The sequence below is a fragment of the Sphingobacteriales bacterium genome, from assembly GCA_016719635.1.
GTDB lineage: Bacteria > Bacteroidota > Bacteroidia > Chitinophagales > JADIYW01 > JADJSS01.
Window position 1 is genome coordinate 1 of sequence record JADJYT010000009.1, and the last position, 115,343, is coordinate 115,343.

At 42.5% G+C, this 115,343-nt stretch carries 101 protein-coding genes and 1 pseudogene (1 of these 102 running past the window's edge); 58 read left to right on the plus strand and 44 right to left on the minus strand.

The window, feature by feature from the left end:
* The 4 genes from IPM95_12580 to IPM95_12595 all read left to right on the plus strand — a co-directional run.
* Positions 1–1,251: TonB-dependent receptor (locus IPM95_12580; GenBank protein ID MBK9330104.1), on the plus strand; the 1,251-nt coding region annotated here is incomplete at its 5' end.
* A 24-nt stretch (positions 1,252–1,275) separates the two neighbouring features.
* On the plus strand, positions 1,276–2,703 hold the full coding sequence (locus IPM95_12585; protein MBK9330105.1) for a T9SS C-terminal target domain-containing protein: 1,428 nt from the start codon (positions 1,276–1,278) through the stop codon (positions 2,701–2,703).
* A gap of 313 nt (positions 2,704–3,016) precedes the next feature.
* The gene (locus tag IPM95_12590; protein ID MBK9330106.1) at positions 3,017–3,958 is read left to right on the plus strand and encodes an alpha/beta hydrolase; all 942 of its coding nucleotides are present in this window, start codon (positions 3,017–3,019) and stop codon (positions 3,956–3,958) included.
* A gap of 48 nt (positions 3,959–4,006) precedes the next feature.
* Positions 4,007–5,023, plus strand: coding sequence for a hypothetical protein (locus IPM95_12595; protein ID MBK9330107.1), 1,017 nt, complete (start codon positions 4,007–4,009; stop codon positions 5,021–5,023).
* 24 nt (positions 5,024–5,047) lie between these two features.
* Here the strand turns inward: IPM95_12595 and IPM95_12600 are convergent, their stop codons facing one another.
* The gene (locus IPM95_12600) at positions 5,048–6,181 is read right to left on the minus strand and encodes a glycosyltransferase family 4 protein (protein ID MBK9330108.1); all 1,134 of its coding nucleotides are present in this window, start codon (positions 6,179–6,181) and stop codon (positions 5,048–5,050) included.
* A 123-nt stretch (positions 6,182–6,304) separates the two neighbouring features.
* Between IPM95_12600 and dnaN the strand changes: the two genes are divergently transcribed.
* Positions 6,305–7,420, plus strand: coding sequence for a DNA polymerase III subunit beta (gene dnaN / locus IPM95_12605; protein MBK9330109.1), 1,116 nt, complete (start codon positions 6,305–6,307; stop codon positions 7,418–7,420).
* Positions 7,421–7,472: 52 nt separating this feature from the next.
* On the opposite strand, the gene IPM95_12610 is transcribed toward dnaN, so the two are convergent.
* Both IPM95_12610 and IPM95_12615 read right to left on the minus strand, forming a co-directional pair.
* The gene (locus IPM95_12610; GenBank protein ID MBK9330110.1) at positions 7,473–8,552 is read right to left on the minus strand and encodes a hypothetical protein; all 1,080 of its coding nucleotides are present in this window, start codon (positions 8,550–8,552) and stop codon (positions 7,473–7,475) included.
* The gene (locus IPM95_12615) at positions 8,549–8,887 is read right to left on the minus strand and encodes an MGMT family protein (protein MBK9330111.1); all 339 of its coding nucleotides are present in this window, start codon (positions 8,885–8,887) and stop codon (positions 8,549–8,551) included. Before IPM95_12615 ends, IPM95_12610 begins: the two co-directional genes overlap by 4 nt.
* Before the next feature lie 152 nt (positions 8,888–9,039).
* On the opposite strand from IPM95_12615, the gene IPM95_12620 reads away from it, so the two are divergent.
* Positions 9,040–9,780 (plus strand): hypothetical protein, encoded by a 741-nt coding sequence (locus IPM95_12620; GenBank protein ID MBK9330112.1) that lies wholly within the window; start codon positions 9,040–9,042, stop codon positions 9,778–9,780.
* Between the two features lie 86 nt (positions 9,781–9,866).
* Here the strand turns inward: IPM95_12620 and IPM95_12625 are convergent, their stop codons facing one another.
* The 3 genes from IPM95_12625 to IPM95_12635 form a co-directional block, all read right to left on the minus strand.
* Positions 9,867–10,514: a lipoprotein signal peptidase gene (locus tag IPM95_12625; GenBank protein MBK9330113.1), complete on the minus strand. Its 648-nt coding sequence runs from the start codon at positions 10,512–10,514 to the stop codon at positions 9,867–9,869.
* Positions 10,515–10,584: 70 nt separating this feature from the next.
* On the minus strand, positions 10,585–10,953 hold the full coding sequence (locus IPM95_12630; protein ID MBK9330114.1) for a TraR/DksA family transcriptional regulator: 369 nt from the start codon (positions 10,951–10,953) through the stop codon (positions 10,585–10,587).
* A 603-nt stretch (positions 10,954–11,556) separates the two neighbouring features.
* Positions 11,557–14,871: an isoleucine--tRNA ligase gene (locus IPM95_12635; protein ID MBK9330115.1), complete on the minus strand. Its 3,315-nt coding sequence runs from the start codon at positions 14,869–14,871 to the stop codon at positions 11,557–11,559.
* 156 nt (positions 14,872–15,027) lie between these two features.
* On the opposite strand from IPM95_12635, the gene IPM95_12640 reads away from it, so the two are divergent.
* Positions 15,028–17,367: a T9SS type A sorting domain-containing protein gene (locus tag IPM95_12640; protein ID MBK9330116.1), complete on the plus strand. Its 2,340-nt coding sequence runs from the start codon at positions 15,028–15,030 to the stop codon at positions 17,365–17,367.
* Here the strand turns inward: IPM95_12640 and IPM95_12645 are convergent.
* From IPM95_12645 to IPM95_12670, 6 genes are all read right to left on the minus strand, one after another.
* Positions 17,364–17,804 carry a hypothetical protein gene (locus IPM95_12645; GenBank protein MBK9330117.1) on the minus strand — a complete coding sequence of 147 codons (441 nt, stop codon included), beginning with the start codon at positions 17,802–17,804 and terminating at the stop codon, positions 17,364–17,366. The two genes, IPM95_12640 and IPM95_12645, sit on opposite strands and share 4 nt — an antisense overlap.
* Positions 17,805–17,847: 43 nt before the next feature.
* The gene (locus IPM95_12650) at positions 17,848–18,408 is read right to left on the minus strand and encodes a hypothetical protein (GenBank protein MBK9330118.1); all 561 of its coding nucleotides are present in this window, start codon (positions 18,406–18,408) and stop codon (positions 17,848–17,850) included.
* A complete protein-coding gene (locus tag IPM95_12655; GenBank protein ID MBK9330119.1) occupies positions 18,408–18,866 on the minus strand; it encodes a hypothetical protein in 459 nt (152 codons plus the stop codon). The genes IPM95_12650 and IPM95_12655 overlap by 1 nt, the downstream gene beginning before the upstream one ends.
* A 1,104-nt stretch (positions 18,867–19,970) precedes the next feature.
* Complete coding sequence (locus tag IPM95_12660; GenBank protein ID MBK9330120.1) at positions 19,971–20,396, minus strand: IS110 family transposase; 426 nt, start codon at positions 20,394–20,396, stop codon at positions 19,971–19,973.
* 8 nt (positions 20,397–20,404) lie between these two features.
* The gene (locus IPM95_12665; protein MBK9330121.1) at positions 20,405–20,941 is read right to left on the minus strand and encodes an IS110 family transposase; all 537 of its coding nucleotides are present in this window, start codon (positions 20,939–20,941) and stop codon (positions 20,405–20,407) included.
* 422 nt (positions 20,942–21,363) lie between these two features.
* On the minus strand, positions 21,364–22,848 hold the full coding sequence (locus tag IPM95_12670; GenBank protein MBK9330122.1) for a DUF2779 domain-containing protein: 1,485 nt from the start codon (positions 22,846–22,848) through the stop codon (positions 21,364–21,366).
* A gap of 365 nt (positions 22,849–23,213) precedes the next feature.
* Here IPM95_12670 and IPM95_12675 point away from each other — a divergent pair, with 365 nt between their 5' ends.
* Positions 23,214–24,140, plus strand: a complete 927-nt coding sequence (locus IPM95_12675) for a hypothetical protein (protein ID MBK9330123.1) — start codon at positions 23,214–23,216, stop codon at positions 24,138–24,140.
* Between the two features lie 5 nt (positions 24,141–24,145).
* Here the strand turns inward: IPM95_12675 and murB are convergent, their stop codons facing one another.
* A complete protein-coding gene (murB, locus tag IPM95_12680) occupies positions 24,146–25,162 on the minus strand; it encodes a UDP-N-acetylmuramate dehydrogenase (protein MBK9330124.1) in 1,017 nt (338 codons plus the stop codon).
* 140 nt (positions 25,163–25,302) lie between these two features.
* Between murB and IPM95_12685 the strand changes: the two genes are divergently transcribed.
* Both IPM95_12685 and IPM95_12690 read left to right on the plus strand, forming a co-directional pair.
* On the plus strand, positions 25,303–27,174 hold the full coding sequence (locus IPM95_12685) for a hypothetical protein (GenBank protein ID MBK9330125.1): 1,872 nt from the start codon (positions 25,303–25,305) through the stop codon (positions 27,172–27,174).
* Positions 27,175–27,195: 21 nt separating this feature from the next.
* A complete protein-coding gene (locus IPM95_12690; GenBank protein MBK9330126.1) occupies positions 27,196–28,380 on the plus strand; it encodes a glycosyltransferase in 1,185 nt (394 codons plus the stop codon).
* On the opposite strand, the gene IPM95_12695 is transcribed toward IPM95_12690, so the two are convergent.
* Positions 28,377–28,901 carry a hypothetical protein gene (locus IPM95_12695; GenBank protein MBK9330127.1) on the minus strand — a complete coding sequence of 175 codons (525 nt, stop codon included), beginning with the start codon at positions 28,899–28,901 and terminating at the stop codon, positions 28,377–28,379. The two genes, IPM95_12690 and IPM95_12695, sit on opposite strands and share 4 nt — an antisense overlap.
* A 133-nt stretch (positions 28,902–29,034) precedes the next feature.
* Between IPM95_12695 and gldA the strand changes: the two genes are divergently transcribed.
* From gldA to gldG, 3 genes and pseudogenes are all read left to right on the plus strand, one after another.
* The gene (gene gldA, locus IPM95_12700) at positions 29,035–29,955 is read left to right on the plus strand and encodes a gliding motility-associated ABC transporter ATP-binding subunit GldA (protein MBK9330128.1); all 921 of its coding nucleotides are present in this window, start codon (positions 29,035–29,037) and stop codon (positions 29,953–29,955) included.
* Between the two features lie 84 nt (positions 29,956–30,039).
* Positions 30,040–30,767 (plus strand): annotated as a pseudogene (gldF, locus tag IPM95_12705) (gliding motility-associated ABC transporter permease subunit GldF).
* Between the two features lies 1 nt (position 30,768).
* On the plus strand, positions 30,769–32,466 hold the full coding sequence (gene gldG, locus IPM95_12710) for a gliding motility-associated ABC transporter substrate-binding protein GldG (GenBank protein ID MBK9330129.1): 1,698 nt from the start codon (positions 30,769–30,771) through the stop codon (positions 32,464–32,466).
* 3 nt (positions 32,467–32,469) lie between these two features.
* Here the strand turns inward: gldG and IPM95_12715 are convergent, their stop codons facing one another.
* The 3 genes from IPM95_12715 to IPM95_12725 all read right to left on the minus strand — a co-directional run bounded on the left by IPM95_12715 (position 32,470) and on the right by IPM95_12725 (position 34,776).
* The gene (locus IPM95_12715; GenBank protein ID MBK9330130.1) at positions 32,470–32,814 is read right to left on the minus strand and encodes a DUF4260 domain-containing protein; all 345 of its coding nucleotides are present in this window, start codon (positions 32,812–32,814) and stop codon (positions 32,470–32,472) included.
* Positions 32,815–32,911: 97 nt separating this feature from the next.
* The gene (locus IPM95_12720; protein MBK9330131.1) at positions 32,912–33,682 is read right to left on the minus strand and encodes a hypothetical protein; all 771 of its coding nucleotides are present in this window, start codon (positions 33,680–33,682) and stop codon (positions 32,912–32,914) included.
* Positions 33,682–34,776 (minus strand): Nif3-like dinuclear metal center hexameric protein, encoded by a 1,095-nt coding sequence (locus tag IPM95_12725; GenBank protein MBK9330132.1) that lies wholly within the window; start codon positions 34,774–34,776, stop codon positions 33,682–33,684. Before IPM95_12725 ends, IPM95_12720 begins: the two co-directional genes overlap by 1 nt.
* 20 nt (positions 34,777–34,796) lie before the next feature.
* Between IPM95_12725 and lpxK the strand changes: the two genes are divergently transcribed.
* The 3 genes from lpxK (at position 34,797) to IPM95_12740 (ending at position 36,925) form a co-directional block, all read left to right on the plus strand.
* A complete protein-coding gene (lpxK, locus tag IPM95_12730; protein MBK9330133.1) occupies positions 34,797–35,894 on the plus strand; it encodes a tetraacyldisaccharide 4'-kinase in 1,098 nt (365 codons plus the stop codon).
* A gap of 102 nt (positions 35,895–35,996) precedes the next feature.
* Positions 35,997–36,371: a hypothetical protein gene (locus IPM95_12735; GenBank protein MBK9330134.1), complete on the plus strand. Its 375-nt coding sequence runs from the start codon at positions 35,997–35,999 to the stop codon at positions 36,369–36,371.
* 44 nt (positions 36,372–36,415) lie between these two features.
* Entirely contained in the window at positions 36,416–36,925 is a 510-nt protein-coding gene (locus IPM95_12740; GenBank protein ID MBK9330135.1) for a hypothetical protein, read from the plus strand.
* A 66-nt stretch (positions 36,926–36,991) separates the two neighbouring features.
* Here IPM95_12740 and IPM95_12745 read toward each other — a convergent pair whose 3' ends face one another.
* Complete coding sequence (locus tag IPM95_12745) at positions 36,992–39,373, minus strand: OmpA family protein (protein MBK9330136.1); 2,382 nt, start codon at positions 39,371–39,373, stop codon at positions 36,992–36,994.
* A gap of 296 nt (positions 39,374–39,669) precedes the next feature.
* Here IPM95_12745 and IPM95_12750 point away from each other — a divergent pair, with 296 nt between their 5' ends.
* From IPM95_12750 to IPM95_12765, 4 genes are all read left to right on the plus strand, one after another.
* Positions 39,670–40,359, plus strand: coding sequence for a DUF4290 domain-containing protein (locus IPM95_12750; GenBank protein MBK9330137.1), 690 nt, complete (start codon positions 39,670–39,672; stop codon positions 40,357–40,359).
* A 14-nt stretch (positions 40,360–40,373) separates the two neighbouring features.
* Complete coding sequence (gene murA / locus IPM95_12755) at positions 40,374–41,684, plus strand: UDP-N-acetylglucosamine 1-carboxyvinyltransferase (GenBank protein MBK9330138.1); 1,311 nt, start codon at positions 40,374–40,376, stop codon at positions 41,682–41,684.
* A gap of 199 nt (positions 41,685–41,883) precedes the next feature.
* The gene (gyrB, locus tag IPM95_12760) at positions 41,884–43,845 is read left to right on the plus strand and encodes a DNA topoisomerase (ATP-hydrolyzing) subunit B (GenBank protein MBK9330139.1); all 1,962 of its coding nucleotides are present in this window, start codon (positions 41,884–41,886) and stop codon (positions 43,843–43,845) included.
* A gap of 130 nt (positions 43,846–43,975) precedes the next feature.
* Positions 43,976–44,653, plus strand: coding sequence for a hypothetical protein (locus tag IPM95_12765; protein ID MBK9330140.1), 678 nt, complete (start codon positions 43,976–43,978; stop codon positions 44,651–44,653).
* On the opposite strand, the gene IPM95_12770 is transcribed toward IPM95_12765, so the two are convergent.
* Positions 44,650–45,321 carry a hypothetical protein gene (locus tag IPM95_12770; protein MBK9330141.1) on the minus strand — a complete coding sequence of 224 codons (672 nt, stop codon included), beginning with the start codon at positions 45,319–45,321 and terminating at the stop codon, positions 44,650–44,652. The genes IPM95_12765 and IPM95_12770 overlap by 4 nt on opposite strands.
* Positions 45,322–45,454: 133 nt before the next feature.
* Here IPM95_12770 and IPM95_12775 point away from each other — a divergent pair, with 133 nt between their 5' ends.
* The 10 genes from IPM95_12775 (at position 45,455) to IPM95_12820 (ending at position 57,377) form a co-directional block, all read left to right on the plus strand.
* Entirely contained in the window at positions 45,455–47,539 is a 2,085-nt protein-coding gene (locus IPM95_12775) for an alpha/beta fold hydrolase (protein MBK9330142.1), read from the plus strand.
* Between the two features lie 124 nt (positions 47,540–47,663).
* Entirely contained in the window at positions 47,664–48,725 is a 1,062-nt protein-coding gene (locus IPM95_12780) for a DUF3078 domain-containing protein (protein MBK9330143.1), read from the plus strand.
* 180 nt (positions 48,726–48,905) lie between these two features.
* Entirely contained in the window at positions 48,906–49,898 is a 993-nt protein-coding gene (locus tag IPM95_12785) for a MoxR family ATPase (protein MBK9330144.1), read from the plus strand.
* A gap of 73 nt (positions 49,899–49,971) precedes the next feature.
* Positions 49,972–50,838, plus strand: a complete 867-nt coding sequence (locus tag IPM95_12790) for a DUF58 domain-containing protein (GenBank protein MBK9330145.1) — start codon at positions 49,972–49,974, stop codon at positions 50,836–50,838.
* Positions 50,839–50,845: 7 nt separating this feature from the next.
* Complete coding sequence (locus IPM95_12795) at positions 50,846–51,844, plus strand: hypothetical protein (GenBank protein ID MBK9330146.1); 999 nt, start codon at positions 50,846–50,848, stop codon at positions 51,842–51,844.
* A 5-nt stretch (positions 51,845–51,849) separates the two neighbouring features.
* Positions 51,850–52,857, plus strand: coding sequence for a VWA domain-containing protein (locus IPM95_12800; protein MBK9330147.1), 1,008 nt, complete (start codon positions 51,850–51,852; stop codon positions 52,855–52,857).
* A gap of 30 nt (positions 52,858–52,887) precedes the next feature.
* On the plus strand, positions 52,888–53,907 hold the full coding sequence (locus IPM95_12805; GenBank protein MBK9330148.1) for a VWA domain-containing protein: 1,020 nt from the start codon (positions 52,888–52,890) through the stop codon (positions 53,905–53,907).
* Between the two features lie 22 nt (positions 53,908–53,929).
* The gene (locus tag IPM95_12810; protein MBK9330149.1) at positions 53,930–54,730 is read left to right on the plus strand and encodes a tetratricopeptide repeat protein; all 801 of its coding nucleotides are present in this window, start codon (positions 53,930–53,932) and stop codon (positions 54,728–54,730) included.
* Positions 54,730–56,613: a protein BatD gene (locus IPM95_12815; protein MBK9330150.1), complete on the plus strand. Its 1,884-nt coding sequence runs from the start codon at positions 54,730–54,732 to the stop codon at positions 56,611–56,613. Before IPM95_12810 ends, IPM95_12815 begins: the two co-directional genes overlap by 1 nt.
* A 2-nt stretch (positions 56,614–56,615) precedes the next feature.
* Complete coding sequence (locus IPM95_12820) at positions 56,616–57,377, plus strand: tetratricopeptide repeat protein (protein ID MBK9330151.1); 762 nt, start codon at positions 56,616–56,618, stop codon at positions 57,375–57,377.
* Here the strand turns inward: IPM95_12820 and IPM95_12825 are convergent.
* Positions 57,374–58,051 carry a hypothetical protein gene (locus IPM95_12825; GenBank protein ID MBK9330152.1) on the minus strand — a complete coding sequence of 226 codons (678 nt, stop codon included), beginning with the start codon at positions 58,049–58,051 and terminating at the stop codon, positions 57,374–57,376. The two genes, IPM95_12820 and IPM95_12825, sit on opposite strands and share 4 nt — an antisense overlap.
* A 116-nt stretch (positions 58,052–58,167) precedes the next feature.
* Here IPM95_12825 and IPM95_12830 point away from each other — a divergent pair, with 116 nt between their 5' ends.
* Together IPM95_12830 and IPM95_12835 are read left to right on the plus strand one after the other, a co-directional pair.
* Positions 58,168–59,640 (plus strand): hypothetical protein, encoded by a 1,473-nt coding sequence (locus IPM95_12830; GenBank protein ID MBK9330153.1) that lies wholly within the window; start codon positions 58,168–58,170, stop codon positions 59,638–59,640.
* Between the two features lie 265 nt (positions 59,641–59,905).
* Entirely contained in the window at positions 59,906–60,472 is a 567-nt protein-coding gene (locus tag IPM95_12835) for a chalcone isomerase family protein (GenBank protein MBK9330154.1), read from the plus strand.
* A 297-nt stretch (positions 60,473–60,769) separates the two neighbouring features.
* Here IPM95_12835 and IPM95_12840 read toward each other — a convergent pair whose 3' ends face one another.
* From IPM95_12840 to IPM95_12865, 6 genes are all read right to left on the minus strand, one after another.
* Positions 60,770–63,088 carry a UvrD-helicase domain-containing protein gene (locus IPM95_12840; GenBank protein ID MBK9330155.1) on the minus strand — a complete coding sequence of 773 codons (2,319 nt, stop codon included), beginning with the start codon at positions 63,086–63,088 and terminating at the stop codon, positions 60,770–60,772.
* A gap of 60 nt (positions 63,089–63,148) precedes the next feature.
* Positions 63,149–63,538, minus strand: a complete 390-nt coding sequence (locus IPM95_12845) for a type II toxin-antitoxin system VapC family toxin (protein ID MBK9330156.1) — start codon at positions 63,536–63,538, stop codon at positions 63,149–63,151.
* Positions 63,523–63,744, minus strand: coding sequence for a hypothetical protein (locus IPM95_12850; GenBank protein ID MBK9330157.1), 222 nt, complete (start codon positions 63,742–63,744; stop codon positions 63,523–63,525). Before IPM95_12850 ends, IPM95_12845 begins: the two co-directional genes overlap by 16 nt.
* A 277-nt stretch (positions 63,745–64,021) precedes the next feature.
* Positions 64,022–65,998: a DUF2075 domain-containing protein gene (locus IPM95_12855; GenBank protein ID MBK9330158.1), complete on the minus strand. Its 1,977-nt coding sequence runs from the start codon at positions 65,996–65,998 to the stop codon at positions 64,022–64,024.
* A 169-nt stretch (positions 65,999–66,167) separates the two neighbouring features.
* Positions 66,168–67,169 (minus strand): hypothetical protein, encoded by a 1,002-nt coding sequence (locus tag IPM95_12860; protein ID MBK9330159.1) that lies wholly within the window; start codon positions 67,167–67,169, stop codon positions 66,168–66,170.
* Positions 67,170–67,181: 12 nt separating this feature from the next.
* Entirely contained in the window at positions 67,182–68,246 is a 1,065-nt protein-coding gene (locus IPM95_12865; GenBank protein MBK9330160.1) for an OmpA family protein, read from the minus strand.
* 534 nt (positions 68,247–68,780) lie between these two features.
* Here IPM95_12865 and IPM95_12870 point away from each other — a divergent pair.
* Together IPM95_12870 and IPM95_12875 are read left to right on the plus strand one after the other, a co-directional pair.
* Positions 68,781–70,007, plus strand: a complete 1,227-nt coding sequence (locus IPM95_12870; GenBank protein ID MBK9330161.1) for an ABC transporter permease — start codon at positions 68,781–68,783, stop codon at positions 70,005–70,007.
* A gap of 200 nt (positions 70,008–70,207) precedes the next feature.
* Entirely contained in the window at positions 70,208–70,876 is a 669-nt protein-coding gene (locus IPM95_12875; GenBank protein ID MBK9330162.1) for a phosphatidylserine decarboxylase family protein, read from the plus strand.
* 9 nt (positions 70,877–70,885) lie between these two features.
* Here IPM95_12875 and IPM95_12880 read toward each other — a convergent pair whose 3' ends face one another.
* From IPM95_12880 to IPM95_12895, 4 genes are all read right to left on the minus strand, one after another.
* Complete coding sequence (locus IPM95_12880) at positions 70,886–72,319, minus strand: hypothetical protein (protein ID MBK9330163.1); 1,434 nt, start codon at positions 72,317–72,319, stop codon at positions 70,886–70,888.
* A gap of 45 nt (positions 72,320–72,364) precedes the next feature.
* Complete coding sequence (locus IPM95_12885; protein ID MBK9330164.1) at positions 72,365–73,558, minus strand: DNA/RNA non-specific endonuclease; 1,194 nt, start codon at positions 73,556–73,558, stop codon at positions 72,365–72,367.
* Positions 73,559–73,673: 115 nt separating this feature from the next.
* The gene (locus IPM95_12890; protein ID MBK9330165.1) at positions 73,674–75,437 is read right to left on the minus strand and encodes a long-chain fatty acid--CoA ligase; all 1,764 of its coding nucleotides are present in this window, start codon (positions 75,435–75,437) and stop codon (positions 73,674–73,676) included.
* Between the two features lie 5 nt (positions 75,438–75,442).
* Complete coding sequence (locus tag IPM95_12895) at positions 75,443–77,218, minus strand: long-chain fatty acid--CoA ligase (protein MBK9330166.1); 1,776 nt, start codon at positions 77,216–77,218, stop codon at positions 75,443–75,445.
* Positions 77,219–77,430: 212 nt separating this feature from the next.
* Between IPM95_12895 and IPM95_12900 the strand changes: the two genes are divergently transcribed.
* A complete protein-coding gene (locus IPM95_12900) occupies positions 77,431–79,725 on the plus strand; it encodes a T9SS type A sorting domain-containing protein (protein MBK9330167.1) in 2,295 nt (764 codons plus the stop codon).
* Positions 79,726–79,802: 77 nt separating this feature from the next.
* On the opposite strand, the gene IPM95_12905 is transcribed toward IPM95_12900, so the two are convergent.
* Complete coding sequence (locus IPM95_12905) at positions 79,803–80,186, minus strand: hypothetical protein (protein ID MBK9330168.1); 384 nt, start codon at positions 80,184–80,186, stop codon at positions 79,803–79,805.
* 129 nt (positions 80,187–80,315) lie between these two features.
* On the opposite strand from IPM95_12905, the gene IPM95_12910 reads away from it, so the two are divergent.
* The gene (locus tag IPM95_12910; GenBank protein ID MBK9330169.1) at positions 80,316–83,450 is read left to right on the plus strand and encodes a UvrD-helicase domain-containing protein; all 3,135 of its coding nucleotides are present in this window, start codon (positions 80,316–80,318) and stop codon (positions 83,448–83,450) included.
* Position 83,451: 1 nt separating this feature from the next.
* Complete coding sequence (locus IPM95_12915; protein MBK9330170.1) at positions 83,452–84,378, plus strand: aldose 1-epimerase; 927 nt, start codon at positions 83,452–83,454, stop codon at positions 84,376–84,378.
* Here IPM95_12915 and IPM95_12920 read toward each other — a convergent pair.
* Positions 84,365–84,964 carry a TetR/AcrR family transcriptional regulator gene (locus tag IPM95_12920; protein MBK9330171.1) on the minus strand — a complete coding sequence of 200 codons (600 nt, stop codon included), beginning with the start codon at positions 84,962–84,964 and terminating at the stop codon, positions 84,365–84,367. The two genes, IPM95_12915 and IPM95_12920, sit on opposite strands and share 14 nt — an antisense overlap.
* A 130-nt stretch (positions 84,965–85,094) precedes the next feature.
* Between IPM95_12920 and IPM95_12925 the strand changes: the two genes are divergently transcribed.
* From IPM95_12925 to IPM95_12985, 13 genes are all read left to right on the plus strand, one after another.
* Positions 85,095–85,457 carry a hypothetical protein gene (locus IPM95_12925; protein MBK9330172.1) on the plus strand — a complete coding sequence of 121 codons (363 nt, stop codon included), beginning with the start codon at positions 85,095–85,097 and terminating at the stop codon, positions 85,455–85,457.
* A gap of 22 nt (positions 85,458–85,479) precedes the next feature.
* Positions 85,480–86,259 (plus strand): alkane 1-monooxygenase, encoded by a 780-nt coding sequence (locus IPM95_12930; GenBank protein MBK9330173.1) that lies wholly within the window; start codon positions 85,480–85,482, stop codon positions 86,257–86,259.
* Between the two features lie 162 nt (positions 86,260–86,421).
* Positions 86,422–86,601 (plus strand): hypothetical protein, encoded by a 180-nt coding sequence (locus IPM95_12935; GenBank protein MBK9330174.1) that lies wholly within the window; start codon positions 86,422–86,424, stop codon positions 86,599–86,601.
* Between the two features lie 124 nt (positions 86,602–86,725).
* Positions 86,726–87,001 (plus strand): hypothetical protein, encoded by a 276-nt coding sequence (locus IPM95_12940; protein MBK9330175.1) that lies wholly within the window; start codon positions 86,726–86,728, stop codon positions 86,999–87,001.
* Positions 87,002–87,053: 52 nt separating this feature from the next.
* Positions 87,054–88,298, plus strand: a complete 1,245-nt coding sequence (locus tag IPM95_12945; protein ID MBK9330176.1) for a hypothetical protein — start codon at positions 87,054–87,056, stop codon at positions 88,296–88,298.
* Positions 88,299–88,353: 55 nt separating this feature from the next.
* On the plus strand, positions 88,354–89,307 hold the full coding sequence (locus IPM95_12950) for a T9SS type A sorting domain-containing protein (protein MBK9330177.1): 954 nt from the start codon (positions 88,354–88,356) through the stop codon (positions 89,305–89,307).
* A gap of 24 nt (positions 89,308–89,331) precedes the next feature.
* The gene (locus IPM95_12955; protein MBK9330178.1) at positions 89,332–89,889 is read left to right on the plus strand and encodes a TlpA family protein disulfide reductase; all 558 of its coding nucleotides are present in this window, start codon (positions 89,332–89,334) and stop codon (positions 89,887–89,889) included.
* Positions 89,890–89,999: 110 nt separating this feature from the next.
* Positions 90,000–90,563 carry a nucleotide exchange factor GrpE gene (locus IPM95_12960; protein MBK9330179.1) on the plus strand — a complete coding sequence of 188 codons (564 nt, stop codon included), beginning with the start codon at positions 90,000–90,002 and terminating at the stop codon, positions 90,561–90,563.
* A 71-nt stretch (positions 90,564–90,634) separates the two neighbouring features.
* Positions 90,635–91,795, plus strand: coding sequence for a molecular chaperone DnaJ (gene dnaJ / locus IPM95_12965; GenBank protein MBK9330180.1), 1,161 nt, complete (start codon positions 90,635–90,637; stop codon positions 91,793–91,795).
* Between the two features lie 64 nt (positions 91,796–91,859).
* A complete protein-coding gene (locus IPM95_12970) occupies positions 91,860–92,153 on the plus strand; it encodes a hypothetical protein (protein MBK9330181.1) in 294 nt (97 codons plus the stop codon).
* Entirely contained in the window at positions 92,081–92,875 is a 795-nt protein-coding gene (locus tag IPM95_12975) for a T9SS type A sorting domain-containing protein (protein MBK9330182.1), read from the plus strand. Before IPM95_12970 ends, IPM95_12975 begins: the two co-directional genes overlap by 73 nt.
* A gap of 61 nt (positions 92,876–92,936) precedes the next feature.
* Positions 92,937–93,842, plus strand: a complete 906-nt coding sequence (locus tag IPM95_12980) for an ATP-binding cassette domain-containing protein (protein MBK9330183.1) — start codon at positions 92,937–92,939, stop codon at positions 93,840–93,842.
* Between the two features lie 80 nt (positions 93,843–93,922).
* Positions 93,923–95,227, plus strand: coding sequence for an ABC transporter permease (locus IPM95_12985; GenBank protein MBK9330184.1), 1,305 nt, complete (start codon positions 93,923–93,925; stop codon positions 95,225–95,227).
* Positions 95,228–95,281: 54 nt separating this feature from the next.
* Here IPM95_12985 and IPM95_12990 read toward each other — a convergent pair whose 3' ends face one another.
* The 3 genes from IPM95_12990 to rfbA all read right to left on the minus strand — a co-directional run bounded on the left by IPM95_12990 (position 95,282) and on the right by rfbA (position 97,814).
* Positions 95,282–95,698 (minus strand): hypothetical protein, encoded by a 417-nt coding sequence (locus IPM95_12990; protein ID MBK9330185.1) that lies wholly within the window; start codon positions 95,696–95,698, stop codon positions 95,282–95,284.
* A 161-nt stretch (positions 95,699–95,859) separates the two neighbouring features.
* Positions 95,860–96,882 (minus strand): UDP-glucose 4-epimerase GalE, encoded by a 1,023-nt coding sequence (gene galE, locus IPM95_12995; GenBank protein MBK9330186.1) that lies wholly within the window; start codon positions 96,880–96,882, stop codon positions 95,860–95,862.
* A 71-nt stretch (positions 96,883–96,953) separates the two neighbouring features.
* A complete protein-coding gene (gene rfbA, locus IPM95_13000; protein ID MBK9330187.1) occupies positions 96,954–97,814 on the minus strand; it encodes a glucose-1-phosphate thymidylyltransferase RfbA in 861 nt (286 codons plus the stop codon).
* Between the two features lie 164 nt (positions 97,815–97,978).
* Here rfbA and IPM95_13005 point away from each other — a divergent pair, with 164 nt between their 5' ends.
* Entirely contained in the window at positions 97,979–98,665 is a 687-nt protein-coding gene (locus tag IPM95_13005) for a response regulator transcription factor (GenBank protein ID MBK9330188.1), read from the plus strand.
* Positions 98,666–98,706: 41 nt separating this feature from the next.
* The gene (locus tag IPM95_13010; GenBank protein MBK9330189.1) at positions 98,707–99,708 is read left to right on the plus strand and encodes a sensor histidine kinase; all 1,002 of its coding nucleotides are present in this window, start codon (positions 98,707–98,709) and stop codon (positions 99,706–99,708) included.
* 3 nt (positions 99,709–99,711) lie between these two features.
* Here the strand turns inward: IPM95_13010 and IPM95_13015 are convergent, their stop codons facing one another.
* Positions 99,712–101,070, minus strand: a complete 1,359-nt coding sequence (locus IPM95_13015) for an alpha/beta hydrolase (protein MBK9330190.1) — start codon at positions 101,068–101,070, stop codon at positions 99,712–99,714.
* Positions 101,063–101,515 carry a low molecular weight phosphotyrosine protein phosphatase gene (locus IPM95_13020; protein ID MBK9330191.1) on the minus strand — a complete coding sequence of 151 codons (453 nt, stop codon included), beginning with the start codon at positions 101,513–101,515 and terminating at the stop codon, positions 101,063–101,065. Before IPM95_13020 ends, IPM95_13015 begins: the two co-directional genes overlap by 8 nt.
* Before the next feature lie 48 nt (positions 101,516–101,563).
* On the opposite strand from IPM95_13020, the gene IPM95_13025 reads away from it, so the two are divergent.
* Positions 101,564–102,394, plus strand: coding sequence for an FKBP-type peptidyl-prolyl cis-trans isomerase (locus IPM95_13025; protein ID MBK9330192.1), 831 nt, complete (start codon positions 101,564–101,566; stop codon positions 102,392–102,394).
* A gap of 80 nt (positions 102,395–102,474) precedes the next feature.
* Here IPM95_13025 and IPM95_13030 read toward each other — a convergent pair whose 3' ends face one another.
* Genes IPM95_13030 through IPM95_13045 form a run of 4 tightly spaced genes read right to left on the minus strand, consistent with a single transcriptional unit; the run spans position 102,475 to position 108,665 of the window.
* The gene (locus IPM95_13030) at positions 102,475–105,612 is read right to left on the minus strand and encodes an efflux RND transporter permease subunit (GenBank protein MBK9330193.1); all 3,138 of its coding nucleotides are present in this window, start codon (positions 105,610–105,612) and stop codon (positions 102,475–102,477) included.
* 4 nt (positions 105,613–105,616) lie between these two features.
* Positions 105,617–106,675, minus strand: a complete 1,059-nt coding sequence (locus IPM95_13035; GenBank protein ID MBK9330194.1) for an efflux RND transporter periplasmic adaptor subunit — start codon at positions 106,673–106,675, stop codon at positions 105,617–105,619.
* 28 nt (positions 106,676–106,703) lie between these two features.
* Positions 106,704–108,032 carry a TolC family protein gene (locus IPM95_13040; protein ID MBK9330195.1) on the minus strand — a complete coding sequence of 443 codons (1,329 nt, stop codon included), beginning with the start codon at positions 108,030–108,032 and terminating at the stop codon, positions 106,704–106,706.
* Positions 108,033–108,035: 3 nt separating this feature from the next.
* On the minus strand, positions 108,036–108,665 hold the full coding sequence (locus IPM95_13045) for a TetR/AcrR family transcriptional regulator (GenBank protein MBK9330196.1): 630 nt from the start codon (positions 108,663–108,665) through the stop codon (positions 108,036–108,038).
* A gap of 126 nt (positions 108,666–108,791) precedes the next feature.
* Here IPM95_13045 and IPM95_13050 point away from each other — a divergent pair, with 126 nt between their 5' ends.
* The 4 genes from IPM95_13050 to IPM95_13065 all read left to right on the plus strand — a co-directional run bounded on the left by IPM95_13050 (position 108,792) and on the right by IPM95_13065 (position 112,672).
* A complete protein-coding gene (locus IPM95_13050) occupies positions 108,792–109,781 on the plus strand; it encodes a zinc-binding dehydrogenase (protein MBK9330197.1) in 990 nt (329 codons plus the stop codon).
* Between the two features lie 44 nt (positions 109,782–109,825).
* On the plus strand, positions 109,826–110,407 hold the full coding sequence (locus IPM95_13055) for a DUF937 domain-containing protein (GenBank protein ID MBK9330198.1): 582 nt from the start codon (positions 109,826–109,828) through the stop codon (positions 110,405–110,407).
* A 90-nt stretch (positions 110,408–110,497) separates the two neighbouring features.
* Positions 110,498–111,925 carry a phosphotransferase gene (locus tag IPM95_13060; protein MBK9330199.1) on the plus strand — a complete coding sequence of 476 codons (1,428 nt, stop codon included), beginning with the start codon at positions 110,498–110,500 and terminating at the stop codon, positions 111,923–111,925.
* A gap of 3 nt (positions 111,926–111,928) precedes the next feature.
* Positions 111,929–112,672, plus strand: coding sequence for a nucleotidyltransferase family protein (locus tag IPM95_13065; GenBank protein MBK9330200.1), 744 nt, complete (start codon positions 111,929–111,931; stop codon positions 112,670–112,672).
* A 2-nt stretch (positions 112,673–112,674) separates the two neighbouring features.
* Here the strand turns inward: IPM95_13065 and IPM95_13070 are convergent, their stop codons facing one another.
* Positions 112,675–113,562, minus strand: coding sequence for an endonuclease/exonuclease/phosphatase family protein (locus IPM95_13070; GenBank protein ID MBK9330201.1), 888 nt, complete (start codon positions 113,560–113,562; stop codon positions 112,675–112,677).
* A 73-nt stretch (positions 113,563–113,635) separates the two neighbouring features.
* Between IPM95_13070 and IPM95_13075 the strand changes: the two genes are divergently transcribed.
* On the plus strand, positions 113,636–113,926 hold the full coding sequence (locus IPM95_13075; protein ID MBK9330202.1) for a Dabb family protein: 291 nt from the start codon (positions 113,636–113,638) through the stop codon (positions 113,924–113,926).
* Here IPM95_13075 and IPM95_13080 read toward each other — a convergent pair whose 3' ends face one another.
* Together IPM95_13080 and IPM95_13085 are read right to left on the minus strand one after the other, a co-directional pair.
* A complete protein-coding gene (locus tag IPM95_13080; protein MBK9330203.1) occupies positions 113,927–114,388 on the minus strand; it encodes a hypothetical protein in 462 nt (153 codons plus the stop codon).
* Positions 114,385–115,343, minus strand: partial view of a glycine--tRNA ligase gene (locus tag IPM95_13085; protein MBK9330204.1) — the 3' portion only. It continues 565 nt past the right edge of the window; 959 of the gene's 1,524 nt are visible here — the last part of the coding sequence; its start codon lies beyond the right edge, outside the window; its stop codon occupies positions 114,385–114,387. The genes IPM95_13080 and IPM95_13085 overlap by 4 nt, the downstream gene beginning before the upstream one ends.

Genomic DNA, 115,343 nt, shown 5'->3' on the forward strand with positions numbered 1-115,343 from the left:
ATCTTCACGGCTGCCATAAACTCAACCAATAAAATAATTAAAACAGCAGATAAGGGATTCATACCTACTGTAAGTGCAGGATTATACGCAGAATATAAAGACCGAAATTTTAATGCCCGGATTCTTGGCTTTAAACGTACGGATTTTGACTTGTTTAATTATTCGTTTGCCACGCAGGGGATTGATGTGCTGATGCAGAATATTAATAATACAAATGGCATAAAATTAGGGGAACAAACCCGTTCGTATGATTCCTACAAAGCCAATAATATTATCGGAGCATCTTATGTGAATGCGGAGCTTGCAATAAAAAGCAAGGTTCGGATTGTCGCAGGATTCAGGTATGAGTATTCAAATCAGCAACTATCATCCGGAAACGAGACAGATCTGATTCGGGTTAAGAATGTAAAACACGCTTATTTGCCTTCCGTCAATATCAGTTATAACATTAACCCAAAAATGCTCGTCAGGGTGGCATACGGTATGAGTGTGAACCGGCCGGAGTTCAGAGAGATTGCTCCGTTTGCCTTTGATGATTTTTATACCCGGTATACGATTGAGGGAAATCCAAACTTAAAAAATGCGACTGTTCACAATGCGGATTTAAAATGGGAATATTACCCGTCCAATGGTGAAGTGATCAGTGTCTCTGTATTCTATAAGAAATTCATAAATCCAATTGAATCCAAGGCTGTGGTGGGAACCAGCGGCAGTACCTTCTCTTTTGCCAATGCCTATCAGTCAGATGTGACCGGCGTGGAAGTAGAAGTGAAAAAATCTTTTACTGATTCCAAAAATTATTTTTTCAAACATTTCGGATTACTGGCGAATGCTTCTTACATCTACAGTAAGGTTAATTTAGGAAAAGAAAATGTAGGACAAAGCGATAAGCGCCCGTTGCAGGGACAATCGCCATTCTCCGTTAATGCAGGTATCTTCTTCGAAGATAAGGAATTGGGCTTACAGGCCAATTTGCTCTACAATGTCATCGGAAAAAGAATAGCGTTTGTCGGTACCGATGACAATCCGGATATCTATGAGATGCCCAGGAATATACTGGATTTTAACATTCAGTATCGTTTTAAGAAAAATGTGGAAATCAGTTTGTCTGCAAATGATTTAATCAACCAGCCGGTTTTATTTCTGCAGGATGGAAACCGGGATAACAAATGGAATAGAAAAACAGACCAGGTGTTTCAACGATACCAACCCGGTCAAACCATCTCTTTAGGGGTAAAGTATAATTTTTAATAAAGAAACAACTAAATAATTTTTATGAAAACAAATCAAATTAAATTTAAAAAAACGGTAGTTATTATCGCAGCAGTAATTTTGGCCACATTTGCAGGCGGTTGTAAGAAAGAAGATGATGGTGACATTATCATTCCGCCAGCCGACAGGCCGGTGAAAGATGTTTCCGGAAATCTGACAGGAAATATCCTTTGGGACAAAGACACCGTATATCGGTTAAACGGAGTTGTAAATGTGGGTATTGACTCTATTCAAACAGGAACTACACCACAGGCAACAGGCATTTTAAGGATAGAGGCAGGTACGGTCATCGTTGGTAAAAAAGGAACCGCAGGTTCTAATCCGGGCACTTTGGTAATTCACAGGGGCAGTAAAATATTTGCAGAAGGAACTGCATCCAAACCAATTGTATTCTCATCAGCAGAAGCCTCCAAAGGCCCTGGTGATTGGGGGGGCTTGGTCATTTGCGGAAAGGCAACGAACAACCAGCCGGGCGGTTTTGCGACATTGGAAGGAAGTTATGGAGCACACCATGGTGGTTCTGATGATGCTGATAGCTCAGGGGTTATTAAGTATGTCCGTTTAGAATATGCCGGTTTCCCGATTTTAACAGATAAGGAAATTAACGCCCTTACAATGGGATCTGTTGGAAGCGGAACAATCATTAGTCATGTTCAGGCATCTTTTGGCCTGGATGATGCATTTGAATGGTTTGGCGGTACGGTAAATTGTGACCATTTGGTGGCGTTCAAAACAACAGACGATGATTTTGACTGTGATTTTGGATACAGAGGGAATGTTCAGTTTGCAGTTTCTTTCAGAAGCGCCAACTTAGCAGATCCGGTTTCAGGATCGAACAGCTTCGAAATAGATAACGATGGAGGTGGTTCCACCAATCCTCCGTTTACGGCACCTTCCTTCTCCAATGTTTCTGTATTTGGCCCCAAACAGGATTCCACCACTTCCATTGATGCCAACTTCAGAAGAGCATTGCATTTAAGAAGAAGCAACAAGATAAAAATATACAATTCCTTCTTTACCGGATTCCCTCAGGGTGTGGTAATCGATGGCGGTAATACCAGGTCATTTGCAGAAGGCAATGAATTGATTATTAAAAACTGCGTGTTGTCATTAATGGACAGCTGGTCTGCATATGTGCCATATAAATCGGATCAGTCTGGTTTTGATGTTGGCGCATGGTTTAATGATGCAAGCCGCAGCAACGGAACAGTTGCCAATGTAACGGCGGTTGGATATACACCGGCAAATTTATACAATTCAACAGCACCTGCCTTTTTGCCGGCAGCCTCCTCCTCCTTATTAAGCGGAGCAAGCTTTACGGGATTAACAGGTTTTACAACAGTTGCCTATAAAGGGGCTTTTGATGCTACTACCAACTGGACAAGCGGCTGGGCTGAATACAATCCTGCTGCAATTGTTTATGTAAGATAAAACAAACACCTACTGTTATCCGTGTGTGTGTAAAAAGCGGATAATAGTTTTCATCTGTGTGTGACCTCGGAGCTTTGCTTCGGGGTTTTTTGTGTCGAGTCGTTTCGAAGGCAGTAAGAATTCTTGCTGCTATAAGCTGTAACAAATTTCTTATGAAACAATACACACATTACCATCAATAAAACCACACACAATACAAACAGCCTTAACAGGTTTCCGGGAAGCGAATTGTATATTTGCATTGTAATTGGACATTTCATAAGACTTTGTAGGTTCCCGATGGTCACATCGGGTTTTTTAGTATCTTTATCTTATGAAAAAATTAATCAGAGCCGGCGCATTTATCGGAGTATTGCTGATCATAGCATTCTTTGCTCTCCAGAAAAAAGCTATTCCATTAGAGGAATTAAAAAGCAAATATGCCAATGAGCATTCACAGTTCCTGGACATGGACGGCATGAAGGTACATTACAGGATAGAAGGGGAAGGTAAGCCGATTGTCTTGATACATGGTACGGGTGCCTGCCTGCAGACCTGGGATGGCTGGACGGATTCTCTTACTGCGCACGGCTTTAAGGTCATTCGTCTGGATATGCCGGCATTCGGATTAACCGGCCCCAGAAAAGATAATGATTACAGTATAAGGATGTATGTGGAGTTTCTGGATGAGTTTCTAAGCCGCCACCAAATAGATACGTTTGCCATTGCAGGAAATTCGCTGGGTGGCGAGATTGCCTGGTGTTATGCCGTGGCTCATCCGGAGAAAGTGAACAACCTCATACTGGTTGACCCGGCAGGATTTTATTCCAAGGATAAAGGCAATAAGGCCATTGTTTTTAAGCTTGCAAAAATAAAATGGCTGGCGGCACTGATGGCTAAAATTGATACTAAAGTTATTGTCGATAAGACAGTAAAGGATGTTTATGAGGACGATTCCAAAATTAAGAAGGAAACCATCCAGATGTATTACGATATGTCGATGAGAGAGGGTAATCGGGAAAGTTTTTCCGCGCGCGTACAGCAGATAGACAGTGAAAAACATCCGGATATCAGCACCATTCAAATTCCTACTTTAATACTGTGGGGAAAGCAGGATAAGCTGATTGATGTATCCATGGCGGATAATTTTATCAAAATTCCACATTCAAAATTGGTGGTTTATGATGGTGTTGGGCATTCTCCGCAGGAGGAAATCCCGGCAAAATCCGCAGAGGATGTAATGAGTTTTATTCAAAATAATCAGTCAAAAAATTAACTTTGGTACAGTTCTTGAATGATTAGATACACTAAATGAATTGTACTTATGAGAAATATACTGTACTTATTGCTGTTAACGATCTTCTCCGGTGGTTTTTTTTCCGGATTAAATGCACAGAATATTGATGCCAATAATTTGTCCCCGGTCTTGAAATCAATTGTGGAAAATGTAAAAGGGGAATGCGGGTTAAATCCCAACCAGACCATTAAGTTTACGAACGATTATGTTTGGTTCCTGAATGAAAATGCAAAAAACACCACGGTAAATGCAGGCAATCAGCAAAAGATGAACAGTGAAATCCAAAGATTGTTAGTAGGTGCCGGTGTGAAATTCAGAGGATATCTGAACGACGGTCAGTTCACGAAACTGTCGCAAATGATACAGGCGGGCAAGTTAGATCCTGCGAAGGCAGGCGGCGCTACTGTGTCGACAACGCCCCCTGTCGTAAACCCGAATCCTGCCGCAAAAGTAGTTGCTTCCAATACAGTTTTACCTTCATCGGTTAAGGCACAATCCGATGTTACAGGCTTGTTTGACCAGCTGACGGCTTATATTAAAGTATCTCCTGAACAGAAAGCAGGAGTAAGGCCCATCCTGCAATCGTATGATAAAAGTGCTGTCTGCATCAAGACAAAAAATGCGGGAAACGACGCCCAGATACAGTCGGAAATGGGTGTGCTGAATAATCAAACCATTCCAAAGCTGAAAGCAATTTTAAATGACGATCAGGTTGGCAAGCTGGCTATTGCGGTTACGATGCAGGAAAATATCCTATCCGGTAAAAATTTATCGCAGGAACAAAAAGATTTTATACAAAAACTGCGCACACAGTACAGCATGAACGATGTGCAGCTGATGGCCGTTATCCTGGTGATGGTACAGGGAAAAATCAGAGGCGATGCCATCAACCTGCTGGCTAAATCCAGTCCGCAGGCAGCTGCGCAGGAGTTAGGGAAATTACTGCAGGATTTGGACGGGCAGTTGAAGACTGCTTTGAATGCAGACCAGTATACCAAGGTGAAATCAGATATCGAAAAATTGATTAGAGGGCAGAAAATATAATGATAGCCGCCGTTCAGCTGGACGCTACTTTTTTTTCAATACTTCCTGAATGATTTCTACGACTTTCTTTGCGGAAATATCCCAGTTGAAGGTTTTGGCTCTCTCTTTACCTTTTTCTATCAATTCATTTCTCCGTGCAGGATCTGTTATCAGAAGCTGCATGGCAGCGGCGATTTCTTCCGTTGAATTAGGATTGACCAAAACCGCTGCATCGCCGGCCACTTCAGGCATGGAAGACGTGGTGGAGGTAATAACGGGAATCCCTGCTGCCATCGCCTCCGCAATTGGAATCCCGAATCCCTCAAACAGGCTTGGATATATCAATGCAAATGCATTTCCCAAGAGGCTCATGAGTTGGCTTCGCTCTATCGATTCAATTCGGATGACATCCTGTTTCGACTCCATTTGCTGGAAGTAATTTTCCACTTCCAGATTCATCCAGGCGTTTCGTCCGACAATGACCAGTTGATGGTCTGACTGAAACTCCGACTTAAACAATTCGAAAGCTTTCAGCAGTTGAAGGACATTTTTTCGGGGATGGATGGCTCCAATGAATATGAAATAGGGTGTGTCTTTTATATTGAATTGATTCATCAAACTTTTCATTTCCTGATGTGAGCCGGAAGCCTGGAAACTTTCCACACCGTTGTAAACTACTTCTATCTTATCGTTATCGATGGAATAATTGCGTATGATGTCATTTTTGGTAAAGGCGGATACGGCTACTATTTTCTCAGCTTTTCGGCAGAATCTGGGTGTGTAGTGCCGGTAATAGTTTCTGACTAAAAACGGCGTATGATGAGGATAATGCTCAAAGCCCAAATCATGAATGGTGACAATCTGTGCAACCTTGGTACTTAAACTGGCATATCCATCCGTTGAAATGAATAGGTCCGCATCGATTTCCTTTAAAGCCTTTGGAATGGAATGTTCAAACCAACAATACCATAAAAATGGATGACGTGCCTGGGGAGAAACCACAACAGGCCGGATGTTTTCAGAAAAAATAAATTCTCTGGAGGGTGTCCGGTCAAATAAAAAATAGAACTCGTGCTGTGGCAATAAAGCCGTCACTCGTCTGAAAATCTCCTGCGTATAGATGCCGATACCCTCCAGTTTGTCTTTGATAAGAAAACGAGTGTTAACGGCTATCTTCATGAATCAGCGGTATTTTTTACTTTCCACAATCATGTGTACTTATACACAACTTGTCGAAAGATAAGATTTTCAAGGCATTTTATATTAGATTGAATTACTTAACTTTGAAAAAAATTATAGAGTATGAGATTTGTCGTATCATCCGCACAATTACTTAAAAACTTACAAAAAATCAGTGGCGTTATCAGCACCAATACCGTATTGCCCATATTGGAAGATTTCCTGTTTGATATACAAAAAAACTCCTTAACCATTACCGCAACCGATTTGGATACGACCATGTCTGTTTCCATGGATATAGAATCGAAAGAAATCTTTAAGGTAGCGATACCGGCCAGGATATTATTGGACAGCTTAAAAGCCTTGCCGGAACAACCCATCACCATAGCGGTAGATGAAACGACCAATGGTATAGAGATGACAACAGACAACGGAAAGTACAAGCTGAGTGGCGAAAACAGTGCGGATTTTCCGAAAGAACCGGTGGCGGATGGTGTCGAGGAAGTGAAATTGGCATCTTCTATCCTGAATAAAGGGGTCACGAAAACACTTTTTGCAGTAAGCAACGATGAACTTCGTCCGGCTATGACCGGCGTATTCTTTCAGCTGGATAACAATGGGATTACTTTTGTAGCTACCGATGCGCACAAACTGGTTAAGTACAATCAGGGTGATGTAAAAGGCGGCAATGCCTCTTTCATAGTTCCTAAGAAAGCATTGAATTTATTAAAAGCAGTAGTGCCGAATAACGATACGGAGGTATCCGTTCAGTTTAATAAGTCAAACGCATTTTTCAGTTTTGACAATATACAGCTCATCTGCCGTTTGATAGATGCCAAATATCCGGATTACAATGCGGTGATTCCAAAAGAAAATCCGAATCTCTTAACCATCTCTAAAGATGACTTCTATGCATCTTTGAGACGAACGTCCATTTTCTCCAATAAAACGACCCATCAGGTGGTGTTGAAAATGGCTGGTTCCGAGTTAACCGTTTCCGCTCAGGATTTGGATTTCTCCAATGAAGCTTCTGAAAAATTATCCTGTGATTATCAGGGCACCCCGATGGAAATCGGATTCAATGCCAAGTTCTTGCTCGAGATGTTAGGGGCTTTAGACAGCAGCGATATCAATATTGAACTGTCTACACCAAACAGAGCAGGTATTATTCGTCCGATGGATAAAGAAGAGAACGAGGATTTGCTGATGCTGGTAATGCCGGTGATGCTGAATAACTAAATGTAACCCCAACCTAATTTTTATATAGCCCGCGAATCTTGTCGTGGGTTTTTTATTTCAGCAGAATGGTTTTGGATTTCATTGCGGCATCGCTGTCCGGAGAGTGATTCTTTCCTTCCCAGAATAAAGTGCTATCCTGTTGGTACTGCGAAACAGTTCCGTTGAATTGTACCATCAGCAAGGTTCCCTTGATGACTGCCTCACCTGCCTGAGAGAATGCGAAAAAGGCCTGTCCGCCGGAAGCAGGACTCTTTCGCATGTGGGGCGACCAGTTGCTGTAATGCAATTGCATATTACAAAAAGCGGTTTGGTTAATGGTATTTATTCCGCTCCTGTTGATGGCATTCTCATAGCCAAGATAGTGCCGTTCCTTATTTACCTGCAAACAGAAGCGCTTATAGGCGAAGAACCCATTCTCAAAGCCGGGAGATATGCTGATGGATTTTTCCAATGGAACCTTGGGAGTTTCGGTTTTCGTATCCCACTGCACCTTGCGTTCGTAATCCAGTTCTTTGCTCGATACATCTTTCTGCATCCCTCCGATAATCAAATAATAAACACTCAACTTATAATCTACTCCCTGATTCAATAAGCTGCATTCGGGGGAAGAACAATCCGCCTGAAAAACAACCTGCAAAAGAAATGATAATTCATTCTTTGGTTTGTCGTACGCCGGGTTATCGATACTTACTGACAATGTCTGTAGTTTGTCGGCATCTCCTAAGGAGATTAAGTCAAAACCGTTGAGCAAAGCCAGGTAAACTTCCTTTTGTTGCAGGGAACTATCGGGATGCAGGATGATTTTCTTCCGGATTGTTTTAACAGTCCCTTCTTCACCTTTTAATGTAAAGACAGATTTCCCGGCAAAATGGATGATTTCACTGGATTGAACCGAAGCGTAATAAGAGGAAAAATAGACGGAATCTTTTCCTAATCCAGTGGCGGCCGTATGCACTAAAGTCGCCTGTTGATTTTTAGGATAGGATATCTGGTTGATATAGTCACCCAACCGGTTCACACGATGATTGTATGTCCAGTAATTGGAAAACCCCTGCCAAACGGCAAAGCTGTTTTGACCAAATCCACTTTGCACAACACCCCAAAACAGAAGAATGTATGTTGTTTTTTTCATTTAGTCTCTTTCTCCTTTTTCCTTTTCAGATTCCATTTGACTTCCTTAAAATCCTGTATCTGGTCATTTATAATCTTTATCCCCTCACTTTCCAGTAATTCCTGCATTAAGGTGGCAGAACCAAAGTGATGTTTGCCCGTCAGCAACCCGTTTCTGTTCACCACCCTGTGAGCCGGTACTAACGGAGATACTGAGTGAGCGTTATTCATAGCATAACCCACCAGTCGTGCAGATCCTTTTGTGCCGAGATATTCGGCAATATCGCCATAAGTGCTTACTTTTCCTTTTGGAATTTTACGAACTATGGCATAGACTTTATGGTAATAATCGGTCATTCTACTGTTTAGTGAAAATAAAATTAAAACATAAATAGCATATTATCAGTATCTTATGTAATAAAACCTGACTTATGTCAAAAAATAATGTAAACAAATGTTGACAATTACAGAAATGTAGCATACCTTTGACATTACATAAAAACCCAGCCATGTTAAAACCCTTAACCCACATGGCGCTTGTACTGATTTCATTTACATTTTGTGTACATGCGCAATCTTCAGAAGATAACACGAACTCGTTGTTATGTTTAATTGGACGTAACAGTTCCCCTCAGGAATTTAATCTGAACCTATCGCAAAAGCAGCCTGTCACCATTGCGTGCAGCTATGAAGATGCTTCAGTCACGATTCCCAAATATTTACAATTCAGTTGTGAAGGCGGCAATTCGTTAATAACCGTGCAAATATTGATTTCTGACGGGGATAAAAGACAGACCGTTGTGAAAGATATTTCGGTTAATGACAGGAATGTATATTACGAAATGCCGTTACTGGCTTACGTAACGGATGATATGGCACATAATCCGAAAGCTAAAATATATTCAGTTACATTTTCCAATAATATGAACACAGAACACACCATCGGTGAAGTGGGATTTTCAAGATATACTTCCAGGTATGAAGTAAAATTAAATCAGGTATTTACGGTGGATATTGGCACCGGCTCCAATAAAAGATATGTCATTCAGTCAAATGTCCCAAGAGATATCTTTGTAAATATGTACAGGTCTAACGGTGAATTTGACCACAAGATTTTGCAATCCATTAAGACTGGTGAAAATGCCATTCAGTTTGAAGAGATGCAGATTAAGTCCGGAAAATATGTGGTAGTCATATCAGATGTTGCAGATAAAAAAACACCCAGCAGTAAAATAACGGTAATGTATTGAGCGAAAATATACGTTAAAGAGTAGTCCAGTTGGGGGACAAGACCTTGTTCTAAGCTTTAATAGGCGCGGAGCAAGGTCTAATTTTTTTAGGAAGGTTGTTTCTTGGTTACATCTGCCTGTAATGATTGTTCCTCCTCAAAGAATCTTTTCTGGAAAATCAGTATCAGGGCGACACCCACGGTTATACAGGCATCGGAAACATTGAAGATAAAACGGAAAAATTCAAACGGCTCACCGCCCCAGAAAGGTATCCATTGTGGGAATGTACCTCTGATAATCGGAAAATAAAACATATCCACCACCCTGCCATGAAACCATCCGGCATAACCGCCGCCGGCAGGGAATAAGGTGGCAATCTGGCCTTCACTGTGGGAAAAGATCTGCCCGAAAAAGATACTGTCGATAATATTGCCAATGGCCCCTGCTAAAATCAGCGCCATTGCAAAGACGAAAAATCTGGAGGATTTTGCAGAAGTGATTTGTTTGCGCAGATAATAGGAGATAAAGATAACGGCTATGATCCGGAAAAACGTCAGCAGGAATTTTCCCATTCCGGCACCGAAACTCATTCCGAATGCCATGCCCTCGTTTTCGACGAAATGGATACGCGCCCACTCACCGATATAATTAAATTCATCTCCGCTTTTCATCGTTAGTTTTACCCAGACTTTGGAAGCCTGGTCGATGATTAACGACAATGCAATGGTCAGGTAAGCGATCAGTCTCTTGCTCATATGGTTTAAAAATTAAAGCCAACAAAGATAAGACTCCTTATTGGCTTTGGTGTTTTAATCGAGGTAATAATTATTTCTTTTCCATCTTTTTGCCTTCCACACTTAAGGTAGCATGGGGAACAACCAGTAACCGTTCTTTTGGAATTAACCTGCCGGTCTCGCGGCAGATTCCATAGGATTTATTTTCAATCCGGACCAGTGCGCTCTCCAGGTGGGAAATGAGTTTCTGCATTCGTACTACGATCTGGTTCATGTTTTCCCTTTCAGAGGTCATGGATCCATCGTCAATACTGGCAAATTGTGTTTCGGACTCAGAACTGTTCTTGATCTGGTCGGAATAGAAATCGATTTCTTCCTTTGCCTTTGCAATTTTTTTCAGAATCACTTCTTTAAACAGGACAAGGTCGGCATCGCTGTATCTGACAACACTTACTTCCATCGTATGTTTGGGGGCACCTCCGGGTTGGTGGCTGATGGATTGCTCATGCTTTGTAAGATGGGCAGGTTTTTGAAATGATTTTGTCACCGGTTTTGGCGCTTCCTTTTTCGGAGCCTGTTTAACCGATTTTGGCGCTGCCACTTTTTGCACCGCCTTTTTAGGTGCCACTTTTGGTGTTGTCTTTGCAACCGGCTTTGCGACTGCTTTTTTTACAGCCGGCTTAGGTGCAACAGCCTTTTTCACAGTTTTTGCAACAGCTTTTTTAACTATCGGTTTTGCTTTTGCAAGCGGTTTTGAAGGGGCTGCCTTTTTTACCGGTTTTGCTGTTGCTTTCGCTTTCACCTTTATGACTGGTTTTGGTTTAGCGGCCGCTTTCTTTACTGGTTTAGCAGGCGCCTTAGGTTTGGCTTTTAAGACTTCTTTTTTTGCCACGACTTTTTTCTTTGCCGGTGCTGCCGGTTTTGGTGCGTTCTTTTTAACCGGTTTTGACGGTGCTTTTTTGGAGGCTGCTTTTTTCACAACAGGTTTTGCTGCAGGTTTTTTAGCAACTGGCTTGGAGGTCTTAGCGACTGCTTTTTTCTTACTGGACAATTTTGCCATCTTCTACACTTTTTGAATGAATAATTTTAATGGTTCACCATTGATATCAAAATCCTTCGCTTCAGATACCTTATCGGAGAACAGTATATCGTTTGCTAAAGTTTCGTTGCAAATATATTCTTTATAGCTATGCAAAACATCGTTGAGAACCAATTGATTTTGCACATGCAAGACAATCTTGTCAGTAACTTCAAAATCGGATTCTTTGCGCTCCGTCTGTATCTTATTGACAATCTCCCGGGCAAAGCCTTCATGCTTCAGCTCTTCCGAGATGTGAATATCCAGTGCCACCGTAATGCCATTGTTGCCGGCTACCAGCCAACCCTGAATGTCGTCAGAGAGGATTTCCACTTCTTCCAGCAAGATATTAAATGTTTCACCCTCAAGGAGGATATCGAAATGGCCGTTCTGTTCCAGTTGCTGAATATCGATGTTGCTGAGGTTTTGGATGACATCGGAGGCGATTTTCATCTTGCCGCCCAATTTCTTGCCCAGCAGTTTAAAATTTGGTTTTACCTTTTTGGAGATGATACCGGACGTATCGCTGATGTATTCAATCTCTTTTACATTCACTTCCGCCAAAATCAAGGATTTTACCTTGTCGACCTGCTCGATGAATTCTTTGTCTATTGCAGGGATTAGTATTTTCTGTAATGGCTGACGAACCTTGATTTTCGTTTTCTTTCTGAGAGATAACACCAGCGAGGAGATTTCCTGCGCCCACTCCATGCGCTGCTCCAGTTTTTTATCGATTAAACCGGCATCCGATTTTATTAAATCCGAAATATGAATGGAAGAGGTGGTCGATAATAAATTCTGCCACAACCAGTCGCTGAAAAAAGGTGCAATCGGACTCATGAGCTGTACCACCACCTGCAGACATTCGTGTAATGTTTCAAATGCCGCCTTCTTGTCCTTCGATAATTCGTTGCCCCAGAAACGTCTTCTGCATAGACGCACGTACCAGTTTGATAAATGCTCAATTACGAAATCTTCGATTGCGCGTGCCGCTTTGGTCGGTTCATAATCTTCGTATGCTTCCGTAACTTCCTGTATCAGGCTGTGTAATTTGGAAATCACCCAGCGGTCGATTTCCGCGCGTTCTGCCAGCGGAGTGGTATTGTTTGTATCAATCACAAAACCGTCAATGTTCGCGTAGATGGCAAAGAAATTATAGGTGTTGTAAAGGGTTCCGAATAATTTTCTGGAAACTTCCGCCAGGCCCTCTTCGTCAAATTTCAGGTTGTCCCACGGCTGTGAGTTGGAAATCATGTACCAGCGCGTGACATCTGCGCCGTATTTGCCGATGGTGGCAAACGGATCCACGGCATTGCCTTTGGATTTGGACATCTTGTTGCCGTTCTTGTCCAATACCAGTCCATTGGACACTACATTCTTGTACGCCACGGAGTCAAACAGCATCGTCGCAATGGCATGGAGGGTATAGAACCAGCCGCGCGTCTGGTCAACCCCTTCCGCAATAAAATCAGCAGGGAACGATTGCGCGAAGGTTTCCTTGTTTTCAAAAGGGAAATGCCATTGGGCATACGGCATTGCACCCGAATCAAACCAAACGTCAATCAAGTCGCTTTCACGTTGCATCGGTTTGCCGGAGGCTGATACCAGAATGATATCATCCACAAAAGGCTTATGTAAATCAAATTCCCTGTTGAAAATCTCGTTTGATAAAAAACCGGCGGCTGCAGATTTTTGCATCTCGCTTTTCAGTTCTTCAATGGAACCGATACATATCTCTTCTTCCTTGTCTTCCGTTCTCCAGATGTTTAAAGGGGTTCCCCAGTATCTGCTGCGTGATAAGTTCCAGTCGATTAAGTTTTCCAGCCACTGGCCGAATCGTCCGGAGCCGGTGCTTTCCGGTTTCCAGTTGATGGTTTTATTCAACGCTATCATCCGTTCCTTCACCGCCGTCACTCTGATAAACCAGGAGTCCAACGGATAATAAATGATCGGTTTGTCCGTACGCCAGCAATGCGGATAGGAGTGCTCGTATTTTTCTACTTTAAACGCTTTGTTTTCTTTTTTCAGTTTTACGGAGATGTCAATGTCTACAGAAACGTAATTGGGTTCGTCTTTGTAATCTTTCACATACCTGCCGGAAAATTCTCCGACACCGTCGATAAATTTACCTTCCTTGTCTACCAGGGTTAATGCTCCGATGCCGTTCTCTCCTGCCACTTTCATGTCATCCGCGCCAAAGCTCGGCGCAATATGAACGATGCCCGTACCGTCAGAGGTTGTCACGAAATCACCGATGATGACCTTGAAGGCATCCCCATCTATATTTTCTTTGGAGTTCGCTTCAAAAGGTAATAACTGCTCGTAACGGATGCCAGCCACTTCTTTCCCTTTGAAGGAAGCTAAAATCTGATACGGTAAACTTTTTCCGTCATTTTGATAAGAGGCAAAATCCCCATTTTCATTTTCCGGCTGAAAATACGTAGACAATAATTCCTTCGCCAAAATCAGATTAACCTGCAAATGCGTGTAAGGGTTAACGGTTTTGACTAAGACATAATCAATCTCTTTTCCAACGGCCAGCGCGGTATTGGATGGCAATGTCCAGGGGGTGGTTGTCCAGGCTAAAAAATAACAGGTTTCGTTTTTAGCTGAGAAGAATGGATTGTCGGCTATTGACTCTGGGCTGATTTTAAACTGTGCCACACAGCTGGTGTCCTTCACATCGAGGTAGCATCCCGGCAGGTTTAATTCTGCGGAACTTAAACCCGTGCCGGCAGCCGGCGAGTACGGTTGGATTTTATATCCTTTGTAGAGTAAATCTTTCTTGTATAACTCTTTTAAAATCCACCAGATACTTTCGATATAGTTGTTCTCAAAGGTGATGTACGGATGATTCAGGTCCACCCAGTAACCCATCTTTTGGGTAAGGTCATCCCAGATATCCTTGAACCGCATCACTTCCTCCCGGCATTTCCGGTTGTATTCCGCCACGGAAATTTTAGTTCCGATATCTTTTTTGGTGATGCCCAGCAATTTTTCCACGCCCAGTTCCACCGGAAGGCCATGCGTATCCCAGCCGCCTTTGCGTTTCACCTGATACCCCTGCAGCGTCTTGAATCGACAAAATATATCCTTGATACCGCGTGACAGAACGTGGTGAATACCCGGCAACCCGTTGGCACTCGGGGGGCCTTCGTAAAACACATACGGCGGTTTTCCTTCCCGTGCGGAAATACTCTGCTCAAAAACATGCTGAGATTGCCAGAAAGCCGCAATCTCCTGTTCAATCTGTGTTTGGGTGATATTCTTAACTTCTCTGTATTGCTTTGCGTTTGACATAACCTGCTCCTCTCCAAAAATTTGCGCAAAGATAACAAATGCCCATGAGATTAAAAACAATATTAGCACCAGCCCCCACCTTCAAAAATGCGCATTATCCGACATTTTCTCTTAAAAATTCATAGATTTGGGGGAAATAAAAGGCAATCCCCGTTTATGTTTGCAAAATATAGAGAACCAACGTTTTTACCGGCTGTTTTACTGCTTTGGTCCATCCTGTTGACCGGGCCTGCAAAATCACAGAATGTTCCCTTGGGTTCCTGGGCTGCGCATTTGCCGCTGCAGAATGCCACTTCCGTCTGTCAAAGTGCCGGCTATGTGTATGCCGCCTGTCAGAATGGGGTGATAGGAGTGGATATCGGCAATAACCTGATTGAAAAGTATAGCAAGGTAAGCGGACTGTCAGAAGTGTTTGCAGAGCAGGTCGGTTACGATACGGCCACGTCTACACTGGTCGTTACGTATACCAATTCGAATATTGATTTGGTGCAGAAGGGGAAAACAATCAATCTGCCGTATCTTAAGAATGCCACCATCTCCGGAGATAAGAATGTATATAAAATATATTGTTTCAACGGAAAGGCCTATCTGGCAACAGGATTTGGTATTGTGGAGGTAGATCTGGTAAAACAGGAAATCGCAGATACCTACATCTTTAACGACGGCATTTCCACCACGAAGGTAAATGCCGTATGGGCAGATGAACAGGCCATTTTTTGCGCCACTTCGAATGGTGTGGTGATGGGTAAGATAGACCCGTCCGTAAACCTGTTGAATTATAATGAGTGGGTGAAGTACTCTTCCGGCATTCCCCAGTCGGAAGCATCTGCCGTTACCAGCTATCAGGATAAGGTTTTGGCAGCGGTGAACAGTACGATCTATCAGTTTGACGGAACATCCTGGACGCCATTTTTTTCGGAACCAGGCTGGGTGACAAAAGATCTGAATAATTCGTACGGAAAGTTGTCCGTTGCACAACACAAAATAGTATCCGGAATTGCAACGGATGTCCGCACAGGAAAATGGAATGGAACCGGGTTTGATTTTTACACCGGTACTTTTTATGTTGCTTACCCGTTGCAGATCATTGCAAATAATGACGGAAGTTTGTGGCATGCCGATCTGTACAGAGGATTGATTCGTCAGGAAGGCGGCAATTTCTCTGCAAAAATTCCGAACGGACCGTATGGTGTTAACAATAAGGAGATGGATTTTTTAAACGGTACATTGTGGGCGTCGTCCTCTGCCATACGAAATTCCTTTAACCCCAATGATTTACCGGAAAGTAAGTTCTTTTATGCCTGCAATGAGTATAACTGGACCAATTATATAAAATACGACTTTCCCATCCTGGATACGTTTAATCAGATTGCAGTAGTAAAGGCGTTACCGTCCGAAAATAAGGTTTTGTTTGGTGCCGCCGATTTCAGCAACGGCGGGATTATAGAATTCTCCCCTTCAGATAACACATTTAAAACGATTAAATATGCACCTAACAGTCCTTTCTCTTTTCGCATTTCCGGCGCTGATGTGGACGCTCAGGGCAATGCCTGGTTTTCCAACGCGTATTCCACCTCGCCGGTTATCTGCCGGAAGAGTGACGGCAGTTACCTGTTCTTCAACAGCGGATTCTTAAATGCACAGTTAGTCACCGATATATTGGTAGACGATTACAATCAGATTTGGATTGCCAAAGACCAACCCGGTGTCGGCGGGCTGGTGGTGCTGAATTATGGTACAGACTTAGATGACAAGTCTGACGACCTGTATTTCAATTTGGCCCTCGGCAGAGGCCTGGGTAATCTGCCTTCCAACCATGTGGTGTGTATGGCAAAGGATAAGGATGGTGTGATTTGGCTGGGCACCACTGCCGGAATTGCCGTGGTGTCCTGTGCGGGATACGTTACCGATTATGCCTGCGAAGCGGAACAGATTTGTATAGACCGAAAAGACAGCAGCGGATTTTGCGATAATTTACTGGAAGATGAGGTGGTCAACTGCATTACGGTGGATGAGGCCAACCGCAAATGGATAGGTACTGCCAACGGCTTGTTTCTGGTGAGTGCAGACGGACAGGAAACCATTCATTATTTCAATGAAACCAATTCTCCGCTGCTGGGTAATGATATCCGTTCGGTGGCGATACAGCCCGAAACGGGAGATGTATTTATCGGCACGTCTAAGGGTATCTGTTCATATCGGGCGGATGCTACCGTGACGACTGCTGAAACGCCTGCCCCGTTTGTATACCCCAATCCGGTACGGGAGGATTATGACGGGCCTATTGCCATCAAAGGAATTCCCAATAACAGCAATGTCAAAATTGTGGATGTCAGCGGTAATCTGGTCTATGAGACGACCGCTACTGGCGGCCAGGCCACCTGGGATGGCAAGCTTATCAACGGGCAGCGTGCAGCTACGGGCGTATATTTTGCGTTATGTTCCGGCAGCGGCAAAGGCCAGAAAGCCAGTCTGAAGTTTGTGCTGGTGCATTAGAGGATATCAAAATTATCGTCGGAATCCGGTATTGTTATTGTATAATAATCAAGATCGAGTGCGTTATAACCTCGTATGTCAATTTCTTTATTAAAGAGTGTAAAATGGTTACAGTCGTAAATATCCAACACCTTTCCACTCTTTACTTCGAGAATCAGGTCGAGGTATTGGCGGCCTTTTAGGTCGATGAGAGAGATGCCGTTTTTGCATCGTCCCGGGCATTCTGTACTGCCACAAAAACCCCTTTCCACCGTCATGTCGTTTGGGCCAAATGCCCTGATATGTTCAAAAACAGAGTCCAGTTTTTGCAGGAATACTTCCTTAGAACAATCTTGGTATGTCCGGTCGTTATCTAATATAAGATCCAGCATTTCAATATCCATCTCTTTTATGTAGTGGATAACAGCTTCAGCCTGGGTGGTGGGTGTGGTTTGCATGGGTGTCGTTGTTAAATCATGCCTCTTAGCTGTAAATGATATTTTAAGGAATTCCTTTTTCAGATGATTCAGATCCTTCTTCCAGCGTTGTCCACATTTCTTCAGGTATCGTAGTATATTTTTCCAGCATTTTCCAGTAGTAGTTATAGTAAAGATGTATGAATTTTAATTGAACTGCAAAATCCTCTGCATGCAGATATACTTCAACTTTTGGGTTGATACTCACGTACTCCTTTGTTGGTTCTCCATCGACATTGAAATAGAAATAATACAGTGCCATTAAATCATTTTCGAGTGGCTCAAACTCCACCAGCCAGCATAACAGCATCTTTTTATTCTTACTTTTTTTTACTCTGTTATGATAAAATTGCAGTGCTCTTTCCGCTTCATCTCTCTGGTAGAATTTAGGCGTTAACTCTTTAACGGTGTAGTAAATATCGTAAAATTTGCTGAATGTGGCAGGAGTATATATAGGATCCATTTCACTATACAATTCTTGGTATTTTTCCAGCCAGGTTGCTGCTTTATGCATATCGATGATTGGTAAATGCATGTCATTCCGGATGATTTCATCACAGGCAGTTGAACATTGATGGGCTGTCATCAGAAACTTTTCGGTGGGTTTAAAATCAGCCTCTTCATCGCGGCTGATGTAAATACTGATTTTTTATTCAGATCCAATGGCTCAGCATAGGCCTTAAATTCCGAGCAATAGCAGATATCGAGTATTTCATCATTTGCCTCTTCTACAATGAAGTCTAAATGAAAACCGGAACAGTTGCCGACAAAGGCATAACCCGCGCAACCCTTATTGCATTTGTCGTTACTGCATTCACCTTTCAATGCCTTCAGTTCACTGTCCCCTTTAGCCGTAAATTCCAATAAGGAATGGTTCAGTTTTTCCAGAAACACTTTTTTTGTGGCATCCTGATAGGTGCGGTTGTCACTCAATACCAGTTCCAGCATTTCTATGTCCATCTTCGACAGGTAATACAGCACCGCTTCCCGTTCATTTCGGGGGCTGTGGCGGGTATCATCGTTATTGTAAAAAGGCAGTTGCATGGATATGGTTTTTTGGGTTTTGCAGGATAACTAAGATAATGGAGAAGAAATAGATTCATCTTAATGTATGTGTTAAATGTTAAGGGATTTTATCCACATGGACAACCTTCTATACTATATTTGATTTTTTTTATTATATTACATAAAGCATACAACATGAAAAACAAAATACTCTTTTTATTTCTTTTATCAGTTTTATTATTTACTAGTTGTCAAAGCTATATTGCACTTGAAAAAATAAGGTTTAAAATCTTTCTGTATATCTTTTTCGGAACACTTATAATTGGTGGTATTGGAATGTTATTTATTAAAAACGATAAGAATGAATAGAAATGCATGCATTAATAAACAAACTAAATCTCTTATTTCACATATACTCTCTCTCCGCCAGGCGGCGGAGAGAGAACCTGCTATAACTAAGCGTATTACTAAACTAAAGCAAGATATCTCCTCGTACCTCGTCGATATGACAGGGAGCTGAGGAGAAGCCGTTTTGCTCTTTTATTGTCAGCTGTCCCCTCGATTCGCCAGACGGCGGAGAGATATCTCGCTAAAACAAAGCACGCTGTTCTTAACAGGTATAAGATTTCTCGCTCGTGCCTCGCTCGAAAGGACAGAGTGCAGGAGGGAACAGTGTGCGTTCCTGGCGGCTTTGCGAGAAAAAATTACATTGTAAGAAAGATGACTTCGTCGTGCCTCCTCGCCATGACGGAGTGCTTAGGAGGAGCAATCTGCTTTTTTATTGCACACTGTCATATCGATTCGCCAGGCGGCGGAGAGAGAACCTGCTATAACTAAGCGTATTACTAAACTAAAGCAAGATATCTCCTCGTGCCTCGCTCGAAAGGACAGAGTGCAGGAGGGAGCAGTGTGCGTTCCTGGCGGCTTTGCGAGAAAAAATTACATTGTAAGAAAGATGACTTCGTCGTGCCTCCTCGCCATGACGGAGTGCTTAGGAGGAGCAATCTGCTTTTTTATTGCACACTGTCATATCGATTCGCCAGACGGCGGAGAGATATCTCGCTAAAACAAAGCACGCTGTTCTTGACAAGTATAAGATTTCTCGCTCGTGCCTCGTCGAAATGAACTGTGTAAATATTCAAATTATTTTAAAGAAAAATTAGGATTGTAAGCTATATTTCCTGTGCCTATGGCAAATGCTTGTCTGACAAGTTTGTTTGCTAAAGCTACTAATGCTAATTTTCCATTTTTTCCTCTTTGTTTTAATCGTTCGTACATTTCTTTACATTGTTTATTTGAACTCATGGCTCGCATAGAACATAAATATAATAATTGTCGCATTCGACTCATTCCCATTTTACATATTCTGCTTTTACCTTTTACACTTGTACCTGATTCATATAACCTTGGACAGATGCCAATATAACTTACTAATTCTTTTGCATTCTCAAACTTTGTAAATCCATCTGTTACAACTATTAATAACATCGAAGTACGTTTACCTAAACCTGGTATCGTCTGTAAATTTTTATACAGTTCTGAATGATGTTTTTCTGTGATAGCAACCATTTTTATTTCTACTTTTTTATCTCCTTATCATAAAAAGCAATCTGTTTCTTAATAATTTTACTGACATCCTTGCTCATCTTCCCACTACTGACAAAAGCTTCTAATTGGTTACTACAACTTGTTTTTTGTTTGGTGAGATTATCCAGAATCGCTTGTAATTGCTGGAGTTCTAAAAGATGTTCTGCTTTGGGTTGCCATAATCTTGGTGTTTCACTCTTACCATATTGTGCTATCATGGCGGCATCTTTCCTGTCTGTTTTAGCTCTACTCATTCGCATCTTACAAAAATGATTTACTGACAATGGATTTACAATACTTAACAATATTTGCTGCGAATGTAAATAATACGCAAACGGCATATAGTAACTACTGGTAGCTTCCATCACTATGCAGGCATCTTTCGGCAAATATTTGATAATGCTTTTAAAACCCAGTGGATTATTGCTAATCTTTTTGTGTACATAGCAGCCATCTTCTTTCGGTATGGCTACATCTAAAGTCTCTTTGGAGACATCTACTCCAACATAATTTACTACTTTTGTCATGATAAATTTGAGTTTTCTCAAACTGGAGAGCTATCTGGTTGTTGACTTATCTATCCTAAATACGTGCTCATGGCACTATGAACTGTCCAAGTTTACAACTCAGAAGGGAAAGGTGATTAGCATTTCGAACGGTATCACACTACCTATGACGGTACTTAATCTTTATCCTTTCCTGCTCTTCTGTTTGAATTGATTAATAAAATTTCCTTTACAAGATATTTATGCCTCAGTTCAAATTAGTTTTCTGCAAACATAGGATGACGGAGTGCAAGAGGGAGCAGTGTGCGTTCCTGGTATCTTTGCGAGAAAAAAATTACAGTGTAAGAAAGATGGCTTCGTCGTACCTCCTCGCCATGACGATGTGCTGAGGAGAGTCAGTATGCGTTCCTTGCGTCTTTGCAAGAAATACAGAAAGAGAAAAACTACACCAACTCTTTCAGTTTTTCAAAAATCTCATACAGCACATAGGTATCCGTGCGGCAGTAGGTCTTGAGTTGTTGCAGCTTTTCCGGGATTTCGGAAGGATGATTTGTGTAGAACAATTCATTGTACACCGCCATCGCTTCTTCGCCGTCTTTCACGCGGCTGGAGGAAAACTCATCTTTTCCCAGCATCGCATTGCCAATGGATTTCAACGAAAAACTGCCTTGCTGGGCAGGGTGATAGTAGTACAATTCCTTAAACGGAATCTCCACATCTATAATTCTGTTGATGCGCTGTAGCAGTTGTTTTTTGTAATCCGGGAAATCCGCGGAGAGCCGGAACAGGATGCTCTTTTCCATCAGCGTGTTGAACACCAGGATATTTCCTTCCCCTTCGGTGTCTTTTAGAAATTGTTCGATAAAAGGTATCCTGTCATCATCGCCTACCGGCGAGATATAACTGTAATGCTGCAAGGGGGTGTTGGCACTTTCTTTATAATGCAGGGAGTACAGGAACGGGATGCGCTCATAAGGCTTCGACCCTTTAAACAAAGGCACAGCCGGCTGGAAGGCTTCCACATCAAAATAATAGAGCGGATAGTGAATCGGTTCAATGAACTGCTGCAGCAAGTCCTTCCGTATATGAGGTTGCTGCAGCTGAAACGATTCAATAATCACTTTCTGACGGGCATTCAGCTCCTCCGTATTGTCTATCTGGTGGATGGTGGTGATGCCTCTTTCCATAAATAAACCTTTTTCCTGCATGGACACACCGGGCAGGTACCAGATGGAATCTTTTTCCAGGTTTTTCCAGCAATATCCCTGAAAGTCGCAGGGGTAGGGTTTGGTGCAGTGGGCACCGATGGAAATGTCAGGAATCGAAGGGCTGTCTAAAGTGGCAATGGCTTCTTCTATGGTCCTCTCTACAAAGGGAATACGTTCCAGGATATCACTCAATACAGATGTTTTTCTGAAAAACTGCTGAACGTCCAGTTTGTCTCCCAGTTCATAGTCATTATTGATGGTAACCAGAAAAAAATCTTCGAGCATCACGCCGCTCCTGGTGATGATATGGTACTGTATGGTGGCATCCAGCAGGTAGGTATTGGAAATCCGGAAGGAGCTTTTCACTTCGTAGGCATACCATTTTCCATCCCTGCATTCGAGTATATCCGAAGCTGCCATAATGCCGTTGTATTTGAAAGCCGCTTCATAAACAATCGGAAAGCGTTGCTGCACCAGCAGTTTGGTGGCGGCGATGGAGGCGTCATAGCTGAAAGGGTTGGGCGGAGAACAGTCTTTGCCGCCCGGAAACAGCTGATGTGCCAGCAATCCCACTCGATGCCCGCGGTCAAATTTCTGTTGTTGGGTGATGTCAGCCTTGTCGCGCAGGTTGTAATGGTTCTTGTATAAATACAGCGATTTGGAACACTGTATGCTTCGGATTAAGGTAGATTTGCTGAGGGTGCTTTTTTTAGAACTCATTCCAGTTGTAGGATTTATTTTACTTGCTTTTTGATGGCAAAAAGTAACAAAAACCATTCAGGATGCTTTCAGGTGATTTTCTATCTTCATGCTTATTTCGATAGAAACCGAAGCTAAAATCAACTCAAATGCTCCGGGCTACTCTTCGTTGATTTTACTTCTATCACTGAAAAACATCCTAAATCCTGTTTTATTGATTCAATTCTTATAGTTAATGCGGATGTATTTGCCGCTTATTTTAATGTTTTTTAAGACATTTTACTATATTTGAGAAAGTATGCAAGAGAGATTTTGACGTGTGATACCGGAAGGGTATTATCTTGAATAATTTCTTTTCTGCCTAAATGTATGAAAAATATTTACAAATGAATCTAAGAAATTTTACCGTCACGCTGTTTGTATTGTGTTTAGCTGCAGCTTCTTATGCACAGAAAGGAGGAAGTATCAGCATAGGTGCCACTCCGGGATTATCCTATATGCTGGCGCAGAATACCTACTTTCTGGCGGAGAACAGCAAGGAGCTGGACTATCAGCCTAAATTCAGCTACCATGTGTTTATACAGGGAGGTTATAATTTCAAAGAGCAGCACGGTATCGTGGCTTTTGCCAATTTCTGTGATGAAGGACAGAATTATAGGGATGAATTTAAATGGAGGAAATATCCTGCACTGGTCGGGACACACCAGAAAACGGTGGATTTTAAATATATGGGTTTCGGGGTATTGTACCGTTTTGCCCCGTTGCTGAGAGGTCAAAAGGATCATATTCGGATCAGTGATGATAAATTCCACTGGAGAATGAAATTGCTCGTCGGTTTCGAAACCGATTTCCTGCTGAATGCACAGATGACCTATAAGATTACAAATACGAGCGGGACTGCCACTCCGTTTGGTTATCCGATTGAACCATCCCTGGGTGGGTATCCTGCGTATTCACCCAATCAAAGCAATAATTACAAGTCCTTTTTTCAGACCGTGCAGGGGGTGGGAGTGCTGCGCTTCGGCTTTGATTACATCTTTAATAACAATATGTTCTTAGGAGTTGCATTTGAAGGCAAAGCAGGGTTGAATGATATCAATGCAAAAGCATACAGGAAGCATCCTTCCTATAAGTCGTCCAGGAATTACTTCTTCGGATTGAATGTGGAGCTTGGTTATACGTTTCAGAAAGATGCAAAAAAGAAGGCGCCAAAGACAACGGAAATCAAGCCGCAGAAGACAAAAACACAGGGTCTCGACTTGAATAAAAGAGTGGATGAAGTAGATAAGGCTACCCGCAAAAAGTATAAATAATAAGACTAAACAACGTTCACCTCAGGTTCTAATATTATTCCGAATTTCTCTTTCACAGACCGCTGTACGTTTTGTGCATGCTGCCAGATTTCAACACCGCTGGCGTTCCCGTAATTGACGATTACCAATGCCTGTCGAGCATGGTTGCCCGTGTGGCCAATCTGTTTCCCTTTCCACCCGCATTGTTCGATGAGCCAGGCCGCCGGGATTTTAACCATGCCGTTTGGCTGAGCAAATACCGGCATATCGGGATAGACAGTGTACAGGCTTTTAGCCCTGTCTTCGGTCACCTCGGGGTTTTTGAAGAAACTTCCGGCATTCCCGATTTCGGCGGGGTTCGGTAGTTTGCTGCTGCGGATACAAATCACTGCGTCAGAAACATCCCGAATCGTCGGATTTGTAATTTCCTTTTCCATCAGTATGTTCCGGATATCCCCATATTGTGTATTGATAATAGGGTGTTTGGATAGCTTCAGGGTAATGGAATAAATGAAATACTTTCCCTTTAGCTCATTCTTAAAGATACTCTGGCGGTAGCCAAATCTGCAATCCGTGTTTTGGAATATCCGTTCTTCGCCGGTGTTCATATCTATCGCTTCCAGCGATTCGAATCTGTCTTTCAGCTCTGCGCCGTAGGCGCCGATGTTCTGGATGGGCGCGGCACCTGCGGTGCCGGGAATGAGCGACAGGTTTTCTATTCCTCCCCAGTTTTTTTCCACGCAGTACAGTACCAAATTGTGCCATGTTGTTCCCGATAATGCTTTCACCCACACAAACTCTTCATCTTCCTTCACCACGTCTATCCCTTTAATTTCGTTATGGATGACCAGACCGTCGTAATCACTGCAAAACAGGATATTGCTGCCGCCGCCGATAATCAGGTATTTATTGTGATACTGCAGCTCCTCCACAATGATATTTACGAGATGATCTTTGGTGGCTACCCTGCAAAAATAGCGGGCACAGGCTTCCACGCCGAAGGTATTGTGTGGTTGGAGGGATACATATTCCAGAATGGCCATCGTCGTTGTTGGTTGTTTGCAAAAGTAACTAAAGACTTTTGATTCAATACAAAAAAATCAGACCGGATCTTCGCCCGTATTTATCCGTCCATCCAACCCTACTCTTGTATTTTCCTTCTTTTTATCCGTATTTTTGGCGGGTGAAGAAAATTTTTGTCTCATATCTTATCGGGTTTCTTTCTTTTACGTGTGCTGGACAGATTACCATCACACAGCCCAATCCGATATTGTTTTATGATACCAAATATGTCACACCGGATAATCCTGTTTTCCGCCGCCCGGATTCGCTGATAGAAAACTTTCACCGTTATAACACCACCGAAAAACAATACGTGCCGTATCATAATCTGGGGAATTTCGGTACAGCCTCCTATTCCCTGATGTTCACGAACGATAATCCCATTGGCTACAAACACGGGTTTAATTCGTTTGACTTGTTTTTCATACAGCCGGAAAAGATAAAATACTACAAGACAAAGACACCCTATACCTACCTTGATTTTGTGTTTGGAGGAAAAGAGGAGATTGCCGGAGGTGGCGAGTTCTCCATAAATATTAAGCCGAATATCAATTTCGGATTTAACTTCCACCGTAATAATTTTAACGGAAGAAATCAGCATCAGCAGTCTGTTCAGAATTTATTTTCGTTCAATCACTGGTTTCAAACCAAAGATCATTTTTATGATTTAAAATTCGCTTTCATCTATAACGGAATCATCAATCAGGAAAACGGCGGATGGCTCGAAGACAATGTTTTTGATAACCCGCTGTACACCGGAAATAAAAAATTTGCACCCGTTAAACTGGATGACGCTGTCAATAAGTGGGACGAGCGGAATGTACATTTTTTACAGCAGTTTAACCTCGGGAAAAAGGAGGAAGTGCAGATCAATGACTCCACCAGACGGAAAGTGGTAAAGCCAAAATATATCATCGAGCATTTCTTTGAGTTCTCACACTGGAAATTCCTGTACAAAGATTTCGATAAGGATTCCTCCTACTATGCAAGTATGTTCTTCGATGGGGATACCACCATTGATAATACCATCTCATGGACGGTGCGGAATGCGGTTTATTTCAAGAATATGCAGAATGATACCCTGCCTAAGAAATTCTTATTTGCAGCCGGGATTCAGTACGACTTCAATAAATATCAGCATCGTTTTACCAACGAGTTGATTCAGGATGTACAGCTGAAAGCCAAGATTTACAACCAGACCGATTCTGCCTTTTTCGGCTATTCGGTAGATGCTGCAGTCGATATAGTACCAAAATATATCGGAGATTTTGATGTGCGCTTTCTGGGGAAATTGAATTTTAAGAAAGGCATCTCCGTAGCGGTAAGAGGGGATGTGTCTCTGGCATCGCCCTCACAGAAACAAACATTTTATTATGGCAACCATTTTGTATATGTGAATGATTTTAAAAAAACATTCCAGGCTAAGGTAGAAGGGGTATTTGAATGGAAAAAACAACTGATGTATGTGGGTGTGCAAAACTATTTCATACAAAATTACATTTACAACGATACAGCTTCATTGCCGCAGCAATACGGCAAACCCTTAAATGCGCTGGTGATAAAGGTGCGCAAGGATTTTAACACCAAACATATCTTTTCCGGTACGGAATTATATGTACAATGGATTTCCAACAACAGCATTGTCCGTTTGCCGGTATTTGCCATGAAGCAAACCCTGTATTACAAGGGAGGCTGGATTTCCGGAAAATTACATGCACAACTGGGATTTGACATTACCTACAATACCAACTTCACCGGAAATGATTACAATCCGTCTCTCGCGGTTTTTTACCAGCAGAATAAGCAGCGGCTGAAGTTCTATCCGATCCTGGACTTGTTTTTTGATCTGAATGTCAAACGGACCAATATCTTCCTGCGGGTGGAACATGTCAATCAGGGAATGTTCAAACAGAAAGGAATATATACAGCTCCTGACTACGGATACCTGGACAGAACATTCAGGGTGGGCGTTACCTGGACTTTTTACGATTAATGATGTGAATAAATGCAGCAGATGAAGAAAATTTTGTTTTTAACCCCTACTCTTCCATACCCGCCGGTCAGCGGCGGTGTCATCAAGTCCAGCAAGGTGGTGCAGTTTCTGAGTGAACGATACGAACTTACGGTAGCCTGTTTATTAAAGAATGAGGATAAAAGCTTTAAAGTGGAATTCCATCATAAAACCAAACTCAAAAACCTTATTACACTCGAACTGAATATTCCCCGTTCCGCAAAGAATCTGCTGATTTCCAATTTACAGCACATTCCGTTAAATCTGTATCGAAATAAATCGAAGACATTTAAAGATAAGATACAGGGTTTAGCAAACGGATATGATGTAATTTTTTGCGACCACTATGTCATGTTTCAATACATACCGGAGGATTATAAAGGCAGGGTTGTTTTGCATCAGCATAACTGCGAATACCTGATCTGGCAGCGATATGCAGCGATTGAAAAAAACTGGTTGAAAAAACTTGCCCTGTATCATCAGGCAGGCAGGATACGCAAGTATGAACAGGAGATTTGTAAAAATGCAACGGCGGTGTTAGCCGCACCGAACGATACGGACGAGCTGGTCAAGATTGGCGCTGACAGAACGAAGTTTTATGAAACCTATCACCTTGGAGATGATCAGTTGCTGGAGCAACCTGATTTGACGTATGAGCAAACGGAGCTAGTATTGCTGTACATCGGTACACTCAGCTGGGAGGCTAATATTGACGGGTTGGTCTGGTTCAACAAGGAAATTTGGCCGCAGCTGAAAGCAAATCATCCCGGAATAAAATGGGTTATCATCGGAAAGCATGCAGATGGAAGATTGAAAGAAATTGCTAAAGAAGACAATCAGGTAGAGTTAACAGGTTTTGTAGAAGATGTGGAACCTTATTTTAGAAAATCAAGGGTATTTATTACGCCCCTGCGTTTTGGCAGCGGGATAAAGGTTAAAGTGATTAATGCACTGTATCGGGGTATTCCCTGTGTGACGACTTCCATCGGCACGGAAGGATTAAAGGTAAAAGACGGCGAGTCTGTCTTTATCAAAGACCAGCCGGAAGCTTTTGTAAAGGCTATAGATACATTGCTTACGGATAAGAATACCTGGGAAAAGTTAAAAACGAATTCAAGGGAAATTGCACGGCAATATTATACCTGGGAAGCCGTGCTGGAAAACATAGAACGTGCCATCAATGACTAACCCTGCACTTTTATCGTGAAGTTGCCCCGGAGGCGGTAATGCTTGTCAGCACCGGAAACATATTCATTATTGACATCAATGCTTCCCTTAATCACCCCGGTAACGATATCAACGCTGCTTATGACAATCTTACCATGCAGCATGGCATAATTTTTATAGCCGGTAATCACTCGCTTGCGGTAAATAAAAACAGCCCCGGTGATACCGGGTGGAGACTGTTCCGTATAATACGTTCCCACTTCCGCTTTTGCCGTTGAAAAGAGTACCTGGTCTTTGATGGTTAAATCCCCGCCAATGACCACTAAACTGTCATCTACTATGGTGTCTACCGCCACCACTGTCAACAGGTAAGAAGTGTCGCCCGTTAAGTTTAGGTAAAAGGTGCCGATAGTACCTGTGGTGTCCACCAGGCCACCGCCTCCGGGATCCGGAATGACCTTGTTGCCAACAGTACAGGAAGAAATCCCGGCCACGATAACCAGCGACAAAAGAATCAGGTGTCTTTTACAAAGGGTGTACATTTTTGTTGGTGTAAAGATAGCAGTTTTCTCTTCAAATAATAAACTATTCCGGTTTGACGCAGAACGACCGGTTCATTTGGTAAAATTAAGAATTCGAATGCGATTTTATTTCTTATTTTTGTTGAATAGCATTATGTCCGTTTCCGTTCAGAATTTATCCAAAGCCTATGCCAATCAGAAAGCGGTAGATAGTATTTCCTTTCAGGTAAAGAAAGGAGAGATATTGGGTTTTTTGGGCCCGAATGGTGCCGGCAAGTCAACCACCATGAAAATGCTCGCCTGCTACGTTCCGCCCGATTCAGGTACGGCAACTGTATGTGATTTTGATATTATCCGGCATCCGCTGGAGGTGCGCAGAAAAATCGGATACCTTCCGGAAAATAATCCTTTATACTACGATATGTATGTCAGGGAATTTCTGGAATTTGCATTGCTGGTCTACGGTTCTAAGCCAGGAACAAACAGCGGCAAGAGGATAAATGAGACAATAGATTTGGTAGGGCTGGGCGTGGAGCAGCACAAAAAAATCGGCCAGCTCTCCAAGGGGTACAAACAGCGCGTGGGTTTGGCACAGGCGCTGATTCATCAACCCGATGTGTTGATTCTCGATGAGCCTACCTCCGGGTTAGACCCCAATCAGCTGGCAGATATCCGGCATCTGATAAAGGAGTTGGGCAAAGAAAAAACGATTATCTTCTCCACCCACATCATGCAGGAGGTGGAGGCTGTCTGCGACAGGGTCATCATCATTAATAAAGGCAGGTTGGTCGCTGATGATAAGACGGAGAATCTGCAGAAACTGATTTCAAGTGAAGTAAGGATAGAGGTGGAATTTGAACAGGAAATGAGTGAAGTCTCTTTGAATGGCGTCGAAAATATTCTGTCGGTTGAGAAGATATCATCCACGCACTTCCTGTTGCATGGAAAAGATAGCAACCGGCTGCGTAAAGATATTTTTGCGTTAGCTGTCAGCAAGAATAATCCGTTATTGACATTAAGACAGGAAACCAAAAGTCTGGAGGATGTTTTTCAGCAACTGACCAGTAAGAATTAAAACAAATAAACACCTTGTAAAGAATGAGATAAAAGCGAGGCCGGAACTAAAGACCAATGCTTCTGTGTGTTCAATATGAAAATCATGACAGCGATTTTAAAAAAAGAAATCAATTTATTTTTCTCCTCCCTGATAGCCTATGTCAGCATGGCGGTATTCTTTGTCGTGCTGGCATTGAACCTGTTTGTCTTTCACGGCAATATTCTGGAAAGCAATTATGCCACACTGGATGCTTTTTTTACGCTGACGCCATGGATACTCATATTCCTGATTCCGGCTATTACCATGCGAACGTTTGCGGACGAGAAACAAAGCGGAACCCTTGAATTTCTGACGACAAAACCCGTTACCGATTCTCAGATTGTGGCTGGTAAATACCTGGCAGCAATAATGTTGTGGATGTTTACCTTCCTGCCTACGTTTATCTATTTTATTGCGGTTAAGAAATTAAGCCTTGCAGAGGCTCCGATAGACAGCGGCGCTACGTGGGGAGTTATATCGGATTGTTTTTTCTGGGAGCCGTTTTTGTGTCCATCGGGATTTTCTCTTCCGCCATTACCAATAATCAGATTGTGGCATTCTTAGTCGGTGTGTTTCTGTGCTACTGGATGTACGACGCCTTTTTCAGGATCAGTTCGCTTTCGGTTCTTCAGGGGCAACTGGATTATCTTATCCAGTCGATTGGTTTAAATGCGCATTACGATTCCATCAGCAGGGGTGTCGTGGATACAAGAGATATTGTTTATTTTTTGAGCGTAATCAGCCTGTTCTTAATCGGTACCCGAACGGCGCTGGAAAGCAGGAAATGGTGATATGAAGAATTATTATCTCATACGGTCTGTAAAGTTGTTGGGAGTCAGTTTGCTGGCTGTCATTGCCGTTAATATAGTATCATCTTATTTCTTTCATCGCTTCGATCTGACGCAGGAGAAAAGATATACGCTATCCGCTTCCACTAAAAGATTATTGCAAGATATTGAACAACCCATTTTGATAGAAGTATACCTCGAAGGCAAAGATTTACCTGCTGGTATAAAGGTTCTTAGGAATGAAACCCGCGAGTTGCTGCAGGAATTCAGAACCTTGTCGAAAGGCAGGGTAACATACAGGTTTGTCGATATCAACGCCATCAAAGACCAGAAAAAGAGGGAAGATTTTCAGATGGAACTGGTAAAGAAAGGACTGCGCCCCACGAACCTGGAAGTGAAATCGGAAAGCGGCTTTACGGAGAAGCTGGTGTTTCCCGGTGCTATCGTCAGTGCTAACGGAAGAGAGATTCCGGTCCAGATATTGGAAAACCAGTTTTCGGTGGGTGCTCAGGGGTCGCTGAATAATTCCATCAGTTTCCTGGAATACAAAATGGCCAACAGTATTCAGAAAATAGTGAAAAAACACCCTGTAAAAATTGCTTTTTTGCAGGGGCACGGGGAATCGGGTATCCAACAGCTGGAAGGTTTCCTGGAAGCGCTGGCGGCGCAAAGCTTTCAGTTGGATAAGATAGAACTGGATAAGGATAAACTCCTGAATAATCAAATTGATATACTAATTGTTGCCAAGCCGAAATCGGCGTTTAACGACTATGAGAAGTTTTTGATTGACCAGTATATCATGCACGGAGGAAAGACGTTGTGGCTGCTGGATAATATCATTTGTGATCTGGATAGTTTTAAACTGGCTCCCAGTATCGTAGCGGTTCCCCGGGATTTAAATACAGATGATTTGCTGTTTCGGTATGGCGTACGCATGGAGCATAATCTGGTGCTGGATTTGTATTGCACCCAGATTCCAATCATTGAAAGTATAGGCGGTAATCCGCAGCCTAAATTATTTCCATGGGTGTTTTATCCGATGGCCATCAACAAGAATAATCACCCGATTGTAAAGAATCTGGACCCCGTTGCATTAAAGTTCTGCAGTTCGATTGATACTCTGAATAATCCTGATTTAAAAAAGACCGTCTTGTTGTCGAGTTCGATGTACGCGCGTGTTCAGCAGACACCGTTTTCTATTTTTTTAGAAGGAGCGAAGCAAAAACCTGACCCTGGTTTGTTTAACCAGAAAGATATACCGCTTGCCGTCTTATTGGAAGGGAATTTTACCTCACTGTACAGGAATCAGTTTACGGCAGACTTTCAGCAATTGCTGCAGATACAAAGAGTGGATTTCCTGCCAAAGAGTGGGTTGAATAAAATGATAGTTATGGGTGACGGAGATGTCGCCAACATTGAAAGAGATACCAAAGGAGTACCGCTGGCATTAGGCTATGATAAATATTCCGGAAAATTATTTGCCAACAAGGATTTTCTTTTGAATTGTGTGGAATATCTGGTGGATGATAATAATCTCATAGATGCCCGTAACCGTGAAGTGAAGATGCGCCTCCTGGATAAGGCAAAACTGTTGAATCAGAAAGGGTTTTGGCAAGTTGCCACTTTCGGGTTTCCTTTATTGCTCATGTCTGTATTCGGAATTATGTATAACAGCAGGCGAAGAGCGAAGTACGCACGTTGAAGTTTATAGTTTCCCCAGGTGCGTGTTTTTAAAACTGTCGGTATGTTTTAGTCCATAGCCTAAGATTCTGTCAAAGGAAGAATGTCCGAAAAGAATAATGCCGGCCAGCATCCACCACTCATTTTGCAGATAAAGCCCGGCAATACCAATAACTATGGCTAAGAGTTTGTGGTGAAAGAGATTGTAGCCGTAAGCGCCTATCCGGGGATTCACCAGATAGCCCGACATCGAGATATCAGGTGCCAGCAATAAAGCGGGGTAGATCCACCAGGTAAAATGCAGCTGAGAAAAGAGCAAGATAGAAAGGAGAAACATTCCCAGCTCTTCCAGTTTTAGCATCAGTTTCATGAGACAGATTTTAAGGAAAGATAAAATATAAAAAGCCATGCAGATGCATGGCATTGAATTTATGTCTTGAGCGACTACTTCATCTCTCGCAATGCAGTTAGGCCAGTTCTTCTTCGGAGATTAACACGGCGCTGTCATCCACTCCGGAGATGATTCTGCCGCAGTGTTCGCAGGTGTTGATCTTTTTCTTCTTACGGATTTCGGATTGTGTCTGAGCAGGAATGAAACCGAAACAGCCGCCACACGCATTTCTGTTGATTTTTACCACTGCCAGCCCGTTTTTATAAGATTTACGGATACGGATGAATGCCTGCAAAAATCTGTCTTCTACCTCTTCCTCCATTTCTTTTGCTTTTGCCGTCAGTTCTTTCTCTTCTTTCTCGGTATCTTTGATGATATTGTCCAATTCCTTCTTCTTGATTTCTAAATCTTTCTCTTTGCTGTCAAGCCGTTTCTGGATTTCAGCGATTTGCTTATTATGATTTTCAATCGTAAAGTTTGCTTCTTTGATTTTCTTTTCCGCTAGTTGAATTTCCAGTTTTTGAAGTTCAATCTCTTTGTTGAGCGCATCAAATTCACGGTTGTTCTTTACATTGTGCAGTTGTTTGTCGTATTTGGTGATCAGACTTTGCGCTTCTTTCATCAGTGTTTTACGGTGTTCTATCTCTTCCTGCGCTTCGTCCACTTCTGCCTGTACTTTTGCAATCCGTTTTTGAGTACCGGCAATTTCATCTTCCAGGTCTGCCACTTCAATAGGTAATTCACCTTTCAGGATATGAATAGCATCAATTTTAGAGTGAATGGCCTGTAAGGCTTCTAACTGCTCTAATTTGTCTTCCACAGTCGTCAATTCTTTCTTTCGTGCCATTATCTGTAATTTATTGGATTTGTGTTGATTGCTGAAATTTGAACCGCAAAAGTAGGGAATTTTTCCGATATTATCCTGTTAAATAGTTGTGAAGTAAACTGTTCACTCTCATAGTGCCCGATATCTGCTATAATTATCTGATTATCAGCATCAAAAAATTGATGGTATTTGAAATCGCCCGTTATGAAGACATCTGCCTGCTGTGCAATTGCCTTGGGTAACAGAAAACTGCCGGATCCGCCGCAAAGCGCAACCCGCTGGATTTTCTTTCCGCGCAAAGCGGTATGGCGGACGCATGCCGTTTTCATCTTTTTTTTAACAAAATCCAGGAATTTCGACTCATCCACAGGCTTATTCAGGTCGCCAATGAGACCGGAGCCGACCTCCTGATGTACATTGTCCAGTATAATGACTTCATAAGCGATTTCCTCATACGGATGAACCTCCCTCAGTTTCTTTAAGATGTTTATTTCCATATAATCTGGAAAAATGACTTCAATCTTATCTTCTTTTACGTTGTGTCGTTTATTTTTTATTCCAATGACAGGATTGGAGAGGTCGTTACCTTTAAATGTTCCTTGTCCGGCAAGCTTAAAGCTGCATTCGCTGTAGTTGCCGATGCGGCCTGCCCCTGCGCAGAACAAACCATTTAATACATGCTCGGTAGCTGATGAAGGTGTATAGGTGTATAGTTTCTTCAGTATTCCCTTTTTAGGATCGAGTATCTTCCTGTTGGCCAGCCCTAATCTGTCAGCAATAATGTGATTGACACCCAGTTGAACATTGTCCAGATTGGTATGACAGGCATAAATGGCAATATCATGCCTGATGGCTTTGATGATGGTGCGTTCAATGTAATTCTTGCCCGTTATTTTTTTTAATCCAGAAAAAATAATGGGATGGTGTGCAACCACCAGATTGTATTTTTTACGGATGGCTTCGTCAATGACCGCTTCGATGGCATCCAGACAAATCAAGATACCGCTGCACTCTGCCATTTTGTCGCCCACCAGCAGGCCGGCATTATCATATGGCTCTTGGTATGATATTGGTGCGAAATCTTCGATAGTCTGAATAATATCTGCTATTTTCATCTGTTTATTTTAGGTTTATCTTGAATATACTTACAAAAATACTATTATTTCCTTTCGCAATCCTATATGGTTCCGTAATTTGGCTGCGCAACCGGATGTACCAATCCAATTTTATTGGCTCGACAGACTTTGAGATTCCGGTTATTACCGTTGGAAATCTCAGTGTTGGCGGGACAGGAAAAACACCGATGGTGGAATTGCTGATAGAGCTGCTCAAAGATAGATATCCCATTGCCGTGCTGAGCCGGGGATATAAACGCAAGACATCGGGTTACCTTTCCGTAAGACGAACCCATACGACAAAAGAAGTGGGGGATGAACCGCTGATGATCAAGTTAAAATATCCGGAGGTGCAGGTGAGTGTGGGCGAACAGCGTGTCTTTGCCATTCCCCGTTTATTGGCGGAACATCCGGAAATAAAAGTCATTTTGCTGGATGATGCCTTTCAGCACCAGAGTGTTCGTCCGGATATCAATATTCTGCTGACCACTTATTTCAAACCTTTCTATGATGACCTGATTTTGCCGTTAGGTACGCTGAGGGAATTTTCATCCGGAAAAGACAGGGCGAATATAATTGTTGTTACAAAGTGCCCCGAAAATTTAAGTGAACAGGAACAGATGGAAATCGTTCAGAAGATAAAACCGGCTTTTGGACAGAAGGTATTTTTCAGCAGTATAGAATACGGGGCGCCCTATAATATTTTACAATCGGACGACAGGTTTTCTTTTGATACGAAAGAAGAGCAATTACTGATAACCGGTATCGCAAACGCAGTTCCGTTAAAGAATTATTTGGAAGACAAATCCGGCGGAGTGGTGCACTTTGACTTTGAAGATCACCACCACTTTGAACAATCTGAATTAGAACGAATCCGGAAAAATTATCCTGACTTTTCAAGGTGGGTGACAACAGAAAAAGACGGGGTGCGCTTAGCGGTTCATAAAAACTGGCTGATTCAACATGGTATTTCCTTGCATTGTATTCCCATCCGTACCAAACTGATTGGAAAGAATGGAGGTGACTTTATCCCTGCAGTAAAGGGATATTTGGACTATTTTTACAGAACCGAATCCATAGAACCACGCCATACGGAACCGGATATACAGGGCAAATAATCAGATGCTGTTTATTAAATTAGGTTAATATTCGGATGGATGATGGAAAAACCTGTAAATTACAATCGTATTAATCCCTGCTTTAATTGAATATCCTCAATCATGAACAAGGCTGTAAGAAATAGCATTATCATCTGGACTGTCGCTTTGATACTGGTGCATGGTATTTTTGTTCATGAACACATATCTAAACCAACACGTACTCAAAAAATCTCTTTCGCCTTTAATGCACCTTACAGGAATTTATTATATACCATTCTAGCTGTTAATCCGGGCTCTGAGCACTTCAATAATGTGTTTGTTAAACAGGAAAAAATTTTGAATGAACAGGATCCCTTTTTTCTTTTTTTCGTTTTATCGCTGCTGATTCCGGTTACAGCAACTTCCATTTTTTCCATAAAAAGATATACGGAAACACACAGGTTAACATCCTGCAACCTGGTTGTTGCATATTACAAGAGAGGGCCTCCCCGATAAATCATTCTTGATTTTATTTATTTCTAACATTTAATTTATACTTTATGAATACTGCACATTTGCATTTATTGCTTAATCATATTCCTATTTTAGGGGCGTTTTTTGGGATTGTATTATTGTCTGTCGGTTTGATCAGAAAGAACCCGGCTATACTTTCCATATCCTTGTGGACATTCCTCATAGTGGCGGTTGCCAGTTCGGGAGCATTCTTCTCCGGGGAAGGTGCGGAAGAAATCGTAGAAAATTCAACAGGGGTCAGTGAAGCTGCCATAGAAACACACGAAGATGCTTCTGCCATTGCCTTTTATGCCATGATTGCTTTAGGGGTATTGAGCGCCCTGGTACTACTTATCAATAGAAAGAAAGATATCATTGTTAAGGCATCATTCGGAATATTACTGCTGGCTGTTTTGGTGAATGGTTTGATGTTCAGGTCAGGCTGGCTGGGTGGAAAGATTAAACATGATGAGATACGAGGATCAGTTTCTGCCGCAGGGGCAGCCGAAAACAATACAGGTGTCTCAGATAAGGAGGAAGAAAAGGAGGATGATTGAAAATCAAAGGTCAATAAAAAAGCCCGGCATTCGCCGGGCTTTTTTATGTAAGAAAAAATCAGAAGATTATTTCATAATCAGATTAAATTCTACTCGTCTGTTTTGAGCTCTTCCTGCGGCGGATTTATTATCACCCAATGGCTTGGAGTCACCAAATCCGGAAGAAGTCATTCTGGATGCTTCCACGCCTTGTTTAATCAGGTAATCCATCGCTGCTTTAGAACGACCCTGAGAAAGTTTTAAATTGCTTTCCGGTTTGCCTACATTATCCGTATGTCCTTCTATGCTGACATCGTAGTAGCTGTATTCTTTAAGCATCTTAGCCACTTCATTCAGGATAGGATAGGAAACAGGTTTGATGATGGCTTTGCCGGTTTCGAACTGAATACTTCGTGCTTTCAGCAATACCTTCTTGATCTTTTCATCCTGTACCGGACAACCTTTGTTTTCTTTAGGACCTTTCACGGTAGGACAGGCATCGTCTTTATCCAAGACACCGTCTCCGTCTGTATCAGGATAAGGGCATCCAAGGTTTTCTTTCGGACCGGCTTCGGTGATACATTTGTCTTCGTTGTCATACAATCCATCACCATCCGTATCCGGACAGCCGGCATGGTCCTTATCACCAGCCACATCCGGGCAGGCATCTTCTGAGTCTATCACACCGTCATTATCTCTGTCCGGGCATCCTTTCAATTCTTTCTTGCCGGGAGTATCTGGACAATTGTCATCTTTATCGGCAACGCCATCTCCGTCCCTGTCCGGACATCCTCTTAATTCAGTTGGACCAGCCTGGTTAGGGCAGTCATCTTCCATGTCAATGATGCCGTCTCCATCTGCATCCGGACAACCCTGCAGTTCTTTCTTGCCCGGTGTGTCAGGGCATTTATCTTCAGTATCCAGGATGCCGTCGCCGTCTCTGTCCGGGCAACCGTTGGATTCGCAGGTTCCTTTCTGATTCGGACAGAGGTCTTTTTTATTGGATACTCCATCTTTATCTTTATCTTTCGCTGTTTTTCTGTTTGGAACCGTAATTCTTAAGCCGGCCTGAATATTGATGTCTCTCTTATCTTTCTTAATCAGATAGGTAAAGAAATCCTGTGAGCCTATATAGAAAGGTCCTAAGCGCAGTCCAAGCCCCCATTGAACGTTTGCAAGCTGATCTATGGCAACAGGTAAATAGGCGCCGAACCATTTGTAGTCATATCTTGGTGTAATAGACACGATCGATAAATGATGGACGTTGTTTTTCTTTTGCGGAATAGGATTGATTTGTGCCGCTACATTGATGCCAAGTCCTTTATACAGGTTTAAGTCAATCCACGTATTGATAGTGGTAGGGAGCCAGATCTTAAAGGTTCTCTGGTCAGTGGCGGATCTGGTACCCAGATTTCGCCAGTTTTCGAACAGTGTGTTTTCATTGAACAATTCACCTGTCTTTGTTAGGTTTACGTCATAGTCAAATACAGAGTCCGCTTTGGTAAAGGTTAAGCGCCCGATATTGATGACGGAAAATCCGACCTGTACAAAATGTTTATCTCTCTCATTATAGTACATGTCTTTGCAGTCCATGCTGTATTTGTACTTATCTTTATCCTTTCTGAACTCATACACTAAAGCGATATCCCCGGCAGCAGACCATTTTGAGACATCTTTGTCAACAAATCCCTTAAGCAGGCCAATTGCATCGAATTCAGAATTTTCGGAAAAATAATCCAGGTTTTTTGAAACACCTATCTTCATGTCAGCATTTAATAATGTAATGGTATCTTTGCTGTCGAAGCGATAGTCAAATTGATCCGCGTAAGCATATAATGCTCCCAATCCCTTTACTACTTTAATGGTTGCACCCACTTTCAGGAAGTGTTTGTCTTTATCTAAAACTACTCGGGAATAAGTAACGCCTATATCTGCCCAAGCCATTCCCTTAATACCCATGTTTTTGATGGAATGATCCTTTCCTAAGAAATTTCCGATGATATCAAATGCACGGTCACCCCAGCCCCAACGCAGGTTTCTGGCCAAATCCTGTTCCAGGTTATCTACATTCACTATCGTATTGAGGTGGGAAGAAAATGCAATCGCATTATTGTTCTTCATGTCTTTTCCAAAGGATACCAGGAAGGAAAATGGGAGTTGAACCGTATTGCTGATATAAGCAAATTTTGCCTTGCCATTCAGGTTTTCGGAGAGGTTGACGGAGTCATCAAAATTTTTAAAATTAAAGGTTTTTCCTTTCAGGCCGATGTAGTTGTTGCTGACGGTCGCATCCAGTGCAAACAGGTTAATGTCAACTTTAAATCGGTTGTCCGCAATCGCAGGATTGTAATTCACATTGTTTACACCGCCAAAATTACTGGCACGCAGTCCAAGAAACTGGGCTTTAATGGAGGTGATGCATATCACTGCTGCCAGCAGTAAGATGATTTTTTTGTTCTGATGTATCATGGTTTTGAATTTTAGTGCGGATTATACTTGTTTGTTTCGTTCAATATAAATTGGAATTATATGATGGTTACGTTCAACAAAATTATGGTTTTTCCATTAAAAAAGTATAAAAGTTAAAATTATTGCAGTATATTTGTATTGCTTCGTAAACACTTCATTAAAAGTATCTTTTTTAGTGTTTTACTGAAATAAACAATAGCATAAAATTTTACAGCCTGAAAGTGAATGATTTAAAAAATCAGTGTTTTTTATGAGTTTTTTAAGGATGAATCTCCGTTAAATTAAATTTTACAGTAATGAATTATAATACAGACAGAAATGAGATTGAGATGCGTGAATATGGCCGTCACGTACAAAAAATGGTCGATTACGCCGTTTCCATTCCCAGCCGCACAGAACGTCAGAAAGTAGCTGAAAACATTATCCAGCTGATGGGTATCTTAAATCCGCAATTGCGTAATACGGCAGATTACAAGCATAAACTCTGGGATCACATATTCATCATTTCCAAGTTTAAATTAGAGGTAGATTCCCCTTTTCCCATTCCGACCGAGGCAACGGCCAGAATCAAGCCTTCTGAATTGCCTTATCCGCAGCAAAGGATTAAGCTGAAGCATTACGGTAAAAATGTGGAAGCATTGGTTTCTAAGGCAAAAGCGATGGAAGATGAAGGCAAAAAAGAAGTCTTCACAGAGATTATCGGCAACTTCATGAAAATGGCCTACAAGAACTGGAGCAATGAGGAGGTAAGCAATGAATTGATAAAAGAGGATATGAAATCACTGTCCGGCGGTGAACTGGAGATCAGCGAGGATATGAACATTGAGAGCATGTCCCGAAACCAGCCGAAGCGCAAGTTCACACCCAACAATAAGCCGGGTAACTTCCAGAACCGCAATCAGAACCGCAATAACAATAACAGAAATAATCAGAACCGAAATAATCAGAACCGCAACAACAATAACCGCAATCGTTTTAGCAAATAATAACGGGAATGAATATGCAGGCAGATGCGTTTGAAGTAAATGGCGGTAAGCCATTAAGCGGGACCATCATTCCGCAGGGAGCCAAAAATGAAGCACTCCAGATAGTATCGGCAGTGCTGTTATCCGACCAGGATATTACCATATCCAATATCCCCCATATTCTAGATGTCAATGTACTGATAGAACTCTTGCAGGAGATGGGTGTGCGGGTGGCCAAACAAAATACAGACACTTATACGTTTAATGCAAAGAATGTCGATCCTGATATCTTGCTGACAGAAAATTTTAAGAAAAGGGCAGGTCATTTACGTGGTTCGGTCATGATTTTAGGCCCTTTGCTGGCTCGTTTTAAGAGAGCCTACCTGCCTACGCCGGGTGGAGATAAAATTGGACGCAGGCGATTGGATACGCACTTTTTAGGGTTTGTAGAATTAGGCGCAAAATATCATTTTGACAAGGAAAAATCATTTTATTCATTAACAACGGAAAAATTAATTGGAAAATACATTTTACTCGAAGAACCTTCTGTAACCGGAACAGCGAACATTGTCATGGCTGCTGTGCTGGCAGAAGGGGAGACGACCATCTTTAATGCAGCCTGTGAGCCCTATCTCCAGCAATTATGCTCGATGCTTAACAGAATGGGCGCAAAAATAGCGGGAATAGGTTCGAATCTGCTGAAGATTGAAGGTGTTAAGAAGCTGGACGGTACAACGCACCGTTTACTGCCCGATATGATAGAAATCGGCAGCTTTATCGGACTGGCGGCGATGACTAAGTCCAATATTACCATAAAAGATGCACGGGTAGATATGCTCGGCCTGATTCCAGCCTATTTTAAAAAACTGGGAATACAACTGGAAATCATAGGTGACGATATCGTAGTGCATGGTCAGGAACATTACGAAATCCATACTTTTATAGATGGTTCCATCCTGACTATAGCAGACGGCCCTTGGCCGCTTTTTACACCCGATTTGCTGAGTATTATGCTGGTGACTGCCACACAGGCGGACGGCAGTGTGCTGATTCATCAGAAAATGTTTGAAAGCCGGCTGTTCTTTGTCGATAAATTGATTGACATGGGTGCCAAAATAATCTTGTGCGACCCTCATAGGGCGACTGTCATAGGCATTAACCGCGAATATCCCTTGCGCGGTATCAACATGTCCTCGCCCGATATCAGGGCAGGGGTAGCGCTGCTGATTGCAGCCCTTTCTGCCGAAGGGAAAAGCATCATTTCCAATATCCACCAGATAGACAGAGGGTATCAGCACATCGACGAGCGCCTGAGGAATCTGGGTGCCGATATTAAGAGATTGTAACCTGTTTTCAGTCCTGTTTTTTCTCCCATTGTATTTCGTTGAAAACGTTATGTTTTATTAACCTAAATGTGGATAAACATCCTTGTTTTTATGTCATTTTCAGGTACCAATTTTGTATTTTTATGCAGTCAAAACACATCGGTTTTTTTAGCCGGTAAAACGGACGTTGTGCGGATAAAATAAAGAACATACTATAGTTATGAGCGAAGTCTTAGAAGAAGTAAAGAGCAGTCATTACGGAGCAGATAATATCACCGTTTTAGAGGGATTGGAAGCCGTGCGAAAACGGCCCGCGATGTATATCGGGGATATCAATACGCGAGGGTTACACCATCTGGTGTATGAGGTTGTCGATAACTCAATTGATGAAGCTTTAGCGGGTCATTGTAAGAATATCTTTGTTACCATTCATGAAGATAATTCCATCTCCGTGCTGGATGACGGACGCGGTATCCCTGTCGATATGCACGTAAAAGAGGGACGTTCTGCACTGGAAGTTGTTCTGACCGTTCTGCATGCCGGAGGTAAATTCGATAAAGACTCGTACAAAGTTTCCGGCGGATTGCACGGAGTGGGCGTGTCGTGTGTGAATGCACTTTCTACGCAGTTGATCGCTACCGTTTATCGTGATGGAAAAGAATACCAGCAGGAATTCGGTATCGGTATTCCGAAATATCCGGTAAGAGAAGTAGGACCTTCCGGTCAGCGAGGTACCAAAATTCATTTTAAACCGGATGCAACTATCTTTACGACCACTGAATATAATTATGATACATTGGCTGCCCGTATGCGTGAGCTGGCTTATCTGAACCGCGGTATCAGCATTGCCATTTCGGATGAGAGGAATAAAGACGACAACGGTGTTGCTTTCTCCGAAAATTTCTTTTCACAGGGCGGGTTAAGGGAATTTGTCACCTTTCTGGATAAAACCCGTCAGCCGTTGATTCCGGAAGTGATTTACATGGAAGGCACGAGAGATAACGTAGTGGTGGAGGTAGCTTTTCAGTATAATGATTCCTACAATGAGAACATACATTCTTACGTCAATAATATCAATACCATTGAAGGTGGTACGCATGTAGTGGGATTCCGAAGAGCATTGACCAGGGTGTTTAAAAACTGGGCAACTAAAAATGATTTATTCAAAAACCTGAAAACGGAAATCAGCGGGGAAGACTTCAGGGAAGGAATTACCTGCCTGGTTTCGGTAAAGGTGCCGGAGCCATCTTTCGAAGGACAGACAAAAACAAAATTGGGTAACTCGGAGGTCGACGGTATCGTTGCTGGTGTGGTAAGCGAGCATCTGGAATATTTTCTGGAAGAACACCCGAAAGAGGCCAGAACGATTGTCAACAAAGTGATTTTGGCGGCAACAGCCCGTATGGCGGCTAAGAAAGCCAGAGAGTTGGTGCAGCGAAAAAGCGTGTTGGGTGGTTCCGGATTGCCGGGAAAACTATCCGACTGTTCCGACAAAAACCCGGATGCGTGTGAATTGTACCTGGTGGAGGGTGATTCAGCGGGCGGTACAGCTAAACAAGGCAGAAATCGTGCATTTCAGGCCATCCTGCCTTTGAGAGGTAAAATTCTCAATGTGGAAAAGGCGATGGAGCATAAGATATACGAGAACGAAGAGATAAAAAATATATTTACAGCACTGGGTGTCAGCAAAGGGGTGGAAGGCGATGAAAAAGCCTTGAACATTGCAAAATTACGCTATCACAAAATTGTCATCATGTGTGATGCCGACGTAGACGGCAGCCACATCACCACCCTTATTCTCACCTTCTTCTTCCGTCATATGAAAGAGCTGATTGAGCATGGGTATATTTACATTGCATCGCCTCCGTTGTATTTGGTAAAAAAAGGCAATAAAGAGCAATATGCGTGGAACGATGAGCAGCGTATTGCTGCCGTCAAAAAGATTGCCGGAGACGGAAAAGAAGACAGCGTCCATGTACAACGCTATAAAGGCTTGGGAGAAATGAACGCAGAGCAGTTGTGGGAAACGACCATGAATCCTGAAACACGGACATTAAAACAGGTATCGATAGAAAACGCGGCAGAAGCCGATCATATTTTCTCTATGCTGATGGGTGACGAAGTGCCTCCACGCAGGGAATTTATTGAGGCGCATGCCAAATATGCAAAGATTGACGTATAAAACCCGTTAAGTTTCCAATATTGTAGCCATGCCGGGAAGCATGGCTATTTTTTTTGTTTATTTTTTGTGAAAAACACGCTCATTCCATTCACTAAAAACAAGAACAAAAAAAACTTTGTATTTTAGGCAGATGAAAAAAGCACCATTCGCATTTCAGTTGCTGTACATAAGTTGCATCTTGTTTTTAGTGTTAACCACCATTGGCATGTTTACTTTTCCGGGGGGCACGATACTGGATCATTATACGAAAGGATATAGTTTTTTTAATAACTTCTTTTCAGAGTTGGGTCGCTGGCGCACTCATTTGGGCGAAACGAAATGGGTGTCTTTTTTCAGTTTTACAGTTGCATTGCTGATTCACGCGGTCGCGATGTTTGTGTTCAATCTGCATTTCCTGAAGCACACGAAAAGTATAGAACTGAATAAGACGGCTCATTACACCGCATTGATTTTCGGAAGTGCATTTCCATTCTTATTGGCCGGCATTGCTCTCACCCCCTGTGATTTATATTTGCCTAAACATATGTTTTGTGTCAGGGTAGGATTTGGATTGCTGCTGCCCTTAAGTCTGGCATATACCGTACTAATCCGTCAGCATCATTTATTGCCCAATAAATTCGGCAACATCATGCTCACCATAGTCGTTGCGATTGCCTTGTATTTAGTGATGATCTTCTTCGGACCGAATCCGCGTGAAGTAGGGTATGTGCAGCAGACATCGCAAAAAATCATTGTCTATTCCATGATATTTTCGTTGTTGTATCTGTCGTATGGGTGCAAGAAATATTTACAGGAAGTGAAAGGCTAATTCTTGCCGCCCAATCCGAATCCAAATCCAAGATTCAGAATCATGGGAAAATTGCCAAAGGTACCCCGGTAGATGGATTCCTTATTATTCAATACATTAAACAACAGAGATGCATTGAATACGCCTATCTTTCCAATGGGGGCTGCATATCCCGCACCTAAGAGCAGATGATGCACATTCACCCGTCTGTCATAATAAAAATTTGATGGCTTGTTCACAAAATCATACCGGGCTTCCAGATTGAGTCCTTTATAAATATATCCTTTTGCGTAAATGTCAGACCCGTAAACAAAAAAACTCAATACGGTACTACTGGAGTAGCGGATACGTTCATAAATAAGAATAGGCCCGGCTCCGAGTTCCAGACGGTCCTTTATGACCATATATCCTACGGTTGGGGTTACATTTATATAGGTGAAGGCTCCAAACTGCAATCCGAAATTTCCCAGTCCGACACGAAGCCGGTTCAATCTTTCCTTTTTTAATTCGGCAGCCGATTTCACGTCCTCCCGGGCAGTCTTTGGCTTTTCGCCCTTTTCACTTGATTTCTTATTGTCTAAAGGTTCAATTATCTGAGTGGGCTGATAGTTTTCTTCCTGAGCGGCAGCGAATTTGTACTGAAAAAATACCCATAAAAAGAATGTATAAAAAAGCGCTTTTTTTTTCATTTACCCGATTTTAGGATTATCATATATAGAACGTACCTTTGATAAAAATAGTTTGATGCTCAAATTAAGCGTAAAAATAATGGTATTTCCGCTATTTTTCTTGCAGAACTTCCATGCTTACTGTCAATTAACATTGGAAGATATTTTTTTAACAGACAAATACACGGCAAAGTCGTATCCGGATATTGCTTTCCTGCATCAGAAAACCCTGTTTGCGCGATTAATGAGAGCATCCGAGGGAAAGGATATTGTTTTTTTTAATAGGCAAAATGTTCAGGTTGATGAATGGAAATTGTCTGAATTTACTTTTGTTGGAACAGATATGGACAAAGAGTGGTCCGGGTTGACATTCTCCAATACGGATAGATATTTTCTGCTGAGCAGGAGTTGTGAAACCTTATACAGGAATGCATATTCCTGTGATTATGTGCTAGGTGATGGGAAGGGAAAGCTGACAGACCTGGGTGATGGGAAGCAATATTTTCCGCTCTTTTCGCCGGATGATAAAAGAATTGCATTTGTAAAATCCAATAACCTTTATTACAAGGATATTTTACGCAATAAGGAAGTGCAAATCACTAAGGACGGTGAGTGGAATAAGATTATCAACGGGAAGTCGGACTGGGTGTATGAAGAAGAACTCGGACTTACAAGAGCTTTTGAATGGAATGCTCAGGGGGATAAGATTGCTTATCTGAAGTTTGATGAGACTCATGTAAGAGAATCTTCATTGCCGGTGTATTATGATTTAAAGTACCCGAATCTCTTTACCTACAAGTATCCGAAAGTAGGCGAAGAAAATGCAAAAGTGTCAGTATGGTGGCATGATACAAAATCGTCCAGAAATTATAAGGTTCCGTTGTCTGTCTCCAGTGAATATATACCCCGGATTTACTGGAATGGGACGGGCAATGAAATAATAGTCATGCTGCTGAACCGACAGCAGGATTCCTTGCAGTTAGTGACTTTTGATATTAAAGCAAAAGAACTCGGACAGCTTTATCTGGAGACGGATAAGGCATATGTCGAGATTCCGGATATCGTCAAATTTCTCTCTGATAATTCGTTTATCATCAGCTCCGAGAAAGATGGGTTTAATCATTTGTACCATTATGATAAGAATGGGAAATTACTGCGTCAGCTGACAAAGGGAGATTTTGAAATAATGAGCGTATACGGAGTGGATGAAAAGAATAAAGCAATTTATTTTCAGAGCAATCAGGGAAATGAAATCGAAACGGCGATTTATAAGATGGATTATGAACTATTGACAGTGCAACGGATAAGCAATCAGGATGGAATTAATACGGCACGTTTCTCTAACGATTTCACTTGCTTTATCAATGAATTTTCCAATGTTTCAACACCTCCGCAGGTGACTTTACAGCAAACAGATTCCGGAAGAAACATACTGCTTGAAGATAATGAAGGATTGGGTGCTTCGCTTAAAGGCATTCCCCGAAAGGAGTTCATAAAAATCCCTGTCAACAATCAACTGTTAAATGCCTGGATGATCAAGCCTGCAAATCCCGATACTACCAGGAAATATCCGCTGCTGATGTATGTGTATGGAGGGCCGGGAGACAGGGAAGTACTGAATGAATGGCAAAAACGGCGTGATTTATTTTATAATTTTCTGGCAGAACAGGGATATGTGGTGGTATGTGTCGAAAATACGGGAACAGGTAACAAAGGCGCGGTATTTAAAAAAGCCACATTTCTGCATTTGGGGAAACTGGAAACTGCGGATCAGGCAGCGGCGGCTAAATATCTTTCATTATTGCCATATATAGATAAAAACCGTATCGGTATAGTTGGATGGAGTTATGGCGCCTACATTGCGCTGAATGCTTTATTGGAAGCGAATGATGTGTTTAAGGCAGCTATTTCCATAGCCCCGGTCACGAATTGGAGTATTTACGATAATATTTATACGGAACGGTACATGCGGACTCCACGAGAAAACCCATTGGGATATTATGAAAACAATCCGATTATTTCTGCTGGTAAATTAAAGGGTAATTTATTGCTGATGCATGGCATGGCGGATGATAATGTGCAGGTACAGCATACGATTCAGATGATAAACGCCTTGAATGAAGCCCACAAGACCTATCAGCTGTACCTTTATCCGGATAAGGATCACGGCATATCCGGAAAGGAATACCGGTATGATCTGTATTCAAAGATTTTCCGCTTTATTCAGGAAAAGCTGTAACCCCGCTTTATGTCAATTTTAATAACGAATGTGCAGAATAAATCCAGATTTCTGTATTTCATAACCTTAAATTTAAGTTTGGAAAGATATAACATCTTACCTTTGGACATCTAAAAAACAGCAGATGAAAAAAATACTCTTTAGTGTGGTTTGTATCCTCTTTTTACAAACGTTCACCTACGCACAGGTAGAAAAGCAAATTAAAGGAGAAGCCGTATCCGCGGATGAGAAGAAGAAACTGGCAGACACCACTGACGGCTGGAAATTTGGCGGATTGGGAAGTCTGACATTCAATCAGGCGGGATTTGTGAATTGGGCCCCCGGCGGAACAAATTCCTTTTCTTTCTTATTTAATTTTCGTTTTTATGCCGATTTGAAGAAAGAAAACCATTTGTGGCAAAACTGGTTTGCAGCGGAGTATGGCATCCAATTTGTAAAAGGTGATGCGGATAAGGTCAGAAAAAACGCAGACCGCTGGGAAATCTTTTCCAAGTATGGCTATAAGTTGTACAAACCATTGTACATCGCCGTTTACACAGATTTACGCTCCCAGTTTTCGAATACGTATGATTATGCACAGCCTAAACCGAGAAAACCGATTTCCCGTTTTGCCGCTCCCTTGATTTTTGAGGCTGCTGTTGGTCTGGATTATGTCCCCAATCAGTATTTCTCCTTGTTTTATTCTCCCTTAGCGGCAAAAGTCACATTTGTCGGTGACAACGATATTGCGGCGGCAGGCACATATGGAAATTCATTCCCCTCTAAATTGAAGAAAGAATTTGGTACCGTTTTGATTGCTACATATAAACAGAATTTCTGGAAACAAAACATCTCGATTCTTTCTGTGTTTAAAGCCTATAAAAACTACCTGAAAGACAAAGAGCTGGTATTTGATAATACTGTCGATCCTGCCACATCTTCCCTTGTTCCTGAAACAATCGGACACTACAGACGCAATATTGATATTGACTGGCAAACGACAATAGGTCTGAAGGTCAATAAGTATTTATCCGCCAGTGTCTTTCTGCAATTGGTTTGGGATGTCGATATTCCAACACCTGTGAGTGGTACCATCGCACCGGTGCAATATAAACCACAGGCACAATTCAGGGATATTATTGGCGTAGGCTTATCCTATAATCCCAACTTTTATAAGACGAAAGGTGTTAAGGCGAAAAGCCTGTAATCACTGATTCCTTACCTGATAACCGCACTTATTTTTAAGTGTGGTTTTTTTATTTAGAATGAGTCCGGAATAATATTCTTAATTAACGTAAACAACTAACATTTTTTAACAATATATCAAAAGCGTTCCTAGACTAGGATTCTATTTTTGCAGTTCATTAAACCGAACAAAAATCTGCTTATGGAATCTATTGACATAAAAGCTTTAAACGAGCAAATCCAACAAGACAGCGCTTTTCTGGAAATCCTGAATCTGGAAATCGGAAAATCCATCGTAGGGCAAAAATATATGCTCGAACGATTGATGATAGCACTCTTGTCTCAAGGCCATATTTTACTGGAAGGGGTTCCTGGATTGGCAAAAACCTTGGCCATCAAATCCTTGGCAGATGCAATAGATACCCGATTCAGCAGAATACAGTTTACACCTGATTTATTGCCGGCGGATATTCTGGGTACAATGGTCTATAATCAGGCGAAAGGGAATTTTGAAGTGAAGAAAGGCCCTGTCTTTTCCAATTTCATTTTAGCGGATGAGATTAACCGCGCCCCCGCAAAAGTGCAGAGTGCTTTATTGCAATCGATGCAGGAAAGAGTGGTGACGCTGGGTGATACGACGTATAAGCTCGAAGAACCGTTTCTGGTAATGGCCACGCAAAACCCGATTGAACAGGAAGGAACCTATAATTTACCGGAAGCGCAGGTGGACCGTTTCATGCTGAAAGTAAAAATCACCTATCCCGAGTTTGAAGAAGAACGGCAAATCATGCGTCAGAATGTGTGCGGACTGAATCCGAATATCCGGCCGGTGATTTCTGCAGAGACCATCCTGAAGGGACGCAATACCGTGCGCAAGGTATACATGGATGAAAAGATTGAAAAATATATTCTCGATATCATCTTCGCTACCCGTGAGCCGGCTCACTATAAAATCGACAACCTCAAACACCTGATCAGCTACGGCGGTTCGCCGCGTGCCAGCATCAGTCTGGCGATGGCAAGTAAATCCTACGCGTTCATCAAACGCAGAGGATATGTCATTCCGGAAGATGTTCGTGCAGTGGCACATGATGTATTGCGCCACAGGATCGGCATCACGTATGAGGCGGAAGCGGAAAACATCACCCAGGAGCATATCATCGATACCATCTTAAACAGAGTAGAAGTTCCTTAACAGATTTTTAGAAATGCGGAAGCGGAAGCAGATACTTCTTCTTTCCATCATCTTTTCATTTCAAATCCTAAAAATGGAAGTTACAGAACTGCTCAAAAAAGTGCGAAAAATTGAAATCAAGACCAAGGGCCTGACGAATCATATATTTTCGGGTGAGTATCATTCTGCCTTCAAAGGACGGGGTATGTCCTTCTCTGAGGTCCGTGAATATCAGTACGGTGATGACATCCGGAATATTGACTGGAATGTCACTGCCCGCTTTCAGCATCCGTTTGTCAAAGTGTTTGAGGAAGAACGGGAGCTGACCATCATGCTGCTGATTGATGTCAGTAAATCTTCATTCATAGGTACACAGAATCAACTGAAAAATGAAATCATTGCGGAGATAGCGGGGGTACTCGCTTTTTCAGCCATTCAGAATAATGATAAGGTGGGTGTTTTGTTCTTCAGTGATGCCATCGAAATGTTCATTCCTCCTAAAAAAGGAAAATCCCACATTCTGCGAATTATCCGGGAGATACTCAACTTCGAGCCTAAGAGTAAGAAAACGAATATCTCTCTGGCATTGGAAAGTTTCAATAACATGGTCAAACGAAAGAGCATAGCTTTCGTATTGTCTGATTTTATTGATGAAAATTATGCGGATGAACTGCGTCATATCGCCAAAAAACACGACGTGATAGGAGTAAAGGTTTACGATCAGCTGGATACGGAACTGCCAAAGGTTGGTTTGCTGCAAATTGAAGACGTGGAGACCGGCGAAACGAAATGGATTGACACCACTGATTCCGCGACTCAGAAAACATACAGGGAACGCGCGGCATTCTACGACAAAAACTACGATGCCAGTTTTTTAAAGGCCGGTGCGGATAAACTGAAAATAAAAACCGAACAGTCCTATGTTCATATATTGATGAACTTCTTTAAGAAACGCGCTTAACACAGGAATGAAACCATTTTTACAAATATCATTTAAACGGGTTGCGGATTGTTTCAATCTGAGTGCAGTGTTGTTTCAATATGCCATTATTTCATTCTTCCTGTTGCTTGATTATAATTCAGTTGCACAGACGGCTACCGCTTCTGTCAAAGAAAAGGAATACCTCATCGGTGACTGGATTCCGGTGGATCTATTTGTTTCCGCCGCTTCCAGTAGTAAGGTGATTTTCCCGACACTGAAAGATTCCATTTCTCAGATAATAGAGATAGCAGATCTTACACCGATTGATACCGTCAAGAAAAGCGGACAGAATGAATATCATCAGTTGGTCAACCTGATTGTTTTTGATACCGGACAGGTGCTGTTGCCGCAGTTCCAGTTTCTGGTGGATAATAACGGACAGTTGGATACCATTACGTCAGAAGCCATTTTGGTGCATGTATCCGGTGTGAAAATTGATACGACCAAAGATATAAAAGCGATAAAGGAACCGTTAAAGATTCCATTGACCTTCAGGGAGATCTTACCGTTTATCATCGGGGCTTTGTTGCTGGCTGCCCTGATTGCCTTTATTGTCTGGTTTGTCCGCTATAATAAGAGAAAAAATCTGCCGCTGGATGAAAAATACCTGTTGCCGCCGCATGTTTGGGCCTTGAAGGAATTAGATAAACTCGGGCAGGAAAAACTCTGGCAGACCGGTGAGGTGAAAAGTTACTATTCCCGTTTGACAGACATCGCCAGAACCTACATCGAGTTGCGTTACCATATTCCGGCCATGGAGCAAACTACTGAAGAGTTGATGAGTTCGCTGCATAAAGGCGTCATGAAGCAGTCACTCAAAAAGGAACTGAACGAAGTGCTGGCGCTCAGTGATTTTGTGAAATTTGCGAAGGCACAACCGGATTTTATGGAGAATGAAAATTCGTTGAAGGTAATCAGGGATTTTATTGATAAAACGAAACAGCTGGAAGAGGCGAAAAAGGCAGAACAACATAAACCCGTCTGAGAAAAATGGCAAATTTATTTCCATACACATTTGCGCATCCACAATACTTCTGGTTATTGCTTGCGCTGCCTTTCTTAGTGTTTTGGTTATATTATAAAAGAGATACATTTTATCCCGCTTTCAGTATTCCACAGCATGGAGGCGTACTGACGCAGGCGCCTTCCCTGAAAGTGAGTATGCTGCCCCTGCTGCCGCTGCTGAAAATTCTGGCATTTGTATTCCTGGTATTCGCTCTGGCAAGGCCGCAGAGTTCGCTGTCGGAAAAAGAGATTTCCACGCAGGGAATCGATATTGTGTTGTCCATGGATATATCCGGGTCTATGCTTGCGCGCGATTTTGAGCCTGACCGCCTGGAAGCCGCCAAGAAAGTGGCGATGAAATTTATCAGGGACAGGCCAAATGACCGGATAGGATTGGTGGTCTTTTCCGGAGAGAGTTTTACGCAGTGTCCCATTACCATCGACCATCAGGTATTGCTGAATCTATTCAAAGACATCCACAGCGGCATGGTGGAGGACGGTACGGCCATAGGGATGGGATTGGCAACGGCTGTAGCGCGGTTGAAAGAGAGCAAGTCAAAAACAAAGGTCATTATTTTGATGACGGATGGTGTGAATAATATGGGGTATATCGATCCTTATACAGCTATCAAAATTGCCAAGGCTTTTGGTGTCCGCGTATATACTATCGGGATTGGTAAGAACGGAAATGCACCCTATCCGGTGAAAGACCAGAACGGCAGGACTTTCTACCAGAGTTTTCCGGTACAGATTGATGAACCACTGCTGAGAAAAATCGCGCAGGAAACGGGCGGAAGTTATTTCAGGGCAACGGGCAATTCATCCCTGAAGAACATTTATGACAATATCGACAAACTGGAAAAGTCAAAAATAAAAATCAGCAACTACCACCGGAAAAGTGAACGCTTTCACCTGTTTGCATTTCTGGCATTGTTTTGCCTCCTGGCGGAATTTGTATTAAGTAAAACGTATTTGAAAACCATTTTAACATAATAGATAACGATATCAACAACAGATCTGGTCATGCTGCGATTTGAACATACCGAATATTTTTCCCTGCTGCTCCTGCTTCCGCTGGTCACAGGCATTTATTTTTATGTTCAATGGAAAACAAAGATACAATTGCAGCAAATAGGCAATATCGACCTGATCAGAAGACTGATGCCTCAACGGAGCGATAAGAAATCGCTCGTGAAACTGTTGCTGCTGAATATGCTGATTTTGTTTTTGGTGCTCTCTCTGGCACAGCCGCAGATGGGAACGAAGATGGAGAAAGTGCAGCGTAAGGGAATCGATGTGATGATTGCGCTGGATGTTTCGAAAAGCATGTTGTCGCAGGATATCGCTCCATCCCGTCTGGAGAAATCCAAATTGCTGATTCAAACGCTACTTCATAAACTGGACGGAGACAGGGTAGGTTTGGTCATCTTCGCCGGAAACGCCTATTTGCAGATGCCGCTGACGGTGGATTATTCCTCCCTGCTGTTGTATCTCCGCTCTATCACGACGAATTCCGTCCCGACACAGGGTACCATCATTACCGAAGCGCTTCGTCAGTCGGAAAGCGCGTTTAAGGCAACCGACAAAAAATATAAAGCGGTGATTGTCATTACGGACGGCGAAGACCATGAAGAAAACGCCATTGACATGGCGGAAGAACTTGCTTCTGACGGTACGAGAGTCTTCACTGTTGGTGTCGGAACGCCCGGCGGCGGCGCAATTCCGGTGTATGATAACAACGGAAGAATTATCGACAATAAGAAGGATGAGAATGGGCAGGTGATTGTTTCCAAAATGAATGCAAATATGCTGCAGGCACTGGCAAAAGGCGGTAACGGGAATTATTATGTGCTGGATAATACGAAGATAGTCGGCGATTTGCTGTCTAAGGATATCGCCAAAATGGAAACAAAAACCATAAACGATAAAATATTCACGGATTATGTGGAACAATTTCAGTATTTCCTGGTGTTTACATTATTGGTTTTATTCGCAGACTTATTCGTAACTTTCAGAAAGGAGTGGTTGGATTTTAAGAAGTGACATTCTTGACACGATTTTACAGATGAAAGAAAAGATTGAACATATCAGAGCATTCATAAAAAAACACAAAACGCTGATTATTATTTTAACGGTGATAAAAGTGCTGTTGAAGATTGGCGTTGTTTTATTTTTTATTGCAAAGGCGAATGATGCGAAAGGACAGTCTGCGAACAAACTGCTGAGAGAAGGAAATAAGCTGTATCATAAGGAAAAATACAACAATGCTACAGAGTCCTACAGTAAGGCATTGCAGAAAGCACCGAAAGATGTGCGTGCCAATTTCAACCAGGGTGATGCGCTCTTCAAATTAAATGAACTGGATAAGGCAAAAGAACTGTATCAGGCCGCTTACAGCCTGAGCACCAATACGGATATCAAGGCGAAAGCGCATTACAATATCGGCAACGCCTGGTACAAACAGGAAAAATATGAAGAAAGCGTAAAGGCTTACAAGGCTTCTCTAAAGCTGAATCCTAAGGACATGGATGCCAAATACAACCTGATGATGGCCATGGCAAAACTGAAAAATAACAACGGCGGTGGTGGCAAAAATCAGCAGCAGGATAAGAAACAACAGGATAAGCAGGACAAGAACCAGCAGCAAAAGGGAGGCGATAAGAACCAACAGCAAAAAAACCAGCAGGGACAGCAGCCACAGGACAACCCTTCTCCACCACAGCAGCAGGCACAGGCGCCGCAAATGAGCAGTGAGGAGGCACAAAAACTGCTGGATGCCATAGGCAGCGAAGAAAGTAAGGTACAGCAAAAATTATCAAAGGAAAAAGGCAAACCGCAAAGCGGAAAAGTACAGAAAGACTGGTGATGAGGAGCAGTGTACGAAATAGAAACATCAACAACAGCCATCTTTTCAGTGGTTCAGCCTTTTGTGCATTTCTATTGCTGTTGTTGACAGCCGGTACTGCATTTGCCCAAAAATTTACAGCGATTGCCAACACCAGAGAGGTTCCGCTCAATTATACGTTTGATATTACCTATTCTGTGGAAAACGGCGATATGCAGAAATTTACGCCGCCACGGTTTGAAGCGTTTGACACCTATGGGCCGGCACAAAGCACCAATGTTTCCATCATCAACGGAAAGATGTCGAAGTCGGTATCATACACCTACACGCTGCAACCGAAACGTCAGGGCGAATTCACCATTCCGCCTGCAACCGCCGTCATTAACGGGAGCGAGATGAAGTCAAATCCGGTGAATATTGTTGTGACGGCACCTTCCAAACAATCACAGCAATCACAGCAGTACCAGGATCCGTTCGATGCTTTCAGGCGTCAGTCACAACCGCAGCGAAGGCAAAGCAGTGACGAGGATATCCGTAAAGAGGTGGAAAAAAATATTTTTGTCCGTGTCATTCCTTCCAAAACACAACTGTATCAGGGAGATCAGGTTAGCCTTTCCTATAAACTGTATTTTCGAATTCAGTATCAAACCCTGCAGGCAACTAAAAACCCAAGTTATAATGGTTTCCTGAGTGAGGAATTTAAACTGCCGGAACCCGACAGGAACGAACAGCCTCCTATAGAAGTATATGGAGGCAGGAAATATTATGTGCAGGAATTCAAGCGTGTCTCCCTGTTTCCGACTAAGTCAGGAAAGATAACTATTGACCCCATTGAATTGCAGGGAACCGTTTTGCTGGAAGTGCCTGACCCGTTCTTTGGCGGATTTTTCTCCACGCTCGAGCCGTATGATTATGAATTTAAAAGCAATGCGATTGACCTGGATATAAAGTCCTTGCCTGAAAAAAACAAACCGGCAGCTTTCAGCGGTGCCGTCGGTAAGTTTTCATTTGAAGCCGGATACGATAAAAAGAACGTAAAAGTAGGGGATGAGATAAAATTAAAGATTACGTACAACGGTACCGGTAACTTAAAATTGATTACCGCTCCCAAACTGGCCTTTCCGGAGGAGTTTGAAGCATTTGAACCCAAAACCAAAGATGATTACAGTAATAACGGCAGTGTGGTCACCGGTTCCAAATCATTTGAATATATTCTGATTCCGCAGGATGGAGGCAAGTTTAAACTGCCGTTGTATGAGTTTGCCTATTTTGATGTGGAGAAAGGTGATTATGTCAGGTTCACACTGCCGGAAACGGAAATAGAGGTGGAAGGAAAAGCAAAAATCAGCGAGAATGTAATCAGTTTCTTTAAGCGGGAGAAAGAGGATAGACCCAAAAGCATTTACGGTATCAAAACCACCTATGCCGCTTCCTCGGATTTTGCCGGAAGCAACCGTTTCTGGATGCTTACCGTCTCTCCGTTCATGATATTGCTGCTTGGATTCATCTTTCGAAAACGGGATTATTCTGAAAGTGAGTTGTTGTCACTGAGAAGAAAAAAAGCCAACAGGATTGCGCTGCGGAAAATGGCGAAAGCGAAAAAATTACTGGAGCAACACCAGGAAGAGGCATTCTACAATGAGGTAATACGGGCGTTGTGGGAATATTTATCTGACAAGCTGGCGATCCCGCAAAGTGAACTCTCTAAAGAGAATATTTCGGAAAGACTGAGCTTCAGAAACGTAACAGCTGATAAAATCCAATCCCTGGTAGAAACGCTGGATACCTGCGAACAGTCCCTGTTCTCTCCGGCCGGACAGCAACATGCGATGCAGCAGACGTATTCAAGATCGGTGGAATTGATAGTAGATATTGAGGAACAGTTAAAAGCCAAAAACAGTTGAGAGTGATGTGTGTAAATAAGATTGTCTGTTTGACCTGGATGAGCATCCTGTTACTGTTTCCGGCTGCGCTGAAGGCAGCTGACGCAAAGAGTTTATTCAGCTCCGCGAATAAATACTATCAGAACAAACAGTATGAGGAGGCGGAAAAGATGTATCTGCTGATTTTACAGCAGGATAAGAAGAATGTGCATGTCTTATATAACCTGGGGAATACGTATTACGACCTGAAAAGATATCCGGAGGCTGTATTGTATTATGAGCGTGCCAGAAAATGGATGCCGGACGACAAATCGGTTAATCAGAATATACAGCTGACCAACAACAAGCTCTTTTCCAAAATGGAATTCAGTAAGGAGTTTTTTGTAACGAAATGGGTGAAAGGCAGCGTGTATGAAAAATCAGCATCCACGTGGAGTGTTTGGATGCTGATAATGTTATGGGCTGGGGTGTTGTTGGTATGCTTGTATTTTTACACCACCCAGAGAAGATACCTGCAATCGGGTATTTTTGCCTTATGTATGACATTATTGCTAGCTTTCTTTACCAGGCTTGCCTATAACAGAGAGCAGCAGAAGGAATTCGCCATCGTGATGCAGGAAAATGCATTTATGAAAAAGGCACCCGTAGAAAGTATGAATGCCGCAGACTCCATTCCGCCGGGGATTAAAGTGCAGATTGTTGATACGGATAAAAACTGGTTCAAGATTAGACAATCTAACGGCAAAGAAGGCTGGATAGACAGCAGGAGTGTCGAACTGATTTAAAACGTGATTCCCAGCGTAATGGGAACGTAGTGTTTAATGCTGATTTCGGGCGTATTCGAAAATACCTGAACATTGCTGCCCGTTCCATCGGTCACATCTATTCTTCGCTGCAGATGCTGTAACCGGTAGCCTACCCCGAAATGGATCGCGATTCTCTTTGCCGGCGGTACATATCTGCCGCCAATCATAAACTCGCCGAAAGCACCGGCATACGTGCCGCGGTTCAATGCGGAATTTATATACGAATCAATATAAACCGCGCCGCCCGCTCTTTCCGAAAAGTACATATTAAAGTTGCCTTCGAGTATGTACTCCCGAAATTCAGCAAAGAACGGGAAAGTGAAAAAATAGGAACGGACACCGGTAGGGCTGTTAGGCCGGAAGTCCAATCCCAGTCCCGCACCGATGAATAATTTAGGATTAATCAGTGCACCGTGCACCGTACGAAACATAACACTCGGTTTTTCCGTTCCCAGGTTGGTCTTTACCGTACCTGAAGGAAGCTTTAAAAGTTTGGTTCCTGCCACGCTGATAGCCACACCCACTTCATTGACGGACGAGTAGCGTGTGGTACGGATATCTTTGATGGAATCAAGATCTAATACAATATCCTCCTGTGCATGTAGTGTTGAAAAGAAGATCAAACAAACGGCCGCTAATAACATCCTTCTCATAGAATTATTTTATAATGCCTGAAATTTACTAAATAAATGGCTGGTATTTATCTTTAATGTCATGCGGTAATACGTTTTTTGAATAAATAACATCAATAAAATACCTATTTTTATTCATGCGAAAATGCTTCATAGCATTCCTGATTTTCCAGCTGACAACGCTTTTGTCTGCAGCCCAGTCCTTTGACTACAGTGCGGATTGCAAGAAAGGATATCAGGCCATTTTTAAGTTAAAGCTGAAAGAGGGGCAGGACTGGCTTGAAAAGGAAAAGGCGACGAATCCCAAAAACCTGCTGCCATACTTCCTGGAAAATTACATCGACTTTCTAAAGCTATATGTCAATGACAATGAGAAATTGTTTCAGTCAATCGAACCGAGGATAAAAATGCGCCTGGATAAGCTCCGGGACGGAAATCAGCAGTCACCGTATTATTTATACACCCAGGCGGATATCCATCTCCAGTGGGCATTTTGCAAAATCAAGTTCGGCGAATATGTGAGTGCGGTGTTTGAGGTGAAGAAGGCTTATTCCATGCTGCAGGCCAATCAGAAGAAATTCCCCGATTTCAGGCCCAACGTAAAAAGCCTGGGCCTGCTGCATACCCTTTTTGGGGCGGTACCGGATAAATATAAATTCGGAGCCAGGCTGTTGGGGCTGAAAGGTTCCATCGGGCAGGGGTTGAAGGAGTTAAACAGCGTGCTGGAAGACGACCATTTTCAGTTCAAGGAAGAGACCATCATCATGTACACCTTGCTGATGCTGCACCTCCAAAAAGACGAAGCAGGCGCCTGGAGCATGATAGACCGTGCAGACATTCCACTGGGCGACAATCTGCTGAACCATTTCGTAGCCGCTACAGTAGCCTCTCATACCGGCAAGAATGACAAGGTGATTTCCATTCTCTCCGCAAAACCAACTTCCGCGGATTATTATCCGTTTCCGTTTCTGGATTTTCTGCTGGGAGATGCAAAGCTTAACAGACTGGATGTCGATGCCGATGATTACATTAAGAAATTCATTGCACACAACAAAGGACGTTCCTATCAAAAGGAGGCATACCGCAAACTGGCATGGTATTACCTGATGCAGGATAATTCCGTACTTTATAAGAAATATATGCAGCAGCTGCTGACAGTGCCCTATACCCCTACCGACGAAGACAAGTCAGCTCAAAAGGAAGCGCAGCGCGGCATAGTCCCCAGCCGGGTTTTGCTGAAGGCAAGGGTGTTGTGCGACGGCGCCTATTTTGACAAGGCTCTGGAAACAATGGCAGCCATAAAGCCGGAAAAACTGAACCGCTCCCGCGATCTGATAGAATATCATTACCGCACCGCCAGAATCTATCACGAAATGGGCAACCTGAATGAGGCTGTCAGATATTACGGCATGACCATTCAGAAAGGCGAAGCCTTTACCTATTATTTTGCGGCTAATGCCAGCCTTAAATTGGCATCCATCTATGAGCAGCAGCAAAAAAAAACGGACGCGCTGAAGTATTACCAGAAAGCGATTGACCTGGAAAAAGATGAATACCACAACAGCATCGAAGCGGAAGCCAAAGCCGGATTAAACCGCCTGGAAAAGTAACGGTTCGTTACCCACCCCTTTGTCCCCTCCCGGGAGGGGAGTTGCAGGAAGCAGTTAATGCACATTAAATGGAATAAGCCAATAGCGGCCTACTCGTAGTACTCCCGGATGATAATCGTACCGGGTGGATTTCCGGAGAATTGATACTGGCATTTGTTTTGATGATAGCTGTCTGCGGGTTTTATTTTCACATGAATACATGAACGCCTGTTATGATTTTTATAACTTTATTGCTATTTTTAATAACACTAAAAAACGGAGTAATATGAAAAAGATTCTTTTTGTCCTGACCATGATTTTCCTCTTCGCACCGGAAAGCCATGCTCAACTGACCATAAACAATGTAACCCTGCCGGCCAAACTGAAAACGGCTACCGGCGAATTAACCCTCAACGGCGGCGGTGTCCGTAAGAAAGCATTTTTCAAGGTGTATGTGATGGGACTTTTCCTGACAGAAAAAAGCAAAGATGCTGCAGCCATCCTGAAAAGCAATAATGAGATGGCGGCGCGTTTGCAGATCACTTCCGGTGTCGTCAGCAGCAGCAATATGTCCTCCGCCATTAAGGAAGGATTTGAGAAATCCCTGAAAGGGAAAGTGGCACCGCTGCAAGGCAAGATTGATGATTTCATCGGCATCTTTTCCAAAGAGGAAATCAAGGAAGGTGATGTCTTCATTCTGGATTATGTTCCCGGAGTGGGCGTTAAGTCTTTTAAGAACGGCAAACTTTTATCTACCATTGAAGGGGAGGATTTCAGGAAAGCGCTCTTCGGCATCTGGCTGGGCGATGATCCGGTAGATGCAGGCCTGAAGACAGGGATACTGGGTAACTAATCAACCTGTTTAGCCGGCTAATGCACTTCTTAGCGGTTGTTACTTTTTCATGGGAAAAAGTAACCAAAAACCATTTTTATTGTACAGAGGAAATTTTCTTTTTCTTTGTTGAAAAAAGAAACCGCTGATAAAATAAACGCTAATGCTGAATAGCTATGCTTCGTTTATTTTACAGCTATTTCTTCGTACAATAAAAACCTAACCCTTTTGCGGTTCTTGGAATGCATTGTTGCGCAGTTTTTTTGTTTTTTCCTGTCTGCCGACTGCAGGTTGTATCAGGTCAAAACGAAACAGCCATCACTCCAGAATCTGCAGTTTTGCGAACTTCAGCATGATTTTCTTGTTGCCGACCCCTTCAAAAAAGATGGTAGCAATCTTGTTTTCACCGCTGCCTTCCACGCTCAGCACCTTTCCCTGATTGAATTTCTCGTGCAGCACTTTCATGCCGGCCTGCAGCTGCTGCAGATCCGTGGTGATGGAGGCGGTATGTCCTGCCGCCGCCTTGATTTTGGTGAGATGCTTCGGTGGTTCGTATTTCGGAACGACAGGTTCTTCTTTCTTCTGGTATTGCTTGCTCAGATACCATTTGCTGTTGCTGTCATTGTCGAACAGCGGCTTCTGCTCCGCTTTGGGTTTCTCTTTCTGTCCGAAGAAGATTTTATTGCTGTCGGCAATCTCCTCGATGAAACGGCTGGGGTCACAATAGTTCAGCTGCCCGAATTTATAACGCGTCAGCGCATACGACAAGGTCAGGAAGCGTTTGGAACGCGTGACTGCCACATAAAAGAGCCTGCGTTCTTCCTCCAGGTCTTCGCGCGTATTCATAGCCATGATAGAGGGGAAAAGATTTTCCTCGAGGCCCACGATGAACACGCTTGTAAATTCCAGTCCCTTTGCTGCGTGTATGGTCATCAGCTTTACCCTGTCCTTGTTTTCGTCCTTATCATCGTCCATATCCGTCAGCAATGAAATCTGCTGCAGGTAAGCCGCCAGGTCATTCTCCGGCCGCACTTCGTCCTCTTCGTATTCCGGCTTTTCCGCTACCGTATATTCCTTGATGCCGTTGAGCAATTCCTGGATGTTTTCATAGCGCGAAATACCTTCGGCGGTTTTGTCCTTGAACAGTTCCTGCACGATGCCGGTTTGTCTGCCGATATACTCGGCGATTTCGTACGCATTTTTAGTCGGCAGCATGGCACGGAAACTCTTGATCATGATGCTGAAATCGCGGATGGCCTGCTTCGCACGTCCCTGCATATCCTGTATGATTTCCGGCTTTTCCGCCACATGCCACAAAGGCAGATCGTATTCATTGGCGGTCACAATCAGTCGGTCGATGCTCGTGTTGCCGATGCCGCGCACCGGATAGTTGATGATGCGTTTCAGCGCTTCCTCATCATTCGGATTGACCGTCACACGAAGGTAGGCGATGAAATCCTTCACTTCCTTTCGCTGGTAGAACGACAGCCCGCCGTAGATTTTATACGGTATGTTCAGGCGGCGCAGCGCTTCCTCAAAGGAGCGCGACTGCGCATTGGTTCTGTACAGGATGGCAAACTCGGCATGCAGGAGGTGCTGGCGCATCTTCTGGTCAAAAATGGAATCCGCCACGATGCGGGCTTCATCCGTATCGCTGGCGGTTTTATAGACCTTTATCTTTTCGCCGCCTTTCTGCTCGGTCCAGATTTTTTTGGGCAGCTGTGCCTTGTTGTGTTTGATGATATCGTTGGCCGCCTGCACGATATGTTCGGTGGAGCGGTAGTTCTGTTCGAGCTTGAACACTTTCAGGTCCGGATAGTCACGCTCGAAGTTCAGGATATTTTCGATGGTGGCGCCGCGGAAGGCATAGATGCTCTGGGCGTCGTCGCCCACGACACAGACATTTTCATGCTGCGCGGCAAACAGCTTCACGATTTCATACTGTGCGTTGTTGGTGTCCTGAAACTCGTCGATGAGCACGTGCGTGAACCGTTTCTGGTATTTGTACAACACATCCGGAAACCGGGTGAGCAGCTCATACGTTTTCAGGAGCAGGTCGTCGAAGTCCATGGCGCCCGCCTTGAAGCAGCGGTCCTGGTATTTGGCGAACAGCTCCGCAATTTTCGGGCGGCCGCTGCTTTCGTCATCCGAGACGAGGTCGGTGTTCTCCGCATATTTTTTGGCGTCAATCAGGGCGTTTTTCGCGCCGGAAATCCGGTAGTAAACGGTGGCGGGTTTATACAGCTTATCGTTCAGCCCTTCTTCGCGGATGATCGATTTCAGCAAACTTTTGGCATCGTCCGGATCGTAGATGGTGAAGTTGTTGGGATAGCCCAGGCGGTGCGCTTCCGCCCGCAGGATGCGGGCGAACACCGAGTGGAAGGTGCCCATGTAGAGGTTCTTCGCTTCGCTGCCCACGATATGGGAGATGCGCTCGCGCATTTCGGCGGCGGCCTTGTTGGTGAAGGTGAGCGCCATGATGCGGAACGGGTCCACGTCGTTCTTGATGAGGTAGGCGATGCGGAAGGTCAGCACGCGCGTTTTTCCGGAGCCGGGGCCCGCAATGATCATCACCGGACCGTGTATGGTGGTGACGGCATTGAACTGGGATTCGTTTAATTCGGCTAACTCGCGCATGGAGCACAAAGATAACTTTTAGGGAAGGTTTTTTCGGGGGAAGTTATCGACAAAATGAGCTTATGGAATAATTTTCAGCGTGTCTATTCTTTCAAAATGCTTTTTATTAAGTGTCGCAATAGGAAGTTTATTACTTACCGCAGTTGCTGCAATAAAAAGGTCAGCCATGTCAATTTGCTTTCTCTTTCGCTTAAGTGCGTTATTGAGTTCAACAGCAACTTTTACCACATCTTTGTCAAAAGCCAGCACTTCTATTTTTTCCAGTAATTCGTTCCAGAACGTAAGTTGGTCTTTATTGGTACCTGAATAGATTTCAAACTCCGTGATGGCAGAAATTTTAAAGGAGTAACCTTTTTTCACCAGTCCGAGCAATACAGAATTTGATTTATCCGTTTTGCGAAAAAAATCAATAAGAATGGAAGTGTCTGCCAGTATTATCTTGTTCGCCATTGGTTAATAGCTTTTCTTGTGGCTGCGATAATATCCAGTTGTTTTTGATTGAACGTTGGCGCCTGCAATAAAAAGAGTTCTAATTCTTTTGCTTTAATTTTTTTCTTTTGCTCCACTTCTTTTTTCAGTTTTGTCCATTGGGCAGCTGGCAGTGTTTTGGCTAATTCCACCAATTCGTCAAATGCTATGACTGTTTTGAGTTGCATATTCAAATTTAGTGATTTTTGAATTAAAAAGAAGTATAAAATCCCCGGTTAAATTGCTGATTCGCAATTCGCGAATTTCGAATTTGTACTTTTTTGCCACTGTTCACATGCAGGATTCGTTAAATTCGGCTAACTCGCGCATGGGTAGAAAGATAACTTTTAGGGAAGGTTTTTTCGGGGGAAGTTATCGACAAAATGAGGGGGATATGCTTGGCTTTTTGCCGCGATGATTTGGAAAGGAGGTTTGTTGGTTGAAAACCTATTTCAGGACAAGACATTATATTACCCTTATTCCAATTTCCTTTAAATAATTAAATGTATCATTGTAATATTCAGTTTTTCTTGTGTGATCATCAATATCACCCTCTGGAACTACAATTATCATTCCTTGTCTAGCACGTGTAAGAAGCACTCTATAAGCATTTATTAAATATTTTTTTCTTTCAATTTTATTTATTTTCTCCCACTTATTACCTTTAAATGAGAAAGACTTCCATTCATTTTTTGAGTATCTTAAATCACCATCCCAAGTAACACAAGCCCAGTCGAGCTCAAGCCCTTGAACATGAAATTCTGTGGCTACATCTTCTAGATAGAATGATGATCTAACATCATCTTTCTCGTTTAAAAACCAATTGACGGGGTCCATTGGAGATTTTATGTCAATTGCTAGTGGTTTTAATCTTTGTGCCTGAGATGAAGCTATTATTCCATATCGCTCTGTTCCCCTAGCTTTTTCCTTCAACCATTTTTTGGCAGCAGTTAAATCCCTTGTTAAAAAGATTGGATATTTTTCCGAGATAAGATCTAATGTTTTTTTAGATTCTTCAGTATTTAAATCTAAAATTGTTTTTATAAAATATGAAACACTCTCAGCCCTAAAGGAACGCATAGAAACCGACAAATGTAAGTTGTCATCAAATTTAATGAGTTTATTTTTTTCAAGTTTTTTAATTGTGTTGATTGCATCATATTCACTATCTGTTAAGTTTGGAGATATATAAACTTTCCAATCTGAAAATTTATTATAAATAGCGTTTAGCCATTCTGAAATACCAGCCTCTCCAGTATTTATTTCTTGTCCTCCGCCAACAAGACAAATAATTACAGCCCAATCATTATGTCTATTAAGACACGAAATTAAAAATTCAGGCTCTGAAAAATCAAAACTTGATATTCCCTTTTTTCGCTTCATAAAACTTACAGTCTGCTCTTTGTTCCAAGCTCTTTGTGCTTCATCAAAGATTGCTACGTGGTCATATGGCAGGTTGTCATTATTTACATATGCATCTCTATAATGATGAATTATTTGTATAAATGATTTGACAGCCTGCTTAGCATCTCTTTTAGTAATTCTGTTTCCTAGTTGCTTTTCTCTAAAAACTTTATCTCTTGTTAATGCTTCTTGCAATATTGCAACTAATGGGGCATTACCAGATAAGTATACACTCGTGTTCCCTTTTTCTTTATCTAAATGAGAAGTTGCAACTTTCAATCCCACAAGTGTTTTTCCTGCACCAGGAACACCTGTAACAAAACAAATAGTCTTTTCTTTATTGATTTTCGCTTTTTCAATTATTTCTGCTATGGCAGAAGTAGTTTTAGATAAATTCTTTGCTTCTGCATCGCTTCTTGTTATATTCTTAACAGAATGATTGTTGTAAAGGGATATAGCAGCCTGAATAATAGTTGGAGTAGGAGCATAGTTACCTTTAATATATTCATCATAATTGATTTTGGATTTATCATCAAAAAACAATAATGCACTTTTTAGTGCTTCAAGTAAATTATTTTTATTGGATTTTATTGGTAAAAGCAGATTGTCATTATGAGAGGTTGTTGAGATTTCAATAATTGGTTCTTCTGCTTCAGTTGCAACAAGAATTGGTGCAATTATGACATTATGACTAGGCATATGAAAGTTCTTTAAATCTAAAGCATAATCCCAGACTTGCTCTAGATCATAATTTAAGAAATCTTTTTGTCCAACCTTAAATTCGATTACAAATACAATATTGTCAATTATTAAAAGACAATCAACTCGTTTTCCCATTCTAGGTATAGAAAATTCAAATAAAATTGTACCATCAAAATTGTTTAATATTTTCTTAAGTAATAGTATCTGTTCTTCCCAAGCTTTGTTTTGATTCAATGTTGAATCAAAATTATTTGATAGTGTTATTGTTCCTATTATTTCTTCTAGGGTCTTGCGTTGAAAATCAAATATAGAGTCCTTATAATAATAGTTTAGCATTAAGAAACATTTTCAGATAGTTGGTAAAATAAAAATAATAATTGATATTTAGATATATTGATGGGATATTAAAAAAGATTATCGTGCGTATCCGCCATACCTCAAAAATAATCAAAACTACCCGCTCGGGAAGTATCGGTGTGTAAGGAAAAAATCGAACTGCAAGCCGTTAAAAGGGCTGCCCGGTATCGTAAATGGAATATTGATAGGCGTCTTTCAGGAACTTCAGGTATGCTTCTACCTGCTGATAGTTCATGAAGCCCTTTTCCATCATCTGCACCGTACTGCCCGTAGTGAGCTTGTTGACTTCATTGGTGAGCACTTCCAGCCTGTCGTATTCCGGAAAATTCTTTTCAACGGATGCCCGGTAGCGTCCCAAAATTTCCAGGTAGCGTTTCGTCTGCATGGAACAGTAGGCGGCTTTTTTCGACTTAATGCTCTCGGCGAGGGCGTTCATTTCCTTGCCTTGTCCGTAGTCCACACCCACCAGGCTCATGTATTTGGTTCGGAGGCCATCTATCTCCTTCAGCAGGGTCTGTGCCGTCTTGTCGGTTTCCAGCTCACCGAATTCTTTCCCGAATGCCTCCTGCCCGGCGCTCAGCTTTCTGTACAGCATATCTTTCTCCTGCGTCAGTTCAAATAGGCTTTTGTTTTTTGCCTGCGTGGCCTGGTATTGCGCCGGGTTCTTATCGGCGGCGGCTTTTTGTTCCGCCATATATTGCCCCGACCATTCCGTCTGTTCGGCCTTGTTCATCTTGCTGACGCCCTTCACCTCGTCGATGGAAATATTGGAACTTTGCTGCAGCATCTTATCGGCCATGGCCTTTTTCTCTTCCTTGCTCATCTTGCCGCTTTGCAATTTTTGCATATCGGCTGCGGAAAGACCGTATTGAGTGGCCATCTGCTGTTTGGCCTGCTGTTCCATCGTTGCGGCGTTTTTCTTTTCATCCTTTTTAAGATAAGCTGTCTGCGCTTCCGCTGCTTTCACCACCTTGTTCATCTTCTCCCGGTAGTCGTTTTTCTGCTGCCCTGAGGAGTTGCAGACTGCATTCAGGCTGGGAGGAGAGGGCACGTTCAGCTGCAGAAATAGTTCAGGAGGCATCGGGCTGAACTGAGCCTGCGACAGCAGAAATGAACATGCCGTAATAGGAAGCAACAATAATTTTTTCATATCAAACGATTATTAGAGTTTTATAAATTCCACCCTGCGGTTCAGCGCCTTATTGGTGCTGCAGTTATTGGGAGCCACGGGTACTTTCTCGCCCTTGCCGTCCGTTTCGATACGTCCGGCATCAATGCCGTAATTATTTACCAGCGCATTCTTGACGGCAGCACCGCGTCGTTTGGACAAATCGAGATTGGAGGCATCGTCGCCGACAGAGTCGGTATGTCCGACGATTTTGATGCGCACCGCCGGATTTTCTTTCAGCACGTCCGCAATCTGTTTCAGCGTGCCGGCGGATTCCGGTTTCACCACATCTTTATTCACGTCGAAATAGATGCCGTAGCTGACCAGTTTACCTTCCGTTATCAGTTTGCTGCGCATGTCGGGCAGGCCGGTGGCTACCCTGAAATTGCTGATCAGCGGTGTTCCGTTATCGAAACGAATCATATTGTATTTGTAATTTTTTGACATGGCTTTCGGAATGTCAAACAGTTTGGTTTCTCCGATGTAGAGGCGTATTCTTTCCTTCTGCACCCAGATGGAAATGCGGTATTTTTGGTTTTCCAGCATTTTGGGTACCCCTTCCATGCCTTTTAAATCCGGCGATCCGTCTCTGTAATACGTAGCGTAGTAGTTGTTAAATCCGAAGGAAAATTTCACACCGGCATCGCCCGGTCTTGCCAGTCCGTACATCAGGTCTTTAGGTTTGGAGGTACTGGTAATGTAAAATGAAAAGTCTTTGTTGTTGTGGTTTTTCTCCATATACTTTTGCGGAATCAGGTCGAACTCTATCGTGTAATTTTCCGGAAGGGCTAACGGATCCGTCAGTGTAGTGATGCCTCTTGCATTGGTAATCTTGAACCAGCGCCCTTCTGCAATGCTGGTCGTTACCACTTCCCCCGACCCGGTGGTATTCCAAAGCAACGGAAAGTCGCCGATATTTTCGGAGGTGAAGTCATCGAAGAAAATCACTTTCTCTCCGGCTATAAAATCATATTTGGAAACGATGGTTGTATCCTTCTGGGCATGCAAAAAGAATGGCAATATAACTGCCAGTTTTAAAAAACTGATTCGTAAGTTCATATTTTTATTTTTAGTAAAATTAATATGAATCAGTGTCAGAGAAGGTGACTTTCGTTACAGAACTATATGATATTAATCATGGATTTTACGGGATGTTTTAGCTAATTGCAGAAATTGATAATCCCTTTGGTCCGTTAAGGTTGAGTTTCCAAAATACACAGCGGTTGCTGTGTATCTATGAACTATAAATCTTTTGCAATATTATATGAGTCACTCGTGTATATTGGGCGGAGTTTAAAACGAGGCTGTTGAAGTTGAATTGTCTTGGATTAAACTTTATTTTTCTGCTTGTTGGCAAATGAAAGGACGCTTTCTGTATAAATCAAAAAAAGAAAATAATCAATTTGGTAAAATGTAAGAAGCGAGGGATGGCAAAACCAGCGGAGCAATTGGTTTTGCCTTGTCTTTTTTGGTTACTTTTTTTGACTAAGAAAAAAAGTAACAGAACTCTTTCAGATGAAATAAGTGCAATCACTTTTCAATAGATTCGTATAATCCGTGGCATTTCTTATCTTTAGCCAAAATTTTTGTGGAATGGCGAACGGCAATGATTCACCTTTAAAGAAAACATGGATCCGCTTATTGAAAAATAAGCCGGCAATCATCAGCCTGGCGGTGATTGTGGTTGCTATGGCACTTGCCATTATCGGTCCGAGCATTGCCCCCGACAAGACGCCTGATGCAGATGATCAGGTGCTCGAACTCGCCAATGTGAACCCCGGCTTTCAGGTGAAGATGCTGTTGGTGCAGAAAAACAGGGAAGAAAAACCTTCTTCCTTTTTCAGCCGCGTGTTGTTCGGCAGGGATAATCCGAACCAGATGATTCCGATTGTTTCATACCGTTTTGATGACAGTGCCCATATCGTGCTGCAAACCTATGAAGGAGAGGGACGTACCGAACGAAAAATGGTGCTGCCGGTCGTGGATGTAACCCAGGCATTGTCCATCGTAAAACCCGAAATTGTCCTCAACGGCGATAAGGCGGTCTTTACTACGTTTGAGGAAAAACAGAAAACGGCTTCCATCGAAGCACTGAAAAAGGATATTGAACAGAACAGAGTCATTTTCCAAACCTATCATTTGGGAACGGACGGCTACGGACGGGATATCCTGAGCCGCCTGCTGTTCGGGGTTCGCGTATCCCTTTCCGTAGGATTGGTGGCGGTACTGATTTCCCTGACGATAGGAATCTTTATGGGCAGCGTAGCGGGGTTCTTTCGCGGATGGGTGGATAATGTCATCATGTGGTTCATCAATGTCATCTGGGCGATACCGACCATCCTGCTGGCCATGGCGATTCGCTTTGCCATCGGTGACAAGATCCCTTCTTTCCTTGCCATCTTTATAGCGGTGGGTTTATCCATGTGGGTGGAAGTGGCGCGTATCGTTCGGGGGCAGGTGCTCACCGTCCGGGAGATGGAGTATGTCCAGGCTGCGCGCGGGTTGGGTTTTAGCAACGTCCGTATCATCCTCAAACATATTTTGCCTAATATCATCGGCCCCATCATGGTGATAGCGGCTTCGGATTTTGCATCCGCCATCTTAATAGAAGCAGGTTTGAGTTTTGTAGGTATCGGGGTAAAACCTCCTACACCCAGCTGGGGTACCATGCTGAACGATCATCGGGCTTATTTATTAACACCCGGCAAGGCATTCCTGGCGCTGGCACCCGGAATTTGCATTATGGTAATGGTGCTGGCATTCAACCTGTTAGGAAATGGATTAAGAGATGCGTTCGATGTAAAAGGAAAAACTGTTTAGCTTATTGCCTGATAGCCAGTTGCTTAGAAAATCACAACGTTAAATTTTACGAATACCGTTTATTTTTTGACGAAGGTTAACAAATCGTTGAACCTGGAATGTATCTTGTGTGTTTTATTGGTGTAGTTGAGTTATATCCTTATTTTTGGGTATTGATTCAAAAATGCCTGGATTGGTATTACTAACGAAAGATTGAAAAGATGAGAAGAACGTATATTCATAAAGAAGGATGGAAGATTGTGCTGACTGTTTTTTTTGTAGTACTGCTCATTAACCTTCTTACGAATTATATCATTCACGCAGGCAATACCGTAAGCTGGGTGGTCTTTATCCTTACCTTCTCCATATTTTGTTTTGTCACCTATTTCTTCCGCAATCCGCGCAGGCATATCATCACCGATGATGACAAGATCATTTGTCCTGCTGACGGCAAGGTTGTGGTGATAGAAGAAGTATTTGAACCGGAATATTTTGAAGACAAGCGTTTGCAGGTTTCGGTATTCATGTCGCCGAGCAATGTACATGTGAATCGTGCTCCGATAGCAGGTGAAGTGAAATATTCCAAATACCACGACGGGAAATACCTGGTGGCATGGCATCCGAAATCCTCCACCGAGAATGAACGTACATCTTTGGTGATTGATAACGGAACGATAGATGTATTGGTCAGACAGATAGCCGGAAAAGTGGCGCGTCGCATCGTTTATTACCTGGAAGAAGGGGACACCATCGAACAGGGGGCGGATTTCGGCTTTATCAAATTCGGCTCCCGGGTGGATTTATTCCTGCCATTGGATACCAAAATCAATGTCCATCTCGGCCAGAAGGTGAAAGGCGGGATTACCGTCATAGGAGAGTTGATGAAATGACCTTTCGCTCTATTTCAGGCGATATAGTGTAAATCCGTGAAAGCTTCCGATGCTGTCCTGCAGCGAGGGCGATATAGTTCTGTCGTTTTTCCACGAATCATTTCCCAGTAGTAAAAAATCGGATTTCTTTGCTTTTAGAATCAATGTATAATCATTGAATTCCGTAAACCCTTTGCGTTTCAGCAGGCAGAGCGTCTTGTTCGGTGAATCGTCGGGCAGAGACAGGATAGTCCTGGTTTCAGTAACGCCATGTGTGAGCAGGAAATCCTGCATTTCGGCGGAAGAAAGATAGCCGTTGTATAAGTTGTCGCTGAGCTTTTCAGCTGTAAAAAACTTACAGAAGATGATGGCCGGGATTAGAAGCATAAACAAAACACTATGGGCAAAGATATTTTCCGAATGGAAACGGTTGTACGTCTTTAGTATCCCGATAAGGGCAAACAGCATGAAAATAAAAAAAACAGTGTAGTAGTATTCATGTCCTGACATCTTTTGATAAAAAAGCAGGATATAGAGAATTGTCAGCAGAAAAGAGGAGAGCATAATAAGACGTAAATCTCTTTCCAGTTTTTTCCGGTGTTTCAGGAGAAAATAAACGCTGCCCAGCAAGACCAGAGAGACGGGTCGCCAGAAATAATTGTTGCTGAGCGAAACCACCATCCGCCAGATACCCAGGCCTATATCGTAAAACGATAATTCCCAGATGGGTGCAATGTTTAAGCAATAGTAGTTGTCGTGGTGCAGCCGGTTGTACGATTTGGCATAGACATACCAAAGTACCACCGGAATAAGAAAGCAGCCACTTAAAATTAGTTTTACCCTTTGCTGTGGTATGTTGGATGATGCAAGCATAATAAACAGGATGCAAAAATTAATTACCTGACTTGCTTTGAGCAGAGCACCAAGCGTAAAAAATAAAAAGGACACCGCCAACCAACCCGGTTTTCTTTTCCTGTAAGCGCCAAAGAAGATTGCCCATCCGATAAATGAAACGCTTAATGCCGGAACATCACTCAAGAAATTATTCCCGTAAAATACCAGCAGCGGAGAGGTGAACAAGAGCAGGGTGCAGAACACAGACAACAGCTGCCGGCGGAGAAAATGGAAGGCAATAAAATACGTGGCCATTATTCCGCAAAGGAACAGGAAGGTGTGGAGGACACGCAAAGCAAGGGCTGTATTACTGAAACAGGCAGCTATAAAATAAAACAGCGGAAATTCACCGGCGACCTTCCCGTTGTCGGACTGCAGGTTGTAGGTTTCAGGCTGTAAGAATGGCAAATGGAACTGCCTATAGTTTTGTGCCATGGCCAGACAATCCGCCTGCCGCCAGAGGTGTGAGCCCTGCGGCAGCAGCTGTCCGATATGCGGGTATCCGTAAAAAAATGCGACACACAGGATGCAGATGAGCGATATAAGGAAACCGGGCAGACGTGTCTTCACAAAGTGAAAATACAACTTTAAGCAGAAACTAAAAGTTATATTGGTCTATTCCTTTAATATCTCCACTTGTTTTTCCCTGTTCGCAATGATTTGAGGGACACCTTTGAATTCTCCGACTTTTCCTTTCACGCAGATCGATTTACCCTGCAGGAATTCTTCCGGTTTGTAGGAAAAATTCAATCTGTCATTCCCAAAGATCATGAGGGTAAATACCTGTTCGGGATATTTTCTATCCAGGTTGATGTAGGTGGGATTGGTTTTGCCGTTCTCACTGTATTTGGTGCTGATCACTTTACCGCACACACAAGCCTCCCTGCCGATGTGGTCCTTTGCCTGCAGGGTATTGATTTTTCCTTTTCCGTAATCTTTCGGGGTGAACTGCGATGCTTTCAGTTGTTTGAAATAGTTTTTATCGAAAGATAACAGATCCTGCTGCGCTTCTAACATACTTTCAAGGCTGTCAGTCAATTTTGGGAAAAAATCAATGCCGGTCAGTGTTTCGATACTGTCGATGCTCACCGCATGTTTTTCCAATTCAAACGGCACATCCTTATTCGGATAAATAAATGCGAGGGCTTTGTAAACCGGCGGATAATAATCCAAAACGATTTTAAACAGATATTCCGGTATTGAAACTTTTTTGGAACCCTTAGGAATCTTAGGCAGGCTGTCTCTTAAGACCGGCCCGGTCACGACTATCAGCTCATCGTTGTCAATGGCCCACTCCCGGATCTGCATTTCCAGCTTGTTCCAGGCACCCTTATTCAGCAGATGGTTTTGAGGGATGATGTTCGAGTAGTAATAGGATTCACTCAACGCTTTTTTGCTCCATTTGAAATCCGCCGAGGCAGCAAGGTGTCCACGGTCGTAGCCGCTCAGCCAGTAGTCGGAAGAGTCAGACATAGCCTGTTTAATCAGCGGATCGGTCCTGTAATCATTGGTGCGGGTTTGGCTGCCGTACAGAATATCTTTAGGGATAACGTGCACCACATAATTAGGCAGGCGGTGAACTGAATTGTAACTGGATACAAATGCAGCATGCCTGGCTATGATCTCTCCGTTGACAGGCTCTGCCAACCCGACAGAATCTATCAGTTTGCGGACATAACTTAGCCGGGTTGTCTCCAGATTCCTGAAAATGTCCTTTTGCAGCTGATAGGAGATGGAGTCCTGCCCTTTGACATTCAGCATGCAGGAGAAACAGAAAACTAAAAATAACAGCGGGTATGATTTTTTCATATCATAAATATATAAAACGGATAAGCATTTTCAAGCGATATTGAATACCTGAAACAAAAAACGAGCCAATCACATTGGCTCGTTTCTTATGACAGACCTTCAAGGTCTGATTGATTTAGTCGTTATAAATGGCTTCTATCTCTTTTTGGTAAGTTTCGTTGATGACTTTTCTTTTCAGTTTCATCGTCGGAGTAAGTTCTCCTGTTTCCGGAGTCCATTCTGATTTCAACAACCTGAATTTCTTGATTTGTTCGATATGGCTGAAATTCGGATTGAGTTCGTCCACGATACTTTGGTATTTTGCCATTACTTTCGGATGGGCAATCAACTCCTCTCTGGAAGAAAAGGGGATGTCGTTTTCAGCCGCAAACTGTTCCAATACCGTAAAAGCAGGAACTATGAGTGCGGAAACAAATTTCTTGCTTTCACCCACCACCATGATTTGTTCGATGAAGAAGTTTTCGCGGAACTTGCTCTCAATAGGAGCCGGTGCCACATATTTTCCGCCTGAAGTCTTTAAGAGTTCTTTTTTTCGGTCGGTAATTTTTAAAAACTTGTTTCCGGCGTTGTTGGTGACAAATGTGCCTACATCTCCGGTAGAGAACCATCCGTCTTCCGTCAGCACTTCAAGGGTTTTTTCCGGATCTTTATAATAACCCATCATGATGTTCGGGCCTTTGGCAATGATTTCTCCGTCATCGGCGATCTTGATTTCCACCTCTTTAATCGGCATTCCCACAGTACCCAGCATGGCGCCGCCTTCCGCGAAGCGGTTAAACGTGAGTACCGGAGAGGTTTCCGTTAAGCCATAGCCTTCGCGAATCGGTATGCCGGCAGCGGAAAATACGCGCGCCATTTTCAGCGGGCATGCAGCAGAACCCGTAACGATTCCGAGTATGCGTCCGCCCAGTCCTTCTCTCCATTTGGAAAAAATAAGCTTGTCCGCTATTTTAAAGGTGAAGGAAGGTTTCTGGTCGTAATCATATTTGTCGGCCAACTCCAACGCCCAGAAAAATAATTTCTTTTTGATGCCGGTCAGCGCCAGTCCTTTATTTACGATGCCTTCGTATACTTTTTCCAGTAAGCGGGGTACGGTTGTAAAGAAATGCGGTCGTACGGTACCCAGTTTCTCTTTCAGCGTATCAATGTCGGAGTAATATACATTGGCCCCGGCATGCAGATAGGTATAGATGACCATTCTTTCAAAAATATGGCACAGCGGCAAAAAGCTGAGGCAGGTATGTCCGGTTTGCAATGGCAATTCAGCTCTTACCGTCAACACATTGGAAACGATATTATGATGTGACAGCATGACACCTTTTGGTGTTCCGGTCGTCCCGGAAGTATAGATGAGCGTTGCTAAATCGGTTGGGTCAACGGTATCGCTGATTGCCTTTATCTGGGCAACATCACCGCCTTCTCCCAGTTTCATGATTTCCTCATAATGGCTGGCGCCTTCCACCTCTTCAAAAGTGTAAATCCCCTGCAGGCTGACCACTTTTTCTTTCAGATTTCTCACTTTACTGAAAAGCTTGGCATCCGATACTATACAGATTTTTGCTTCCGCATGGTTCAGGATATATTCATAATCCGATTCGCTGATGGTAGGATATAATGGAACATTGATAGCGCCAATCTGTCCAATTCCCTGATCACAGATATTCCATTCCGTTCTGTTGGCGGAGGTAACCACAGCCACTTTGTCTCCTTTTTGTATGCCTAATTTCAGGAGGCCTAAACTCATATTATTGGAGAGTGTCAATAATTCATCCGTACTTACTTTCCACCAGATACCGTCTTTTATACTTGCCAGCGCGACCTGCTGAGGGTAATTTTCTTTTTGATAATGTAAAACGTCAAATAATCTTTTAACTTCCATATGCGTCAGATTTTGTTGTAAAAAGAGTCGATTAATTCCTTGTATTTTTCTTTCAGCGCTTTACGGCGCAGTTTCATGGTGGCGGTTAACAAGCCATTTTCCACCGTCCATTCATCGGACAGCAGTTCAAACTGTTTAATCTGTTCCACTTTCCCAAAGTTACTATTAAAATCGGTAATTATATCCTTGTAAAATTGTTTTACAGCCTGATGTTGAATTAATTCCTCATTAGATAAAAAACTAATATCCTGTTTGGCCGCCCACTCTTTCAGATTCTCAAAACTAGGAACTATCAGGGCGGCGACAAACTTTTCCCCGTCTCCGACCAGTGCGACCTGCTCGATATAAAACGATTCCTTGAGTTTGTTCTCAATCGGAGAAGGAGCCACATATTTACCACCGGATGTTTTGAATAATTCTTTCTTACGGTCGGTGATTTTCAGGAACCCGTCCGCTGTAAATTCCCCGATATCTCCGGTCAGCAGCCAGCCTTCTTCGTTAAATACATTCCTGGTTTCTTCAGGGTCTTTGTAATAACCCACCATCACGCTGGGTGCCTTGATCAGTATCTCTCCGTCTTCCGCAATTTGTACCTGAACACTCGGCAGCAGTTTCCCCACGCAGCCGGCTCGGTATTCCTTTTCCTTGGAAGGAACCACGCTCACCACCGGTGAGCATTCAGTCAGGCCATACCCTTCAAGTACAGGAATACCTGCATTCGTGAAGATGGTGGCCAGTTTCGGCTGCAGCGGCGCCGATCCGTAAATGATGGATTTGATTCTGCCGCCTAAGGCTTCCCGCCATTTGCTGAACACAAAATTATTGGCAACCATTAATTTGGAAGCTTCTGTAAATGTCCTGGGTTTTCCCAATGGAATCTGCTGGGCCTGGTTGACACTCCAGAAGAATAATTGCTTCTTGAAGCCGGTGAGCGTTTTCCCTTTTTTGATGATTTTTTCGTAAACCCTTTCCAGCAGTCGCGGTACGGTGGCAAAATAATGCGGCTTAATATCCTGCAAATGTTCGGAAATGGTTTCCAGTCCGTCGGCGTAATAGACAGAGGCGCATGCCCCGAAATAGGCATAGTTGAGGGTGCGTTCAAATACATGGCACAGCGGCAGAAAGCTCAGGATGATATCTCCTTTTTTAACCGGAACGTCGTGCAGGCAGTCTCTCACATTGGTTACGATATTATGGTGCGACAGCATCACGCCTTTGGGTATTCCGGTGGTACCGGAGGTGTAGATGATGGTGGCTAAATCATTCGGCTGGATGGATGCTTTGATGGCTGAAAGTTGCTGCTCCAGCACTTCATCTTCCACCATAAGTTCTTTCCAGTTCTTTACGGTCTCTACATCATCGAAACTGTAAACTCCCTTTAAACTCGGTATATTCTGCAGAATCTGGGATATCTTCCTATACATCAGTTTTTCGGAAACAAAGACATACTTAACTTCTGCATGGTTGAAAATATATTCATATTCCTTGCTGCTGATAGTGGGATAAATCGGAATATCGACCACACCAGTCTGAAGACAGGCTAAGTCGATAAAATGCCATTCCGGACGGTTGGAGACAGAGATGATGGCAATTTTATCTCCTTTCTGCAACCCCAGCCGGATTAATCCCTGACTTACTTTACGGGCAGTTTGGATAAAATCCGAAGTGGAATAATTGGTCCAGTGCTTCTTGTCTTCTCTCCGGGCTAAACAGACCTTGAGGGGATGTGTTTGCTGCTGGTATTCAATGATATCAAAAATTCTACTGTACGACACGCTCATCCAAAATGTGAATTTCAAATTTAGAAAAATTAATTTAGTAGTTCTTACTTAATTCATGAAAGTTTTATTTGGATTCTTTCTTATTAAACAGAGGCGGCTATATTTTTTTAGAAATTTGACTGGCTTCTTCTACATATGACAACTATTTAATATACAAATGGATATTTATTTCGACATTTATATTTACATTCGCTGCTTATAAAAGTATAGCAATGAAAAGAATATTTACCGTACTAAGCATATTCCTCACCATTTATGCTTTCGGGCAAAAGACATATGTCTATTTTCAGAACAACACCTCGCTGTCACTTGGTGTGAACTGTACCCAAACAGGCGATCATGTTATGGCAGCTTCTGAATGGTGGGGAACGACAGGCAATCTGACCCCATGGCAGCGCAATACCAATGTACTGTGGACAAACAGAGATGCAGGCGTGCATAACGGCAATACGTTTTATCATACGGTCAATTTGACTTCGGGAGGTGAAACGGTTCAGCTGAAACTTAAAATGACAGGAAGCCTAATCGGAAGTTCCATCTGGTGTTCTGCAGCTGGCCCCGGATTTAGCCAGGCCTGGTATACGGATAGAAATTTCCACTCACAGAATTTTATGCTTAACGGTAAATCCGTTACCATTAAATATGCCTTTTACTTCACAGGGGGATATGATGATATACTGTATACCCTGCACGAGAATGATCCCTTTCCGATTCAGGCTGCTGACATAGCCAATCCGAGAAAGGTAAACATACTGTCACAAAACGCTTATATGCGTCCTTCAGAATTATTCTTTGACGATCAGGATGTACGAAAAGATTACTACGATGATGTTTTGCATAATTACGATGCAATTATATTTCAGGAACTATTCGACGATGATGTGCGGGTAAGCATGCTGTCTCAGCTGGCTGCAGAATATCCATACCAGTCGACAATTGTTGATGTCCCGAACCATGGTGCGCTGGACCCGGTACAGGATGGAGGGATATTGATTGTGAGCCGTTGGCCGATAGAAACACAGGACCAGTTCTTATTCGGAAATAATTGTAATGCAGATGATTGTCTGGCATACAAGGGATTTAAATACTGTAAAATAAACAAGCTGGGGGTGAAATATCACCTATTTGGAACACATATGGATGCGTTTAATGAAGAGATAGACGTGAACATAAGAAAAGCACAGCTGCAGCAGGCTAAAACCTATATTGCGGGTAAGTCCATCCCTGCTGATGAGGCGGTATTATTTGGAGGGGATTTAAATATAGATAAGATTACGAATAAGTGGGGAGAATATGACAGTTTGTGGACGCCATTCTTTGGTGCGCAGGCTCCGGTATTTGATAATCCGCTAAATCCTTCGTGGAATTCTCAAACGAATCACTATTTGTCAGGCACGAGTGATCCGGCAGAATACCTGGATTATGTGCTGCCGATGAAATCCAATTTACTGCCTACCACTACTATTAATCAGGTAACCCCATACAGAACCAATGCAGATGCCATGTGGAAGAAATTTGACATCAGTGATCATTATGGAATAAGAGGGATTTTCGAATACCCCGGCAGTGTTCCCACCTGTGTAATTCCAGGCGGATTAATTGTTTCTGCTATCACAGCAACCTCGTGCACGGCATCCTGGTCAGCAGTGAGTGGCACTAGCGGTTATAATGTCCGCTATAAAACTGTTGCAGGTACAGTCTGGACAACCTTGTCAGCGGCAGCAAATACCGTTACGATTACAGGTCTTAGTGGCGGGACTGCCTATGAAGTACAGGTACAGAACAAATGTGCGGGCTTATTGAACAGTTCCTGGTCAACGAGTGTAAATTTCAATACACTGAATACTGCCTGCACAGATAGTTATGAAGCTAATGAAAGCAGAACGGCAGCTAAGGCTATAGCGGTCAATACGGATATCTTCGCCAAGATTGCCACTTCTGCAGATGTGGACTGGTTTAAATTTTCCAATGCAACCGCACAGAAAAACATTAAAGTGGTGCTGTCTAATTTGCCTGCCAATTATGATTTGCAATTGTATGACAGCAAAGGCAATTTACTCAGGACATCTGCCAATACCGGAACAACAAATGAGCAGGTGACCTATAATACCACCAAAACCGGTACTTATTATGCCAGAGTGTATGGTGTGAGCGGTACTTCCAGTGCCGCCTGTTATACTCTTAAGGCGATTATTTCCAATACAAGTCTCAGATTGTCGGAGCCGGAAGAATCTGATACGGAGATTAGTCAGGAAACGGCTGTGCGGTTATATCCAAATCCGGTGAAAGATGATCTGACCTTAGAATTTAATATGGCAGAAGAGGGTAGGGTGTATCTGTCCGTATTTGATATTTATGGGAAACTCGTCTCCTCAGAAACATACAACGGATATGACGGAATCAATGCGATATACAAGAATGTAACTGATTTAGAGAACGGATTTTATATCGTAACGCTGTCAGATTCAGACAATCTCTTATACAAAGGAAAGTTTGTCAAGAACTAAATACTAAATTAATAAGGAATACAAACAGAAAGACCTGCTTGCGGCAGGTCTTTCTGTTTAAATGCGATTCGAATCATTCATTCTCTGCTGCTCATCCATTTTAATACGGCAGAAATAACGGCAATCAATACAGATAATGCAATGCTTACTTCAACCATCTTCCAGTTAGACGCGAAAAAGGAGGCGTTATACCAGATGGCAAATAAGGTTAGCACCATCGTACAAGAAATCAGAAAGATTCCGGCAATGCTTAATAAATTGTAAGCTGTTTCATAAAGATGCAGACAGCAGAAGAGAGAAAGGCATCCTATTGATAGGGTGAGTAATGTAAAGAAAACCCGGAGTCCGGTTGCTCCGGACTTACTGAAAACATAAGCATAAATATACCATGCAATACTAAAAAGCAGAGTCGCAATAAAAAGATAAAACAGGCTGTTTCGAAGTATGGCTATTTTTTGCATAATTTTTCGGAAAGATAGATTAACTCTAAAAATACAACAATTTATCAGTTTTGACAATCTTCGGCGAATTGCTGTCTGACAAAGGCTGTATTTTACATTAGGAATCTTAAATTAAAAAATTAATTTAGTGTGCGAACAATCATGAGAAAATCATCCAATCTGGTACTCTATAAAGCATCGGCAGGTTCCGGCAAGACCTATGCATTGGCAAAAGAGTATTTGAAGATTGTGCTGTTAAACCCGGGTGATTACAATAAAATCCTGGCAGTCACCTTCACCCGAAAGGCTACTGCAGAGATGAAATCGCGTATCATTGAGTACCTGAGCTTACTGGAAAAAAAGGATAAAAAGCTGGAGGGACTCAGAAATGTTGTCATAGCAGAAATAAAAGCAGAGAAAGATGTCGATATTTCACAGCATTTTGATGGGAACGTGAGCAAGGCCCTGCAACTAATCCTCCATGATTATTCCAATTTTAACATCTCGACCATTGACAGCTTTTTTCAGGGTATCATCCGCTCATTCGCCAAAGAATTGGATTTGCCTATTGGGATGGAAGTCGAGCTCGATACAGGGAAGGTTATCGGTGTTGCCGTGCAGAACACCCTGAAGGATTACAAACAGGATAAGGATGAATTTTCCAGATGGCTGGAAGAATACCTGTTTGACCTGCTGGAAGAGGATAAAAGCTGGAAGATAGAGCAAAATATAGCCAAACTGGCTTCTCAGATCCTGGGGGAAGAATATCAGCTGATGGTTATGAATAACGACCAGCGCTTTGACATACAAACATATAAGAATGCCTTGTCTGAATTAAAGCAGATTATTGTCCAATACAAGCGGAAATTAGATTTCTTAACAAAAGAGGCAGAACAAAAAATAGCCCGTGACCGTCTCGATTTAAGCCTGTATTTTCAAGGAAACAGAAGTGTTCAGTCGTTCATTAACAAGACTAGCGCTTATGCTCCTGAAGCCAATTCCTTTCTTCTCAAAATGCTGGACGACGGAGAATTATATTCCAAAACCAAAATAAAAGAGGAAGTTGTTATCCGCCAGTTGGAACATGCGTGGAACTCCTACCTGAAGCCTTATGTTCAGGATGTGCTGGAATGGAAAGAGGAGCATTTTGCGAGATATGTATCGGCGGAACTGGTACTTAAGAATATCTATTCCTTAGCGTTGCTGGCGTATATCAATTCTAAGCTGAAGGAATACAAGTCTGAACAAAATCTGATGCTGATATCCGATACCAATCATATCATCAGCCTGATTGCACAACACGAAGAGGTACCCTTTATCTTTGAGAAATCAGCCAATTTCTTAAAATATATTCTGATTGATGAGTTTCAGGATACATCCTCTTTGCAATGGAACGGTATGCTTCCGCTGCTGCTGGAGATTTTACAAAACGTAAACGGACGGGTGCTGATTGTCGGCGATCCGAAACAAAGCATTTACCGCTGGAGAGGCGGCAAAATGGAATTGATTGTGGATGGCATCGCTCCGGATCTGTCCTATCACTGGGATGGACGAAAAGATGTCCCGCTCGTCGAGAACTACAGGAGTGCCCCGGAAATAGTCCGGTTCAATAATGCATTATTTTCCAAAATAAGAGATTCTATTACTCTGGAGCATCCGTTGTTTCGGCAGGTATTGGAGGATGTGATTCAGTCGGAGAAGAAAGCAGAACTAAACGGTTTTGTTCAGTGCAAGTGGCTGGATAAAAAGGGTGTTCCTGAAGGCGAAGACATACACCTGCATGAAGTGCTAAATATTATTGAGTCATTAAATGGAACAAAACGATACGGCGATATAGCCGTACTGACTCGCAATAATGCGGATGGATTTTCCGTGGCTAATTTCCTGCAGCAAAAAAACATTCCAGTCGTATCCGCCGAATCCCTGTTGCTGCAGCATCAGCAATCCATAAAATTGCTGATAGCCGCCATGCAGTACATCGCTTATCCGGAGGAAGATTTTTATGCGGTTAAACTGAACTATCTGTTTGCCGGTTTTACAGGTAAAGAACATGCAGAACAATACCTCGCCAAACACGCAGCTGAATATTATTTTTTCGAAGAGCAGATCTCATTTCTACAACGAAAGAATGCTCAAAAATTATCGGCTGTTTCTGTCCTTGAACTGGTGTTTTTATTGATGAAAGAACTTGGGCTCGATATTCAGACGGACAGCTATCTCTGGCGTTTTCAGGATATCGTATTGCAGCATGGTCGCCAGCAGATCAATTCGCTGGTTGATTTTCTGGAATACTGGGAAGCGAATAAATCCAAATTATCGATACTGCCGCCGGAAGGAATGGATGCGGTACAGATTTATACCATTCATAAATCCAAAGGACTGCAGTTTCCGGTTGTCATCCTGCCGTATGCCGACTGGAGTATGAAGCCTAAGCCCACATCCTCCATTTGGGTGAAAAGCAATGAACCGCCTTTTGATGAACTGAAGGCATTTCCCGTAGAAATGAATAAGAAAATGGAGAGCAGTTTGTTTGCCTCATTTTATCAAAAAGAAGTAGAGGCAACGTATATGGACAACATCAACTTGTTGTATGTGGCCTGTACGCGTCCGGAAGAGCAATTGTACATTCTTTCGGATATACAAAAAGAAAATAAGTCGGATGAATTGCCCGCAAATGTAAGCGAACTGCTGAAAAATATCCTGTCCGGATTAACGCTTGAAAATAGCACCTGCACGGACGATGAATTTATTTTCGGAAAGCGGTCAGAGGCCCCAACTTCTTCAGAAACACAGAAGGGTGTAAAATCGATTGCTCCCGGTTTCATACATAACTTTAAGGCAAATCTCCCATTGTCCGGAAGTGAAGAACACAATGAAGCGCAGGTGAAAGGCAATATGCTGCATACGATCTTGTCTAAAGTGCATCGCCCTGACCAATGGCACAAAGCGGTTGCATCCACCGCTCTAAATCAGAAAGAAGTGGCGATATACAGTACTGCCGTCAAAAAGGTGATTGACTTTTTTGAACAACAACAGTGGTATGATGCATCCTGGCAGCACTTGAGTGAACAATCCGTTTGGTTTAAACAAAATGAACTGCGCCCGGATAAAGTCCTGCTGAAGGAGGATCAATGCATCATCATAGATTATAAAACCGGTGCGAAAGAAAAGAAACATACCGCACAGGTGAAAGAATATATGGCAGCGTATGCCACCATTTTGCAAAGACCTGTTTCCGGGTTTCTGCTGTATATTGATACCCTCGAACTTCAAGCCGTTAACTGATATGGAAAGCCCCGATACTTTTGAAATCATAAATCTTGACAATGGCAGCATCACTGCCAAAATAGTGGTTACTATTGGCAATACGCTGATTTCATTGCGTAATGACCAGGAAGAAAAATTCTATTTTCCCTACACTTTAGGCACCTATAAGTCCAACACCAAATTAGCGGGTAATCCTTTCATGCATCCCTGGGCCAACCGTTTGGAAGGGGATTATATTTATATTCAGAACCGGAAACATGCATTCCCGGAAGAGCTGAAATCCTTGTTGTACAGGGATGGAAACGGATTGCCGTTACATGGTCTGTTGTTAAAGTCCAACAAATGGGTGACAATAGAAAAAACGAACACTTCACATACCGCAGCGTTTGATTTTAAGGAGGCCGATTTACTGGCCATTTTTCCTTATCGGCACACCATACAAATCCGGCATACGTTAACTGAAAATGGAATTTATATAGAAACAACACTCTTTAATCAGGATAATAAACCGATGCCGGTCAGTTTTGGTTTTCACCCCTATTTTCTTATCAATCCTGCACGCAGGGCGGACTATCAGTTGACGATACCAGCGGAAGATGTCATAGAAGTGAATGAGGTGATGATTCCTAGCGGCAAGGTACTACCCAAATCAGAACGATGGGATTTTTCCGGAGATAAGGTGCTTTTGAAGGGAGCCGCCTTCGATGACGGCTTTCAGCGATTGAAACGGAATGAACGGGATAAAGTTGTTTTTGCGCTGAATGAATTACAGGTGGAGATGGATGGGAACTATCCGTTTTCACAAATCTATGCACCGGAGAATAGGGATAAACCATACGTCTGCATCGAACCGATGACGGCTGCCACGAATGCTTTGAACACGAACATTTGCAGAATGATAAAACCGGGAGAAAAGTTTGCCGCATGTTTTTCTATTTTTGTATAAACCCGAAACACTTCATCCTGAAATAATCGTCAAATGCGGTACGCAGCGTTATGTTGTTTTTGTGCAGAAAATCCACATCGCAAATTGCATTGAAAATCATACGGTCGCTCACCACCAGTATGGAGGTATGAATGCCTGCGAAGACACCCGCCTTTTTCCCGGCATTGTAAAAGTCCGTTAGCACTTCCGTCACATATTCTATGAATATCTGAACCTGCTTCCAGAGTTTGGGGTATCCATCCTGCAAGTCAGCCAGAAAGATGTTGGAAATGTCCGTCATCGTTTCGGAGAATAACTCGAGGATGCGATACAGCCTTGTTTCATAAGCCACGCGGTCGTCTTTGGAGATTCGCTCGAAATCGCCAAGCTGTCCGATAACGCGCAGCAGGACAATTTCTATCATCTCATCTTTCGAACTGAAATAATTATACAGCGTGGCTTTGCTTACGTTCAGTTCAGCCGCAATGCTGTCCATGGAATATTTTTTCAGCCCGTGTTTTTTAAAGGTTTCCGTCAGTTTAAAGATGTACAAATCCCGTTTCTTGGGATTGGCATTTCTTTCTTTAGCAACAGCGTTTCGACCCATTTTTCTTTTCCTATGTTAATTAAACATCAATCGACTGCATAAAATTAAACTAAAATTGTTTAAATAGTTTGATTTTATAAAATTTATTTTCTAAATTCGATTCTGTTGAATTTTTAAAATCAGGAATTATATGAATACAATTCAAATTAATGGCAACGGCACACTGCAGAAAAGTGAAATGACAAGGTTGCATAAATTATGGCGCAGGTACAAATATTTTACCCCTGTCCTCATCATTCCGGCAATCATGTATATTTCCTTTTACTACCTGGGTTACTGGTCATTTTTTGCGTTTGTGTTTGTCTATGGATTTATTCCGGCCATGGAATTTATCTTTACCGGAACGGCGGAAAATTTTACACCGGAAGAAGAGGCGGAAGAGCGAAAGGACATCTATTACGATATCCTTATTTACAGCATGGTTCCGATGCAATACATCATTTTGGGGTTGTATCTGTGGACCATCACTTCCAAAACCGCTACAATGGTATGAGTACGTCGGAATCACCACTGCCATGGGACTGGCCTGCGGTGCGTTGGGAATTAATGTGGCCCATGAATTGGGACACCGAACCAAAAAATATGAACAGTTCATGTCAAAGGCATTATTGCTTACTTCCCTGTATATGCATTTCTTTATAGAGCACAACCGCGGCCATCATAAAAATGTGTCCACTCCATTGGATCCGGCAACTTCCCGTCTGAACGAGTCGATTTATGCCTTTTTTCCAAGAACAGTATTCGGTTCCTGGATGTCTGCATGGCACCTGGAAGCACATCGCCTGAAAAAGATGAAACAGAATTTCTGGAATCCGCTGCACAATGAAATGCTGCGTTTCCAGATAATTCAGGTGTTGTTTGTGGCCGCCATTTATGCCGTATTCGGCTGGGTGGGAATGGTAGGTTTTATTGCTTCCGCCACTATAGGCTTTTTATTACTGGAGATTGTAAACTATATAGAACATTATGGCCTGATGCGAAAACAACTGCCTAACGGTTCTTATGAAAAAGTAAAACCACATCACTCCTGGAATTCCGGGCATGAGCTGGGACGAATTTTCTTATTTGAACTGACCCGCCACAGCGATCACCATTTCAATCCGAGCAGAAAATACCAGATTCTCAGGCATTTTGAAAATGCACCGCAGATGCCTACCGGTTATCTGGCGATGATTCCACTGGCCTTGATTCCCCCGCTGTGGTTTAAGGTGATGAATCCGCTGGTGGAAAAACACAATGCCACAGTGACGGATGAGTATGTCACATCTCTGGAAACACCGGTAGAAGTGGAATAATTTTTATTTATTATATCCATAACCAGTTCTGTGGTTTTTCTATAAATATAATCTGAATTTTTTGTATTTGATTATATAAATGAATTAGAATATTTAGTTTCAAAACCATTATCAACCAATGAATTATATATTTATTTTTAATTATTGAAACCCGTTTTTGATATGCTGGTGTCTGATCAGCTAATGGCTCAGTACATTGAAACACAATATTGTGTTGGTGGCAATGCAGATGATATTATCTGGGAAGTACAGAAAACCGTAGATAAAGGAGCACTTATTCTGGTTATAACAACTTCCGTTGATAGTGGTATACCTAATCTGGATGAACGAGAATTCGATTGATTAAATTAAACAATAGCAATCAGATAGAATGGGATAGAATATGGAGATGCTTTTTCAAACTTTGCGTCTGTGCAATTAGTACAACATCAACATCAATATCTAATAAGACTTTCAACTTTAGATAGTGATTTCGGTATTTATAAGAGCCGTATTTTCTATTGACGGGAACGGACATCAAAGATACGATATTGTCAGAGAGGGATTTGCGAACTTATATAAAGACAATGTACTGTGGTTAAACAATGGTACTACTTTGTTTTGGGTGGTACGTGACACATCAGTTGTTATATATAATATTGATTCAACAGGAAGCATCATTTGGTCGGATACGTTGAACTATAAACTAGTATACACAAATGTTACGGATGAAAAAGTAATTAATGTAACTGCCGTTCATTAGCCGATAATTCGATAATAGCGGGGGTTAGTTTAACGTCAAGAAATCCATTTTTTTGTCTAATGTAAAGAAAACAGAATTGTTACAATATAATCTAAATGGAACAATTAAAAGGCGAATGTCAGATACTTTAGTCGAATATTTTAATTCTATTTTTCTAAAAGAGGATACAGATCGGCTTTATTTTTCTAATTCCAATGAAATTCAGAGGATTAATAAGTCCACCCTAGAACAACACACAGATACACTTAAAGGGAATAATATCTCCATTGTAGATATTGTATCTCATCCGGGTATAGAAGCAGATAGCATTGGACTTGTAGAACGATTTATTAACTGGATACCTGAATTTGACAGTGGCATAGGAAAGACAAAATTTTACATTGTCCGTTATGATGCAGATAATTTTCAGATAGCCTATAAAACATTATTTGATACAACAACGGACCATATGGAAGATTTCCTGAAGTATACCCTTAAAGATCGTTCAACACTCATCTTGTATAAAGCAGATGGTGTATATAGGTTACTTAAATTGGATAAGGATGGCAGTATCTTATTTAACAAACTATATTCAGAGAAAATAAATTCAACAGAATATATTGAGTGGTGGGATAATACATTTCCCAATAACATAAACTTACTTTATACCTATACAAACGGTGTTAGGATAGATGGTAACAAGATGTATTCTGCATTTATATTCGGGTCATTTGATTCTTTAGGCAGCAGAGTATATAAGCAATGGTTGTTTGTGCATGATTTGATTACAGGGGTGGAAGAATTTGCTTATTTGAATAAAATCAATGATAGTAATATCATAAAATATATGTCTCCGTACCCTGATGACAACAGTAAATTATTGCTAGTGTCTGATTTATATGGCGCAAACACTTGCAGGCTGGGAGGATTTGATATCCAATTATCTCAACTTCAGATAATAAAAAATAGTATATACGGTGCATCATACATCGATTACAATAACAATAATGCTTATGACGGTAATGATGTGTTATACCGTTTAGCTATGCTGAATAGCCTAAAGAATGCCAATCGTTTAGTTGCTAATTATATGTATGGTAACTTATTTACATGCAATAACGTAGATACAGGTCGCTGGGTAACACAAGTGCAGCTTTCCACTCCTTATTTTACCGTAGTTCCTGTTTCGAGAATTACAGAGCATGCCGATTATGGGCACAAAGATACGTTGTTGTTTGCCTTGCATCCGGTCGATACAGTACGAGACCTTTCTGTGAATTTGATTAATTCCTTTGTCTCCAGATTGGGTGTGATATGAAATAACGTATGCCAACTATGGTACGCATAAGGTAAATGGCGCAGTAAAATTAGTAATGGATTCTCGGTTGATGTACCAATCTTCTAATCCGCCGGCAATACGAAATGGCGACACATTAAGCTGGAACTTCAATAACCTGAATGCAAATGATTTTCGCAAGATCAGCATAGTTGCTACAACAAGCATACCGCCTGTATTGAATATTCATGATACGTTGACCCTTGTTGCCTGGGTGTTTAGTGAAGGTACAAGAAGAGATACTATGTCTCTGGATAATTATGCAATGTTAAAAGATGTGGTAGTAGGTTCTTTTGAACCAAATTATAAATACAGCACATCGAGAACAACCCTAACGCCTACTGAGGTAGATAACGGTGAATATCTTACATACGTTGTCCGTTTTCAGAATATTGGCAATGATACGGCATTCAAGGTGGTCATACTCGATACATTGGATACTAATATGGATTGGAATACCTTCGAAATGGTAAATGCTTCGCATTCTTTTTCCGTACAGCTATTAAATGGAAATATCCTGAAATTTTCCTCCAATAACATACAATTACCACCAGCTTCTATAAATGAAGAAGGAAGCCACGGTTTTGTTGCATACAAAGTGAAACCGAAGCAAGGACTTGGCTTAGGTGTAACTGTCAATAATACAGCTCATATCTATTTTGACTTTAACATCCCAATATCAACCAATAAGGTTTCAACATATGTATTGCTATTGTCAAAAGCAGGCAATAATTCATTTTATAAAGGAGGATGCAGAATGTATCCTAATCCAAATTCAGGAATTTTTAACGTAGAATTTGTTGCAGACTACAAATCTCCGCTTACAATATCATTGTATGATCTAAACGGCCGAGCAGTATATGAACAGAAACAGGAACATCAGTTTATCAGCAGTATTCCTGTGTTGTTGGATGGTTTGGCTGCAGGATTGTATAATATGGTGTTGAAGACAGAATATGAAACTGTGTCAGAAAAATTGATAGTGGAATGATTGAAGTTGACGTTGTTTTGGTTAATGCCTCTTTTTCAGGCACAAAATTTGTCTATCTTTGTTGACCAATTTTTAAACATGCAAAAAATAGTTTTATCTCTGGCATTGGCGCTGTCATTTGTGTTGACGGCAAATGCGCAAATGCCGGCAGTCGGCACAAAAGCCATCGATTTGAAATATAAAGACCCGAATGGCAAGGAAATCGCTCTGTCATCTCTGAAGGGATATGTTGTGCTGCTCGATTTCTGGGCATCCTGGTGCGGCCCCTGCCGCCGGAACAATCCGCAGGTAGTGGCTACATACACTAAGTATCTGGGTAAAAAATTTAAATCTCCAACCAAAGGGTTCACGGTTTACAGTGTTTCTCTGGATCAAAATGCGGATTCCTGGAAACGGGCTATTAAAGATGACGGGCTGGTTTGGAAAAACCATGTCTCTGATTTGCAAGGCTGGAATTCGGACGGAGCTTCTAAATACGGGATTCGTTCCATTCCGCAAACCGTGCTGATTGATGAAACAGGCTTCGTGATTGCCATCAACCCCAATCATGAACTGGTGGAACAAATCATGGACAAAAATTGAGCAAAGGAAAGTCTTCTTCCGTAAAAAAAGCCCCCAAATAGTATAAATGTCAAATTGTCTTAATAAATCCTTTGGCAGGTAATTTGTCAAAGGATTTTTAAATTCCAGGTATGTCAGAAGAAAAGGATACTGTTGAACAACCCCAACAGGAGGAAACCGTTACAGAAACGGTACAGAATCAGTCAGAAAGTCAGGATCAGAATCAGGAAACAACTGCTGCAGACGACGAATTGTCTGTGCTGAAAGCGGAGCTTAATGAGCAAAAAGGCAAATATTTACGGTTGTTTGCAGAATTTGACAATTTCAAAAAAAGAAATGCGAAAGAACGTCTGGAGCTGTTTAAAACGGCCGGACAGGATATTATACGGGAGTTATTACCCGTTCTGGATGATTTTCAACGCGCTAAAAAATCCTTTGAACAGGATAACAATGCGGAGAATTATGCCAATGGAGTGCAGCTGATTCAGGAAAAGATGCAGAAAACCCTGCAGCAAAAAGGTTTAAAGGTAATTGAAAGCATCGGTAAGGATTTCAATGTGGAATACCATGAGGCCATTGCCGAAGTGCCTGCACCGGGTGAAGAAATGAAAGGAAAGATAATAGATGAGGTAGAGTGTGGCTATACATTGAATGATGCCATTATCCGCTATGCTAAAGTAGTGGTGGGAAAATAATAAATCGGTATGGTTGTTTTCAAACTATACAACTAACCGATTATTTAAACAACTAATGTTCATCCAACTATATGACTAAACGAGATTATTACGAAGTATTGGGAGTGTCCAAAGGGGCAGATGCGGATGAAATTAAAAAGGCATACCGCAAGCTGGCATTGCAGTATCATCCGGACAGAAACCCGGGGGATAAGGCAGCGGAAGAAAAATTCAAGGAAGCAGCGGAAGCCTACGATGTACTCAGCAATGAGGAGAAAAAGGCTAGGTATGATCGGTTTGGCCATCAGGGTGCGGCAGGCGGTTTCGGGGGCGGCGGCAACTATGGCGGCGGCATGAATATGGACGATATTTTCTCTCAGTTCGGCGATATTTTCGGCGGCGGCGATGGCAATCCGTTTGAATCTTTTTTTGGCGGCGGCGGTCGCAGAAGAGAACGCGGCAAAGGACAGCGCGGAAGCAATCTGCGCATTAAAGTGAAGATGGATTTGGAAGAAATATCCAAAGGTGCGCAAAAGAAAATAAAAGTAAAGAAACACATCACCTGCGATGCCTGCAATGGTATCGGAGCCAAAGACAGCGGATCTTATCAGACTTGCAATACCTGTAATGGCAGCGGTGTTACACGAAAAGTGACACAAACGTTTTTAGGGCAAATGGCCACCACTTCCACCTGTCCGACCTGTGAAGGCGAAGGAAAAATCATTACCAATAAATGTACCAAATGCCGCGGAGAAGGCCGGGTATACGGCGAAGAGGTGGTAGCGATAGATGTTCCTGCCGGTGTCAGCGAAGGCATCCAGCTGTCCATGAATGGCAAAGGGAATGCAGGTATCCGTGGAGGGTATCCAGGAGATTTACTCATCAGTATTGAAGAAGTGCCGCATCCGGAATTGAAAAGGGAGGACACCAATGTATTGTACACCCTGTATCTGAATTTTGCAGATACTGCATTGGGCACACAGGCGGAGGTGCCTACCATTGGCGGCAGCGCAAAGATAAAAATTCCGAAAGGCACCCAGAGCGGCAAGCTGTTCCGTCTGCAGGGAAAAGGGGTGCCGAGCATACAGGGTTATGGCAAAGGAGACCAGATCGTGGAGGTGCAGGTATTTACACCACAGGATCTGACCCCGGAAGAAACTGCCTTACTGGAGAGACTGCAGCAGTCTAAGAACTTCAGTCCTCAGGCGCAAAAGGAAAAGAATAAAGGTTTCTTTGATAAGTTTTTTCATTAACCTTCGCCTCTCAACTACCCGGTCTTGACATTTATTGTATCTTAGTGCTATAATTTATAGTTGCATGCAAAAACTATTTACACTCTTCCTCGTATTCATTTCAGGATGGACCGTTCAGGCACAGACTGTGCAGGTGCAGTTTATCAATAATTCTGCGGATTCCATCATGCGTTCGGTGAAAGTATTTATGAACGGCGATTTGAAAAAGACAGTCTTTCTTACAGGAAAGCGACACCATTCATTTCTACAGCCGGCGATTCTACGTACACGATTCTCTTTGAATCTATGCGAAATGCATCCAAGTCCGTTTCTGTTGCACAGACATTGGCGGCAGGGAAGAAATATGTTATTGTACTGAACGGTGTGACCAATGATACGGCGTTTCAAAAAAATCCTGATAGCGTCAATGTGTTGTTGAATATTGTGGTGATAGACCAATCCGTTCTTCCTGTTCCGGCAGTTGCACAAACCACACTTGCTTTTGTAAACGGAAGCACCGATGCACCTGCTTTTGATTTATACTCCAATGACGGGCTGAATACCTTGTTGATTGACAATGATTCTTTGAATCAGGCGTTGGCGGTAAGTTTGCAGGATACCATTCTCAAACTGAAATTGAATACGGCTGACGGCGGATTCACCATCTCTTACTTTTTATTCAGCCTCACCGGTCTTGGAGGTCAGATTACGACAGCGCTGACTTCCGGCTTTTTTGCACCCGGCAGCAATCAGAACGGCACGAATTTCTCTATTTATATAGTGGATTCATCTGGCAATGTGATAGAAACACCGAGTGTCTCCCTGATAAAAAATAAGAATTCATCCCTGGAGAAACTTACATTATTCCCTAACCCGGCAGTTGAATCCTTAACACTGGATTATACACTCGCTGAATCTGCTTCCATCAGGGTTTCTGTATTTAACATGAATGGTGCAATGGTCGCAGATGAAGCTGTCGGATTAATGGCAAAAGGAATGCACCAGACAAAAGTAACATTACCGGAGCTGCCGGGGGGTATGTATTTTCTGAGATTGCAGTCGGAGCTTGTTTCAAACACGGTTCGTTTTTTCGTCAAGTAATAGAGATCAGTTACACTTCATTTCGGATAACCCGGCAGTTGTGTAAGGCATAAAAGATAAAATGTTTCTCCTAGACGTTCAACATATATCCAAGTCGTTTCAGGATAATCCGGCTTTGCAGGATGTTTCCCTGCAATTGAAACCCAATACGATTTACGGACTGTTAGGCCCGAACGGAGCCGGAAAGACCACCCTGATCCGAAACATCACCCAGATATTTTTCCCTGACTCAGGCTCGATATTTTTCAATAACGAGAAACTTTCTGAAAAACACCAGAACCTTATCGGATATATGCCGGAAGAACGTGGTATGTACAAGAAGATGCAGGTAGGAGAGCAGTTATTGTATTTTGCGAGGCTGCGGAATTTTTCGAGACAGGAGGCAGAGAAAAAGATTCATTACTGGCTGCAGAAGTTAGAAATAGAAAGCTGGAGATACAAGACGATTGAAGAATTATCGAAAGGAATGCAGCAGAAGGTGCAGTTCGTTGCGACAGTATTGCACGAACCGGTGTTGTTGATTCTGGATGAGCCTTTCTCCGGACTGGATCCGATTAACGCGGAGATTATCAAGAATGAAATTTTTGAACTGCATCAGAAGGGAATGACGATTATTTTCTCTACCCACAGGATGGAAAATGTGGAGGAAATCTGTGAGGATATTTTTCTGATTAATAAAGGAAAAATTATCCTGGATGGCAATGTTCAGGATATAAAACAACAATACAAAAAGAACCTGATAAAAATTGATTTAAAGAATGAGACAGTTATAGATGATGCGGTTGCCGCACAATTAATGGTTGCCGAGCAAACATCTAGGCATCTGATTGTAAAACTGAAAGAGCATCAAACCACCAATGATATGCTGAAAATATTGTTGCAGCACAACGTGGGCATCTCCGGTATGACAGAGTTGCTGCCGTCCATCCATGAGATTTTTATTCAATCAGTAAAAGAAAGTGAATAGTTATCAGATACAAATTATAAGAAAGCAATACAGCAATTATAAGCCCTTATAATACATAACTTATAACACCTGACAACACAATGAGAAAAATCTGGTATATCATACAACGGGAATACATCACGAGGGTGAAGAAGAAATCATTTATTCTTCTAACCCTTCTGTTGCCTGTGCTGATTGGTGTGACAATGGTTGTTATGGTCATGATTGCGACCAGCGCGCAGGAAAAACTGACGATAGCGGTGAAGGATGATAGCGGCTTATTTGAAGATAAATCCAGGGGGCTGGACATCGGGGAAAGTCTCCGTTTTAAATACCTTACAAATAATCCTCAGAGCCTGGATACCTTACTGAAGATTTATCGGGATGCCGATTACGACGGCTTGTTGTATATTCCGTCCCTGGATATTGATAAGCCGTCAGGCATCACTTATTATTCCGATGTGGAGCTGGGAATGACAACCGAACACCATATTGAAGAGGCCATTACGGAAGAAATCCGTAAACGGGTCTTAGAAAGGGAACATTATAATGTGGAACTTATTGATAAGCTGGATGCTGATATTTCCATAGAAAAAATAATCAAGGACGAGAAAAAGACGGGAAGTGCTGCCATTGCGGGCGGTTTCGGATATGTATGCGGGTTGCTTATTTATGTTTTTCTGATTGTTTATGGTGCGATGGTGATGAAGAGTGTGACGGAGGAAAAAAGCAATCGTATTGTTGAGGTACTCGTCACAAGTGTCCGGCCATTTCAACTGATGATCGGAAAAATTATCGGCATCGGTGCCGTTGGACTGACGCAGTTTGTGATGTGGGGCTTGCTCACCTTTGTGGTGCAGATCATAATCGGTTTATTCTTGGGCGACCAGCTGATGGCGGTACAAAATGTGCAGACAAGCAGCCAGATGGGGAATATGGCGGAAAGCACCAGGCTCATTGCAGATATTACGGGTGCCTTTCAGGAGCTGAATATACTTCGGATACTGTTCAGTTTTGTGTTTTATTTTGTGTTCGGATATTTGTTTTACGCATCCCAGTTTGCCGCCATTGGCGCAGCGATGACAGACGACAGCGATGCGCAGTCGTTTACATTTCCCATTACGATACCCATAATCATCTCGATGGTGCTGATGTCCGTCACCTTGCAGCAGCCCTTTTCATCTGCGGCCTTTTGGGGTTCCATGCTGCCGTTCTCATCGCCGATTATCATGATTACGAGAATACCGTTTCACGTGCCATGGTGGGAACAGATTTTGTCCATGTTTATTTTGGTGTTTTCTTCACTGGGTATGATATATGTGGCTGCTAAGATATACCGTGTCGGTATTTTAATTCAAGGGAAGAAAGTCACTTTTAAGGAAATCGGCAAGTGGATCCTTTATTAAACGGCAGCAAGAAAGGAGGCTGTTTAACTTGCCTCAGAATAGTGCATTTTCTTATCAATTGACCCTTTCAAAGGTATACAGCACCTGATCTCTGTGCACCTCATCAAACAGGATTAACCGATTACCATTGTCTGTTATTTTTACGAAGAAAAACTCATCTGCAATTATACGGAAGTGAAGAATATTTTCTTGTATTTCCCAGTCAAAGGTGGAGGTGATTACCGTCTCAACTCTGGATGCAGTTACTTTGGTTTCCTTGTTGTGACCGGTTCCTTTGTTGTCAGCAGATTTTTTTATGAACTCGCGTTCAATGGTGGTTGTCCCTTTTACAGCTCTCCATTTTCCGACAACTGAAGTAGAAATATACTTGACAGGAACAATTCCTTCTTTTTCTTTCTGGCAGGATTGTAATCCGAAGGAGGATATGCATACAACGATGCAGGTGGCGATATTGAGGATTGAATTTTTCATGACTTTATTTTTACAGCGTTAATGAATGATGTAAAGGTATTTCATCACATAACCTCATCCTTCGGGGGATAACACGATAAATAAAATTCAGGGAAAACCGCTAAAGCCTGAAGCGACGATAAAAGATAGGAAGGAAATGATATTTTAGCGGGTTGGCATTGCTACCAGCCCATTTCTTTCATTTTCAATTCCCAGTTCCAGGCAGACAACATGGCATCTTCCAGAGAATATTGACAATGCCAGTTTAATTTGGTTTTAGCCAGTTCATTGTTTGCATATACTTCGACCACATCACCTATGCGTCTGTTGCCGATGCGGTAGTTCAATTTTTTGCCGCTCACCTTTTCAAAGGCATGGATAGCTTCCAGGACGCTTACACCGTTTCCGCTGCCCAGATTAAACAACTCGCAGTTGTCACTGTTTTTTTTATCTAATAAATACTGCAGCGCCTGGGTATGTGCGTGGGCAATGTCGCAAACGTGGATATAGTCGCGGATATTGCTTCCATCTCGTGTTGGATAATCATTGCCGAAGACAGTCAGGTCATCTGTTTTGCCGATAGCCGTTTGTGTGATGAACGGTACCAGGTTGTTGGGCTGGTCTATCGGGATTTCACCGATATAAGCGGAAGGGTGTGCGCCAATCGGATTAAAATAACGGAGTAAGATGTTTTGTGTCGTGTTGACCTTGGCGTAATTTTTTATAACCACTTCACCGATTTGTTTGGTGTGTGCATACGGGCTTTCCGCTTCCTTAATCGGGGAGTCTTCGGTGACCGGCAAGGTATCCGCATTGCCGTACACAGAACATGAAGAGGAAAACACAAAATTAGGAATACCGAAGGCCTTTATGCTCATCATGACATTCAGCAGGGAGTCGATATTATTTGCATAATACATCAGGGGTTTCTCCACCGACTCCGGCACACATTTCAGTGCGGCGAAATGAATCACCCCAACCGCATCCTTGTTTTGCTCAAAGACCTCCAGCGTATCAGCCTTGCTGCGCAGATCAATTTGGTGAAAAACAGGTCTTTTGCCGGTTATCTTTTCAATACCGGTCAGCGCATATTCTTTGGAACGGGATAAATTATCAATACAGACGACCTCAAATCCGTTTTCCATTAAATCCACGATCGTATGTGAACCTATATATCCTGTGCCGCCTGTAACTATAACTTTCATGCTCTTGATTTACCTGAATCTTGTATGGGATGCTCGCTTGTTTAGCACAACAATGGATGTCCGTTGTTTTTTTATTTCAAAATCTCCAATAAATATTCTCCGTAACCGCTTTTAAGCAGAGGTTGTGCGATATTGCGCAGCTCTTGCCCGGAAATAAATCCTTTGCGGTATGCCACTTCTTCGATACAGCCTACTTTAAGTCCTTGCCGTTGTTCGATGACCTGTACAAACTGGGAAGCCTGCATCAGCGAATCGAAGGTGCCGGTATCCAGCCAGGCCGTGCCTCTGTCCAGGATGCCTACTTTCAGCTTTCCTCGTTTCAGGTATTCTTTGTTGATGTCCGTGATCTCATATTCACCGCGCGGACTCGGTTTCAGTTCCTCCGCAATCTTTACCACATCGTTGTCATAAAAATACAATCCGGGTACCGCATAATTGGATGTTGGATGTTCCGGTTTTTCTTCTATGGAAACGGCTTTCAATTCATGGTCAAATTCCACCACCCCGTAGCGTTCAGGATCGGAGACGTGGTAGGCGTAAATAACGCCGCCATCCGGGTCGTTATTCTTTATCAGCAAATCTTCCAGGCCGGAGCCGTAAAAGATATTGTCTCCTAAAATCAGCGCCACCTTGTCGTTGCCGATGAAATCCTTTCCTATCACAAATGCCTGAGCCAGTCCATTCGGTACCTCCTGAATGGCATATTGAAAGTTACAGCCGTATTTTCTGCCGTCGCCCAGCAGCCGTTGAAAATTAGGCATATCGTGCGGGGTGGAGATAATTAAAATCTCATGAATACCTGCCTGCATCAATACCGACAACGGATAATAAATCATCGGTTTATCATAAATCGGCATGATTTGTTTGCTGATAGCATAGGTTATCGGATATAGCCTCGTTCCGGAGCCTCCGGCTAAAATAATTCCCTTCATTGGTCTGTTTTAAAAAAGAAAAGATGAAATGAATCCTGTTTGTTAATAATTATTGCACAAAAATACACACTAAAGGACGATAAAATTAATATGTTTGCCGAATAATATTGGTAGTCTGAAAATTTTATGTTAATTTTGCGTTAACACATTAAATGTAATATAATATGGCTGAAAAAGTATTTAAAATCCTGGTAGTAGACGACGAGCCGGATATCCTGGAATTTCTGAGTTATAATTTGGAAAAAGAGGGATTTTTAGTTGAAACGGCGGAAAATGGTAAACAAGCCCTCGAAAAAGCAAAAAAAAACCAACCTGACATCGTACTGTTGGATGTTATGATGCCGGAAATGGATGGCATTGAAACGTGCAGAACAATGCGGGAAATGCCGCAGTTTGAACATACCATCATTGCCTTCCTGACGGCAAGAACGGAAGACTATTCTCAAATAGCCGGCTTTGAGACCGGAGCAGATGACTATATCAGCAAACCGATCAAACCGAGAGTGCTGGTCAGCCGTTTGCGTGCTTTATTACGTCGATACGAAGCGAAAGAATCCAAATCTACTTTCCTGGAAGTGGGCGATATTCAGATTGACAGAGAACGATACCTTATTATCTTTAAAGGCAAGGAAATGGCCGTTCCGCGTAAAGAGTTTGAATTGATCTATTTACTGGCATCCAAGCCGGGGAAAGTATTCAAGCGCGATGAAATCCTCAATGAAATATGGGGCAGGGACATTATCGTCGGTGACAGAACCATCGACGTGCATATCCGTAAACTGAGAGAAAAATTAGGAGAAGAATTAATCAAAACAGTAAAAGGTATCGGATACAAATTTGAAGAACAATGAGAAGAACCCCTTCTCCAAATATAATATCGTTATATGGCAGTATGGCAGTAGCAATTTTCTCTACTGCCATATTTCTGTTAATAGGACTCCTCTTCCATTTCTATCTGCCACCTCTGCATTTTCTGGTTTATACGCTCATCGTATTTGTCATCACTTTTTTCCTGTTCAGATTCATTCTGGTGAGGTTCATCTATAATAAGATCAAGATAATTTATAAAACCATCGGTAAGCCGCTCAAATTTCAGCATGAGATAAAAGAAGGCAGCAGCAATATGATGAAGACGGTGGAGCGGGATGTGGCGGAGTGGGCCATCAATAAAAACAAGCAGATTCGCGAACTGCGCAAGATGGAACAGTACCGCAAGGAGTTTGTCGGGAATGTTTCGCATGAATTAAAGACTCCTATCTTCAATGCACAGGGCTATATAGAAACGGTGCTGGAAAGCGATATGGAGGATAAGGAATTTATCAAACAATATCTCGAGAAAGCCAACAGCAATATTGAACGGCTGGAAAATATTGTCAATGACCTGCTGGAGATATCCAAATTCGAAACGGGCCGGATACAACTGGAAAAGGAAGCGTTTGATATTGTAAAGCAAATCAAAAAGGTTCTTTTTCAGTACCAGCATATCGCACAGCAGCAGCAGGTAACGATGACAATACACGGCGACGAAAACATGTACTTTGTTTTCGCGGATAAAAAAAGAGTCATACAGGTACTGGAGAACCTGATTTCCAATTCCATCAAATACGGCAAGGAGGAAGGGCATACGGATATTTATTTCCATGACCTGGACGACCAGTTTTTAATAGATATTACCGACGATGGGCCCGGCATTGGAGCAGAGCATTTGCCCCGACTCTTTGAGCGGTTTTACCGGGCTGATAAAAGCCGTAACCGGAAAATTGGCGGAACGGGACTGGGCCTGTCTATCGTGAAGAATATCATAGAGGCGCACGAACAAACCATCAATGTCAGAAGTGAGCTGGGCAAGGGAACCACTTTTAGTTTTACCCTCCAGAAATATATTCCTGAATAACGGCTATTCGCAATACCGCACCACTTTTGTTTTATACACCACTTTTCCGACACTGTCTTTTACCGTCATTATATTGATGCCTGCTGTAAAATCGGAGTTGTTCAGGTAGATGATATTTTGTGAAGTATGATACTCAACTTTCTGTTGAATACTGTTTCTGCCCAATTCGTCCGTAATAATTATCTGGAACGTTCCATTGGATGGATAACGCAGCGACAGTTTAGGGGGTATCGCACAGGATAGCGGATTTGGCGAGAAAGAAAAGAAAGGATTTTCTACGCTCAGGCTGTCCTGTTTGCACCAGTAGAATGTTTCGAAATTTGTGCATTTATCCAATGGAACCAAGGAAATGGAATCACTGGAAATATAGGTCGAGAAGGATGGTGGTACATCTGCAATTCCTTTGATAAAACCAACGGATTTATCAGCAATATATCTGGAAGCGACTGGATCGGCATTAACGGGAGAGCTTTCAGAAAGAAAGCCGTGGTTATAGCCGCAGAAAACATGCAGGCTGTAAGGATTGTCATACTGTTCTAACATTCTGGTGAAAATACCCGGACCATAGGAACGAACCGCGTTACTGCAATTGCCTATCCATCCGTTGAAGAAATTCACGGCACCGTCACAGGTGTTATTGAATAATAACATCGGGATTTCTTTGATGATTGGCAGGTCATTGCGATAAATACCACCTACCACGCTGATGATACCTGCTATATCGGTTGAATTGGTATAGGCATTTCCTTGGTAATCCAGCTTTCCTAATCTGGCAACTCTGTCCGGTGATGTTGTTTTGTCATCCAGGTATACATGGTGATTCACCAGAAATCCGCCCGAACTGATACCAAATAAAAAAATCTTGTTGGTATCAATACCCAGATTGACTGCATTGGCTTTGCAGTAACGTATCAGCGCCCTGTTATCCTGATAGGCACGATATGCGGCGTCTTCAAAACGCTCTCCGGAGACACTCTCGCAAAAGGGCTTCATTTCATATTCGGGCCAGCCTTGTCTAAAATTGGGAACCACCGCCGTGATGTTCGCTCTGGTAAAATAGTCGGCAAATGATTTTACTATACCCACTTCCTTATTGCCTGAAGCATAACCCCCTCCGTGGTAAATAATCACCAAAGGCAGTTTGACAGAAAATAAGTTGGGTTTGTAAACATCGGCATCTAATGCCATATCATAACCGTTATAGTCTTTATTATTGGCATAGACAAAAGTAGACTTTACAAAATCACTGAAGCCTGCAGGTTGAACAACTTTAACTGCGGCAGATTGCGCATAGGTTTGTAGGCTGATGAGGAGGATGCTGTTCAGCCACCACCGGAGGAATATGGATGCTGGTCTACCCATATCTTTCTATGATTTTTTCACAGGCTTTATCCAGCATATCAAACACTGTCTGGAATCCGTTGTCATCGAAATACGGATCCGGTACACTCATCATTTCGTTGGGATACACTTCATCCATGATCAGTTTTACCTTGTTTTCTTCATCCTTATCCAGCGCCCATCTCATGACATCCCTGTAGTTGGAGGTATCCATGGTAAAAATCAGATCAAACTCCTCATAGTCTGCACTGTGGATGCTGCGAGCCCGTTGTCCCGAAATGTCTACACCGTGCTTCGCCGCTATCTGGACAGAGCGCTTATCCGGCGCAGCGCCTAAATGCCATTTGCCGGTACCGGCACTGTCGATATACCAGTCGAGGTTTCGTTGGGTACATTTGTGTTTCAGAATGCCCTCCGCCAGGGGAGAACGGCAGATATTACCCAAACAGACCATCAATACTTTCATGCTTTCCTATTTCTTTTCAAAAATGATTGTTTTATCTTACAACACCAAATGAGACTCCAGATTTTAATATTTTTTTATGTTCTTACAAACGGCGCACTCGCTTGCGGTAAAACGGCTTGGAAGACGACCGCTTCCGGAATCAGCTATGTCATTTATACCAAAGATACAACCAAACCCAAACCCTTGTATGGCGATCATATCTGGATGCAATTGCGAAAAATAGCGCCTTCTAAAAAGGAAGTTTTCAATACCCGCATCTTTGATGCGGAAGAAGGCGTGGAAATGGACTTCAAACAGTCGGTGAAAAAAACGGACGTGACGGAAGTGTTTGCGTTCATGGGCATAGGCGATTCGGCCCAGGTAACCATTCCGGCCAGTCTGATTGACAGTAATGGCAGCTCAAGGAGAAAATATACGTTTTGGCTGAATCTACTGAATTTTAAACCGAGAGAAACCTATCTGAAGGAAAAAGACGAACAAACAAAAAATCAGTATGCCAAAGACTCCATAGCGATTGCGGACTATTGGACACAGCATCATCTGAACGGAATGATAAAAGATGCATATGGCAACTGGTATATAAAGCAGGAGGCGGGATCCGGTAAACAGATTCGGGAGAATGACAGTGTAACCATACACTATATAGGCAAATTGCTGAATGGGCAGGAGTTTGATAATTCCTACTTCAGGAATCAGACGTTTACCTTCGTGACAGGAAAGAAACAGGTGATAGAAGGGCTGGATAAAGGCATCCGAAATTTTCAAAAAGGCGATCGTGTCACGTTGTTTATTCCCAGTGCTCTCGGTTATGGCGACAAGTCGGTAGGTAAGATTCCGCCTAATGCTGTTTTGATATTTGAAATGGAGATTATGGAATGAATTTTCTTCGAGTCAGATAAAAGAGAGCCGCGAATCAATCGCGGCTCTGATACTGTTTATGTTCCGACTGTAAATCTATTTTATTTCTCTACACCGAAATCCGGACCGGCAGTCACCACGGCGGGAGCCTTCTTCTTCTTGCCGCTGATTTTATCTTTCAGCCTGTCAAATATATAGTAAACGACAGGCACAACCACTAATGTCAGCAACAGGGAACTCGTTAATCCGCCAATGATAACCCATGCCATCGATTTTTTAAACTCAGAGCCAGGCCCGTTGGATAAAGCAATCGGCATCATACCGAAAATCATGGCGACCGTGGTCATGAGGATAGGACGAAGACGTTCTTTACCCGCTTCGACCAGCGCATCTTTAAGAGCCAGGCCCTGCTCTTTCAGGTGGTTGGTAAAGTCGACGAGCAGAATACCGTTTTTAGCCACCAATCCCATCAGCATGATGAAGCCGATGATTCCGAAAATACTTAAACTCTCCATCGTAAGGGCTAATGCCAGAATGGCACCAATCAACGCAACAGGAATGGAGAATAACACCACAAACGGATATAAGGTACTCTCATATAAAGCCACCATAATCAGGTATACGAGCAATATCCCCAGGAGCATGGCATATCCCAGGCTGCCGAATGATTCCGACTGATTCTTTTCTTCCCCTAAATAATCAATGCCAATGGTGGATGGCAGATTTGCCTTTTTAATTTTCTCCTTGATGTCTGCCGTTACGGAACCGGTGGGCCTGCCCGTTGCAGAGGCTAATACCTGAATGGAGTTGAGACGGTTATATCGTTCCAGTACCGCTTGTCCCTGTATTTCCCGGATCGTGGCGATATCACCTAAGCGTACAATGCCGCCTGTCGGTGTCTGAATGGTCGTATTCTGAATATCTCTCAATGACTTACGGTCTCCCTTGTCATACATGATATTGATGGCATATTCCTCTCCTTTGTCTTTAAACTTAGACTGGTCATTACCTCTGAATGCGAGCTGGATGGCCGTACCAACGGCAGGTACATTCAATCCCATCTTGGCAATCTTATCTCTGTTGATGATGATTTCAATCTCTGTTTTCACAGATTTGGTGCTGTACTCTACATAATCGGCACCCGGCGTTGTTTTCACTATTTCGTGCACGCGTTTCGCAGCCGCCCATAACTCATCCATATCAGCGCCTGTAACCGCAATCTGGATTTGCGGCTGGTTGTTACCGGTGATATTGGTCGGCTTCATCGAAAAGCGGATGCCCTGAATGCTGTCCAGTCGGGTGCGTATCACGGCACATAGTTCATCCGTGGAGATTTCCCGGTCTAATTTGTTCACCAACGAAACCGTCATATCCGACTGATTGGGTGTAGAGATACTTCCTCCCATTTGCGTGCCTACTGCCCCTACGTTCGTAAAGACCTTGGTCACTTCCGGATAGGACAGAATAATGTCTTCTATCTGTTTGGTTACTTTGTTGGTTTGTCCCAGAGTAGCCTGTGGTTCCAGCTCAACAATCAGGTTAAACTCACCTCTGTCTCCGCTGCCTGCAAAGGAGCTGCCTATGAAGCCCAATGCACCCAAACTGCCGGCGCCGACAAAAAGCAATACGACACCGATGATTACATATCTTTTATGACCTAAAACCCATGTTAGTATTTTACCATAAGTCTCAATCAGTTTATCGATGAAATGTTCAAATCCCAGATTGATTTTACCCCAGAGAGAATCTTTATTCAGCATCGTTAATTTGCCCCAGCGCGAAACTAACAATGGTGTCAGTGTAAAGGAAACGAACAAACTCATTAAGGTGGAAAATACAACGACCAATGCAAACTCCCGCAGGATATTACCGATTAATCCGCCTGCCATGGATAATGGAACGAATACCACCACATCCACTAATGTAATGGCTAAAGCGGTAAATCCAATTTCACTACGGCCTTCTATCGATGCCGTTACTTTGTCTTTTCCCATTTCCAGGTGGCGGAAAATATTCTCCAGCACCACGATGCTGTCATCCACCAATATGCCGACCACCAGCGAGAGTGCCAGCAATGTCATCAGGTTGAGCGAGAATCCCAACAGATACATGAGAATGAATGTCGGAATCATGGCGGATGGCAATGCCACCAGTACGAACAATGAGTTACGTACACTGTGGAGGAAGAATAACATGACCAGTGCAACGATACATAAAGCCATGAATAAATCATGTGTGACTGCGGTGGCTGCTTCCATGGTATAGGTGGATTGGTCAACCGCCACTTCATATCTGAATCCTTTAGATCTATTCTGACTGACAATGGTATCTAATTTCTCTTTCACCCGTGTGCTTACCTCTACGGAATTGGCATCAGATTGTTTAGATATTTCTATCCCTAGTCCCACTTTACCGTTGATACGGTTGATGGTAGAGGCGGAGGCCGTAGCATCGGTCACCGCTGCCACATCCTTCAGCAAAATCTTACTGCCGTTTCTGTTTTCCCGGATAATTATATTACGCAACTCGTCCACGGTGGCGAGTTTGGCATCCAGGCGAATCGTATATCGGTTGTCAATACTTTCAATATTGCCGGCAGGATAAGATATGTTACCTGCGGCAACCATCTGGCTCACCTGTGCTGTCGAAAGATTATACGCCTGCAGTTTATCGTTGTCTAACTTTACTTCTATCTCGCGTTTGCTGCCGCCTATCAGTTTTACCTGTCCCACACCTTGTATATTCAATAAGATTGGTTTGATGGTTTGGTCTACCAGGTCATACAACTCTGTTTCGCCAATATCCCCAAAGGTGCTTAAACGAAGAACCGGAATTTCACTGGAACTGAATTTACTGATAATGGGGTTGTCCACTCCGTCCGGCAGATCATTCTTAACCGTATTGATTTTTCGTTCCGCATCCTGCTGTGCTGTGGTCACATCTACCTTTTGTTTAAGCTGTACGATGACCATGGAAACATTTTCCTGTGAAGAAGAGGAAATGACATCCACACCTTCAATGGTAGAAACGGCATCTTCAATCTTTTTGGTCACGTTATTCTGCACTTCCTCTGAGGAAGCACCCTTGTATATAGTCTGAATGGAGATAATGGGCGCCTCAAATTTCGGCAGCAAATTATAACTGAGCATACTATAGCCGATAAATCCGAATATGATCAGCGTAACAAATATCACACTGATCAGTAACGGACGTTTTATTGCTAATTCGGTAATAGACATTCGCTTAATTTTTAGAATTTACAATGGATATTTTACTTTTTTCACTCAGGTTGATTTGACCGCTGGTGACTACCTTCTCCCCCGGTGTCAATCCGCTCAGGACGACAATGTTCTGTCCGGCCTCTTCGCCTAATACTAATTTCCGGATGGTTACGGTATTTCCATTTACAACGTATACATACGGATTCTTGATGCCTTCCACCAATGCAATCTTAGGAATCTGCAAGGCTTCAGAGGGTTTCTTGAAATTAAATTTGACGGAAACATAGGTGCCCGCTTTGTAACCGTTGTTAGGAATCTCCACTTCCACCCTGTAATTGTGGTTTTCATCCCCTTTCGGGCTGATGAATTTTATAACACCCTTGATTAGCTTATTCGGGAAAACTTGTGAAGTCACCTGTACAGATTGTCCAACCAAAAGTTCATAGATATTCTTTTCGCTTACATATACGATTGCCTTTAAAACGGAGATATCCATGATACTTGCTAACGGAGTACCGGGGTTGGCAAACTCACCGGCATTGGCATTTTTTTGCACCACGATTCCGCTGATAGGGGCATAGATGTTATTGTCTGCAATCTGCTGCTGCAGGTTTTCCTTCTGTATTTTGGCGGACTCCAGGTTGTAATTCAACTCATTGATGCTGGTTGCAGGCGCTGCATCCCCGGCGATTAAATCTTTTGTCCGTTCAATGTCCGATTCCAGTTTTTTAATGGTAACTTCAGTCGTCTTGATTCCAATCTCTCTTAGTTTGGAATCCAGTCTGCCCACCAGTTGTCCTCTGGTGACACGGGTACCCACTTCCACATTAAACGATTCGATTCTACCCGGCTGGACAACGGTAATGATACCACTTTTATTGATATCCAGCACTGCCGGCAACGCATAGTCGGTAGCCACCGGCAGGTAGTTGACATCGAAAGCGGTAACGGCAATCGGTACATTGCTTCGGTCAACCGGAGTTTCGTTCTTTACAATTTCCTTCTTATTCTGTACCAGTTTATATACCATACCTCCGATAAGCAATAAAGCAATAATTCCGACTATAATCTTATTTCTCATTTCTTATTTTTTTGTTTTATAGATTGTTTTAATTTTTAGTATAACTTCTTAACTTGTTATTCGATCTGTCCGCATCCAGTTTTGCATTCAGGTATTTTACCAATGACGTCAGGTAATTGGCTTCAGCTTCTTTGTAAGCATATTCAGCGGAAAGCAGATCGGTATAGGTAATGACGCCTTTCTGGTATTGCAGCGTTGTAACATCATACACATTCTTAGCCAGTTCCAGTGTTTCTTTGTTTACCGTAAGGTTTTCGATGGAATTGGACAACTGAGTTCCGGAATTCAGCATACGTAGTTTAAGCCCTTCCTCCGTTTGTATCATGTTTTCCTTCAGGGAAGCAATGTTCAGTTTGGCTTGTTTTAATGCACTGGAAGTACGCAGACCGTCAAACATCGGAATATCCAGTTTAAAACCTATAGCTGCAAAGTCAAACCAGTTGGTGAATGATTTGGCAAATGTATTCCCAAAGGCTTGTGCGCCGTATTTGGCATAAAATGCAAATTGAGGATAATATGCAGCTTTGGTCCGTTTAGCCAAAATCTGCTGCAGATAGATGTTTCTGCGCATCAGTTGCAATTCAATGCTGTTCTTAATGTTAGAGGTGTCTGTATAGTTGTCCGCATCTATAATCTCTTTTGGATAAGCAGTGTCAATGACGATAATTGAGTCCAAAGGCATCGCCATGTTGTATTTCAGGTTGTTCAGGGCGATTCCCTTGTTGGTTAGAAGGATTTCTTTCTGTGCCTTGATGTTGTTGTAATTGACCTGAACTTTATCGACATCAATCTTTCGTGCAACTCCCTTGTCGTACTGAAGTTTGATGATAGGCAGCGTCTTATTTATGCGCTCTTCACTTTGCAACAATAGCTTTTCGTTTTCATTGATTAATAAAATCTGATAATACGAGGCAATCACTTCATATACCACATCCTCTTCCGTCTTGATTTTCTTCATTTTGGCAATATCGTATCCCGGTTTAATCGCTTTTATCCCCTGTATGTAGGAATAGTTAAAAAGCATCTGATCCAGCTCCAGCCCGACAGAAGTAACAAACTGATTGCCGAACTGTACTCTTTGTTCCGGTGTACCCGGTCCAAAGGTGTTGGCCGGTATAATAGTTGTTTGTATTTTTAGATTATCATCCCATTTAGCCTGAGCATACACCTGTGGCAGGTAAGCGGATTGACCTTCCATTTTTCTGGCGTGTGCAACGCCGACATCATTAGCGGCGACTTTAATGTTTTTATGATTCTTCAGGGCATAGTCGATGCATTGTTGTAACGTAAATACATCTTGTGAAAAACAATACGTAAGAGAAGAGAGTATAATAATCAGAAGAACAGGTCTTTTCATTTTTTACAGTTTAATCTTTTTTATTAATCGTTGAAACTCCTCAATCCCTTTTGGAGTGGCAATGGCATAGAAATTATATTTGAGGATTTCCATATACATATCCGTTGGTTTGTAATTTTTACCGTCTAATTGCAGGGGCAGGAAGGACATGTGCAATTGCAGCATGGTGATCATATCTACATTGATGTCCTTGCGGTACAGGCCTTGTCGGATGCCTTTTTTCAGGTTAGCGGAGATATTGGCTTTCGCAAAGAAATCCCTGTGGTTCTCAACCAATGACCAGCTTTCCGGATAAAATTTCACCAGGTCGCGCATCATGGAAGGATGAAACATCTGAAGTTCAGTATTGATGTGTGCGGCTATGAGCAGCAATTCTTCAATTGCATTTTCCGTTTGTTCCGATATGGATAAAATCGCGTTTTCATCACATTTCAAATCATACTCAACACAGAATTTTACCAGGTCTGCTTTGTTTTCAATCTGTTTGTATAATGTTTTCTTTGAAATTCCGAGTTCTTTTGCCAAATCATCCATGGTGGTATTTCGCACGCCGATGGTATAAAACAAATGCCTGGCCTTTTCGAATATTTTGGCTGAGATGGGATTCTCCTGTTTTATCATGCCGGTATTCATCTGGGGTAAAGGTAAATACAATAAACGCAGGAAACTGAAAAGGGTTTTAAAGTTTCCAAAAATTTAACGTTAAGAAATTGTTCTGCATAATTTTGAATTCCGGCTTTTGCATCCTAACTTTCAGTCATGCAAGCACTCGTACTCCGAAAAGACACCTTTCAGGTTGAAGAAGTTGAACAACCGGACTTAAAAGACCGGCAGGCGTTGGTGAGCATCCATTTCGCCGCTTTAAACCACCGGGATGAATGGATACGGCAGGGACAATATGCCAAAATACAGCTTCCTGCAATTCTGGGCTCAGACGGATGTGGCATTGTAGAGAAGGTTTCGAATGATACCGATAGCCATTGGTTAGGCAAGGAAGTAATTATCAACCCGAATATGCATTGGGGAACGGATAACCGTTTCCAGTCAAAAGAATATCAGATTCTGGGTATGCCGGCTCAGGGTACGCTGGCCCAATATGTGGTGGCAGATATTGACAGACTGCAGGAAAAACCTGTTCATCTTACCATGGAGCAGGCTGCTGCATTGCCGCTAGCCGGATTAACGGCCTACAATGCATTGTTTAATAAAGGAAGCGTGCAGGCTGGAATGAGTGTTTTAATCTCAGGCGTTGGAGGCGGGGTGGCACAATTCGCCTTTCTGTTTGCAAAAGCTGCGGGTGCTCATGTATATGTCACATCCAGTAAAGCGGACGTTCTGAACACGTGCATGGCATTAGGTGCAGACGGAGGGGTTGATTACACCAAAGAAAATGAAATCAGGAATCTGGCAAAGGGAATTGGCGGTTTTGATATTATCATAGACTCTGCCTGTGGCGATGGCATGAATGAACTTATAGCAGCGTTAAGACCTGCCGGTAAATTTGTCTTTTACGGTGCAACGAGAGGTTTGCCGGCAAATTTGAATATGCGTCAGATTTTCTGGAATCACCTTCAATTGCTGGGCAGCACCATGGGCAGTGATGAAGATTTTGAAAAAATGCTGCGATTCTGTAATATGCATAAAATTATGCCCGTCTTAGACAGGACATTTGAACTGAAGGATGCCGTTGCAGCATTTGACAGGATGAAACAAGGCGGACAATTTGGCAAGATAATTGTCAGAATTTAAGAAGTATCTGAATTTTATAAGTATTTTTAAACAAAAAACAAAAAATGGATTTACAACAACTTTTGGGTGGTTCTCTTGGACAAGAAGCTACTCAATTAATCAGTCAGCAATTGGGTATTGATCCGAATCAGGCGCAAAGCGCCGTGAATCTGGCTATACCCACCCTTTTAAATGCATTGAATAAGAATGCTTCTTCAGAAGAAGGAGCATCCTCTCTCTTTAATGCAGTAACAACTAAGCACAGCAATGGCGGTCTGGAAGATTTATCCGGTTTGGCTCAAAGTGCATTAGGCGGCGAAGGAAATTCTATCTTAAAACATATTTTAGGTGGCATACAGCCAAATGTTGAGAATGCTATTTCTCAAAATACCGGCATTAACGGCGGGCAGGCTTCACAGATCTTACAAATCCTGGCACCTATTTTACTGAAAACATTAGGCAGTCAGACACAATCACAGGGCCTGGATATCGGTGGTCTGGCCGGATTATTAAATAATGTTGTTGGCAATCAGCAGCAGCAGGCACCTAAACAGCAGGACATCATTTCTCAGTTATTGGACAGAGATAAAGACGGTAGCGTAATAGATGACGTTGCTGGTATGCTGGGAAATCTATTTAAAAAATAGAGGAAGCATATAGATTGAAATGCCACTCCAGACTGGAGAGGCATTTTTGTTTTGCTTTTGTTTGGGAAAGTTTTAGATTATATTTGTAGTATGCACGAAGAAATACTAAAGCATTTATTTCGCGAATATTTCAAAGAAGATTGTTTTTCGATTCTACAGTTACCTCAGGCGGGATCGGACAGAATCTATTTTCGTTTAAAAGGTGCTGCGCATATCGCTATTGGTACATTCGGAAAGGATGCCAAGGAAAACGAAACCTTTATCCACCATACCCATCATTTTCACCAAAAACAGATAGCGGTTCCGCAAGTTTTTATTGCCAGTGAAAATAAACAATATTACCTGCAGGAAGACCTCGGCGACACATCACTCTATACCGTCATTAAAAAAGAAGGAATAACTGAAGTGGTAGTGGGTTATTTGAGAAAAGTCTTGCTGCAGCTGACATATCTTCAGATAAAAGGCGCGGAAGGTTTTGATTTTTCCTCCTGTTATCCTATTCAGGAGTTCAATAAAAGTTCTATGTTCTGGGATCTGAACGGGTTTAAGTATTATTTTGCACGGATAGCGAGAGTGCAGTTTAGTGAGATAGAACTGAATAAGGATTTTCATACTCTTTGTGATTATTTGTTGCAGGAACCTCATTCGTTTTTTATGTTTCGGGATTGTCAGTCCAGGAACATAATGATTTATCAGGATAAACCTTATTTTATCGATTATCAGGGTGGGAGAAAAGGTGCATTGCAGTATGATGCCGCCTCCTTGCTGTGGCAGGCAGGTGCGAAGATTCCATATCCGCTTCGGGAAGATTTATTGGAGTTCTACTGTCAGCATGTTGCTGCTCTGATAAACATAAACAAAGTGGATTTCAAGGAACGTTATTATGGGTTTGTTTTAATCAGGATGCTTCAGGTATTGGGTGCTTACGGATTCAGGGGGTTGATTGAAAAACGAAGCCATTTTATTGAAAGCATCATTCCCGCGCTGGAAAATGTGAGATGGTTTCTGAAAAATGTGCAGTTGAAGATTGAACTTCCGGAATTAAAAAGTGTGTTGCAGCAACTGATTGTTTCTGATGCATTCAAAGAAGAAAAATTTGACGGTTCATCCAAACAGTTAAAGATTAACATCAACAGCTTTTCGTATAGACGTGGTATCCCTGCCGATGCAACCGGTAATGGCGGCGGCTTTGTGTTTGACTGCAGGGGGCTGCACAATCCCGGAAGGTACGAAGCATACAAACAGCTGACCGGTAAAGATGTACCTGTCATTGAGTTTTTGGAATCAAAAAGCAAAGTCAAGGATTTTCTGGAGAACGTCAGTAAATTGATTGATGTCAATATCCAGGATTATCTGGCAAGGGATTTCGAACATCTGCAGATTAATTTTGGCTGTACTGGTGGTCAACATCGAAGTGTGTATTGTGCCGAACAAACCGCCCGGTATATTCAGGAAAGATATAAGATTAAGGTGCAGTTAAAACATATTGAACGTGAATTACAGGGACAATTTATTTAAGGTATGAAGGCGATGGTTTTTGCAGCGGGATTGGGTACACGGCTAAAGCCTTTAACAGACAATTGCCCGAAGGCGTTGATACCTGTCGGCGGAAAACCGATGCTGCAGATTGCCATTGAACAACTCAAGAGATATGGCTTTGATGAGATAATCATCAATGTTCATTATTTGGGAGCACACATTCATCAATTCCTGAAACAACATCATTCTTTCGGTATTCGTATAGATGTCTCCGACGAAACGGATGGAATACTGGAAACGGGCGGAGGGCTATGGAAAGCGAGGCGTTTTTTTGATGACGGAAAGCCTTTTCTTTTATGCAATTCGGATGTCTTAACCAATATCCACCTGGATAAATTTTATCAGTCACATCTGCAAAATAATGCTATAGCCACATTGGCAGTGCGCAATCGGAAATCATCCCGTTATTTGCTGTTTGACGATGAGGATGTCTTGTGCGGATGGAAAAACAGCCAAAAGAATGAACAGATGATTCCGAGTTCTTCACATGAAGAAAATAGGTTACACCCTTTTGCATTTAGCGGTTATCACATCATATCACCGGAGATTTTTAAACATAACAGCAAATCGGGAAAGTTTTCGATGATAGACTGGTACCTTGCCATTTGCGGTTCCCAAATTATAAAAGCATATCATCATGATGAGGACATTTGGGTGGATATTGGTTCTGAGAAGCAATTACAGAACGCAAATGAACTGATGAGGTCTGCCAATATTTTCGGGTAAAGTTATTTTATAACCTGATAGCCGAACTTTGCATATACGGGACGGTGGTCAGACAACCATTCTCCGTTGGAATCTAAAAATTTATCTCCCTGGATTTCGTACTCAGTGGCTGTGAATTTCAAGGTGCTGTTGCTTCTGTAAAATATCTTATCTACTACTTCACAGTCCGGATTGGTTGCCAGCGGGCTGCAATCCATTAAGGAGTTTCCATCCTGATTCGGCAGCACACCGTCGCGGGTCAGTTCTACCCATACATCTGTAAATCCTCGGTCTAAAATCTCACGGATATTATCGCCGGTTCGGGTATATCTGCAGTTCATATCTCCCATGATAATGACGGCATGGTCTTTGGAGCGATAGTCAATATATTTACACAGTTGCAGGATATTCTTCCTTCGGGCAACCAAGTCCAAAGAATCAGAACCGGCATTGCAATGTACGTTGTATAGGTCAAAATAGGCATCCGGCGAAATCTTTACCCTGCAATAGGTGAATCCTTTTGGTGTAAGGCAGTCCGTTCCATGGCAATCAGCCCAGGAGGTGCGCATAAAATTTAAGAAAACAAATTTAGAAAACATGTTTAATCCGTCTCCCAGGCTTCCTTCAGGTGCTAAATAGGTGCTTTTGTATGGATGATGGTTATCTTTAATCAATAAGTCGTGGTAAAAAAAATCTTCCTGAACATTAACCAGGTCGTAGTTATTCAGTCGAGGACTGATTTGAGGCGTGTTAGCCAGGGGATGAGAGCTGGAAAGTGGTTCAGGTAATCCTGCTACGTTGTAAGATAACACGGTAAGGGTACCTTCTGTAGGAAAATTTTGTTCCGTTTTGTTACAGCCAATCATGCTCAACAGTAGCAACAGGATGGCAGATAATCTGCGATTTTTCATACCATTAAGATACTAACTTTCACCTATTTTTCATAATATGCGTAAAGAAAAGTAATCCCCAAAAAACTATTAGATGATAAAACATATTGTTTGCTGGAAATTAAAAGAACACGAAAAGAACGGAAATGCTCAAAGAGTTAAGCAGCTTTTAGAGGACCTAAAAGATATAGGGTTCATTGAACGGATTGAAGTGGGTATAAATTCAGAGGATACGCCACAGGACAACTGGGATGTTGTTCTGATTGCTGAGTTTAATACCCTTGAAGATTTGAACAGATATCAGGCACATCCCAGGCATAAGGAAGCCGGCGCATTCATAAAATCGGTAGTGGAGCAGAGGGTCTGTGTAGATTATAAATGCTGATTATTCTTTCACCAGCACTAATCTCAGTTCTTCTTCACCGCAATTGGTGTACATGATGCCGTCCATATATAATTTCTTCTTATAGGTACTCCTGTAGATGTTGAGTCTGGCATTCCCGCTGCACCACTGCAACCCTTTTGGAAGCAAGTCATAAAAGACAAAACTCTCCTGTAGTATCGAAATGGTATATTTGGTATAATCCAGGCTTCCGGAAACAGACCATTTTGCCTTATAGATATCGGTCTGATATCGGTATTGTACTGTCATTTCTCCCACTAAATCACCCTCATCGTTATCGTCAATGATATATAATGTCACCGGAAGTCCGTCTTTATTGTCTGAGTCTGGGTTTTTGGATATGAGAAACCCTTTCCAATTGCCGTGTATTTCAGGATTGCCTGAAAAGCAACTGTATGTAATCAGCAGGAATAGAATGGTATGTATTTTTTTAAGCCACATCATGACATTGCTTTGCGCAGCAGATTATTCATATCAATTTTTCCGCCAACTATTTTTTCCACTTCACTGATGTGAATCCGGTCTTGCTTCATGGTGTCTCTTTCTCGGATGGTAATGGTATTGTCTTCCAGCGTTTGATGGTCAACGGTGATACAATAAGGTGTGCCGATAGCATCCATTCTTCGGTATCTCTTTCCGATACTGTCTTTTTCTTCATAGAATGCACGTCCGACAAAACGTATACTGTTTAATATCTCCCGAGCCTTTTCCGGCAATCCGTCTTTTTTAACCAAGGGCAAAACCGCTACCTTGATAGGCGCCAGTGCCGGCGGAAGGTTCAGTACCGTGCGCGTTTCGCCGTTCTCCAGTATTTCTTCTTTTAGTGATTCGCTGATAACGCGCAGGAACATCCTGTCTAACCCGATAGACGTTTCAATCACATACGGTATGTAGTTTTCATTGATTTCCGAATCAAAGTATTGTAATTTCTTGCCGGAATATTGCTGATGTTCGCTTAAATCAAAATCTGTCCGGGAGTGAATGCCTTCGAGTTCTTTAAACCCGATAGGAAATTTAAACTGAATATCTTCGGCTGCATCTGCGTAATGGGCTAATTTCTCATGCACATGAAAACGAAGGTTTTCTTTCGCAGTGCCCAATGCCCAGTGCCATTTCAATCTTGTTTCTTTCCATTTCTCAAACCATTCCTTTTGAGTGCCGGGACGAACAAAGAACTGCATTTCCATTTGCTCGAATTCCCGCATCCGGAAAATGAACTGACGGGCAACGATTTCATTTCGGAAGGCCTTCCCAATTTGTGCGATACCGAACGGGATTTTCATACGGGCAGTTTTCTGCACATTCAGGAAGTTGACAAAAATACCCTGTGCCGTTTCCGGGCGCAGGTATAAATCGGTGGCATCCTCATCCACCGCGCCTAATCTGGTGGCAAACATCA

Bases quoted from the DNA above. Each gene is read 5' to 3' on its own strand.
- IPM95_12585 (MBK9330105.1), top strand. From the start codon at position 1,276: ATGAAAACAAATCAAATTAAATTTAAAAAAACGGTAGTTATTATCGCA.
- IPM95_12590 (MBK9330106.1), top strand. From the start codon at position 3,017: ATGAAAAAATTAATCAGAGCCGGCGCATTTATCGGAGTATTGCTGATC.
- IPM95_12595 (MBK9330107.1), top strand. From the start codon at position 4,007: ATGAGAAATATACTGTACTTATTGCTGTTAACGATCTTCTCCGGTGGT.
- IPM95_12600 (MBK9330108.1), bottom strand. From the start codon at position 6,181: ATGAAGATAGCCGTTAACACTCGTTTTCTTATCAAAGACAAACTGGAG.
- dnaN (MBK9330109.1), top strand. From the start codon at position 6,305: ATGAGATTTGTCGTATCATCCGCACAATTACTTAAAAACTTACAAAAA.
- IPM95_12610 (MBK9330110.1), bottom strand. From the start codon at position 8,552: ATGAAAAAAACAACATACATTCTTCTGTTTTGGGGTGTTGTGCAAAGT.
- IPM95_12615 (MBK9330111.1), bottom strand. From the start codon at position 8,887: ATGACCGATTATTACCATAAAGTCTATGCCATAGTTCGTAAAATTCCA.
- IPM95_12620 (MBK9330112.1), top strand. From the start codon at position 9,040: ATGTTAAAACCCTTAACCCACATGGCGCTTGTACTGATTTCATTTACA.
- IPM95_12625 (MBK9330113.1), bottom strand. From the start codon at position 10,514: ATGAGCAAGAGACTGATCGCTTACCTGACCATTGCATTGTCGTTAATC.
- IPM95_12630 (MBK9330114.1), bottom strand. From the start codon at position 10,953: ATGGAAGTAAGTGTTGTCAGATACAGCGATGCCGACCTTGTCCTGTTT.
- IPM95_12635 (MBK9330115.1), bottom strand. From the start codon at position 14,871: ATGTCAAACGCAAAGCAATACAGAGAAGTTAAGAATATCACCCAAACA.
- IPM95_12640 (MBK9330116.1), top strand. From the start codon at position 15,028: ATGTTTGCAAAATATAGAGAACCAACGTTTTTACCGGCTGTTTTACTG.
- IPM95_12645 (MBK9330117.1), bottom strand. From the start codon at position 17,804: ATGCAAACCACACCCACCACCCAGGCTGAAGCTGTTATCCACTACATA.
- IPM95_12650 (MBK9330118.1), bottom strand. From the start codon at position 18,408: ATGACAGCCCATCAATGTTCAACTGCCTGTGATGAAATCATCCGGAAT.
- IPM95_12655 (MBK9330119.1), bottom strand. From the start codon at position 18,866: ATGCAACTGCCTTTTTACAATAACGATGATACCCGCCACAGCCCCCGA.
- IPM95_12660 (MBK9330120.1), bottom strand. From the start codon at position 20,396: ATGGTTGCTATCACAGAAAAACATCATTCAGAACTGTATAAAAATTTA.
- IPM95_12665 (MBK9330121.1), bottom strand. From the start codon at position 20,941: ATGACAAAAGTAGTAAATTATGTTGGAGTAGATGTCTCCAAAGAGACT.
- IPM95_12670 (MBK9330122.1), bottom strand. From the start codon at position 22,848: ATGAGTTCTAAAAAAAGCACCCTCAGCAAATCTACCTTAATCCGAAGC.
- IPM95_12675 (MBK9330123.1), top strand. From the start codon at position 23,214: ATGAATCTAAGAAATTTTACCGTCACGCTGTTTGTATTGTGTTTAGCT.
- murB (MBK9330124.1), bottom strand. From the start codon at position 25,162: ATGGCCATTCTGGAATATGTATCCCTCCAACCACACAATACCTTCGGC.
- IPM95_12690 (MBK9330126.1), top strand. From the start codon at position 27,196: ATGAAGAAAATTTTGTTTTTAACCCCTACTCTTCCATACCCGCCGGTC.
- IPM95_12695 (MBK9330127.1), bottom strand. From the start codon at position 28,901: ATGTACACCCTTTGTAAAAGACACCTGATTCTTTTGTCGCTGGTTATC.
- gldA (MBK9330128.1), top strand. From the start codon at position 29,035: ATGTCCGTTTCCGTTCAGAATTTATCCAAAGCCTATGCCAATCAGAAA.
- gldG (MBK9330129.1), top strand. From the start codon at position 30,769: ATGAAGAATTATTATCTCATACGGTCTGTAAAGTTGTTGGGAGTCAGT.
- IPM95_12715 (MBK9330130.1), bottom strand. From the start codon at position 32,814: ATGAAACTGATGCTAAAACTGGAAGAGCTGGGAATGTTTCTCCTTTCT.
- IPM95_12720 (MBK9330131.1), bottom strand. From the start codon at position 33,682: ATGGCACGAAAGAAAGAATTGACGACTGTGGAAGACAAATTAGAGCAG.
- IPM95_12725 (MBK9330132.1), bottom strand. From the start codon at position 34,776: ATGAAAATAGCAGATATTATTCAGACTATCGAAGATTTCGCACCAATA.
- IPM95_12735 (MBK9330134.1), top strand. From the start codon at position 35,997: ATGAACAAGGCTGTAAGAAATAGCATTATCATCTGGACTGTCGCTTTG.
- IPM95_12740 (MBK9330135.1), top strand. From the start codon at position 36,416: ATGAATACTGCACATTTGCATTTATTGCTTAATCATATTCCTATTTTA.
- IPM95_12745 (MBK9330136.1), bottom strand. From the start codon at position 39,373: ATGATACATCAGAACAAAAAAATCATCTTACTGCTGGCAGCAGTGATA.
- IPM95_12750 (MBK9330137.1), top strand. From the start codon at position 39,670: ATGAATTATAATACAGACAGAAATGAGATTGAGATGCGTGAATATGGC.
- murA (MBK9330138.1), top strand. From the start codon at position 40,374: ATGCAGGCAGATGCGTTTGAAGTAAATGGCGGTAAGCCATTAAGCGGG.
- gyrB (MBK9330139.1), top strand. From the start codon at position 41,884: ATGAGCGAAGTCTTAGAAGAAGTAAAGAGCAGTCATTACGGAGCAGAT.
- IPM95_12765 (MBK9330140.1), top strand. From the start codon at position 43,976: ATGAAAAAAGCACCATTCGCATTTCAGTTGCTGTACATAAGTTGCATC.
- IPM95_12770 (MBK9330141.1), bottom strand. From the start codon at position 45,321: ATGAAAAAAAAAGCGCTTTTTTATACATTCTTTTTATGGGTATTTTTT.
- IPM95_12780 (MBK9330143.1), top strand. From the start codon at position 47,664: ATGAAAAAAATACTCTTTAGTGTGGTTTGTATCCTCTTTTTACAAACG.
- IPM95_12785 (MBK9330144.1), top strand. From the start codon at position 48,906: ATGGAATCTATTGACATAAAAGCTTTAAACGAGCAAATCCAACAAGAC.
- IPM95_12790 (MBK9330145.1), top strand. From the start codon at position 49,972: ATGGAAGTTACAGAACTGCTCAAAAAAGTGCGAAAAATTGAAATCAAG.
- IPM95_12795 (MBK9330146.1), top strand. From the start codon at position 50,846: ATGAAACCATTTTTACAAATATCATTTAAACGGGTTGCGGATTGTTTC.
- IPM95_12800 (MBK9330147.1), top strand. From the start codon at position 51,850: ATGGCAAATTTATTTCCATACACATTTGCGCATCCACAATACTTCTGG.
- IPM95_12805 (MBK9330148.1), top strand. From the start codon at position 52,888: ATGCTGCGATTTGAACATACCGAATATTTTTCCCTGCTGCTCCTGCTT.
- IPM95_12810 (MBK9330149.1), top strand. From the start codon at position 53,930: ATGAAAGAAAAGATTGAACATATCAGAGCATTCATAAAAAAACACAAA.
- IPM95_12815 (MBK9330150.1), top strand. From the start codon at position 54,730: ATGAGGAGCAGTGTACGAAATAGAAACATCAACAACAGCCATCTTTTC.
- IPM95_12825 (MBK9330152.1), bottom strand. From the start codon at position 58,051: ATGAGAAGGATGTTATTAGCGGCCGTTTGTTTGATCTTCTTTTCAACA.
- IPM95_12830 (MBK9330153.1), top strand. From the start codon at position 58,168: ATGCGAAAATGCTTCATAGCATTCCTGATTTTCCAGCTGACAACGCTT.
- IPM95_12835 (MBK9330154.1), top strand. From the start codon at position 59,906: ATGAAAAAGATTCTTTTTGTCCTGACCATGATTTTCCTCTTCGCACCG.
- IPM95_12840 (MBK9330155.1), bottom strand. From the start codon at position 63,088: ATGCGCGAGTTAGCCGAATTAAACGAATCCCAGTTCAATGCCGTCACC.
- IPM95_12845 (MBK9330156.1), bottom strand. From the start codon at position 63,538: ATGGCGAACAAGATAATACTGGCAGACACTTCCATTCTTATTGATTTT.
- IPM95_12850 (MBK9330157.1), bottom strand. From the start codon at position 63,744: ATGCAACTCAAAACAGTCATAGCATTTGACGAATTGGTGGAATTAGCC.
- IPM95_12855 (MBK9330158.1), bottom strand. From the start codon at position 65,998: ATGCTAAACTATTATTATAAGGACTCTATATTTGATTTTCAACGCAAG.
- IPM95_12860 (MBK9330159.1), bottom strand. From the start codon at position 67,169: ATGAAAAAATTATTGTTGCTTCCTATTACGGCATGTTCATTTCTGCTG.
- IPM95_12865 (MBK9330160.1), bottom strand. From the start codon at position 68,246: ATGAACTTACGAATCAGTTTTTTAAAACTGGCAGTTATATTGCCATTC.
- IPM95_12870 (MBK9330161.1), top strand. From the start codon at position 68,781: ATGGCGAACGGCAATGATTCACCTTTAAAGAAAACATGGATCCGCTTA.
- IPM95_12875 (MBK9330162.1), top strand. From the start codon at position 70,208: ATGAGAAGAACGTATATTCATAAAGAAGGATGGAAGATTGTGCTGACT.
- IPM95_12885 (MBK9330164.1), bottom strand. From the start codon at position 73,558: ATGAAAAAATCATACCCGCTGTTATTTTTAGTTTTCTGTTTCTCCTGC.
- IPM95_12890 (MBK9330165.1), bottom strand. From the start codon at position 75,437: ATGGAAGTTAAAAGATTATTTGACGTTTTACATTATCAAAAAGAAAAT.
- IPM95_12895 (MBK9330166.1), bottom strand. From the start codon at position 77,218: ATGAGCGTGTCGTACAGTAGAATTTTTGATATCATTGAATACCAGCAG.
- IPM95_12900 (MBK9330167.1), top strand. From the start codon at position 77,431: ATGAAAAGAATATTTACCGTACTAAGCATATTCCTCACCATTTATGCT.
- IPM95_12905 (MBK9330168.1), bottom strand. From the start codon at position 80,186: ATGCAAAAAATAGCCATACTTCGAAACAGCCTGTTTTATCTTTTTATT.
- IPM95_12915 (MBK9330170.1), top strand. From the start codon at position 83,452: ATGGAAAGCCCCGATACTTTTGAAATCATAAATCTTGACAATGGCAGC.
- IPM95_12920 (MBK9330171.1), bottom strand. From the start codon at position 84,964: ATGGGTCGAAACGCTGTTGCTAAAGAAAGAAATGCCAATCCCAAGAAA.
- IPM95_12925 (MBK9330172.1), top strand. From the start codon at position 85,095: ATGAATACAATTCAAATTAATGGCAACGGCACACTGCAGAAAAGTGAA.
- IPM95_12930 (MBK9330173.1), top strand. From the start codon at position 85,480: ATGGGACTGGCCTGCGGTGCGTTGGGAATTAATGTGGCCCATGAATTG.
- IPM95_12935 (MBK9330174.1), top strand. From the start codon at position 86,422: ATGCTGGTGTCTGATCAGCTAATGGCTCAGTACATTGAAACACAATAT.
- IPM95_12950 (MBK9330177.1), top strand. From the start codon at position 88,354: ATGGATTCTCGGTTGATGTACCAATCTTCTAATCCGCCGGCAATACGA.
- IPM95_12955 (MBK9330178.1), top strand. From the start codon at position 89,332: ATGCCTCTTTTTCAGGCACAAAATTTGTCTATCTTTGTTGACCAATTT.
- IPM95_12960 (MBK9330179.1), top strand. From the start codon at position 90,000: ATGTCAGAAGAAAAGGATACTGTTGAACAACCCCAACAGGAGGAAACC.
- dnaJ (MBK9330180.1), top strand. From the start codon at position 90,635: ATGACTAAACGAGATTATTACGAAGTATTGGGAGTGTCCAAAGGGGCA.
- IPM95_12970 (MBK9330181.1), top strand. From the start codon at position 91,860: ATGCAAAAACTATTTACACTCTTCCTCGTATTCATTTCAGGATGGACC.
- IPM95_12975 (MBK9330182.1), top strand. From the start codon at position 92,081: ATGCGAAATGCATCCAAGTCCGTTTCTGTTGCACAGACATTGGCGGCA.
- IPM95_12980 (MBK9330183.1), top strand. From the start codon at position 92,937: ATGTTTCTCCTAGACGTTCAACATATATCCAAGTCGTTTCAGGATAAT.
- IPM95_12985 (MBK9330184.1), top strand. From the start codon at position 93,923: ATGAGAAAAATCTGGTATATCATACAACGGGAATACATCACGAGGGTG.
- IPM95_12990 (MBK9330185.1), bottom strand. From the start codon at position 95,698: ATGAAAAATTCAATCCTCAATATCGCCACCTGCATCGTTGTATGCATA.
- galE (MBK9330186.1), bottom strand. From the start codon at position 96,882: ATGAAAGTTATAGTTACAGGCGGCACAGGATATATAGGTTCACATACG.
- rfbA (MBK9330187.1), bottom strand. From the start codon at position 97,814: ATGAAGGGAATTATTTTAGCCGGAGGCTCCGGAACGAGGCTATATCCG.
- IPM95_13005 (MBK9330188.1), top strand. From the start codon at position 97,979: ATGGCTGAAAAAGTATTTAAAATCCTGGTAGTAGACGACGAGCCGGAT.
- IPM95_13010 (MBK9330189.1), top strand. From the start codon at position 98,707: ATGGCAGTAGCAATTTTCTCTACTGCCATATTTCTGTTAATAGGACTC.
- IPM95_13015 (MBK9330190.1), bottom strand. From the start codon at position 101,070: ATGGGTAGACCAGCATCCATATTCCTCCGGTGGTGGCTGAACAGCATC.
- IPM95_13020 (MBK9330191.1), bottom strand. From the start codon at position 101,515: ATGAAAGTATTGATGGTCTGTTTGGGTAATATCTGCCGTTCTCCCCTG.
- IPM95_13025 (MBK9330192.1), top strand. From the start codon at position 101,564: ATGAGACTCCAGATTTTAATATTTTTTTATGTTCTTACAAACGGCGCA.
- IPM95_13030 (MBK9330193.1), bottom strand. From the start codon at position 105,612: ATGTCTATTACCGAATTAGCAATAAAACGTCCGTTACTGATCAGTGTG.
- IPM95_13035 (MBK9330194.1), bottom strand. From the start codon at position 106,675: ATGAGAAATAAGATTATAGTCGGAATTATTGCTTTATTGCTTATCGGA.
- IPM95_13040 (MBK9330195.1), bottom strand. From the start codon at position 108,032: ATGAAAAGACCTGTTCTTCTGATTATTATACTCTCTTCTCTTACGTAT.
- IPM95_13045 (MBK9330196.1), bottom strand. From the start codon at position 108,665: ATGAATACCGGCATGATAAAACAGGAGAATCCCATCTCAGCCAAAATA.
- IPM95_13050 (MBK9330197.1), top strand. From the start codon at position 108,792: ATGCAAGCACTCGTACTCCGAAAAGACACCTTTCAGGTTGAAGAAGTT.
- IPM95_13055 (MBK9330198.1), top strand. From the start codon at position 109,826: ATGGATTTACAACAACTTTTGGGTGGTTCTCTTGGACAAGAAGCTACT.
- IPM95_13060 (MBK9330199.1), top strand. From the start codon at position 110,498: ATGCACGAAGAAATACTAAAGCATTTATTTCGCGAATATTTCAAAGAA.
- IPM95_13065 (MBK9330200.1), top strand. From the start codon at position 111,929: ATGAAGGCGATGGTTTTTGCAGCGGGATTGGGTACACGGCTAAAGCCT.
- IPM95_13070 (MBK9330201.1), bottom strand. From the start codon at position 113,562: ATGAAAAATCGCAGATTATCTGCCATCCTGTTGCTACTGTTGAGCATG.
- IPM95_13075 (MBK9330202.1), top strand. From the start codon at position 113,636: ATGATAAAACATATTGTTTGCTGGAAATTAAAAGAACACGAAAAGAAC.
- IPM95_13080 (MBK9330203.1), bottom strand. From the start codon at position 114,388: ATGATGTGGCTTAAAAAAATACATACCATTCTATTCCTGCTGATTACA.